Genomic DNA, 115,343 nt, shown 5'->3' on the forward strand with positions numbered 1-115,343 from the left:
GCTCTGGCAAGCTATTAAAGCTACTTCTAAAAGAAGGGCAGTTCCGGAAGATCACCGGTATGGATGTTTCATTTTCAGAGCTACAACTGGCAAAAGAGAACCTGTATCTGGACGAAGCCTCCCCTGCCCTACGCCAACGTCTCTCGCTTTTTCAAGGGTCAGTTACCTACCTGGACGAACGGATGAAAGGCTATGATGCTGTTGCACTGGTTGAAGTGATCGAGCACCTGGATGAAGTAAGACTGCCAGCCATGGAGAAAGTGGTCTTTGGTTATGCAGCACCGGAAACAGTCGTGCTCTCTACACCTAACGCAGAGTACAATGTCGTTTACAAGCGGCTAGATCCGGAAGCCTTCCGGCACGAAGACCACCGTTTTGAGTGGACACGGCAGCAATTTAGAAACTGGTGTGATACCGTTGGCGAACGCTTTGGCTATGAGGTGCGCATTGAGTCGGTAGGTCAAGAAGAACCTAATATAGGTGCACCTTCCCAGCTGGCTGTATTTAAAAATAAATTAACCCTATGAAAGAAATAGAATTACCGGAACTGGCCTTGGTGCTGCTGGTGGGGCCAAGCAGCTCCGGCAAAAGCACATTCGCGCGTAAATACTTTTTAGGAACCGAAGTAATCTCTTCTGACTACTGCCGCGCGCTGGTTTCAGATGATGAGAACAACCTGGATGCCACCAGCGATGCTTTTGATGTGCTGAACTTCTTAGCTGCCAAGCGCCTGAAGCGGGGGAAGCTAACGGTAATCGATGCGCTTAACCTGCACAAAGAAGACCGGGCTAAGCTCGTGCAACTGGCAAAAGAAAATTACGCCCTGGCTGCTGCCATTGTGCTGGACACGCCGATCCGCAAGCTGCATGAACGTCATGAGCTTCGAACAGACCGGAACTTTGGCCGGCAAGTGATCGAGAAGCAGTATGATAACTACAAGCGCACACTAAAGTCAATCAAGCGCGAAGGCTTTGGCTATACCTATGTGGTGAACCCGGAAGAAGAGCTGCAGATCGTGCGTCAGCCGCTTTGGAATAACAAACAGCAGGAAACGGGACCTTTTGATATTATCGGGGATGTGCACGGCTGCTTTGACGAGCTGCTGGAACTCCTGACAACCCTGGGCTATAGTATAAACCTAAAGCAGGAAGAGGCTTTTGAAGTGCAAGCTCCGCACGGCAGAAAAGTGATTTTCCTGGGAGACCTGACAGACCGCGGGCCAAAGTCACCTGAAGTGCTGCGCCTAGTAATGGATATGGTTAACGCCGGGCAGGCGCTTTGCATCCGGGGCAACCACGACGATAAACTCTTGCGCTACCTGCAGGGCAAGAATGTGAACCTGGACCATGGGCTGGACAAGACCGTGCAGCAGTTGGCTGCCACATCTTCTGAATTCAAAAAAGAAGTAGAAGCTTTCCTGGATAGTCTAATTGCGCATTATGTGTTGGATGCCGGAAAGCTGGTGGTAGCCCATGCTGGCTTGCCGGAAGAAATGCACGGTAGAGCCGCATCTGCTGTCAGGGCTTTCTGTCTTTACGGGGAGACTACCGGAGAAGTAGATGAATTCGGATTGCCGGTGCGCCACGACTGGGCTAAAAACTACCGGGGCAAAGCCATGGTGGTCTATGGGCATACGCCAGTACCCGGCATTGATTGGCTCAACAACACACTGAACGTAGACACAGGGTGCGTGTTCGGTGGCCGGTTGACCGCCCTGCGCTACCCGGAGCGGGAGACGGTTTCCGTGGACAGTAAAGCAGTTTACAGTGAGCCAGTAAGGCCAATTTTAGCTGATAATATAGCAGCTATAACAGCTCAGCAGGAACAGGACGATATGCTCGATACAAGCATGATCCGGGACAAGTACATCGTTGATACCAGTGTAGGCAAGCGCGTCATTATTCGGGAGGAAAATGCTGTAGCAGCCCTTGAGGTGATGAGCCGGTTTGCAATAGACCCGAAATGGCTCTTATACTTGCCTCCAACAATGTCGCCACCGGAGACCAGCGCCCTGCCCGATTACCTGGAGCACCCGCTGGAAGTGTTCAGCTATTACCGCAAAAATGGTGTTCGAAACCTGGTCTGCGAAGAAAAGCACATGGGATCTAGGGCAATTGCTGTTATCTGCAAATATCCAGAAGTAGCCGTTACACGCTTTGGCATGCAATCCCCTGCCCCAGGTATTATCTATACCCGCACAGGGCGCAGGTTCTTTAGCGATGCAGCCACCGAGTCGGATTTCCTGGATGTGTTGAACAAAGCACTGACGGCCGCAAACTTCTGGGAACACTTTGACACCGACTGGATATGCCTGGATGGGGAACTACTTCCTTGGTCTTCGAAAGCCAAAGACCTGATCGTAAACCAGTATGCAGCCGTAGGCGCTTCTGCTTCCAATGGCCTGGCCAGAACGGCCGAGGTATTGCAGCAGGCAAAAGCTCGAAAGCTGCCGGTAGATAATATGCTTGAAGAGGTACAGCAACGTGCACAGGCAATCGACAAATACATCGCTTCCTACCATAACTATACACGGGAGACGGAAGGCATTAAAGGCTTGTCTTTTGCTCCTTTTCATATCCTGGCCACAGAAGGCAAGGTGCACGTGAGTCAGGCGCATACCTGGCACATGGAGCAGGTAAAAAAAATCTGCCGGCAGGATGAGCAGTACTTGCTCATGACCTCGCTACGCTTTGTGGATTTGGAAGATGAAGCCAGTGTTACGGAAGCTGTGAACTGGTGGACGGAACTGACTGCTACTGGCGGCGAAGGCATGGTCGTTAAACCGCTTGAGTTTATACCTACACCTAAAGACAAACTGATTCAGCCAGCCATGAAGTGCCGTGGCAGCGAGTACCTGCGCATCATCTATGGCCCGGAGTACGATCTTGGCGAAAACCTGGTGAGGTTAAAGCAACGGAACGTAAAGGCAAAGCGGGAACTGGCCTTGCAGGAGTTTTCGCTGGGTATAGAGGCATTGGAACGGTTCGTGCGAAAAGAGCCCCTGCGGCGCGTCCACGAATGCGTGTTCGGGGTGCTGGCACTGGAGAGTGAGGCCGTGGATCCAAGGTTATAAGAAATGAATTTTTAGTACCGTTTGGACTCTCCTACTGAGTCAATAACATAACACAGCCCATTGGTAAAGCAACAGAAAACAGTACTGTAGCTTGACCAATGGGCTGTATTTTGATGATTGGTTGATTTTATAGTAATTCTCAGGAAAACGAGGGTTTCTTGAGACAACATTAGTTATTAACAAATAACAGCCTTTCGTATATAGACTGGATGTTGTATACCATTTAATTGAGGTGTTGTGAGACATTATTTTAGGACTAGATGATAAGTTACATTAACAAATTACATCTATGTTAAAGCTTGTTAAAATAACTCTCCATTTTTCTACCTAAAAGCCTTTAATTGCTGTTCACTAACTTTGAAACCATAGCCCAATTTTATATTTTGCCTTGTTTTAATTTACCTTTACCACATGCATTTTCACCAGAAGAAAAACAAGAACAACATCTCCCTCGCATTCGGTGAAGATCACCTATTATACACCCTCAAGGACGAGACTACCAACAGAACAGAAAAGGTGTCTTATGAGAACATCCTGAACGAAAAATACGAGTTCTACGAAAACAACAAAGCCTATAAGAATAACGCCATCTACGCTGGCGTGGTCGGAGCTATCTTTCTGGCAATAAACATCTTCTACGGCACCAAGCTTTGGGCTTGGCTGTTCATGCTTGCCTGCCCGATCTTCTTTTACCTATACTACAGATCAAAGGCAGCATTTACCGTGATTAAGACGGATGGCGACATCAACATGTTCATCCTGCAAGACGAGCAACATGACGAGGTAATAGAGAGCATTTATAAGAGTAGAAACAGCTATCTGCAAGACAAGTATCTGAGTATTAACTATGACAATGATCCACAACTGGAAATGAACAAATTTGCTTGGCTACTTGAGCTTGGCGTGATCAATGGACGTGAATTTCGGGTTATTCGGGATGAAATCGAGAACAGCTTAGCATAATCAATACATGAAAAGCATTCTGAACGAAAATGCATTCGAAGACGAAGGAAGCAAAACAGGTTATGGTCTTTGGCTCTATCTCCTGCTGTTTATGGTTGGCATCAACGGCGTAAAAGCAGCAATGACCTTGATTCAAAATGCCTCACTTGATCTGGTAAACTTGGTCTATGCCGTTCTTTTGGCCTTTATAGCCATTGCAACTACTATCGGTTTCTTTGCCAGAAAGCGATGGACACCTATGCTTTTCATTTCCTTTTTTGTGCTGAATCTGCTCTATATTTTCTATATCTCAATTGCGCTTGCAGCTAACTATCCCGATCAGATCGACTACTTTTCTTTGGTTCGGGTGGTTGTCATGTGCCTATTGGTAATCCCGTACATGCTGCGTTCCGAGAGAGTTAGAGAGGTATTTGCAAACTGAATTACTACTCGTAAAAATATTCAATTCTACATTACCATTACACCTGCGATGGCACCTATCACTTTCAGCCAAATCAGGAAAAAGTAGAAGAAAAGCCCAACAAAAACGAGCAGCAAACTTACATATCGCCTTACATGGAGCCTTTTCGCCCATATGACGTTAATCAGGCTTAGCAGCACCATCGCTAAAGTTGTCGTGTGCAGAATAACGAAAAAAACAGCAACAACTGACTCTGATCTTCCCAATACACCAATTGCCAATGCCCATAATGCGAACAGGGCAAATGGAAGAATAACTGTTATTCTGTAATAAAGAGGGTAAAGTCCTTTTTTGGAGAGCCTATAGCCAACTACTATAATTAGAGACAATGTTATAAGGAACGGCAGTATCGTATAGAAAACGGAAATCCCTTGTTCATAATAGCTATGATTGATGATGTGCCAGTGGAAATCACGGCTTCCATTTTCTGAGCCGTACTTCCAAAAACCTACCTTTTCCCAATTGTCGAATTCCCCTTCTGCTTTTAGTTGCCCGTTTCTGTGAAAGTACTGCGCCTTTCCGTGTCGAACGTTATCTTGATACCGCTCGATATGTAATAGATTTGGGCTATCACCATAGTACTGGTAAATGGTATAATAAGGACTTTTTTTCAAGAAGTAGGCAGCGGAAGAATCACCCGTATCTCCAAAGGAGTTATAAGAGTACACAACACTTTTCTGCAAATCCCATTTATGTTTCCTATTCCCGTTCTCAAGGTAAACCATCTCTGAGAGAATATTCCGTTGCTGCACAACTTTTACTGCTTTTACTTTGCCATTAGGGTAATAAGTATAAATGGTATCAACGGGGGTAGCAACAGCAGCTTTGGAGAGAATAAAAAGCCATACAAAGAAGTAATGTCTCATGCAGCAAGCAATTATTTATTTGCAGTTCTTCTCACTGATATAGCAAATGGATGCTCGCCTGCTTTTATTTGTGCTAAAGCTTCAGGCAGAGCGTAGATGGTATTCGAATAGCTTAAATCATTTCTAAACACGATTTCATCTTTTGACATCTTCCAATGAAATACCATCTCACCGTTTCTTCGCACCCATGAGAGAGTTCGGTTAAACCACTTCCTGAATTCATCTCCAAACACATTGATACTCGATTGCGGAGATACGATGTAACTTGGTATTCGATACCCTTCTTTTAGGTTTCCCCTTTTGTAAGTTATCAAAGGGGAACATTCCAGATCCAACATCTTCGATACTTCTCGCTCCTTCTTTACTCGCTTCCAATCAACTATGGCTAATACAGATTGCACCAACTTGCTGTGAGAAGATTCATCCAGCGATGGTATCTTAGAATAGAAGTTTATTTCCCCTATATCGGATTTCCAGATGTTAAGTATCAGTTCTTCTTCATAGGGTGGCAATTCGACTGCATCAAGGGAAACCCAATCAGTTAGCCTGTCTCCTATAACTGTACAAATCATCAGAGATTTGTCTTTGGCTAAGTGCGTGAATAATTCTCGTTCGTCCGCTACGGTCGCAAAGAACTCTATTTGAGCCATATCTAATAAGTAGTAAAAAATTAATAATGTGCAAACAACTACTCTGTGGTGAAATACAAAGTTGGCTCTTTACCTACTTTGTTAGTTCATAAAACGGTTGAAGGACATCCAGTACTTATCCTTGTACAAATCGAAGCTAATTTCAATCTGGTCGGCATACTTCATCTGGATGTTATGCATCACTTTCGAGGGTTTTCTAAAGTCTTTGCAAGCAAAGTAGATCTCACGCATGCTATCAGCAGTTTGCCTGCCGATGTTCAGGTAACCATCCACATCCTTTAATTTCGCTAAAATTTCGTCCTCCACTTCGTTTAGCAGCTTGTAAATTTCATCATCTGGCATCCCATTGTTACTTTCACCATCGTAAGGTATCTCCACAGTCATGATCCACGGGTGCGAGGCTTTGCCATCCCATTCCAGTAGATCAGTGTTTATTACCGCCAGTAATGTATTTCCGCTTTCCAGTTCTGCTTCCAGCATGGAGTGATTGTCGTTTTCGGTGTCATGCCTTACACCCTCGTACTTTTCCACAAATTCCTTTTGCCGCCACCCCAGATACGCCTGTAGCTTTGCGATAGGAATCAGCTCTTCCTGTACTTCCACTTTTGCAGCAATAACTATATTATCAATGATGGTAGCTGATTCTAACTCCCCAAGATAGTTGTCCAGAAAAATGTAAACACCGTTTGTGATGGCTGCTTTGTTCTCTTCATTAAAGTCATCATACACAATGGTGATGTCTATTTCATCAGGATAGTTTGGATTGAGGTTCGGATAAAAGTGCAGGGTTTCTGCACTGAAGGTGTAGCCTTGCATGTTTATGCCGAAATCTTCACTTGGCATAGCTGGTTTATGGGCTGTGATTCGCCAGTTACCTATCTGGGGCGCAGCATCAACAAGTTCCTCCACGAACACAAAATTCCTCACCGTACCATCTGCTGTCAGAACCAGTTCAGCCGTATTGTCGTCATACATGCCTGTCAGAAAGAAAAAGCCATCTTTCAGATCTGCAAGCTTAGGCGATAGCTTGTCGAAGAAATCTCTTTCCAAATTCCCTTCATTCTTTACCACCTGATAAAAAGCACGTTCATTCTTTTGAAACCAAGCCCAGAACTCTTCATAAGAACGAACTGGTTTATCTTCCTTTTGCAGCATGCTTCTTAGTAACTTCATATATTAACTTTTTCAAAACCAGTAGCCTGCAGAAAACTGATTAGCCCTTCTCTGGTTAGACTGTTTGCTGGTCTGTAATGCCAGTGATGGAAACCAAATTCCAGATTATAAAACTCTCGTGTCTGTTCGTATCCCAAACTCGTTACCTGCTCGATGAATGACTGAAACACATCTTCGCTTTTCGTGTGGAGCTGAATCTTCTTATGGTCATCCAGTGTTAAATTCGTTTCCTCTGTTGAAGAATGCACCACCAACTTTACGTACCCATTTTTGATGGTGTTCACTTTTTGATTCATAAGTAAATCCACTATCTGCTCCTTTTCAGTGAGGTGTAATGCATACCAAAGCTCCATTTCACCGTTCTCCCAATGGTCTTGCATATACATCCAGAATCCATCGACTACAGGCAGGAAATCCAATGCTTTTAGGAATGTTTGGGTAAGTTTTTCCTTTCCCACGACCAGCTCCAGCTCAAAGATACCGTTCTCGTCCTGACCATAAGCTACAAACTGCTCTGAAATCAAATCATAATCGTACTCGTCCTCACCTGTTGCCTTTACAATCCCTATAGGTGGTATAAATTCTCGATCTAGATCATTCAGTGGGTAGGTGTAGGTAGTATTCCGCATGTACACGCTATCAGAGAGCTGCAGTAATTCATCCTTGTCTTCGATCACTTCAAAGCTATCCAACAAAGAAGCCTCCACAACATTTGCATTGCTGAAGTCTTCAAGCATAGCTGCAATGAAAGTATTTTGCAAAGCATCTCCCAAATGCTCCCCGTAAGCATAGAAGTTACCGTACATTCCAGATTCTTCATCAGCATCCCCGCTTATGAGAAAGTACCAGAGTTCTTGATTCACCTTAAGAAAGATTTAAAGTGAGTTATATATAAGGAAGGATTATAGCACATTTTTATCTGCTATTCATGTTTCTGGTGTTGATCAGAACCGTGTGCTCTTTGGCTTTGTCACCGTAAATTGCCTTTGCTGCCTGTAAAGAAAGCACCTCAACGGCTATTAGATCCGATGGCTTCAGTTCTTTTAGTTTTGCCACTTCCTGTGGATCTACCAGATAACCATCCATAACGAAGAGATACTCTGATGGAGCATTCGCACAGGCTTCAACCTTCTCTACCAGTTTCTCATGCAAGGCTAATGCGTTCTCAGAATAATGGGATATGGTAGCATTCTGATTTACTCTTGGGCTACAGGAAACTGTAACCAACATCAGGACAGCAGGAATCAAAAGCTTCTTTATCGTGATCATATTCAAATTGAAGGTTAAAGTTACTGGTAAGAACAATGACGTTATCAATTGGAGAAGAACAGGAACGTTCCCACTAACGCTCCCACACTTAGGATAACCAAAGAAATGGCAGCGACTTTAATCGGATAGTCTCTATTGATCGCCACTACACCTAACCTGTAAACAAGCCAGTTCAGAACCCATATACCCACAGAGACAATAAAAGGGAGAATAAAGAAACCGAGAAATCTCTTTAGGAAGCTTGATACCAGTTCCTCCTTTAGCTTTGCGTAGCTGTACTCGCTGCCAAGGTAGAACACAGCAGACCAAAAGCTTATGAAGCAAAGGGCAACCAGTGTAAGAGCTATATTAAGAACTCGCAGGATGAGCATACAGCAGGGATAAGCAACCTACCTTACTCTTTCGCCTGCATACCCTCAGGTAAATCAAAGTCACCTTCGGTAAATTCCATCGGTATAACCTCTGTTGCGGTGGAAGTCCACACAAAACCGTTCTTTTTGCTTGTCATCACAAACTTAAGCGTTAGGGCACCATCTGTAGCGTCCAGATACTTGTTCCACTCCCCGTAGGTATGCTTTGCGAATACTTCCTTGTCCACCCTTACTTCAGGAGAATAATAATACACGGTGGAAGCATCATCTGTCTCTACTTTGACCGCCTTACAAGCATAGCCTGCCACGTTCTCTGTTACATTAAGCGGTGTAATGATACACTTCTTGGATGTTTGCGTGCTGCCGCTGATCTTTTTGACATCCAAACCATTGGTAACAACATAGTAAGTGTTGGTGGCGGAGTGGTAAAGCTGTTGTAGCTTATCCTGACTGTAGGACTTATAGTTTTTGCTGTCAATATAGTAGTGCTGATCGCTGCCCACGTAAGGTGTCAGCCTGTCGCTGATGTCATTGCCCTTCAAGTCGGTGAATGAGTACTTGTACAGGATCTTCCCCGTGAACGGCTTCTCCCCTATTCGGAAAGCCGTTAGGAGGATAACAGCAGAAATGAGTAGTAAAATTTTTCTCATATGGTTGTGTTAGGTTACTATAGTACTGTGAAGACTAATAGCGTAGACTGGATGCTACTTTGTCAAACAGCGGCTTAAATTGAGGAAAATTCTCAGAAGTGGTAACCATAGTCAGGATCAGCACTTTGCCTTGTTTATTGGCAAGCAACACATAGTTGTGCATGCTTTCCCCACTGTGCTTGTTTTTATGCTTCTCGATTAGGTATTTGTAGCGCCTTTCGTTGATGGTGGTATCGCCCTGCTCAATAACTTTAAAATCCTCTGCTTCGCCAACGCTTAGAAGGAATTCTTTGAAAGTCTTGTCCAAGTCCTGCTCTTTGCGGTGCAGAATGTTGATGTTGTAGTTTTCTCTCGGTACATCTGCCTCGGTCCCCTTCTGCCTAAGAGCGATAAAGCTCACAGACTGGTTTGCAGGAACTCCGTAACGCCAACCTACGGGAACGCCCACTTCGAAGCCGTTCACCGTATCCCGTACCATGGTAAGGTCTTGACAAAGGCTAACGGTGCTAAAGCTGAATATAAATAGGATACTTAGTAAGTAGTGTTTCATAGCCTTTGGAATATTTTTTAGTACTTCAGTATCTGTTGCATTGTCAAATTTTATTGTCTCGCAATGTGCCATGCTTCCATTCAAGTAGCAGAAAATATTCTCAGCTTATTCTCCCAAACGAATATTCCCCCTCTTCCCCTTGCTGATCATCAGTAAGCTGATTGTCTCACCTTTTTACGGTACATGAAGTCTGCTATTTTGAATAGCGCATAGTTCTTTTCTGTTGCTGCGCTCAGGAAGAAGTTGCCCTTCGTCAGGTCATCTACCATTCGTCCAAAGTGGATGGAGTTGGACTTAAACTTCAATCCTTCAAAATCCACCGTCCATGGCACATGAAGGTAATTTGGCTTATCGCTTGAGCTTTCGACAATCAGTTTCTTGCCATCTTCTAAGACAAAGATAACCCTTCTCCATTCTGTTGTAGTACTCCAATTGCCGTAGTCCTGCATAAAAGCTTCATCTATCAGTTCGTTGGGTATATAAGACAAGGAATCTGCAATGCCTTTATAGAAGGCAAAGTTGATGTTCTCACCAAGGAAGGCATATAGATCATCTGTTTTGAACCTGTCGATGCCTGTTTTCTTTATCCGCTTTTCCTCTTTATCTATAAAATTTTTGAACTCGGCTATATCTTTATCGGATAGCTGCAAGCTCGTAATGGCTACAGTCTGTAACCTTGATTCATCAACTGCCTCGATGCACTTGTTAAGCAGATTACTATCTACTTCGTTAGGCATGCTGGACAAATATCCAGCCGTTGATCGTTTAGTATCCAGTACCAGCCGATTACCCTTTCTTACATAACTTCTTCTGCTGTTGTCGGAATGAAAGCACCCTTGGCTACCTGTCTCGATGTGAAATTCAGCTATGCTGTTCTGTGAGGTGTCGAAGAAGTTTTGAGGTAGTTTATATGCTTCGAGTTTCTTATCTGTAGCATCCAACAAGAAATACTGTTTTAGGGATGGATCGGCAACAAGCAACCTATTATCAAAAACTGTTGCGTTTCCGATAGGAAAGTCTGCTATCATGTAGCGGTACCAGCGCTTACTCTTCTTATCGTATCGCAGGATATCCTTATTTTGAAATCCATAAACTTCGCCATCATACTTAACTGTAGCATATGGCTCTGGAATCGGGACTTCATCGGTGAACAAGTCAGACGACATGAACACCTTTGGATTGACTTTGTAAACTGTCTCGTAAGTGAGTGCAAAAAGGCTTTCATTGCGTACGGCAATTGCTGTAGGATTAGACTTCAGCTTTCTTTCTGATTTCCATACGTGTTTAAAACTGGAATCATATAACTCAACAGAGTGATCATGCTTGACCACGTACAGTCTGTCAGACTCAGTAACTTCAAAATCAACAACATTACTTAGTTGCTCCCAATTAATGCTGTCGGACTTTGTGATGAACACCCTGCCTTGTTGATTGATGATGTAGTACTCACCAAACATGCGCACCTTTCTGATGTCGGGCTTATCGTGCTTGGATAGCCTTGTATATTTACCTTGCGATAGTGGTGTCGGTAGCTTTTCCCAAGATTTGCAGTTATCGGAAGTCCTGTATAGGACATTCCAGAACGAGCCAAAAAGCCCTGTTCTTTCATCGTCTGCAAAATGGATGGTTGAAAACCGAAGATTACCTGTTTGCTCTACCTTTGGAAAGGTCTTCCAAGTTTTGCCGTAATCACTTGTGTGGTAAATTAACTGCGAGCTTCCGCTCAGCCACGCTTTTCCATTATTATTAACATAGGCGGCATCAAGCCAACTACTATTGCCAAACTTTACTTTATCCCATGTTTTACCGTGGTTAACGGAGCGGTAGATAAAGTCTTGGTTTCCATCCTCCCCATGGATGAAACCTGAAATCATCATAGTATCCTCGGAAAAGAAACTTACTCGATCAAAAGAGCCAGTACTGGAATGAGAATATTCATCTTTAGAGGTGAAGGGACCGAAATGCCACAGCTCCCCTATCTGCTTTGTATAGTAGACACTTCCTGCCCTTGTGCCAACCCAGATTTCCTCCGATGGGGATACACCAAGTTCAGATACTGCCCCTGAAATTGGCAGTCTCGCCAGATATTCACTCTGGCTGAAGCCAGTCAGAGGTAGACATAGTAAAAGTACCGAGTGTAGTATGTTCTTTATCATGATAGGCGTTGGTCTTCCTCGTCAGAAAAGCATGGCTGTCCATCAAGCAGCTATGATTTTTAGCTCTTATTATACACTTTCATTTTATTTTATTTTATTGTCTAAGAAGTCGTACTTCCCATTGATGAGTGCATTCAAAACCTCAATCACATCTTCTTTTGACCAGCCAGTTACTTCTTTAAGATATTCAGGTTATCATTTTCTGTAAGTCCAAATAATTTCTTTGAAAAGACCGCTCCACATTAAATGGAGCGGCCTTTTCGACTTTTATTAAAGTCGTGATCATCTTAAACTACTTTAGATTGAAAGGTTAGCTACCATTTTTATTTAGATTTAAAATGACTCAATACTTCCTTAATGCCTTCCAGACCACCAGAAATATTTTCCATTTGGGTAAGCACCTGCCCTACCTGATTATTACCTCCTAGGCCTTTTATGCGCTGGTTACGAACAAAGGTTGCTTTAATGTCTTCCCAGCGCTTTGTATCTTCGTCTGTGGCTATACCTATCAGTTGCTTAAACTTAAGCATATTGGCTTCCGCTCCTGAGGTGAGAGTCTGCGACTCTGCTTCGTAATGGGAAAGTATGAGTGTCTGCAGTTCTTGCTCATTCATCACCGGCATTACCTTTTCAGTCAGCTTGTTCATGTTTCTATATGAGCCCTGTAGTTTAAAGGCCGGCTCTGTTCTGTATTCATCTGCCTGGGCTGCTGATCGAATATATTCTTTGTTCACCTTCAGAATCACATCCTGTATCTTCAGCAGCTTCTGCAGCACAAGCACATACTCATTCACTTCTTCCGGTGAATGGTTGCCTTCCAGTTCCATGCCTTCACTGTTGCCTGTTTCAGCTAGTTTGATCAGGGAGTATACATCTTTGTGGCTCTTCGCAGCAAGTTTTGCGAGCACAGTGTTGGAAGTAAGTGCATTTTCAATGTAGCTTAACTTAAATACGTCTTCTGTATCACCAATAATGTCACCCAAGTTATAAATGTCGGCACGGTTGGCCAGCATGTCCGGAATACGGAACTTCTCTCCTGTTTCTGTGTAAGGGTTTCCGGCCATCACCACACATACTTTCTTGCCCCTGAAATCATAGGTTTTGCTTCTACCTTTGTACACGCCTTCTATTTTGCGCTGGGCATCACATAGGGAGATGAATTTTTGCAGGAACTCCGGGTTGCAGTGCTGTATATCGTCCAGGTAGATCATCACGTTATCCCCCATCTCAAAAGACAGGTTCAGTTTCTCAAGCTCTTCACGAGCAGCAGCATTAGGCGCCTCAGTAGGGTCAAGGGCCGTTACCTGATGCCCGATGGCCGGACCGTTTATTTTCATGAAGATGATACCCAGGCGATTTGCCAGATACTCCATGATAGTAGTCTTACCGTAACCCGGAGGCGAGATCAGTAACAGCATTCCCATCAGGTCTGTGCGCTTTGTTTCGCCTGCGGTACCCATCTGCTTTGCCAGATTTGCACCTATCAGCGGCAGGTATACCTGGTCAATCAGTTTATTGCGCACAAAAGAAGACAACACCCGTGGCTTGAACTCTTGCAATCGCAGCTCTTCTTCAAACATATGTGTCATGTTCTTTTTCAGTTCTGTGAACTGTAAAAACTGTCTGGCAGTATGGGCGTTATAGTTTCCGAGTTTACTGATAAATTGATGGTACTGCAGCGCATACTGCTGGTCTTTGAAAACTGAATGAGTGCCCAGTAGTTTATCGAGCCGCTCTGTTAAAACTGTGTTCACCACATACTGACTGTTGAAGCTGTTTGTAAACAACAGTACAGAAGCTTCAACTACATATTCCAGTTTATCCTGTAAAGCAGCCTGCACAACAAAAGCTCGCACCCAGTGCTGCACCAGCTCAAACTGTTGCACCGGGTTTTCAGCCAATGCTTTCACAGAAGTCTCGAAAGCTTGAAGCACCCTATTCTCTGCCAGGTAATGCTTAAAACCTTCGTACAGATCGGCAGCCTGCTTATCTATTATAAAATGATTGCCGCACGAGACCTCATGGAATAGGTATTCGCCTGCGTCCTTAGCGGACACTCCTATACATAAACCTGTTGCAGTAATAAAGCTGTCAAGGTCTTCCTGAAGCTCCAGTATGATACTATCAAATTCATGCGTATCCGGGAATACCTGAAGTATAGCCCCCACTCCTTTTAACTGGTGATGCAATACATCCTTCCTTTTTTCTGAAGCAAAGCTCTTCCAGTATAGTTGAGCGCAGGCCCTGCTGGCAGATGAATAGCGCAGTAGATCGGCCGTTTTAATAAAGCGAACTACAGTAGCTAGAATAAGAGCTGCATCATGGTCATGTACCCCTTTCATGTAGCCTTCGTTAAAGCGCTGGGCCATGAAGCGACCCACATAATCTATCAGTTCTGTTTCAGTAAGCTTATGTAACTCTTCAATCGTGAGAACTCTGAAGCCATCCTCAGACTCAGCAGAATGTATAACCTTCTCCTGTGCTGCTTCCAGCATTTTATAAGCCAGGTACTCAGAACGGTATACTTCATTATTCTCCGAAACCAATGACTGCTCCCAGACCGGACGGTAGCTCAGAAAGGCTTCATCTGTAATCTTCTCGAAAAAATTAGTACCTGCCAGGTGAAAGTACATACTGTTATCCTGGTATACTACGCTCAGCTCCAGCGGCTGTGTGTTTACCGTGAACTGGTGTTTGCCCAGTTTCAGGATATTAGCTCCGTCTACAAAAAGCTCCTGCTTGTCTTTCAGCTGTCGGATTGCATCTTCCTTTACAGTTTTAAGCCTGCTCTGTATCGTATCAGCTTTAACGGTATCTCCTATCTTAAGCAATTCATCCACTGTATTCCGTACCTTCTCGATCATCAGATCAGAAGCGAAATAACCGTTTATCTCGTTAACGCTGCTGAATTTGCTGACACGGTTATGGACGGCTTTCAGGATCCTGTCTGCTGCCTGTTGCAGGTTGCCGGCTCTTTTGTTCAGCGATTCCTGTAAGGCTACTTTCCTGGACTCAAAGGCACTATAAATTTCTTCACGTTTAGAAGATATTTGCTCTATAAACTCATCGTAGTCCGGGAATTTGCCTTCCAGTTCTTCGAGCTGCACCATCAGCTTTGCCAGGTATTCCTCACACTTCTGTGGCGAATCACACACATCCAGGTAATTGATCACACTCTGGCTGATGAGCTTGATCTGAGAGTTAAATTCTGCCTTTCCTTCCTGACTCTGCAGTTCCTTCCGCTTGCGCTTTAGGGCAGCTTTTGTCTGGTTGAAATTGCCATAGATAGCCGAAATGGTATCGATGATTCGGGTAGTCTGCGTGGCATCATCTATCTTCAGGTTGCTCACTATATCGATCAGCATTTCAAGCTCAGATGCTATACTTGCTATCTCCTTATCTATGGCATCGGCTTCTACTACCTTTGCAACTACTTCAATAGATGCGTCTATAGTTTGCACCCGTTGCTCATATGGCTGCAATGCATCCGGTTTCAGTAGAAATGCTACCGTGGCATTGGCTGTATCTTGAGTAAAGTCCAGGAGTTGTAGCTCGTAGGCCTCCACCTTTATCAGGTCTGTGTATCGCAGATCCCGTAGCGAGATCACTTCGCCCCTGATGGTGCGCAACTCCGAAAGGTTCTTTACAAAATCATTGATGTGTGCTGCCCTTTGTATCTTTAGAGCATTTATCAGGTTATCGGCCTGGTTTAGCACCCGCTCTATTTCTGCTTTCGTATTCTTCTTGATGCTGAGTACCTTCTCATACTCATCAACTGTGGCAGTCGCTGTCTGACGGATTCCTGTCAGCGGACTGGCTAGTTCATAGGTTTCCTTCCTGCTCAGCCAATGGTAGGAGTCCAGCACATTGGTCGTGAGCTTGATCAGGTCTAAGTATAAGTTAGCATAGGAATCTTCCTTCTGCAGCAGGCTTAGCAGCTCGGTACATTCTGCCATTGCACGCACAATTTCCTTGTTGCCGATCTTGTACAGGTAAGAGTCCTGTGTTACAGGTATACTATAGTTCGGTCCAATGTAAGGTGTTTGCCAGATCTGAATAGCGTGATGCTTCTGCGCTTCTTCATCTGCCTTAAAATAACAAAGCTCCCCGTTTTCATAAATGGCATAACCATGGCAGATAACAGGTACCTCAATTTTCTGGTTGATCAGGTTGTAAGAGAGCAGCAGGTAAGTTCCCTGTTCCTTGTTGTAGAACACATATAGGAAGTCTTCACCGTTCGGCGAAACAATGCGCTTCTCAAACAGCATATCTTGCAGGTTGTTGTCAAACTCTTTGTACTCCCCTGTCTGCAGGTAGTAGCCATACGGGTAAATAATTCCCTGGCCGTCCGGCAGTAACACACAACTTTGCTCCAGCGCATCTATTCGCCTAACTTCATTTAATTTAGAATTGAAAACAAAGTAACGGTACTTGAGCTCTCGGTAAGGACGAATCTTCAGAAGTATAATATTTCCGATTATTGCGTAGTAGATCTCGGAGTCATCTAGAGTCTGATCTTTATCTTCTACAGTTTCAGAGTAGATGCCGCGGCCGGAATCTGTATTATCTTCTACTTTAATGGTAAGGTCGCCATTGATCGTCTCTACAAAAACTTTATCTTCGATAGATACATGCGGGAACCTGCCTTTGCGTTGTGCATCGCGTGTGGTGCGTTTCCAGGCAAAATCATGCTGATCGGGGAATATGAATTCGTGGTCGCTGCGGTTGTCAATATAGGTTAATGTATTACCCTGAACTGCCCACTTAAATGTTTTTATATCGCTAGCGCTTTTGCCCACCCGAAACACCATAAACAGATGACTCCCAATAACAGCAAACTTTACAAATTGCGTGTTCTTATAGTATTTGTATAGTTTCTGAAAGTCGTCTTTAAAGGTAGCATCACCGATCAGATCTAAAGCCTGCTGAAGAAAAGTATGATTCTCATAAGTATAAACGCCAAAAACATCACTCAGCTCCACTTCCGATTTTAACCCCAGATGCACATTATAGCCAAAGAGCAGGTTAGAGCCCACTGACACCATATCCCAGGGCACACAATTATGCTCTGTTGTTATCCTGTCGGTAGCCACCAGTTTAGTTTCTATTGCACCGAAAACCTTCTTGCGTTCCTGGTTCAGCTGATTCAACTGTTCCCGGAGTTCGTTGCCATTTTTATGCAGGCGGTTACGCAGAATCTCATAGGTTCCTCCTTCCAGTTGCACGTTATCAGATTCTGAAGGAATGGCGGCTGTTTTCTGATCTTCCATTAATTGGATGATTTAGTGGTTTGTAAAAGTTTGCTTGGGACTGGTCACATGTAAAAAACACCCCCGCCTCCTTGCAGGAATAACAGGGGTGTCTGGTTACTTACTGAACTAGTTTAAACTTTAGTTCAGGGAAATATAGGGCTTGTCGGCTATACCCATGGCGGTGGCAGTACTTGTTAACTGCTTCAGGGTATTTAAGGTACTTTCGTCAGCACTGCTTTGCATCATTTTAAATAACAGAGATGACACACTCAGGTTTCGAACATCATCCGATGTCATTCCGAACTGGTTGACAAAGCGCTGCAGGTTAGATTTGAAATCTACGTTACCGTCGCCATTTGCATGGAAGAAAGTATCCTTTACAGTTTCCAGCACATTGCTGTTGCCAACTAGCCTGTCTACTGCTTTACCTTTTGTTATGGAGCCTACAATCTGGTCGAAGAACATGGTCTCGCCACCCACAATATCAATCTTAGCAGCCTTCAACGCTTCAGATATAACTTCTGCCTGAGATGCGGCGATGTCTTTCTGAATATTGATCTGAGCAAGCTCAACTGACTTCTCTTTATCCAGACGCAGCTTGAACTCTTCGTGCTCTTTACCTACACCATCAAGTTTGCGCATAGCTTCGGCTTTCTCTTCTATACCTTTGGCATCTACTGTAAACTTCTCTCCGCTTACACGAGCTTCTGCCAGTCCTCTCTTCTCTTCGGCAGCAGCCAGGTTCTCCACTACACTTGCATCGGCCAAACCTTTCTCTTTGGCAATTTTAGCCGCGATCATACCAATCTTTTCATCAGCTTCGGCCTGTGCTTTCGCTTTGGCTAGTATAACTTCTGCTTCGGCTTCTCCTTCTTTTTGCATGGCCTGCGCTTTGGCTTCCATCACGTGCGCTTCAGATAAACCGATTGCAGCAGCCTGTGCAGCCTCAGCCTCAGCCATAGTTTTAATAGCCTGCGCACGGTTGTTAGCAGATACCTGCTCGGCTTCCGCATCTATGAGCATTTGCTTCGCTCTGAACTCAGCTGCCTGACGCGCAGCTTCTGCACTCTTAATCTCTTTTACTAAAGACTCTTCTGCTTCTCTTTCAGCATTTTTGATGGCAACCGCCTTCGTACGATCTGCTTCTGCAAATGCCTTCGTGTCTTTGATCTTTTCTTCTTCTTCTACTACTGCTTTCTCAACCGTTACACGCTCACGGATTATACCTTGAATGTTCTTACGCTCCTCTTCAATAGCCTTCTCTTTTTCTATCTGTGCAAGGGCTACAATACGTTCTTTCTCATTGGCTTCAAGTAGTCTTGCCTGCTCTACACGTTCAGTTTCAATAGCATCAGTACGTTGCTTGCTTCGCTCTGCCACCAGAATCTGACGGTCTTTATTTTGCTCCGCAATCTTTACTTCTTCGTCTGTTGCAATTCTAGCTTTCTCTGCCTTCAGACGTTCTTCATGGCGTACCTTTTCCATTTCCGCAAATTCGCGCGACTTGATGTTTGAAATCTCACGTTTCTGCTTTTCTTCGTTTTCGGCAAGCTGCTTTTCAAGCTCAAGTATTGTTTCCTGAGCTTCTACATTTTGCTTCTTTATGGTTTTCTCTCTCTCCCGCTCGATCAGGTTCGCCTGCACCTTCTGTCTAGCAGTCAGGTCAATAATTTTCTTAATACCTTCTGCATCAAGAATATTGTTCTCATTCAGGTTCGAAAGTGGGGTCTGCTCCAGGTAATCAATTGCACAGTCATCCAATACATAACCATTCAGGTCAGTACCAATTGTTTGCAGAATCTGGCGTTTAAAGTCATCACGGCTCTGATACAGGTCAACGAAATCAAAATGTTTACCTACCGTTTTCAGTGCCTCTGAGAATTTAGCATCAAACAAACTTTCAAGAGCGGAGTGGTCAGATGCTCTTTTACAACCGATAGATTGTGCTACCTGCACTACGTCTTCAGGAGTTTTATTAACACGCAGGAAGAAGTTCACTTTGATGTCAGCTCTCAGGTTGTCTTTACAGATCAATCCTTCAGAACCTGTACGGGAAATCACTATTGTTTTGATAGTGATATCCATCACCTCAAGCTTGTGAATAATAGGAATTACAAAGATACCGGAGAAAGACACTTTAGTATCACCCAGACCTGTTCGTACCAGTGCTTCGCCTTGTATGGCTTTTTGGTACATTTTAATAACGATGGCAATTAAGCCTAGCACGACCACCGCCAGCACAACAACGACGGTCCAGGATAAAGTTGTAATCATGTGATTAAATTGTTTCGTAAGGTTCTATCAGATAATATTTGTTTTCAGTATTGTATTCAATTACCAGGGCAGTCTCGCCCTTCTTTAAGCTTCTACCTTGGGTTGTTTTTACATTAAGTAATAGCGGAGAGCCACTGGTCTTTACAGTTGCCTGCCCTAATTCCATTGTATCAGCAGGAAGTATAACCGTACAAACCTGCCCGATAATAGTAGCCGAAGAATCATGTTCTTTCTCAAGCGCTGCAAAGATCTTTACAAAAGGAGCCGTCAGGACTTTGGCAACAAATAAAGATACTATAAGGGATGGAATCAGGTACATCAGCCCCAGTAGTTCATAATTGTTATTCAGATAGTGATTAGCAAGTATAGAGATGACCCATAAAGGCAGGGCCCAAAAAGTGAGAAACACCATGAGCGGCACTTTACCCAAATTAAAAAAGGCCAGGGCAGAGTTTAACCACGAAACAGAGGAAATGCCATCTACATCTACTTCTACTTCGGCTTCCACATCAGTATTCAAGAAATCAAGGTCCAGAAAACCAAAAATTACAGATAGCCAATAAAGTAGTACAAACACCAAAAAGGCGGTTGGAATAATGTTTACACTGGAAAAAGCGGCCTGTAACAGTTCTGACATAGGCTTTTAGTAACTATTAAACTATAAAACTAATACTATAACAACAGATAAACAGGCCCTTCACAAAATTTTAAAAATTTAGTATCAAAACAAGCTGTTACCTATTATTCCAAACTATTCCTGTCTGCCTTCTACTGGAGTTGTTGTAAGTCCTAACTTTGCTTTAAGAGCTGCAACATCTTCAGAAGCTTTACTTGCAGCACTTGTTTGTAAGGCTTTATCAATTTCCTGGTCAATGGTTTTGCTCTCATTTGCTATTTCTCCATAAGACTCAGCTAAGGCTTCCTCCACTGCTACTTTCTCTTTCATGCGTTCCAACAGAGCCACTGTACTGTGTGAGTCGATCTGGGCAAGTTGCTTGTTTATAGTTTTGGTAGCATTACTTACCGTAACCCGAGACTTCAGTGTCTTGAGCTCGTTTTCCCATTTACTGATCGTAGACTTTAGCTGTTTAATATTCTGGTCGAGTTGCGCAACAGAACCTTCGAACTTATGTTGGTCCTGTAGCGCCTGTGCTGACAACTTGATATTTTCTTCTTTTCTCAGCAAGGCTTCACCGGCTAGTCTGTCTGCTTCTGTGGTACTTAAATCGCCTTTGTGAGCCCGTTGCAGCAACTGCACAGCTTTGTTCTCATACTCCTGTGCTTTTTCACGGTAATTTTCCACATCATTTCTAGCACGTATGGCCATAGCCTTTACCTCAGCTAGCGCACGCAGACTTTTGTCCAGGTCTTCCTTCATATCACGGATACCTTGTTCCGACATTTTAATAGGGTTTTCTAGTTGATCAATGGCAGAATGAGTTTCTGCCTGTCCTATTTTAAAGATGCGTTTAAATATATTCATCGTATTATGCTTTAGTTTTTAGAGAATTGAATAAGCTGATCAGAATACTCGCTAAGTAGCAAAGCCAGTGAGTTAAAAGTCGCTTCTATTTCACACAGGTCCAGTGTTTCCATTTGTAGCGTGTCCCTGAAAATCACACGCTGGCCAGTTTCATCCAGCACAAAGGCGCCATGTATAATATCCCGGTTCTTTTGCAGCAGGCTCCGGTATATCTCTGTTGTCTGAACGGGCAATTCCAGCACATACTGCTCCATGATCAGCAAGGGATCTGTGCAGCCAATAACTAGGTTCTTTATACCTAAGCTTTCTTTCTCAACTACAAACACGCACTCCTGTTCGTCTTCGTGAATGATTTGAAAATCGAGCTCAAGCAAATAACTTTTAACTTTTAAAAAGTAGTTGTTTATCATAAAATGGATTCTTAAACAGTTGTCACAAATTATAGTCGGGCCTTAAAATCTTAAATCTTGTAATTAGGAAGATGTACAAACATTATCTGGAGTGAACCAATTAGCCACTTCAAACAGCTCTTTAAAACTCTCAGTTGCCACAGATCAAAGCATGATAAAAACACCATTCCTATTACTTTTATAAGTATAGCTAATTTTGCTATATAAAAATAGAGCATCTTTAATATTATATTACCACATAAGAACTCAACATATGCTCATATTTATAGCACACCACTAGGTTTATTGCGTTTTATTAGCTTGATTTGTTGATGTAATTATACTATAAAAATAAATACGCTCAAAATATTAGCAAGGTTATTTTTTTATTATGTCGTATATCGGGAAGAATATTAAGAAGATCAGGATGGTCAAAAAGCTAAGTCAGGCAGCCTTTGCCGAGCTATTTAACTTAGCCAGACCAAGTATTGGAGCCTACGAAGAAGGGCGTTCTGAGCCTAAAATCGAGACTTTAGTGCAAATATCTAAGCACTTTGGTTTATCTATTGATATGCTCCTAACCCAAGAATTAACTATAAATGACCTGTATGGATTTGATATATTTAAGCGAGACTATACAAAAGAAGAATCGCTCAAAAAAGTAGCAGACTTAAAGACAGTCACCGAACCGGCAACAGTACTGGTAGAAAGCAATCACGCTTTTACCTACATAGCTAACCTGCATAAACAGGAATACCTTCAACAATTACCCGCTTTACAGTTTACAAGCAACACTTCTAACACAACGCGCGCTTTTGAAGTAAAAGGCAGCGAAATGCAATATGAACAGCATGGGCTACATGCTGGCGACATACTGGTTTGTTCTATAGTAGACAAGTCAGATGCTATTCAGCTTCAGCCAGGAAATATATATGTCATGGTAACTCAGAACCAGATCCTGGTCAGAAGACTTTCTAACATTTCTTCTGGAAATAACCTTCTCTTAAAAACCGACAACCCATACTATCCACCTCTTGAGGTAGCTTTAGCTGAAGTATTAGAAATATGGGAAGTGATAGGGGTTTACAGCACTTCATTAAACCCACCCAGCATCGTAGAAGAACGCCTGACTCAGTTGGAGCAAACTGTTCGACAATTGACAAGCAAAATAACCAAGTTAGAAAAATAACACTTGTCTATGAAAGAAATAGAAAAACAGATCAATCGGGCATATTTTAGTCCGGGCACCGAGTGTCTCAATGCAATTCTGGATAGTATAAATAATGCTGAGTACTCATTAAAGATTTGCGTTTTTACTATCAGTGATGACCGTATTACAGCAGCTATTATAAAAGCTCACCAGGAGGGGGTTCAGGTTAGACTGTTAACTGATAACGAGAAGCTTTTTGATAAGGGATCAGACATACGGGAATTGGCAGCAGCAGGTATAGAAACACGGGTAGACGTAACACAGTACCACATGCACCACAAATTTGCCATCATAGACAATGAAGCTTTACTTACTGGCAGCTACAACTGGACCCGTAGTGCTGCCAACTATAACCATGAAAACCTTCTAGTGACTAATCAACGGGATATTGTTACATCCTATCTTCTAGAGTTCGATAAGTTATGGGATGAGATGCCGCTATTTGATGAGTAGAAATCACTTTCTACTCAGTTTAGGAAACACTGTAAGTGGTATTGAAAAAGTTTTCAATTATAGTTTAAAGTATCCATTTACAGCAGCCAAATCCTTGTGGAAATGGTTCGACGATTCCATCCTTTGGTCTACTTAAAAGCCCCTCAGTTAATTCTGAGGGGCTTTTACTTTCTGCACGTATTCTATTCATCCACATTTTGCTTCATTATTAGCTACTCGGCATGTTTGTCTTTATTTTGTGAGGTGGCAATAGGCGCATTGGAGCAGAACGCTGAAATAAGCGTTAGGCTATATCTTACCGCCGGTTGGAATTATAAATTCTTAGAACCATGCTTAAAGCCTTAGTTATCATTTTTGTTTGTGTAGGCTTCATTTACATTTTGTTTTATCCTTTTTTGAAGCACGCTGTTAACAGAAAGAAACTCTTGAAGGGGTTCCTCATCCTATATGCTGTTGTTGCTGCTATCTCTACTATTGGGCGATCCCAACAATCAGGAAAGTCAGGCATAAAGAAGCGATGCTTAATTTAATATCCACTGCATTCCAAAAGAAGAGCACACTAGGAATGATAAACAGATACATCCAAAAAGCTCTCTGCCAACTGAAGGTCAACTTATCCCCATGCGTAGTTAAAGGGTTCTTCACGTGGTGTTCTTTAAAATTCTTGTACACCACATCAAAAGGCTCTAGCAGTCAGGAGCCTAATGATGTGAGATAATGATTTATAATCTATTTCTTTACTTCTTATTTGGGAAGCTTAAAGAATACCGGCAAGGCATAGTTAACCCTGACTACCCGGCCATTCTGCTTTCCGGGGTTCCAAGCCGGCATGCTTTCAAAGACCCGAATTGCCTCTGCATCCGTGCTTTCACTCAGACTTTTTAATATTTTGAAATCAGTCAGCTCTCCAGCCTTGCCAACAACGAATTTAATCACAACCACGCCCGCCACTTTTTTATCCAGTGCATCTTTGGGATACTTTAAGTTAGCAGCCAAGTACTTTTCCATCGCCGGCTGCCCGCCAGGAAAATCAGGCATCTGTTCGACATATTCGTAAGGTCTCTCTACCGGAGGTAGTACTTCCTTCGAAGCGATTGTAACCGGAACAGATACCTGCACCGCCACCGGTTGCCCCCCTTGCTGTCCTGGCTTCCAGCCCGGCATAGCCAATGCAGCTTTAATGATTTCCTGCTCCAATGCTTTGTTGGTTTCGAGTTGCCGCTGTTCCTGCGGTATAAACGTTTCACCAATCGTGGCTTCAGTCACCTGTCCCGTTTTACCAATAACCAGGTTAAGAGTTATAATGCCACCCTGGCCACGGTTTACATCAGCTAACGCTCTTTCAAAGTATGGATTTACAGCCTGGGTGCCACCAAGCAAAGCTGGCTTCTGATCTACCTTAGAGTAAACTTTATCAGGTGCTTGTTGGGCTGTAGTTTCTGTTAGGACGCCTACTCCTACCTGTAAAAGCAAGGCACAAACTAATCCTTTTGTAAATGTATAATTCATAATCTATATAACTAATAAACACTTTTGTTTGGAATGCTAATCAAATTGATTGCTGTTGATGAGGTAAATAAAGATAAAGTAAATACTGATAGCGTAATAAGTTTATTTGAATACCCTGTGTTAAAATTAGTAAAAAGTGTAGCGGTAGAATTTAGATTCGGAAGGTTGTCCGTTGGCATATAAAATGACAATGCCTTCCAGCAACCCTTGCTCATTGTAGTAATAGTTAGTTGTTGTGCCTCCCTCCTTTTCTTTCAGAGTCGCTCTTCCAGTTGCATCTCGCGTATATGCGCCATCATAGTATCCTGTCTCTTCCATAAGCTTGCCAGCTGCATTGTAGGTGTAGGTACTATTAGGCACGCGTCTGCCTTCAGCTGAACGGGCTATCTTGTCTAATACAGGATAAAAACCATACTTGGTAAATAGAAGCCTTCCAGCTTCCGGGTGCAGACGCAGGTATTGAAAAACTTCCATCTCAAAATCAAGTTCCCCTGATTCTACCAGTTTTCCAGCTATCACCCTGTCATAGTAATAATCCGGTTCGCTTAATCCTTTAGGAGAATACGATAAATGATCTCTGCGCTGGATACTTTTATCTGCACCCGCAACATAGGATCTGGTTAAGCTTACAGACTCATAAGAACTGTACTTTCGGCGGGTCTCTTCGTACGTCGTATCATTTTTAACCCAAGTGCGGGTTGTAGTTTCCCTCACCCATTTTTGAGCATCTGAATCCCAACTAAAAGCGCCAGCAGCCTGTTTTTTTTTTGGCACATAGCGGTGCTGGTTTCTCAGCATCCAGGTAATTGCACTTTTGTCGGTATCTCCTTCTTTACTTAGGCCATCGTATTGGGTAAACATCTCCATTAAACCATTCTTGCCATAAGCATAATCTGTTCTTCCACTCACTTTGTCCGGATAGTATGATTCGCTTCGTATCAAGCGGCCTTGCTTATCAAACAACTGATAGTTTGACAAAAACCGGGGGTCGGTCAGTTTTCCATTATAGTAGTTATCTGATTCAACAAACACTTCTTTGACACCTTTTCGTTTGTAAAGCGATGTTATGTCCTCACCATATGCCTTATCCAACTCCTGCCCTTGTGCCATACAGGCAAAAGGAAGGAAGAAAAGAAAGGCTGCAAAGCCCAAAGGTATCTTATCGTAAGGTGAAGATGGCATCTTTAATCTTTGTTATTCATAGGTTTCCTTACTAAAAAGAGAAACCACAGGCATTTAGACTTTTTAATTGACCACAACTTTTTTGGTTGTTGCGGCCTTACCATCTGATAGGTAAAGGAAATAGATACCAGGCGCCAGGTGGGCTACTGCGACCTTCTCACGTACTTCATTGTCCAAGACACGCACAGACTTGTCAAACACTAATTTTCCCTTACTGTCATAGAGCATCAATGCGACTGCACTCCTTTTTAGCCCTTCCAACAGGATGTGCAAGTCAGAATGGACCGGATTTGGAAAAACTTCGATGCGGGCCTGTTTTTCCAGATCTTCCAAACCCGTAACGGAACTCATACGCCACTGAGATGATTCTTTGTTTAGGTTGCCTGCTTTATCTTTAGTAGCTCCCTTTGGAACCTCTACAGTAATCATACTCCCTAGGGAGGGTTTGATTTCAAGGTTGTAACTTGCTTCTGACCCGGAAAAGGAGTGCTTTTCAGCCCCAGAAACCACTACATCTTCAATAGTAAAGCCTTCTACAGGTTCATCAAAGTTCAGTTGAATTAACACCGGATCCTGTGTTGTGATACTGGAAACCGTACTGCTTATATGCACACGAGGTGCAGTTCTATCCAGCCTGATTTTAACATCATGGGTACTGATGTTTCCAAGATTATCGCGTAGCTCCATGAATACATATTTATCACCGTCTTGACCTGAAAACTCATTACCTTCTCCATTGTAGAGAATATTCCAAGTTTTTGTTACTCCTGCAGCTTCCCACTCACTCCAGATTCGATCATTCACATAGCCATTGGAGAAACGCATTTCTATGGCATCATCCGGTATGATTTCCAATTGCACCAGCGGGTTGTTGGTAAAAGTAACTCCCTTATTGATGGTTATAGCGCCGGCTGGTCCCGTCTTGTTTATGATAAATCGGACGGTGGTTTGGTTCCCACAATCATCTTGAGCTACCATTTCATAATTTCCATCCTCCCATATCCCGGCGCCGCTATAAATTTTGGTCCCATTCAGCGTAGCAGTACCCTCATTAAAATATAGGTGTACGTTATGATTGTAAGCTTCACCATCCGCAACGCCAGTTATAATGGGTGCCACTTTGTCTATCTTAAAATTAAGGATAGTCCTATTGCCAGCCTCATCGGTTACATATAACGTATATTCAGCATCATCAGAAAGAGTAGTACCACTCAATATCTTTTCAACAGAATATTTACGTAAAGCACTTACATAGCCATTTCCTTCAAAGAAGATAGTTCGTGCTGAGTTATATTTTCCATTGTCCTCTACCCCGGTAATCACAGGCGGGGTGAGATCGATCGTAAATCTTCCGGAGATACTATTGCCCGCCTGATCCGTAACTACCACTGTGTATTCTCCTTCCTGGCTAACCACAACACCACTTTCAATGGGCTCTCCATTCAGGGTTGCGCGGGGGGAGGGCCAGTTATCACTAAATGTAACTGTTACCGGTTCGTTATGCAGCTGGTTTCCTATAATATTTGTGGTAGGTTTGCGTTTATCTATTGTACAAGTAACTTCAGTGTAATTCCCTGCTTCATCTGTCAGGCGAATTTTATAATACTTTTCATCGCTGAGCACAATCTTCCCGCCAGTATAAGTATAGTTTTCGTTCAAAAGCGCCGCGCCTTCCGTAAACGTTACCGTCTGTTCAGTATTATAATAGGCCCCGTCTTCAATACCGCTTAACACAGGTGGTGTTCTATCGATTGTAAATTTATCGGGCAGAGTTGCAGGCAGGCCATCAATGACCCGGCTTGCCCCTTTGTCATTTTCCATCCGCAGCTCAATTGTTCCCTCACCCGTTCCTGTTACAACACGGACAGCAACAGTACTGCCTAAGCTATTGCTTACTTGTTTTATATATGCACCCGTAAGACCTTCCGTTGCAATTGAAAAGTTTTCCGCTGTTAATCCATATATAGTGTAACTAAAGGTGATATAAAAAATTACTTCTTCAACCTTGGTTTTGAGCCTAGGAGATCCTCTCATAGAGGAGATTTCAGCATGTGCCGGAGCAGTTGTAAACAAAACTTGATTGCCATAGGATATTCCCACATCATTCATAGCATAGGCCCGCGCAAAATACCTTGTGCTCGGTTGTAAGTCAGTTATTGTACCTGAAAATGCCCCATCACCACTTTCCAACACCAATTTAGGGCCGGCAATAGTTGTTATGTTAGTAGTGCTGCTATATACGATGCCACGCTCCAAGACGGTGCTACCGCCATTGTCTGTTATTTCACCTCCTATCGTAGCTGAACTTGGTGTAATAGAGTGAGCGGCTGAGGTTGTGAGTGCCGGAGGCACATGCCCCTGGTAATTGATAGTGTAAGCAGGGCTTGCTGTATTCAAATTCCCAGCTGCGTCAGTTGCTTTGCCGGCAGCTATAGTTATGGTAATATCCCCTTTAACGGCGGGAATTACGCGCAACGTGTAAGTAGCTTCACTGCCAGAAAATGCTCCTATGGTGCCACCTTCCACGACAATATCGCTGGCAATGAAGCCTGTGACAGGCTCGGTAAATGTGATGTCAACAACTACAGGGTAAGTAGTGTGTGGTGTATCGCCAGCAATATGCATAACAAGAGCCGGTGGCGTCTGATCAAGTATGATGTCGTTTGCATATACTTCCGAAACATTCCCAGCATCATCTTTTAGTTGCAGGTAAACTGTCTTTTTTCCATCTCCATACATCAGTGACCAGCTTGTTGTGTACTTTACAGTAGTCCAGCTCCCCCAATTGACACCATTGTTAGATAGACGCATGGTACTAGCACCTGACTGGGTAATAGTTAAAGTAACAGAGGTTTGGTTGGTATAACTACTACCGCTATTAATGGTGAAGCTCCCGGTAGGTGGGATTTCATCCAGGTCTTTGACACTTAAAGTAAATGGCTTTTCAACAAAGAGGCCTTCTGTATCTGTACTTCGAATACGAATGGTATATGTCTTCTTCACTTCAAAATCCGGAATGTGGCTAACCTTCAAAGCACTTCCAGAAATGGTAAAAAGCGCATTGTCTTCACTGCCTGTCCCTTCTACCAGCGTGTAGGTATATCCATCCGTATTATCATCAGTTGTGGACAAGCTCGCCACCGTGGTTCCGGTAGCTATATTTTCTGTTATAAGGCTTGTAGAAAGTAAAATGCCCGAAGGAGGGTCATTAGCGGGTGTAATCGTGATAGTTTTAGTAACAATTCCACTGGCAGTATGGCCATCATTTACTGTGAAGCTGATGACACGAGGTGTTAAGTCTGGATTTCTGGAAGTATTGGCATAAGTAACGGCTCTAAGGGCAGCCTGCCATTGTTGCAAAGTGGCGGTGGCACCTTGCGAGTGAAGTGAAAGCCTGCCCACGGCGGCATCGTAGTGCGCGGTGATGTTGCCTGTAGTGGCTGCATTACCAGAAAAACCAAGTATATCCTGGTCGCTTTTAAAGTTACTGGAGATGTGGATGTTAGCCGAAAGTAAAGTAGGTTTGTCTCCAGCAGTTAATATAAAACCTGGATCTACAGCCACTGGCACAGGTACAGGTACTGTATAGGGGGCTTCTGTGAATTCGGTAGAGCCTTCAGAAGTAGCTATTGTAGCCGCCTGGTGAAATACACCTTCCGTACTCAGTTTCACTAACCAAAAATCGCGTGCACCTATGGAATTATCACTTTTATCGCCACTAGCCACACCTGCGGTATAACCTCCCAGGATAAACCCTTTATCTGTTGTTTGCTGCATAGCATACAGGTTGTCATTATCTTTTGAACCAAGCCCCAGGTCCCATGACTTACTTCCATTGCCATCGACTTTTATCAACCAGTAGTCGTTTCCTCCATTAGTGGGTTGGCTCTTATCTCCTATAGTAATGTTAGTACCTGAGGTGGTATAACCACCAATTAGAAAGCCACCATCATCTGTCTGGATAACAGCGCTGGCATAATCATCCCCTGTTCCACCAAGCGTGGTATCCCACATTTTATTGCCAGCAGCATCAAGGCGCAGTATCCAGTAATCCCTGACCATTATTACTGCCTGACTTTTATCTCCTGACCTACCAGATTTAGAGTCGCCAACCAGAATATACCCTCCGTCAGGTGTTTGTTGAATAGCACGCAAATCGTCTGTCCAGCTACCCCCCAATGTTTTGTCCCATTCCTTTTTACCTGACCCATCCAGCTTGACAATCCAGTAGTCGCTGTCCCCCTTCGATGGTTGTGATTTAAAAGCATAGGCACTCGAATAAGACCTTCCGCCCAGAATGTAGCCACCATCACTGGTCTGCTGGAGATCTGACAGATAGTCAACACTATTTCCCCCGATGGTTTTGTCCCATTGCTTCTTGCCAGCCGCATCTATTTTAACAACCCAGTAGTCCTCTTGTCCATAGGAGCCTTCTGACTTATCGACAAAACCACTGCTAGAATGGCCTCCCAAGATGAAACCGCCGTCTGTTGTTTGTCGCAAGGCAGAAAGATGGTCGTCTCCGTAAGAACCAAACCGCTTGTCCCACAGTTTATTTCCCTGCCCATCGATACGCACAATCCAGTAATCATCATTTGGGCCCAGGTTGTCGTAAATGGCCATATCCTGGCTCCTGTCGCCTGATTTTGGTGACCTGGAGTAGCCTCCTAAGATATACCCCCCGTCTGAGGTCTGCTGCACAGCGCTAAGTATATCAGCCCCGCTACCGCCAAAGGTTCTATCCCATTGCTTGTTACCGGCAGCATCCGTTTTCACGACCCAGTAATCCACACCTCCTCTGGAAGTCTCAGACTTATCGCCTGAAACACCAGAACCGGAATATCCTCCTAAGAGGTAACCACCATCATTTGTCTGAATTACAATTTGTAAAGCCTCGTCATAGGTTGCTCCTATGGTTTTATCCCATAGTTTATGAGGTGCGTGCTGGGCCTGCAGCGGGTGGAATACCGTAAAACATAGTAGAAATAGGACAAAACGTAAAAGTCGTCCTGTGAAGGGTGCGTAGAAGTTTGAATGCATAGGTTGAGATCTTAGCACAAATATAAAAAAAGAAAGCAAAATATCTTGGATAAATCCATCTGATATAAGATGTTATGGTACTCCCATCTCTGTGTTGGTTTAGTAAAAATACCACTGCTAAGAATGGTAATAGGCAAAGTTTTATAGTTATTCAACCACTATACAAATGATGCCATGCAGTATAAGCTGGATTATTAGGGCTCTTCTACTGATTTCTAAAAGCTTTTATCCTCTTTATTTAAGTAGCATTCTAGCTTTAAGCTTACCCTAGCAAAAAATCATTATGATAAAGTTTCTCTGGCATGCAGTAGGCTTTGCATCTAACCTAATTTGAAAGTATCAGCTCAATAGCTGGCAAGATATACTTACCGCTATGCGCTGTATTTTGTAGTCTATTGCGTTCTACCTTATGCCAAACTCCTTTTATCATCTGCCAGCTGTTTTTATCTTCGTCACTAGAAATAGTTCCTACCATGGGCTGGTAGGAACTTCTTTTATGATCTTGGGCTTCCCCTATTAAAGAGCCTGATTGCTTATCCGTGTTTTTATAGACATGTTTATTTCTATCTATGATCAGCCATTCGATGGCTATAAAAAGCCCTTCTTCTGGAAACCGGAGGTTTAAATCTTCCAGGTTAACTCTTGTTGAACTCTTGCCTTTTCGGGCAATACCTTTGATACTATGTTGATGCAGGTACTCGCCTGGCTTGCCATCAGCACTAACCCGATAGAGTCGGATGTGAAATAGGGCATCCTCACTATCAGAGGCAGTTAGAATGCTAAGTTGCTTTAAGAAAGCAGTTTGTTGGTATGCCTGGTTGTAAGGAAAGTAGTTGGCTATTATCCTAGGAAAGCCACCGCTACCTAAATAATAGTTAATAATAGCTTTGTTGTAGGTTTTGATTTTAAGACTGCGGGTATTTGGGGAAGCTAAAACTCGGACTTCTGAAAGCAAGATGGGTACAGGCTGCAAGTAAACTGTGTCAAACAAAGCTCCTACTTTAATCCGTTTGTTTTCATACCCAATTGCTGTAAAGAGTATAAAATCCGCACTATCACCTTTTATTAATGAAAAACGTCCGGCTTCATCCGAGGTAGTACCTGTATGTTTATGCTCAATCCAAATATTACTGTAAGGTATTGGTGCTTTTGAGCCTTTATCACTAACCACCCCCTTCACCTGACTTCTTGCCTGCAGCGAAAAGAAAGTTAGTAGAACAACAAGTATACTTTTATTCATTGCATATGCCAACAAAAGATCACTGAATCTTAATAACACCAGGCTATAAACCAGATGCCTGAAACTGAAAGCTAAGCTACATCTGGACTTAAATTTCGCTTACAAAAGTAAAGTATAAGCAATGTTAGGTAAAGGCCAGCGTTGGTATAAAGAAGAAGTTATTCTCGTTTATGGTGCGTTTATGCAAGCCAACGGATTAGGACATGCTGCGAACGAGGCAAAGCCAAGAATGAACCCTGTGCCAAGTTGGCGTGAATTAATTCTGGTCGCTTCATTTGTGCTTTCAGCTCTAAAGTAAACGTTATCGCCTACCAGTCGATACCTTTGAGTTCACCTGTGCCTTTGAATTTTGAGAGGGTGATAAACCCAAAATGTCTCTTTGTATATACATCATAGCTACCATCTCCATCAGAGGAAGGCTCTCCTTTATATACTGAATCCTTGACTATAAAACGCTCCAGCACTTCTTCATCATATGGGAATCCATTCTCTTCCACATATTTTAGGAAAACGGTATCCCCTATTTCTTCTGCTTTGTCAATATATGATCGTTCCCATTGGTAAGAAGGAGAGTTTGCTCCACTACCTACAGTTACTGTATCAAGTACCCAGTCCCCAATCTTCTTGCTAAAGGTAAAGTGTAGTTTATCCTCTGACCAAACTCCAGATGCAGAATAGCCTTGTGAGTGATAGGTGACTGTAAAGCCTAAGCCGTTTCCATCTATCAATATTTCTGCTGAGGAGGTAATGCTATTATCAACATTTTCAAGCCCAAAAAACTCGTTAGTCTTATGCTTCAACTGCAGGTGGCCATTGCGCTGTCTTAACAAGAATAAAGTTGGCAACTTTGTATTCTCACTGTACTCTTCAAGCTCTTCATCTAAATACTTCGGATTAACCAAAGAGATTATGTAATCTTCCAATGCATCGCCGTTCAAGTCTCCTTTAACAAAGTTGAAGACTTTGTAGGATTCAGGTATAAAAGGAATTATTTCAAGTGAAATAACATCCTCACTATCGCTGTCAAGCATGAATTCGCGAGGGCTCTGTTCTGCTACATTTGTTGGTACTGAATCAGGATTGTTGGAATGTTTAAGGGAGGTAATTTTCGATTCCTTGTGTATTTCTTTACTACCACAGCCAGAGATGTAAATAAAAGTTGTACTAATCAAAGCAAGGAAAATTAGTTTATTCATTTTATAATTATTTGTGAATTGTGAAAATCAGCGTATGAGTCTTATTCAGTAAATGTATAAACCTTCTAAGGCCTACATTATAACTTTCAGGAAATCTAATATAACCTATTTTCTATAATAGTTAATGATCTAGCCTAACTATTATGTGGCTAATGATTAGGTGTGTTTAGGCGCTTGTTTTGCTTTTCTTAGTTATAAGACAAGTATACAACTAAGTGCACCTGAATGGATAAGTGCACCTGAAAGGAAAGCAAAAAAGGAGAGACGGCTCAATAGAAGGGCGAGCGGTGGCAAACCTGAGATTAGTACAGGAAAGAATAGGTGGTTAAAGTGTAGGGGCATTCTTTCCATAAACGCCAGGTTAAATAAAGCTGGTCCGGTAAGAGCAGTTGTTTCAACAATGCTGGGTTACGAGAGGCCTATTCTACGGCCCTCTCAGGAAGAAGATAGTCCTCAAGAGAAGTCAAATCTCTGTGGAAAAGGTTCGATAATTCCATCCTTTGGTCTACTAAAACAAAAGCCGCTCCAAATCAAATGGAGCGGCTTTGTATTTCGATGATTTTAACCGAAGGGGGAGACTTATCGAACTTTCCTCAGAATCTATGGCATTAAAGAAGCCATATCTATTACAAAACGATACTTAATATCGTCTTTTAGCAAGCGCTCATATGTTTGGCGGATAAGGGTGAATTGTTTATCTCAGTATACACGCCTCGTATGCTCATTTATTTTTTGGATTTAATCAATTTTCTTAAGCCAATCTGTAATTTCGTTTTTCAATTGGATATGAAAGTATGGAAGAAGCAACGCCACAGTCACTGCCACATAATGCCGCACATGCGCTTCTGGACTTAAGTGTCTGTACTTCGGTAATCTTGCATATCTTACCCAACTGTCTGAGATAATGAACACCTGCTCAAACAATAGCGGAAACAAATAGCCTTCCACCTTGGCTACAAAAACCCCATTCCTTTTATACATTTCGAAAATGGCTAAGAACATTTCCCTCCTACTCAGGAATAGGTGCTCATAAGCCGCGTATACCTTAGGGTATGATTCTAGTATAGTTGTAGATTCAATAAAAAAGAACATGTACCGGTACATGACTTTGTAAATGTGTGTCAAGGGCATTATCAGTGCCTGGGCGTTTATAACCTCAGCTACGGAGCCGGTTGCGTAGGAAGTTATCTCCTGCTCCATTTCTGAAAAGATAGTAAGCACCAGTTCTTCCTTTGTTTTAAAGTAATATCGCAGGTGACCATCGCTGATCGCTAATTGCTTGGCAATATCACGGAGCGTAGTTTTAATGATGCCCTTCTGGTTAAAGATTTCAACTGCCTGGCTTACTATTTTTTCCTTCATTCTAGCTCTTTGGAGCTAAATTACAAAAAAAGTAATTATCTTTGCATTAGCTCGCACGAGCTAGACAAATAAAATTTCTTAAGTGAGTCTAAATTAGTCCATAGTACCTTACCTATTTCAGCAGTTTGCTGCTGTAGTGGGTTTTATTTAATAATATGAACGCCAGCAAAAAGTGCCCTCACTGCGGCCAATGGTCCCGTTGGACTCAAAATCCCGCAGACCGCTGTCAGTATTGCCAAGGTATACTTGACCCTACAACTGTTGCCCGACAGCAAGCCCAGCAGAAACGAAAGCAAGAAGAGAATCAACGGTTCTCGGTAGACTTCATCAAGGTTAACCCTAACGATCCGTGGTTTACCAGATTTTACAAGCGAATCGGGCTGGGTTTTCAAATCGCGTTTGTATCGCTCGTTTCTCTTTTCTTATGGCTCATCGCGTTGTTAGCCGGGTAAGCTGGAGTACCCTCAGTCTGCAGTTCTGGGTGCTGGCAGCGGTATATCTGGGGCATTGGGGATGGTGGTATCTGGCATTACCAAGACCTGCATGGATGCAATATTACTTAGATGATTTGCTTTGCCTACCACTGGTTCTCACGCTCACCTTATTTGTGCTACGGTTCTTTTATAAGCCTCACCTGCGCCTTTCCTGGTACCACGTCGCTTTTACAGTGCTATATTTTTCGCTTGCTTTTGAGGTTTTCTTCCCCAAGTTCATGCCCCGCTACACTGCAGATTGGGTTGACGCATTACTTTACACAGTGGGCGGCGTGATTTTTTACAGGTTCCTGAACAGGTAAAATTAATTCCTTGGTTTTTAAGTTCACTTTCCTGAGCTCTACCCTACACCTCCATAGCTTAGATCAAAATAGTTGTGTCAAGGTAGAAATGGTTCGATAATTCTATCCTTAGGTCTACTACTATAAAAAAGCCGCTTCAAGTGATGGGGAGTGGCTTTTTTTGGTTCTCCAACTTCCCCTTCAGTTAGACATATTGAACTATTTATGAAGTAGATAGTCTCACACTTTTCAAATATCTCTGATTTAATTCTATTTCTTTTTCTGAAGAACCAGATTTATCTTTCTTGTTGCTACTGTTGAATTATAGCTTCGTAGCAATAGGGTTTCGCCCTTCAACACATCACCAATCACGAAGCCTTTCCTAGTCCAGTAAACCAGTTGGCAGCTATGCCATATATGAATGAGTCTGGTACCACTCTACCTGTCATTCTGTAGCCACTTGATGAATTCAGGAGAAGTAAGCCCACAGGCTGACATTTTCTTCACTGAAAACAGCGCCAGTGTGGGTTCTCTTTATTCCTGCAATAGCTGCTCCTGACATCTCCTTTTAGAGCTTCCCATAAGGCCTACGTACTACCTATAGTTTAGCAAGCTATTACCTACAGTTGTATGTGCTACAGAAATTATCAATTGAACCTAGAGCAACGTACTGGTAAGGATTGAGCAGTTAGAAGCTCTAATGATATGTACTAAAGTTTTTACTCAACTTGAAATTTCATGAAGATTGCTACCTATAACGTTAATGGTATAAATGCACGGTTACCTGTTTTACTTAAATGGCTTAGTACTTCGGCACCGGATATAGTTTGTCTGCAGGAATTAAAAGCTCCGCAGGAAAAATTTCCAGAAGCAGCAATAGCTGAAGCAGGTTACCAGTCGGTCTGGCATGGGCAAAAAAGCTGGAATGGAGTGGCTATACTTACCCGAAACATGGCAGTTCATGAACTTGCAGTTTCACTTCCAGGTGACCCGGAAGATGCACAGAGCCGCTACATACAAACAGAAATTAATGGTGTACTAATTGGTTGCCTATACCTACCCAACGGCAATCCTGCGCCCGGCACCAAGTTTGACTACAAGCTACGCTGGCTAGAGCGATTTAAAGCTTATACTGATACGCTGCTTAAACTAGATAAGCCTGTTGTACTTACAGGAGACTTTAACATTATACCAGACGAAGTAGATGTATACAAGCCGGAGCGCTGGCTTGAAGATGCGCTCTTCAGACCCGAAGTTCGATCAGCCTTTCGTTCTCTTACAGAGCAGGGTTGGATAGATGCTATCCGTAAACTATACCCTAACGAAACGATTTATACTTTCTGGGACTACTTCCGCGGCTCCTTTAGCCGAAATGCTGGACTGCGCATCGATCATTTTCTACTCAGCCCGCACCTGGAAAGCAGGCTAACTGCAGCCGGAGTAGACAAGTATGTGCGCGCATGGGAAAAGACCAGCGATCATGCCCCGGTTTGGATAGAGTTAAAAGATGAGTAGCAGTCTACCTTGATACTTCTTTGTCTGGATAACTGCTCTTCCCCATGTACAATCAACCTTAACAATTTATTATCATAAAAATCAGAATATTTATACCTGATATCATTTAGTTCGTTTTCAGCTACAAGTAATTATCTCATGACTACTGTATATGTCTGCAAATAAGCTAAACGAATACCTGTATCTGGTATGGTCTGCGATTAAAGGCAAGGAGTATGACTACACGACCCTTGGCATCAGGCGCAGTATCGTTTTACTGGCTATTCCGATGATCCTGGAAATGCTGATGGAGTCCCTGTTTGCTGTAGTTGATATTTTTTTTGTTGGTCGGCTCGGGTCTGATGCGCTGGCGACAGTAGGTCTTACCGAATCAATCATGATGCTGATCTACGCGGTAGGCATGGGTATAAGCATTGCAGCTACAGCTATGGTATCGAGGCGCTTCGGGGAAAAGAATTACCGAAAAGCAGGTAGTATTACGTTCCAGCTGCTAATTACCGGTACCGGACTCGCAGTCCTTCTGGGTGGCACTGCCTTATATTTTACAACTGAGATCCTATCCCTGATGGGAGCATCAGCTGAAGTAATAGCTACAGGGGCTAACTATGCACGAATCATCTTTGCTGGTAACTTTGCCATTATCCTGCTTTTCTTAATTAACGGGGCGTTCAGGGGTGCCGGATTGCCGCACCTGGCTATGCGCGCGCTCTGGATAGCCAACGCTTTCAATATTGTACTTGATCCGCTGCTTATCTTTGGTCTAGGACCAGTCCCCGGACTAGGCCTGGATGGTGCAGCCTGGGCCACTACGATAGGCAGAAGTATCGGCGTGCTTTACCAGCTTTATCATTTGTTCAATGGCAAACATTCGCTAAAGATACTGCGCGAAAACCTGGTAGTTCGGGTACGTGTGATCATCAAAATCCTTAAGTTATCTTCCGGCGGAATCGGGCAATACCTGATTGACTCGGCCAGCTGGATTTTCTTAACCCGCATAATCGCAGAGTTTGGCAGTCAGGCGCTGGCAGGGTACACCATTGCTTTCCGGATCATCATTTTTACACTATTGCCAGCCTGGGGATTATCGTCAGCAGCAGCTACGTTGGTAGGGCAAAACTTGGGGGCCCAAAAAGCAAAGCGAGCCGAAGTGGCAGTGTGGTTAACAGCCAGGTATAATGTAATTTTTATGGCTATAATTATGGTGGCCTTTCTACTCTTTGGCAAGCAACTTTCTGCTTTCTTTTCAGACGATGCAGTTGTCATTTCCATTTCTTCGGAAGCTTTAAAGATCATCACCCTTGGGTACATCTTTTTCGGACTTGGGATGGTGATGGTGCAGGCATTTAACGGTGCCGGCGACACGCGTACTCCTGCCCTGATCAACATTGGTGTGCTGTGGCTAATTGAAATACCGACGGCCTATACATTAGCGATACTGCTTAACATGGAAGCAACTGGTATTTTTATAGCTATTGCTTTCTGCCACTCTTTGCATGCGCTGGTAAGCTGGTGGTTCTTCCGGCAGGGTAACTGGAAGATCACCAAAGTATAAATTCCAGCAAAGGCTACTACGCTAGTATTTTACAATAAAAAGCCTTTGCCAGTAGCTACTCGGTAATGGGTTTAAAACTGACTAAGTGAATAACTTTTTACACTTCCTACAAAGGTAAATATCATGAAAAGCCCTATTAAGAGGAAGAATAGACCATATCCAAGGCTCCTAAAACAGCCATGTCCTGGTGGAAATGGTTCGATAATTCAATCCTTTGGTCTACCATAGTATAAAAGCCGCATCACTTTAAATGGAGCGGCTTTTTTGGTTCGAAATTTTAACCGAAGGGGAGACTTATCGAACTTTTCAGATAACAAGTCCAGCTTTCGAAATCGCCTTTATTATATTCTATATCATTATGACCTTACAACGGGCTAGAAGCGCATTCCCTTAAGTGCAGTTAAACTCTATTAAAAGAAAAAGATGACGGTTGTTTGTAAGCAATTCTAAACTTTCTGCTTGCTCCCCGCAGGCCAATACGTATTATCTGATTTTGCTATTATTACGATTTTAACTTACTTTCTAGCCGATCTACCCTATCTCATCGCTAAATGCAGCAACCTCCAGCACCTCTTTTCCTGATGAATTTATTCCAGGCTTTTCCTATGAAGTAATATCTTGGCGTAGTCTCTCCCGAGCTTATTGCCATACACTTCGTATGATTTTTTAGCCCACTCCAAGGCTTGGTCAGTATTACCCAGTACTTCGTGTGCAACAGCAATGTTGAGGCTAGCCATCCCGGCGTTTTTGCGACTTACCTTACTCAATAAGGCAGTCCAGCTATTTATAGCGCCTTGCCAATTAGCGACTTCAGAGCTCCTGAACGCAGCCTTAAAGGTATGTTTACTGGATCCTTTCCCTTTTTTGTAAAGCTTTCTCTCAACAGTATAATAGCCTGGGAGAAAACGCTCGATGTAGGTACGCCCAGCCTCGTATGCGGTATTGGGCAGGGCCTCAGGTGGCGGTAACGTCAGAGTACTGCCTGTTGCTCCATTAAAGGTCAGAAAGCTCTTTGCCTGGTGCTGATCAAGTATGGTCCTGGAGGCAGGGTCATACAACCGCCAGAAAGCATGTACATTTACCCTGATCTGGCTGGGGGTGCCAGGTATGGGGGCCTTATTACCCAGTGCTGCGGTGACACCGTTGGTAACCGTTGATAACAACACATCAGAGTTGGAATCGAATGTCTCAAGCACGAGTAAAGCGTCCGCGTTGCTGGCATCACAAATGGTTTTTACAAATTCCCAATCGAGCAGCTCAGGCGTCTGGCGAGTACCTGTTCCGTATAGCCTGGTTCGCTGTGGGATCACCACTTGTATGCTCCTGTGTCCATTGATCCTATCAATTACGCCTTTCAAACACTCGTCGGAAGCCAAATGGTCTGAACCTAAAACCTCTCCTGTCACAATGGCCTCTAACACCTTCCCCTGCTTATTCTCTGGCCTTGTGAGCGACCTGTTCACTAGCGCGATCGTTTGGACGTCGTCTGGCAGGTATACTTGGGGCGGTAATGGGTAATCTAACTTAACATAGCCATGTTTGCTGCACCCGCTAAACATCAGGCTTAGCAACAAAAGATAAAGGGGCGATCTCTTAAGTAAACGAGAAAAGTATAGCATACATTAAATATATAAAATATTTGATCAACCTATACCTTTACTTTAAAACGGATTCACCTAAACTTACCTTTCACGCAGCCCGTCTTTTGCTGGAATGCTTTTATTCTGGATTGCTTTTATTAAAATTATTTTACCTCCTGAAAGCTCTTATTAAAGAAGGCTTCTAATCTATCAAATGGGATCAAATCTTTTTTGTCATACAGATCGACGTGGTCTGCATTAGGAACGATCACCAGTTCCTTCGGCTCGGAAGCCATTTTATACACATCCTCTGAGTAATAACGAGAGTGCGCCTTTTCTCCGGCAATCAGCATAACCGGGCGGGGCGAGATCATGTCAATATTTGCCGCCATCGGGAAGCTGAAGAAGGCCATTGGAGTTGTTGCTGTCCAGGCGGTGGTAGAGTTGATGGACCTTGGGTGGAAACCGCGTGGTGTTCGGTAGTAATCGAAGAAAGAAGCCAACACCGGGTCCGGGTTCTTAGGCAATGTTTCAGGAAGTACGCGATTCCCTTTTACTACATTGCCGTTCTTGTCAAACGGCACCTCGTGCAAGCCGACTGCATAGCTTCCGTTCTCCGCATCTGCCCAGCGCTGCTGACTCAGGTAATCCACTACCTTTTTTCGCTGCTCCAGGGTATAACCGTCTTTATGACCGCGGCTCATGCTGCGGGACATGTCGTACATCGAAGCGGTGGCTACCGCCTTAATACGCGAATCGCTTGTGGCGGCAGTGAGTGCCATACCGCTCAAACCACAAATTGCCATGAGGCCAATACGGTTACGGTCAACGGAAGGCAGCAAACCGATATAGTCCACCGCTGCACTGAAGTCTTCTGTAAAAATTTCGGGAGAGGCAACGTTGCGCACCTCTCCACCACTTTCACCAGTGAAGGAAGGATCAAAAGCCAGGGCAACAAATCCTCTGGCAGCCAACTCGTTTGCGTAAAGTCCCGAAGACTGCTCTTTCACTGCTCCAAACGGGCCGCTTACGATCAAGGCTGGCAGCTTCTGATTTCCACTGTTCTTTGGCGTGTACAGATCTGCTGCTACCGTTATGCCATACTTATTTTTGAATGTTACTTGCCTGCGTGTTACCTGGTCGCTCAACTCAAAAGTATAATGCTCCCTTTCCTTCGTCTTATTTTTACTTTGCTGCTTCGAATTCTGACTGAAAGCCTGCCCACTTATGAGTAAGGCTGCTATCATGAATACTAAATGTTTCATACTAAATTGTTTTAATAGGTTTTGCAGGAATACCGCCCACCACCGTATTGGCGGGCACATCCTTTGATACAACGGCCCCGGCCGCTACCACCGAATTTTCTCCCACTGTAATCCCTTGCAGAATGGTAGCATTAGCACCAATCCAGGCATTCTTCTTGATGAAGATGGATTTGGGTACAAGCGACTGCCTCTCTTCCGGGGAGAGCGGATGACCTTCTGAAAGTAGCTTCACGCCTGGCGCCAGCATCACATCATCTTCAATGGTAATGCCGCCCAGGTCCAGGAAAGTGCAGCCAAAGTTGATGAATACATTTTTGCCAATGCTGGTGTTCTTCCCGTAGTTGATATACAAGGGCGGAAACACGGCTGTGGATGCATCGATTTTACGTTCTGTGATCCGGCTCAACAGATTTCGAATTTCTTCGGGGTTACTGGAATTGTTCATTTGCTGGACCAATTGCATCGTGGCATAAGATGCTTCACGCAGTCTGCTGCCCTGCGGATCGTTTGGAGAAATTGTCTCCCCTTCTCTCAGGCGCTCAAAAATATCTTTATCGTCTGTTTTCATGTTGTGTTATCGCTTAGTATTACAAAGTTAGAGCAGAACCATTTCTTAATTGTTACACATTATTCGGCAATAATGTCAAATACCACCTATCTTCATAGAAAGAATCCCTGAATCATGACGCATAAAGCAGCACCTAAGGTTATTTTATTGGAGGTAACGAATAGTAAGGGCCTTCCTGACCACTTTCAGGATCATTATCATACCCATTTAGTATGTCACCGTGGGAGTATCAGGTTTGTATTCAACGACCAGGAGATGGCGTGTAAAAGGGATGAGTTTTTGTTTTGGTTTGCCGAAAGCAGGCTTTCCGGTTTGCAGCTTTCAAAGGATTTTAAAGCTACGGTATTGCTGGTGGAGAAAGATTTTCTGAATAACAATCTTCCTGACCAGGGCTGGAGCATCAATGCCCTGTTGCATTCCAGGGTTTACCCGGTAAAAACGATACATGGCGAGAATGGTAGACAAAAAATTCTTCTGAACTTCAAATGGCTACATGACCGTTTTTTGGAAACCGAGCATCGCTTTTACACCGAAGCCCTGAGCCTGCAGATGCAACTGTTTATTCTGGAGATGTGGCACATCTTTGCCAATGAATATGAAAGACGGAAGCACAGCCTGCAAACCGGAACCCTGTATGAGCGGTTTATGCAACTGGCAGGGGAGCATTGCATGACCGAGCGTGAAGTACAGTTTTACAGCAATCAGTTAAACATTACCCCCAAATACCTTAACCAGATCTGTAAGCATTCATCCGGTATCACAGCTTCCCAGTGGATCCAACGCTTTGCCCGGGAGCGCATTATCATCTTGCTAGAAAACAAAAAGCTCAATATCTCTGAAATCGCCGACAAAATGGAATTTGGTAGTCGTTCATTTTTTACCCGCTATGTGAAAAAGCTATTGGGCGCCACCCCCAGTGAGTATCGAAGCAGAATGGGCTAAAGAGAAATGTATTCAATATTAATGTTGTAAGCTGCTAATAATCACTAAATAGACAAATGGTTTATCAGCTATATTTACATTGGGTAGCATGCTTATTTTATAGCTACTTGGTCCTGCTTTATCTGGATACATTCATTGCTGTATCTATTTGTTTTATATGTTTAACTCATGAGGATTTCCAGAAACTAATATTCATTGCGTATTATCAACTACAAAATATGGTATTGGAATTGCAGGTGTAGATTTGGGTATTTTTTAGTTTAACAGTATGAGCATTGAGCTTAATATTTTCTTAGCACTAAGCAGTCATCAACAGCAGCTATATCCCAATGTATAAACTTCAGAAAATCTATCCTTTGAATTCACATTAAACTTAAAACCGATTATCAAGATAAATAAACGTGTTCATCATTTTCAGAGTAATAAAAAAATTGCATTCTATTATTAAACGATGCTTTAATTTCTCTTACCTGGTGCTTCTCCTATATACTATATGTTCACTGAACTATAGTATTCATTTTTTTTTAAACCCGCGCCTCCAATCTAAGTAATTCCTACAAAATGATTAAAAATTGAAGTTATAGTTTGGAGTGTGCCCTTACAGAGCTTAAGTTTGAAATTCTGTTAGTTTATCGTGAATACAAATGGAAGATATATACTTTCAAAATCATGCTGTAACCATTACCTATAATCCTGATATGCAGTTAGGCACTGCTATATGGAGAGGCTTTTTGAGTAGCGATGAGTTTAGGGAAGCCATCTTAAAGTGCCTGGAACTGATAGAAAACAGGCCTGTTGTGAGATGGTTAGGGGATAACCGCGACATGAAAGTTATTCGGCCTATAGACCAAGTTTGGTTTGTAGATACGGTACTTCCAAGGCTTCATCATTCTGCCCTGCGAAGAAATGCAGTGTTACATTCAAAAGATTTCTTTAACAAGGCTGCTGTAGAGCAAATCTACAGACGTACCGAAGGTAGGGGCGATCTGATTACTAAAGATTTCGATAGCAAGGCCTTGGCATTGGCTTGGTTAAAAGAGGACATTCAATTGGAAGCTTAGCGTCTCCTTCTACTATATCCACCTCATTTTTAGTGTCCCAGCAGCTTCTATTCTAGATTACAGCAAAATCCGCAGTTAAGCTTCTCTTCTGCAATGCAGAAGTACTGGAGTGACTAAAAAGGTAATGCCGCTTTGTTAATTCAAAGACTAAAGGTTTAGCACTTTTAGGGTACGATTGCTACTAAATATGATTACTGATGTGATTCAAATACTCAACAGTATCTCTCATTAAATCACAAAGCAGTTTGAAGTACAGCTATCGGGAATAACCTGACTAACCACATTACCTAACCAGCTTACCCACTAGCTTCTGGTTTAAGGCTAGGTTAGTCTATAGCTGTGTTACTTTGCTTAAGCCAATCGTTAGCATCTTCTACAGCAGTGAATGATTCTAACTGGAAAGGGAGCGCTAGGCTTGCATTGATCGTTTGAATGGTACCTCCAGACCGCTTTTTAAGATCCAGGTATAGCTTCGGATCTGATCCACTATAATATCGATGTTGTACTTAACTTCCGCTATAAGATAACCATGCAGGTCCGGGTAGTTGACGTGTAATAGATCGGTAGCTGGGTCATAGTCAAGCTTTATTACCCCTTGTCTATAAGGATTATAAAATTTATTGGTACAGGGAACATCAAATCTACTGCATGAAAATTCAAACCCGCGTATTATTTGGCCAATCCAGCTAGAAACAAGACAAAACTTTACTTACCTAAAAGTAAGGGGCACATATTACAAATAGCAAAAGCTTCTTAAGGGAAAGAATGGAAAAGGGAATGAGCTGGCTTTACCGAATTTTTCTGTCCCTCCTTTCAGTGTTTAGAATTGTAGCACCTTACAAGTAGCGTTATCTGTCTGGAAGTCCTTCTTTCGGAATCTCAATAAAGACTCTGGTGCCTCTATTTTCTTCGCTTTCGAACCAGATAATTCCTCCGTGCCATTCTACGATGTTTTTAATGATAGACATGCCTAGGCCTACGGATTTCTCTCCCCTGATACCAATTCTGCGAGCCTTGGTAAATTTATCAAACACATAAGGCTGTACTTGGCTTGGTATACCCACCCCATCATCTTCTACTGTGAACAGCACTGTTCGCTCCCTTTCATCTACTTTCAGTTTGATGCAGCCGTTGTCTAAAGTAAACTTAATGGAGTTAGAAATCAAGTTATTTATAGCTTGCATAAACTTCATCTCGTCAAGATAAAGGAAGATAGGCTTGGAAGGAGCTATCAACTCAAACCGCTTTGCAGCTAGGTGCTGTTGCTGTTTGTAATTATCCATCAAGACTTTTATCCGCAATACAATATCAATACGTTCTTTGTTGAGCGTCACTTGAGATGATTCTAAAAACTCATTATCAACAAAGTCCCGGATCATGTCTGAGCCCCGTTTGGCGTTGTCCTTAATATAGGAAAGCGTTTTATGCACATCTTCTATCAGACCTTCCGCTATCTGATATTCCAGCAAATTTCCTAGGCCCTCAATATTGGCAAATGGCGCTGCTAGGTCATGGGAGAGAATTTCTAAAGTCGCATTTTTCTTAGCATTGAACTTGAGAATGTTATACAGATATTCTTTATGATCGGTAATATTTTCCAAGTAGCCTCCAATGTAAGCTTGTCCATCTACATCGATGCGCTCAGCAGCTAAACCTAGCCAAAGCACCCTTTTTTGGTTGGGGTATATTACCCGGAACTCAACTTTATCCAGCTTCTCTTCCTGTGATATGCCAGAGATAAGCTTTTGGTATTGTAATATTATAAATTCCTTGTCTTGCGGATGAATCAGTTCCAGAAATGAGGCTGGAGATTTCTCTAATTGCTCTATTGGAAGTCCTACTAACTGGCTACATCGTGAGCTGAGTAACTCAAACGTCTTACTTTTTAAATGGTAAAGAAAATATGCTTGGCAAAAGCTTTCAACCAGCTGCCTAAGGACATAAAGATTATGGAAGTTATGAAGATCTGCCATCAGTTGCTGGTTAATATCAAAGTAAATACCATTCGGGGAAGGTATACTGCAAACTCCTAAAGTTGTTTTCAGTCCCTCTAGGAAATACCCCATGCGCAAAAGCTTTTACAATAAATAAATCAGGTTTTCATCCCAATCATACCGCTGAACATAGTCTTTTGCTACTCGATAGTATCTAAGTTCGGGCAGCAGTCAGTACCGGGTCTAGTGCTAATTTAATCTTTGAATATTGGCAGTTAACTGCTCAAAAGAATCTCGTAACGATGAATTTATTAGATTAACGATAGTACTTATTTTGTGTAAAAGACAATAAATCATAACCTGCTACAGTTCAACTCTGCCTTTCTGCCTATAAGCATCTGGCCAGCTCAAACCGATTTGTCTCTGCATTACGTACGTACTGGCATACTATCCAGCAACTTAAACTATGAAACAAACATTAATTCCACTTATGCAAAGCGCAGTTATGATGGCTGCACTTTTCACCACAATAACTGCTTGTGATCCCAAGAAAAAAAACTCTTCAGAAACAGAATCAAACAAGACTACAACAACTGAGGATATAACACAACTAGAAGACACAGTCAGCACTTCTCCACAAGCTATACAACCCAAGGGCCCTAAACCTGATTGGGCACCGGCTTCCCTTACGCCTCAGATGCAGGCTGTGCTGGAAACGTTGGACAGCTTGAGCGCTGGCAAAAAACTAACAGACCTGACGCCACAACAAGCCCGTCAGGCACCAACGCCAACTGATGCCGTGAAGACCCTGATGCAGGAAAACAACATTCCTATGCCACCATCGAAAGTAGATACCAGTGGAGTACAGATTCCGGTAAGTGAGGGCAAACAAATCTATGCCCGGATTTATACTCCTAAAAATGGTGCTGGCCCTTTTCCGGTTATTGTTTACTACCATGGTGGTGGCTGGGTAATTGCTAATCTGGATACCTATAGTGCTTCTGCGCAAGGGCTGGCAGAACAAGTAGGAGCAGTCGTGGTATCGGTCGCTTACCGGCAGGCACCGGAAAACAAATTTCCAACGGCACATAATGACTCTTATGCAGCCTATGAGTGGGTACTCAAAAATGCAGCTTCCATCAAAGGAGATCCAAAACGCATAGCGGTTGCCGGGGAAAGTGCGGGCGGTAACCTGGCTGCTGCGGTAAGCATGATGGCACGGGATAAAAAAGCACAACTACCTTTACACCAGTTACTAGTTTATCCCATTGCGGACTTCAGCATGAACACACCTTCCTACCAGGCCAATGCCAATGCCAAACCTCTAAGTAAACCATTGATGGCCTGGTTCTTTGACAAGTACTTGAAAAGTCCAGCTGATGGCAAAAATCCGATGATCTCGCTAGTGCAGGCAAATCTGAAGGGGATGCCTCCTACCACCATTATCACCGCAGAGATAGACCCGCTCATGAGTGAAGGGAAAACGCTAGCAGACAAGTTGAAAGCAGATGGTGTGCCCGTGACTTATCAAAATTACAAGGGTGTAACACACGAGTTCTTTGGTATGGCTACTGTAGTGCCAGAGGCAAAGCAAGCCCAGCAGCTTGCGGCCGCAGAATTAAAAAAAGGATTAGATAAATAATGTAATTTTTTATTAAAGCAGGATATAGTTTACAACTATAAACTGGAATGATCCATTCAGAATAGTTACTAACAAAAGCAGCCGATACACTTAAGATATTGGCTGCTTCTGTTAGTAAATTACTTTACACTTCGCTTAAGCGCTGTAATATGGCTTTGCAGGGGACATCTGAAGTCACTATTAACTGGTGAGGTGCATGTAGTGGTATAGCAAAATAACTGCCCGGTGTCAGAGGATAAGATTCCTTTCCTACTCTCATTTGGCAGGTACCTTCTACAATTAGGAAACGTTCGTGCTCATAGTGGTGTACTTCCTCCTCAGATACATCTTTTACCCAAACTATAGCTGTTGTAGCAGTAGGTGTATAACCAATGATACGAGCATGGATGCCTTCTGCATCAACTGGAAGCGTAGCCTTTGGATGATCCAACCATTTTTGATAATCGCTGATACTAGCGTCAGGGGTTAATAAAGGGGGAGATTCCGGGAGTTCATCCTGTTTCATGCGCTCCAGGTAATCTATAGTTGCCATTAACAGTGCTTTAACAGAAGCGCGTGGTTTAACAGCATGAGATTGGGCATAAGACTCTAAAGACAGGCTGATCTGCTCCAGTTCCTTTTTTACTTCCGGATGCATTGCAGCCATTTTCTCTACTGTAAGTACATCTTCAGAGCTGGCTGCTCCCATAACATACAGCTCCAGAATACCGGACTCTATAAATTCTGTAACAGGATTCATAATGATTTTTCAGCCTTTAAATGAGTAAATGCTCTTTTCAACACAGTTCTTAGTTCGGCTACTGTCAGGCTTAGCTCCTTTGCCGTTTCCTCACACGATCGGCCTTCTAAGTGAAGCAGTTCCAATACTGATTTCTCCAGAGGGGCCAGTGTACAATGGTCTTTCTTCTTTACATGTCCGTTTTGCAAAGATAAAACTTTATGTTGCTGTTTAGGCGTTTCAGCAGGGATATTTGGAGCAATTTCAGTTGAGGTATTATTGTTGGTTATAATAGCTGTTAGGGCTATTTCACGAGCAATAGCCAATCCCCAGGTAAGAAGGCGTTCTTTTGATGCATCATATTTACCGATGCGCGACCAGATAGCAACAAAAGATTCTTGCAATACCTGTTCTGCCAGGTCGCTATCCTTCACAATCCTGGTTATCATGCCCAATAGTATTGGAGCATATGCATCATAAAGTTTACTTAGTTTCTCCTGTCTGCCTTGCCGGAGTGCAGCTACTAAACTTTGTTCTGTCTCGCCCTGAAAATCTATCCCGATCATATTAAATTTTTAGCCCGACAACAATTTAGTATCTAACCGGTCAAATGGTATTTATTTTAAATAATAAAATGCTTCATTCCATGTTTCCACTTGTATTTATTAATACGTAGGAATATATATTGGAACTGAATTATTTAAGCTTTTATTAATGAAACATAATACTTTTTAACAAATTAATGAAAGCCAGACAACTATAGATCTAGTACATTCGGCAACAGCCAGATCTATACCATGATCTTATATAGTTTGCATGTGAACAGATGCATCATTACTTCCAAAAGTTAACTGATATAGTTTCACTATCCCCCCGGGTTGATACTATGACATGAATAAAAAGCTGTTATCATATGTTATAAGGTTCTTTGCAGGTAAACTATTTTAGATTTCTGCATTCCGCTGCTTTTCATTCACTCCACAAATTTTGCATAAAGCAGGATTTCCAGTTAAACACGATACTTCCACATGGACATAAATTATTCAGTATAAGGGAAATCCAGATTGGCTTCCGGTTCGTTTGTATTGTCCACTTAAACTATATGGCTATGCAACTAACTAACATATTATTATTTCTGGGCGGCCTGGGGGGCATGGAAGTAGTGCTGATCATCGCAGCTATACTTTTATTCTTTGGAGCTAAACGCATACCTGAACTGGCAAAGGGACTGGGGCGTGGTATCCGGGAATTCAAAGATGCTTCTCAGGAAATCAAGAATGATTTTGAGAACACTATCTCTCATGACAAGCCTCAATCAGGCGAATCAGAAACAAAACTTAGAGCTTAAAAACAACAGAGCCCACCTAAAGAGATGGGCTCTGTTGTTTTTAAGCTCTAGCATTAACACTAAAGCTATACGCTCAAATTATTTTTCATTTACCTAAATCCAGTTGGTTATCTGGCATCGTAGGTCTTGCAATTCTACGGCACTTACGAATTGCCGAGAGCACGCAATCATCTGCTTACTATATGTTTTAAAATATGGAAAAACTACAAGACACCGCTATTGAGAAAGATGCCAGCTTTGAAAGCACAATGGCAGCCCCCATGCAACGCCGTATGTTTATGCGCTACGTCGGAGCAACTGCAGCTCTTACTACCCTAATTTTTGCCACCACATCCTGCGACGAAGATGGAGATGATATGCCTCGTGATCCGAATACGGTTGATCTTGGCTCCGGTGATACTGGTATACTTAACTATGCCTATGCTTTGGAACAATTAGAAGCTGCCTTCTATGCAGAGGTTGTTGCCAAATCATTAGGTTTATTTAACCAGACAGAACAGCAGATAATGCAGGATATCAAAGGTCATGAAGGTATCCATAGGGATTTCCTGAAAGCTGCGCTTGGCTCAAGCGCAATACCAGACCTGGAAGTAAATTTCAGCACTATCAACTTCAACGATAAAAACAACATTTTAACTACTGCCCGCACTTTTGAAGACCTTGGTGTTGCAGCTTACAATGGTGCCGGAAAGTATTTGGAGAATGCAGGTTTCCTGACACTGGCAGGAAAGATCGTTTCGGTTGAAGCACGCCATGCAGCAGTTATCCGCGATCTGATCTCGAATGGTACTTTCTCAGACTCAGCTAGCACCCAGGGGCTTGATCCTGCCATGATGCCGGCTGATGTGCTTGCAGCAGCATCTGCCTTTATAAAGACAAAAATCTCTGCTAATAACTTACCTAAATAAGCCTGACTATGAACATTTTCAAAATTATAGAAGATATAGAAAAAGTTGATCCGGAAGTATATAACCGCCTCGACTCACGCCGCAGTGCCTTTAAAAATTTAGGATCTATAAGTAAAAAAGCTGCATTTGCAGCTATACCGCTGGCACTTGGTTCAGTTTTCCAAAAAGCCTATGGTCAAAGCATTAACACCATTTTAGAAGTCCTGAATTTTGCGCTGAAGCTGGAATACCTGGAGCGGAATTTCTACACCCAGGCTTTGGCTGCAAACGGACTTATACCTGATGGTGCACCAAAAGGAGCCATCCAAAAGATACAGATGCACGAGGCCGCACACGTTGAACTGCTTAAAACAACAATCCAAAGCCTGAACGGGACGCCAATTGCAGAACCAACATTTAATTTCGGCAAGAACTTTCCGGACTGGAATACAAATTACCAGACCTTCCTGACGCTCGCCCAGGCTTTTGAAGATACCGGTGTGCGTGCTTATAAGGGACAGGCCGGTAATCTCATTAACAATGATGCCGTGCTTACTGCTGCCTTACAGATACACTCGGTAGAAGCACGCCATGCAGCTCATATCAGACGCATGCGTAATAACGAAGGCTGGATAGTAGGTGATGGCAACAATAGCAATGTGCCTGCGGGTGCTCAACCAGTTTATGCTGGCGAAGGCAATCTGGCACAAGGAGGTATTAATGACATTACAAGGCTTGGGGCTGGTTATTCAGCTGAAATTGCTTCCGGTGCCTTTGATGAACCACTAACAAAAGAACAGGTTGCAGCTATAGTTTCGCTGTTTGAATAGGTACTTAAAGTGTAAACTATAATTTTCAATAACTTTACATAAACCTAAAAAAAGAGCTACTTATGGTAGCTCTTTTTTTAGAAACTATAAAGGCATTAGCTTCTTATTTCTATCTTTAATTAATATACAGATTTGATGTTAAAAAGCTAACAGTACTCAGGCGTGTACTATTTACAGTAAACACTAGCCATTGTTAAGGTGATCACGAAAACTTAAACTATAGTTGCTTCTTACCGGTGAAGGCACCCTACTAAACGAAAAAAAATAACCCTAAAAGCTTTCTCAGAAAACCTTTTAAGCTTAGCCTAGTTAAAAATTTATTTCGGGTAAGAAATGTCAAATATCTGGTATCTTTCAAATACCCTTCTATGTTTTAACTTACGTATGGCAAACTAATTGACAAATCAACAACAACCTATAATTAAGCTATGCGAAGAGGAGTTGGTAGCACGTTTACGTGCACGCGACACTTCGGCAATGGCTGTGCTGTATGATATGTACAGTGCCACGCTTTATGGTGTTGTTTTGCAGATAGTGAAGATTGATGAGACTGCGGAAGATGTGTTACAGGACGCATTTGTGAAGATCTGGAATTCCTTCGAAAACTATGATACCACTAAAGGTAGACTCTTCACCTGGATGATTAATATCTGCAGGAATCAGGCTATTGATGCAATCCGATCAAAACAACACCGCGTAAATAATAAAACTGAAGATATTGCTGGTAATGCTCATTCAGGCATTTCTTCTGATGAGTTTAAACCAGATCACATTGGTGTAAGAGATATGGTAAATGACCTGAACCCGGAACAAAAGCAGGTAATTGACCTGATGTATTTTGAGGGCCTAACCCAAAGTGAAATAGCTGAAGCCTATAATATACCGTTGGGTACTGTCAAAACCAGAGCTCGCAGCGCTGTTAAAGTATTATCAAGATTTTTTAAAAGCCGTGCATAACGAGGAGTACATAGCATCTGGCATTCTGGAACTATACGCAGCCGGAGGACTAACACCGCCTGAACGGGAAGAAGTAGAACATCGTGCAGCCACTTCACCTGAAATACGTTTGGCGCTGGATGAGGCATGTGCGGTCATGGAATCTTATGCAAGCTGTTATGCGATTAGCCCGAGGACTGAGCTGAAAGACAAGATCATGCAGCAAATTGCAAATCCACAGAAGACTGAAGGAACGATAATTTCCGGAGAAGATATTCCAGTATATACTTTACCATATCCAAAAGAAGGTAATGAAGGTTCGGCTTATAAGTGGATGATGGCGGCAAGTATAGTTTTTTTTTTATTTTCAGGATGGCTTAGCTTTCATTTTTATACTAAATGGCAGGAGGCAGAGCAAAGATTAGCTGGGGTGATTGCTTCGGAGCAACTGATGGCTCATAACTATAGAAGCACTTCTTTTCAACTACAGCAGCAGGAAACTTTACTCTCTATTCTACAAAATCCTGACTTTAAAGTCATAGCATTGCATGGCGTAGAAGCACATCCGGAAGCTAAAATGAAAGTATATTGGAATGCCATGCAGCAACAGGTTTATGTGGATCAGGGAGAACTTCCAATTCCTCCTGCAGGGAAACAATACCAGTTATGGGCTCTTAAGGATGGTAAGCCTATAGATGCCGGTATGATAGATGTTTCTGACGGAAAAGCGGGCTTACAGCAGATGAAAAATATTAGCTCTACACAGACTTTCGCTGTTACACTTGAGCCTGCTGGCGGAAGCAAAAAACCAACATTGGAGAAACTTACTGTACTGGGAAATGTTTAAAGGGAAGTAATGTAGGGTTGGCATCTTCAAGAGAAATCAAAAGCGCGTTAAGTAAATTTAACCTAACATGGTTCTAATTTAATTTTGTATTTCTTCTCCCAGATGTGTTTCTAATGCAACTAAATTTTCGTGGAAATGAATCGATCATTCACTCCTTTGGTCTACTTTAATAAAAAAGCAGCTTCCCAGCAAATGGAGTGGCTTTTTGGCTTGATAAATTTTACCTTTAAGTAGACTTATCGAACTTCTCAGATAACAGTCAATTTAACCTCCGAAGCACCTTTTTATCGCCTGACAGACAACTTGCATTATTAACGCTCATGTAGTTAAATCTCAGTGCAAGTATCAAGTGAGGGTAGCCTGCACTTTTCCTGGAAATGATTTGTACTTCAATTTACACATTGCCCTTTATATGGCAGCGCAGAATAAATCAGGAGGTGGCTTAACCCCATTAGTAGAGGAGATGTGTTGTTCTGCAACAACAGGTACCCCCACAATACTGCGCCACTGTAAGTCTGCAAACCAGTCTTTGGGTATAATTCCTAATATCAAAACCTCTGATCATTACCGCCAAGTTAGAACTCTAATCCCTCTCGTTTCATAAATTCCCCCATTCAAAACGGACCATCCTAAGGCTGTATAAAATTATAAGCCATACAGTTACCTTAACCACAAATCATTTTGCTAAAACATCCGTACGTTCAGACTAGGGTAAGATATTTGTATAATAATAGGTTGTGCTTGTAACCTTTTGCATTTACTTCTATCTAACCTTCAAAATCATAATCGCACTTCTTATGCGGATACGAGCAGTATCATCAAATTACTTACAGCATATCAATGTCTTTACATTGATAACGGATGACTGTTCGCCTCCTGTACACCTAGCTGCTTTATAAAGAGACCAGGCCTGCATTTATCATTGATTTTATTTTAGGACAAAGCCACACTTGAGAAGTGTACTTATCTAGTTTTCTATCCTGAAAAAATATCATTTATTCGCCTAAGCCTGACTTCCTTAGTCAATTTTATTGCTAGGGAGGTATCCCTGTTCATCCCTACCAGCACCCTCCTTTAACTTTTTTCATCTTAACTGATAACATATGAAATCAACAGGTCCTCTATTGCTTATTTTATTACTAGTATCCTGCTCTGTACCGAAGACTACTGTTCCGGTAGGTATACTTACAAAGGAAATGCCTCAGGTTCCTTTGCCTGATGCCATTGCTGCGCAGGTTCCGCCAGGCTACAAAGCCGAAGTATTTATGCAGGACTTGAACTGGCCTACCAGTGTAGACTTTGATGCAAGCGGCAATGTATACGTGGCAGAAGCAGGCTACGTATACGGAGATCCTTTTGCTCCAGCACGTATATTCCGCATCAGTCAGAGCGGGGAAATAAACTTGTATGCTGACAGCTTTATAGGCCCCATAACCGATATACTCTGGCACCAGAATCAACTATACGTATCACACAGAGGGAAAATATCTACCGTAGGGGCAAACGGAGCAGTTCAGGATGTGGTAACGGGGCTGCCTAGTTATGGCGACCATTTCAATAATCAGATGACCGTGGGGCCGGATGGTAAAATATATTTCGGACAGGGCGTGGCAACCAATTCTGGTGTGGTAGGCCTTGACAATGCCTACCCTTATATCTGGCTCCTACTATGGCCCGATGTCCATGATATTCCAGCCAAAGATATAAAGCTTGCCCGTGAAAGCTTCCTGACACCGCAGGCGAGTAATGTGCTGGCACGCCAGGGAAATTTACTGAGCCTGGCTAGCAATGTAACGTACGCCGTAACGAGTATCTTCAACCGCAATAAGAATACTTCGCTGTTGGTACGCACTCGCGGTTTTCAGCCTTTCGGGGAACATAAACGCATAATAAAAGGACAGACAAAGGCCAGCGGCACCATTCTTCGCATGAGCGTGGATGGCAGTGGGCTGGAAGTATTTGCCTGGGGGCTGCGTAACCCGTTTGGGGTAATGTGGGGCCCCGATGGGCAACTCTATGTAACGGACAATGCTTATGATGAGCGAGGCAGCCGTCCAATCGCAAATGCCAAAGACAACATTTACCAGATTCGCCAGGACGGCTGGTACGGTTACCCGGATTATTCCAGCGGAATACCAGTAACAGACCCGCAGTTCCAGTCTGAACGTGGTTCTAAGCTTAAATTCCTGATGGCTGAGCATCCACCCGTTGAGCAGCCCTGGCTCACGCGTCCTGAAAATGCGGCCTCTACCAAGTTCGATTTCAGTACCAATGATACCTTCGGCTACAAAGGACATATGTTTCTGGCTGAGTTCGGCCCCGCCACGCCCATCACCTCCGATCCTCACCCCGGTACAGGTTACGTTGTAGTTCGCATTGATCCGACTACCAAAGAGGCACAGCCATTTCTGAGCAACAGCGCTCCTGGGCCTGAAGGATTGGAGTCGGTGGTCACGCCAGGCCCAAGGCACCCCGTTGAGGGCCGGTTCTCACCAGATGGACAGACACTCTATGTAGTAGATATTGGGGTGATCCATGGCGATGTAGCTGGTGCAGGTCCGTTCCCGCTGCCGGTACCTGGCACAGGTGTAATCTGGCGCATCACGAAAGCTGGAGCAACAAGCGCCGGCCCACCTGCCAACCTATCTCCTCTGCCTGCCCGCATGAATAGCCCGGTTCCAGGTAAATAAATCATATTACTTATGTGTATCTAATCATGAAACTATGGATCTGAAAATAAGCGGTCGGACAGCAGTTGTAACAGGTGCTGATTCCGGTATTGGTCTGGCAACTGCTAAATTGCTGGCAGCCGAAGGCGTAAATATCATTTTGAATGATAAGACTAAGACTGAACTGGAAAAAGCAGCTGAAGAAGTTCGCTCCAAAGCAGAAAGTAACGCAAAGGTAATTGCTGTAACGGCAGACCTGACTAAGTATGAGGAAGTACAGCAACTGGCAGCACAGGCAAAAGAAAAATTTAGTGGTGCAGATATCGTAGTGAACAGTGCCGGTATACGTGGCGCTGCCGGCGATTTCCTGAAACTCAGCGACGAAGACTGGTTTGCAACTATAGATACAGACCTGATGGGTGCCGTGCGTATTTGCCGGGCTTTTATCCCGCAGATGCAGACAAAAGGCTGGGGCCGGATCGTGCTGATCGCATCTGAAAATGCCCTTCAACCTTACGAGGAAGAAAGCCCCTACAATGCCTGTAAAGCCGGTATCATCAACCTGACCAAGTGCCTGTCCAAAGCATACTCGCCTCAGGGAATGATGATCAATTGTGTATCACCGGCCTATGTGGCCACCCCCATGACTGACGCTATGATGAAAGAACTGGCTAAAAAGCGAAACTCATCTGAAGACGAAGCCATCTCCTGGTTTTTGAAGAACAAGCGCGAGAATATTGTAGTAGACCGGCGGGGTAAAGCCAGTGAAGTTGCAGCAGTAATCGCCTTTCTGTGCTCCGAACACGCCAGCTATATTACCGGCAGCAATTACCGCGTGGATGGTGGCTCGGTGGCAACTGCCTTTGGTTAAGCGGGCCATTTTTTCATTTTAAAACTATAGCACATGGCAAATTCAAAAACAGTTAAGGAATGGGGAAGTAAAGGAAAGGTGCTGGTGTTTCTGCACTATTTTGGTGGGTCTGCTGAAAGCTGGCAATGGGTGGCCGAAAAACTCTCTGATAATTACCGCTGCGTAGCTTTAAACCTGCCGGGGTTCGGTAATACGCCTGCACTCGAGCTTCCTACTATAAAGGGTTTTGCAGATTTCGTTCGGGAAGAGCTGAATAAACTGAAAGTTGAAAGCTATACGTTGATCGGACATTCTATGGGCTGTAAGATTGCCCTGCAGGTGGCAGCTGATGCAACTATAGATGCCATCCGGCAGCTGATCTTAATCGCTCCTTCCCCACCAACCATAGAACCCATGCCTGAAAAAGAAAAGGACCGCATGCTGCATCACCCCGACCGGGATGAAGCAGAAACGAGTGTAGCCAATGCCATCAAACATAGCCTGACAAAGGAGCAGCATGCCCTGGCGATCGAGACGCAGCTTACCACTGACCCGGAAACCTGGCGCTGGTGGCTCCTGGAGGGTATGAACTCTTCTATAGCGGGCAAAATAAAGCATCTGCATGTGCCCATAACTGTAATAGCTTCAAATGACGACCCGATTATACCTCCTGCAGTTATTCAGGAGCAGGTGATGAAGGTGTTGAAACAGGCAACGCTGATTACTACTGAACATGTTGGTCATTTAAGCCCACTGGAGGTACCAATATGGATTGCAGATCAGATTAGAAATATAGTTTCAACACGGAAGCATCATCAACAAGTGAAATAAAAGTGTTTCCTGAGAACCCGGGATCAAACGACCGACTGGAAAACATTAAAAAGATAACGCAATGCCAGAAATTGAAAAAGAACATAAGCCCACCCTCTCCTATTACCATGTCTGGACTGACGAGGAAGGAATAAGCCGACAAACGAAAGCTGAACTCACATCTTTCAGGAAAGAGAGTATTGGAGATGGCGCAGCACCACAATGGAACGACCATCTGCTTTCTTCGGACGCCCATGTAATGTTCACACAACTACCTGTTGGCTGGGTCGGTACCTGGCATGAGAATCCTGAGCCACAATGGATCGTGCCTCTGTCCGGTCGATGGTTTGTAGAAACTATGGATGGCACACGTACCGAAATGGGGCCAGGGGATGTATCATTTGGCGGAGACCAAAACACAAAGGCTGATAAGAACGGCCGTAAAGGGCATCTTTCCGGCACGATTGGTCAGGAACCGGCAGCACTCATGATTGTGCAATTAAAGGACAGAAGCTTGAAAGGCGCAAAGCCAGGTGACTTTACATAGCATGCCAGACAATATAGAACCAGGAAACTATAACCCGATAGTATCAACGTCCATACTTGTTTATGTGGGGACATATGCTACTATCCGGGAGAACAGTATATTTCTGTATAAGTTAAACCCGCTTACCGGTGCATTAACGTTACTGAAAGGTTTTAAAGGCGGAGAAAATCCATCTTACTTTGTTTTCGATGTGCAACACCAGTTTTTGTATGCTGTAAATGAGTGTGAAAAATACCAGGGAAGCCCCGCCGGAGCAATTTGCGCTTTCGCTGTGGACCGGAAAACAGGATTTCTTTCCCTGCTAAACAGAAACTCAAGCCTGGGAAGTCTGCCTGTTTATATAACCCTGAGCCCTAACGGAAAATGCGCATTGGTTGCAAACTATAAGGGCGGCAATATTTCCGTCTTCCCCATTCAGGCAAAAGGGCAACTCGCCTCGGCCTCGAAGCTCATACAATTACAAAACCGCGGAACCGGCCCCGACAAAGAAAGACAGGAATCTCCGCATGCACACTGTATTACCTTAAGCCCTGACGGACGTTTTGCTTTTGTTGTAGACTTGGGCAACGACAGGGTTATTGCCTATCAAAGGTATCCGGACGGATCTGATATCTCACCTGATACAGCAATCACTGCCTTTAAGTCCCATCCTGGCGCAGGCCCCAGACAACTTCGTTTTCATTCGCATGGGCGCTTTGCTTACCTGATTCATGAACTACAATCCATCATTATTGCACTCGCTTATAATCAACATACCGGGACATTCACAGAAATCCAGGCAGTTTCTACACTTCCAGCAGGTTATCAGAAAGAAAATAAATGCGGAGGCATCCGGTTGACATCCGATGGCAGGTTTTTGTATGCTTCAAACCGTGGGCACAACAGCCTGGCAGTTTATACTATAGATGATATCTCCGGGAGACTGACTTATTTGGAGAATTTTTCTTCTGGTGGAGCATGGCCGCGTGAATTCACTGTCGTGAAAGGAAGTAATATTTTACTGGTCGCCAATCAACATTCCGGCACTATTGACTCTTTTAAAATCAACCCCAATTCCGGATGTTTAACACATTCGGGATACCAGGTAAAAGTGGCAAAACCTGTTTTTATAGAAACGCTTATATGCAATACCTCCTGAACCGAACAAAGAAATTTCTGTTTACTTCCTTCTACTCCCCTCCATTTAAGTTAGCGTGAAAAAAAGCTAATTCTGCTCCTGGTTTCTGATGTGTCGAGGCATTAATAGATACAAAAGGGCAAAGTAATTTTGTCAATAATAAATGTAACTCTTCGCCACATTCTCTATCTAACGTTCAGTGATAAATCAGCTTTCAGACTACTATAGTCCAGATACCTTTAAAAGCAGGTTTACAGTTAGTGGTGGCTCATTTCAAAGTTTTTTCGCATAAGATCAATCTATATAAAACACTCCTCCTATGAAAAACATAAAACCACTCGTCTTAGTCTGTACATTATTTACAGCAGTTTTGGTATTTGTACAGTGTTCCAAAGATTTGGAAGAAGTTGATCCATCGTCCGAAAAAACTCAAAGCACGCACAAATCTCTGGTTAATGACGGAAAAGTAATTTTCCGATATGATACATTTGGCGATGAAGATTTCTGGAGCGGCCTCCTGCATATAGATAAAGCAATAGCTGGTGCAAATAACGGCGGGTTCGGGCCAGGCGTAAGTCCCGCTACTGCTTTGGCCGTAGGCTTGAAAGTAGATGCCGAAGCGTTACCGCCGGAAGTAGTTGCCGGTATTAAATCCGGAACTATAGATCTTAATGATCCGGCTACTACACTTGAGCTTATAAAACTGGATGCAGTAGTTGGAGTAAAAGGAGTTCTTGATGATGGTGGCAATCTTCTTTCGGTTGGTATCACCTGTGCTTCCTGTCATTCAACGGTTGATAATTCGTTTGCACCAGGCATTGGTAAACGACTGGATGGCTGGCCCAACAGAGATCTGAATGTAGGGGCCATAATTTCACTTACTGACAATGCACAACCGATAGCGGATATGCTGCATGTAGATGAAACTACATTAAGAACGGTATTAGGATTATGGGGACCAGGCAAGTTTGCCGCAGTCTTGTTTATGGATGGTAAAGCCATGCGCCCGGATGGAAAAGTAGCCGCCAACTTACTTCCTGCCGCCTTCGGCCTGAGGGGCATAGAACTGACAACGTACACTGGCTGGGGCGATATAACCTATTGGAATTCATTTGTAGCCAACCTGGAAATGCATGGAAAAGGCAACTTCACAGACTTCCGTTTAAATGATCCGGTAAAATACCCGATAGCTTTTGAAAACCAGTTCTATAATGTAATGCATACACCGGACCTGGTTTCATCTAAGCTGCCGGCTTTACGCGCCTATCAACATTCCCTTGACGCTCCTAAACCTCCAGCAGGCAGTTTCGATCGCAGAATGGCTGGCCGGGGAAAAGCACTTTTTTTGACCAAAGCAAAATGTGCTACCTGCCACACGCCTCCATTATTGGCAGATAATGTACTCCATACAGCAGAAGAAATAGGAATAGATGATTTTGAAGCCATGCGATCTCCAACAGGTAAGTACCGCACTACCCCACTGGGCGGCTTATTCACAAGAACCAAAGGCGGATTTTACCACGATGGCAGGTTCGCTGTATTGAGTGATGTCGTTAATCATTATGATGATCACTTAGCATTAAAACTAACACCATCAGAGAAAAAGGACTTGGAGGAATACTTAAAATCCCTTTAAGAAAGTAGCATAAGTAGGCCGGACTATTATAAACTATATGTCTGGCCTACTCATATAAATCTTTCTTCTCCGAAGTGTTCAAGCAAAAATCAAATACTGCTGATACACTAAATATTACGGATTACTTAGTAAGTATCACTTCATAAAGAAGCACAGTTTCCTCATTTGACAGCGTATTGCAAAAGCTTTAGCAATGTAATACGTGGCATACACGTCTACCAGTTAAGATTCATCACTAACAGTACCTATACATTTGTTAGCAAATAATACTATAGTATTTTAAACATAATTTTCTGCACTTCATATAATATAAGAAGACTATACCCAATATATATTCCGGTAAAACAGAAAATTATGACGTATGGAAGTTTAGCAGATAAACTCTTAACACCTCTTTTATAAAATCTTTCTTATATACTTAGCTTATATTCATTCCAAAATAATATTTGGGCAAGCATACGGTAAACTATAGTTACGATGTATAGCAAATACATCTACTAAACCGGGTAGTTACTACTCCTACAATTCATAACACTCCAGCGTAAACATCAGGCTTTAGGCTTTAGAATACCCTCTACCAACTAATAACTTATTCTGAGGGCTAATGACATCCAATCGTTTAGAAACCCTTTCCTTAAAGTGGTTCATGCAGAATCAGAAATTTTGAAGGTAATTTTAGTCTTTTTAATTATGCCGAAGCCTACACTTCAACAACATCAAATTCATAATCATTTTAACTACTCTGTCCTACTTTACTCACTCATTTTAACAGTCCTTTTTTGTATATCTGCAAACGCCCAAAGCGTAATAAACCCGAAATTTGTATCTGAGCGTGTAGTTTATGATTCTGATGATCCTGCCATTTGGGTAAACAAACTTAAACCGTCAGAAAGCCTGGTAATTGGTACTGACAAGGGTTCTGATACAAAGGGAGCACTATACGTGTATGATTTGACTGGTAAAACGAAAACTATTGTCAAAAATTTAAAGCATCCTAATAATGTAGATGTAGCCTATGGCATGCTCTTACAGGGCAATAAGAAAGATATAGTTGTAACAACAGAACGTAAAAGCCAAAAGCTTAGAGTGTTCTCAGTTCCTGACATGACTCCAATAGACAAAGGGGGAATTGCTGTGTTTAAAGGAGAATCAGGTTCCAGGCGTGAGCCTATGGGCATTGCCCTGTACGAAAGGGCATCAGATGGTAAAATTTATGCTATCGTCAGCCGTAAATCCGGACCCAAAAACGGCACCTACTTATGGCAATATTTACTGGAAGACGATGGTTCGGGAAATGTGAAGGGCACACTGGTAAGAAAATTCGGCAACTATAGCGGGACTCAGGAAATAGAATCCATTGCTGTTGATGATGAACTCGGATATGTATATTATTCTGATGAAAGAAAGGGTGTCAGAAAGTACTATGCTGACCCGGAGAAAGGAAATCAGGAACTTGCATTATTTGCGAATAAAGGGTTTGCCAGAGACCAGGAAGGAATATCAATATATAAAATTAATGATGGTACAGGCTATATACTTGTTTCAGATCAGGCAGCAGATGAATTTCATATTTATAGCCGGGAAGGCACAGCCTCAAACCCGCACAACCACCAGTTACTAAAAGTTGTAAAGGTAAAAGCAGATGCCAGTGATGGATCTGAAATGATAAATTATCCTTTACTTCCTCATTTCCCTAAAGGCCTTTTCGTAGCGATGTCTGCAAATAAAACCTTCCACTATTATAGTTGGGAAGATATTGCCGGAACAACCTTAAAAATTCAGCCTCCCGATATTAAAACTATAAAAGCACCGGTTTTAGCTACGCCTCTAGATCGGGCTGTAGGTGTTTCTACTTTTCCCACTTTAACATGGAAAGCAACTGATGGTGCATATTCTTACCAGGTACAAATTTCAGCAGCGGCTGATTTCAAAAGTATAGTATATGATAAGACTGGTATTTTGAAAACATCTATTCCTGTTACAGGCCTTGAAGATGGTGTAACCTATTTCTGGCGGGTAAGGGCAACAGATTCCACTAAAGTTAATAGTAAGTGGTCTGCAAGTAGGAGCTTTACAACTATAGATAAAACAGCTCCAGGTGTGGTTAATGTAAAAGCTCTGGTTTCAATAAGCCAAAATCCAGAATTAGATTCTTACCCTAACCCTTTTGCTGAAAAAATTAACATAAGCCTTACTACCGAGGAATCGCAGCCAATGAGCCTGTTAATTTATGACATTAACGGCAGGTTGATTGATACGCTCTTTCAGGGACAGGTTCAGGAAAAAATGAGGTATAATTTTGAATGGGCACCAGACTTAAAACTTGCATCAGGTATATATCTACTAAAACTTCAAACTCCAAACTATAGCCATAGCAGGAAAATTGTTCTTAGCAGATGATGATCGTTATTTTTGTCCGTTAATAATCAATTGTATTTGTTTCATTTTTATAAAACAAATACAATTGATTTGCGGCAATTTGTTGAGGAGTAATTCAGTTGCCGCAACGTATGCGTCTCTGAAAGTCCGCACGAATGCATTATGGTAATTTATGGTGCTGCTTTTATGGCGATGATCCAGCAGACCGCAGTAAATTCACCTGCACATAAGCGTGTCAATCTCTCCCCTAACCGACAACGAGCTCCAACTTCCAGGAAGTACCATCTACTAATCTATTAGCGCTGCACGGCCCAGTCATACTTTTTCTATTACCGAATACCACTAACTCAACTCTCTAAAAATGAGCACGTTTCATATAGTAAACTTGGGAACCCCTAACCGGAATATCTAACTATAGCAAGCGTCTAATTTTGAGTGGAAAGGTAATTACATGTGGTTTCTGCCAACATTGTATAAAACAGTATTATAAATCATGCCACGATCCATCTGACATACTGCTAATAGCTAACCCTTGAATGCTAACAGATTACTGATCAATAAGCTAAAACTGCATGATGCAACCCGTATTTTAAACCGAAAAGCCTATGAAAAACTTATTTACGCTTTGGCTTACTTTCATGCTGATGCTGGGTTCGTGCGGACAGGAACTGCTGGCCCAGGAAACAGATACACTCCGAAAATATGAGAAGTCCCGGCCCGATAGCCTGCGCGTGCCGTTCTATAAATCTAAACTGTTTAAAGCAACTATAATCCCAGCTGTGCTTATCGGGTATGGGGTAAGCACGATAAAAGATAATGGCGTCTACTCAAGCTATGATGTCCGGGACGATATCTTACGCCGTCATCCTAACTTTGACACAAGTTTAGATGATGCGCTGCTGATTGCACCCTATGTAGAGCTGGCACTAGTAAACCTGTTAAAGGTAAAATCAAACAACGATTTTGTGAACACAGCGCTGGTTACTCTTAAAGCCGAAGCAGTAATGGCTGCCATGGTCTTTGGCCTGAAGGAGATAACGAACCTGGAAAGGCCAAACGGGGAAGATGACAAATCCATGCCATCCGGGCATACTGCCCAGGCTTTCCTGGCGGCATCAATCGTGCATACAGAGTTACGGCACCGTAGCCAGTGGTATGGCGTCGGGGCATATGGTATCGCTACCAGCGTGGGCGCTATTCGGATGCTCAAGAACAAGCACTGGCAGTCTGATGTGTTTGTAGGGGCCGGAATCGGTATTTTATCCTCACACCTTTCGTACCTATCGCATCGTAACCGCTGGGGCCGTAAACCCTTTACCTTTATCCCTACCTATAGTCGTAACGCCGCCGGGTTAGCCTTATTCATTAACCTGGATGAACTCCAATACAAAAGAAAAATACCAGGCATTAGATCTGGTAATTTGCGACATACGATCTTCCACACCCCGGCTGGTAACAGCTTAGCCATTGGCAAACTATAGCATACCCGGGATACTGAAAAGCAGCGAATCTATGGCTAAAAAATGAGCAGCGCACTTACCCCTCCTGAATGTATACCGGGCTGAGGCGTGATCAACAGTTTTTGTTTACGTAGCTTCAGTTTTTGGTCCAGCATATCATACACATAAAGTGTTCCTTTTGCTGAAACATACCCCACTAGGGCACCCGCTAAAACGTCGGTTGTCCAGTGGGCGTTATCGTTAATGCGCGATAACCCAACAAGAGTAGCAATACCATAAGCTATGGGCGGAACTATAGGATGCTCGTACCGGTAGACGGAAGCTACAGATGTTGCCACTGCAAACGCAGTTGTGGTATGCGAAGATGGCAAGGAAGTGTGGGCCGGGCTCTGGGACGGGCCATCAAAAAAATGATTATCATCGCCGCTGTTGGGCCTGTGCCGATGGAACTCATGCTTAAGTGCTTCTGTAACACCTGCGCTAACTATAATGCTGCCGGAAGCCAACACGCCGGCTTTTTCCAGTTTTTTATCTTTTAGGAGCATACCTGTCGCAGCAGTTGTAACAGCAAGGGGCAGCATGTAATGTTGTCGCCCCAGCGGCTCTAAAACATCAGCAATCTTATCTCCTGCCGATGTTCTGTGGGAATACATATACCGCTGAACCGGCTCATCCACCCAGGCAAAAGTCGCTGTCCAGAGACCAGCACCGGCAACTATAAAGGCTACATTTTTTATAACTGTTGATCTTTGACTGCTTTCTTTCTGAGCCTCTATTCTAATAACCTGATCTAATGTATCCAAGCTATGGCCATACCTAATTGTATCTATAGTTACAGCCGGTACCTGAGCATGCACAGTGGAAACTATAGTTAGCAAAATAAACAGGAAAAAGCTGTACCTGCTGTTATAAAGAGAAACCAGTTTCATACGCCGCTAAATTTCAGAAAATGATACTACCTACTTATTACCCGGAATGGTAAAGCCCAGGTCTGCACTGATAATAAAGGCCTTAAGCCCGTCGCTTCGCCAGTAGTTGCCGCCACGCACTTCTATACTTTTAAACTGTGTAGAATTGCTGGAAAAAGGCAACCCAAAGTGAGTGATACCTTCTAGTGGAGAATAGCGCACGCCCAGCCCGGCTTTATGACTGTTAATGCCCGCCAGGTCATAGTCAGAAGTATAAAGCTCTTCGGTAGACAGATGTGCTTTGTAAGGTGAGAAATAATCTACTGCCGTTTGAGTGTGGTAGCGGTAGAAGGGGTAAAACGAAAAGAACGGCCCTATTTTGATCGGCGTTTCCAGTTCCACGGTATTGGCCGTCATGCCCCAGCTATCGGAATAGAAGCGGTAAAAGAAACGCATGGTCAAATAATCGGATGTGTAATAATTAACCCGCAACCCGACAGGATATTTATACCGGGTATCCGGCAGGCGTTCTATGTCCGGAAGTTCCTGATCTGCAAAATAGACTCTTTGGAAAGGCGTGGAAAGCAAACCGGTTTGGTACACTACCTCTGATGAGAGCGCAGCCTGCATTTTCCGGTTAATGACTTGCGAAAGCGTGGCAGACAAACTATAGGACTGGCGTTTGTCCTCGTCCAGTAATTGTCCCTGCCCGCGCAGTTCTATGGGATAAATACGCGACCAGGTATCGAAAAAGGCCAGCGCACCCAGACTCAGTTCCCGGTTTCCGTCTTTAGAAACGATAGCCCAGTTCGCTCCTACCGATACCGACTGGTAATCATACTCGGTTGAGCCGCCGATGGTAATGCCCTTTATAGTTCTGTGGGTGTTATTGCGGCGGCTTATACCTACATTCAGGTGGGTACGGGTATCCGATTTGGAAGCGCCGGAAACGTTATAGTCTATTTGATCCGAAGAAGCCGAACTATAGAAATCCATCCCAAAATTCACGCTCAGGTTAGTAACTGTATCCAGCGGCACATTCACGATAATGGTGGGCGTAACATCGGTCAGTTCTTCGGTGCCAATGCCACCTGTCACCGGGGAGTGTTCTCCTGTCTGGCTATAGTAGCTGCCTAGGATATTCACTTCAGCCGGCGACAATTCACGTGTCCTGCGGCCTTTAGCAGTTGTAGTTGTTGTATTTTGCGCCATCGTTACCGTAGCCACCGAGCAGGCCACCAACATCCCGATATACCTTAGTTGCATCCGCAGCCTCCTCCCATTTTACCGCCTGTCGCCCCGGATGCCCCTTCCCGGTAGCTTTCAAAATTCATTTCAAACGTCTGCACCTTGCGGGCACTCAACTGCATTTCTTCTTCGTTCAGATACGACTTCTGATATGGCTTTACCGTTTCGCAACTGCTCAGCAAGCCAACTATAAGCAGGCCTGCAAAAACAGCTAATGGTTTTAAGTGCGTTTTCATAGTTCAGGGGATTACGGTTGTGCTTTGGCTGTTTTGTTATTTTTCTCAGGGGATTTCCTGTTCTGATAAAAGTGTAAGCTCAGGTTATCGGAGGCAAGCATTTCATCTTTATCCGTTATCAGCAGGCACTCCACTCCTTTCAGTTGATTGATCAGGTATAAGCCGTCTTCCGGGCCAAGTACATAGGTAGCGGTCGCCAGGGCATCGGCCAGCTCGGCATCAGGGCAGATAATGGTCACGCTCTTTAAACCGGTGGCCGGGTAGCCGGTTCTTGGATCGATGATGTGGCCATAGCGCTTGCCGTCTATTTGGGCGAACTTTTCGTAATCGCCGGAGGTAACAATCGCTGTTTCGCTGGCCATAAGCCAGCTAAATACTTTCTCTTTTTCTGCAGGGTCAGCAATGCCTACGTACCAGGGCTGGCCATCGGGTTGTTTGCCCCAGGTGGTCATGTCGCCTGCCGCATTCACCACACCGGCTTTAATGCCCATTTTACGCATCACATCACGGGCCCGGTTAGCCGCATAGCCTTTTCCAATAGCACCAAACCCGATCTTCATTTCCGGATCTTCCAGGTATACGCTATAGTTGGCAGGGTTGAGTTTAATGCGCTGGTACCCGATATGCTTTACAGAGGCAGCCACATCTTCAGGAGCAGGAAGTCGGGTCATGCTGCCATCAAACTTCCATAATTTATAAGCGGCTGCAAACGAAATATCGAAAGCACCATCAGTAAGCCTGGAAATTTTTATGCTGCGGGAAATGAGGTTGTATAGTTCCGGGTCAACGGAAACGGGCATGGAGCCTGCCGCGCGGTTTATGGCGCTGGTCTGGCTGGTGGGCTGCCATTCCGAGATCAGGGCTTCGATGCGTTTTATTTCGTTTACCCCGGCGTCTATGGCGTTGTTAGCCAGTTGCTCGTTTTCCGAAACAGCTACCAGCTCGAAACGTGTACCCATTAAAAGGAGCACCTTCTTGTGCGCTTTGGCAGAAGAAGGTGCTCCTTTTGCTATCGCCTGTGTCTGTATCAGCAGCAGGCAAACTATAAAAAACAAGCTCAGGCGATGCAGCATAGGAAATGGTTTATATTAGTGGTGCAACAGTTTGTTCAGGTGTTGTACGTAAGCTTCAGGCCCCCCGGTTTGGTAGCCGGTCTTCGAAATTACATTTCCATCTTCATCCACCAGAACTACGAGCGGGAATACGCCTTCAGTGTTGTACTTTTCGGCCAGCTGTTCGTTGTGTTTTACCTGCTCGGCGGGCAACTGGTTTTTCTTAAATCTCGGAAAATCGAGTTCTAACAGCACCAGGTTATCTTTGGCATATTTTGCAAACGTGTCGGTATTCCATACTTCCTTATTGAGCAGGATACAGGGCTTACACCAGTCCGAGCCGGCAAATACCATTAATACAGGTTTGTGTTCTGCTTTTGCCTGCTTCATGGCCGCATTGTACTGGTGCAGCCAGGCCTCGTGTGCGGCTATAGTCTGGGCTTGAGCATGGCTAGCCGTAGCGAACATCGCAACAAAAAGGAAAACCAGCTGAGAAATACGCTTTTTTAACATAGTAGCGAAAATTAATGTGAGGTGTTCAAAGCACAAAAAAGTATTTGTGCCATGGTATAACAACTTTGGAAACAGTGGTATAAGTTCAAATACGACGTAAGTATGTTTCGCTAAAATGTGCTGATTAAAATTCTAAGAATACAACGTAATACCAGCTATCTCATTGCGTCTTGGACATTAAAAACTGAACAGCGCAATAGGTGAAGCTAACAGAGGCATTGCCGGTTTCGGTGGAAAATATAACGCTTGAATTGGAAGAATGGCAGAACACTATTGGGCATCAAAATAGGTTATTGGATTTTTATAGATGGTCCTTTCAAAATATATTTCTAACCCAATGTTATACACTTCTGCCTGGCCAACTGTCTACATAGTATCTACTCTTTTTTGAATTCTTGCTTGCTTCTCACCGTGTCAATGGGTCGGATTAATTTCTCTATTTGTGCTCGTTTTGGTTCTAAAAAGGGAGGCAAAGACAATTTCTCACCCAGCGTTTCATAAGGTTCATCGCCCATAAAACCCGGACCATCCGTCGCAAGCTCAAATAAAATCTGAGGTGCCACTCTAGTGTATAAGGACTCAAAAAAGTAACGGTTAACATATCCTGATGTAGGTAATCCGAGGCTGCTCATACGCTCTGTCCATTCGTCTAACACGGCCCGGTCGGCTACCCGAAAAGCTGCATGATGTACCGTACCAAAACCTTGTTGTGCCTGCCGCAGCTCAGGGTTATCTTCAACTATAACCGAGGCACCGTTTCCTCCTTCACCCATTTCAAATAAATGAAAATTGCCTTCCTTGGCAGTTTCTTTAAATAGCAGCACTTTTTCAAGTATTTCCTTAAAAGCATCAAAGTTGGCAATGCGCACAAATACTGGCCCTAAACCTGTAATAGCATGTTCCAGCGGAACGGGGCCTTTTTGCCAGGGTGTTCCGGCTTTCACTCCTTTATCTGACTCATCGGATATCAGTTGGTACTGCTGGTCATCAAAATCGACGAACGAAAGTGTCTTTTTACCGAACTGTTCTTCAATGCCGGAGTGCTTCACTTCCAGCCGCTCAAATCGCCTTTCCCAATAATCCAGCGCTGCATTGGTTGGCACCCGGAACGACGTCTTCGAGATCTCATTTGTGCCGTGTATCCCTTTGGGAATGCCCGGAAAATCAAAGAAGGTCATGTCGGTACCTGCACTTCCCACGTCATCGGCAAAAAACAAATGATAGGTTTGAATATCATCCTGGTTAACTGTTTTCTTGACCAGGCGCATACCCAGTATATTGGTGAAAAACGCATAGTTCTTTTCCGCGCTACTGGTTATCGCTGTGACGTGGTGTATTCCTTTTAATTGGTTCATTTTCTATTTCCTCTAAAATTGAGTTCTAAGCTTATTTTTACGAGAACACTTTTGTATTTGCAATTTCACCACCTTTAAGCCAATCCTGTGCCTCCTGAACCGCTTGTATGGTGCTTTTTCCTATGATCTCTTCTTTCTTCAGCAGTTCTATGCCCTCTAAAACTTCAGGGGTAGCCTGCGCCTGAAAGGCGGCAAAACTGTTCTCTCCTAATTCTGTGATGTAAAACCGGCCCCCTGCCTTTTTGATCTTTTCATAAAAATTCTCGATCACCTCGGTCAGGGTTGCACCAATGTTATTCCGGCCCCTCATCTCCAGGATAATGACAGGTCGCCGGGTTTGTGGAGCAATGAGCGGCCATTGGTTTTCCAGGATTCGGGCACCGGCAAAATGCAGATCACCATCGACCGCAAATATGTGTATGGCCTCACTCTCTATTTCAGCAGGCATGCCTATTTCCTTAAACCAGCTCTCGTTTACAAGCTCCCGTCGGTGCAGCTTTACCAACCGTGACGATGTCAGGAAATAAAGGGTAAAAGATAGCAGTACACCGATCAGTACCGCGTACTGCACGGGCATAAACAGCGTGACCAGAAAGGTGCAGATAAGGCCGATTCTGGAAGCCCATCCGGCGTGCCATACCTGCATATTCTCTTCCAGTTTCAGGGAACTTGCCATAGCATAGATCATGATAGCCGCCAGAACCGGCATGGCAACATTCCCGATCAAAGCAGGCAGCAACAGTACGAGTGCCAGCACCAACAAACCCGAAAAGATGCCTGCCCATCGGCTTCGAGCCCCGGATACAATGTTTAACGAAGTAGAACCCAATGAACCGCCAACGCCTATGCCACCGAACAGCCCGGAGGTAACATTGGCGATGCCCTGACTGATAAAATCTTTGGATGTGTTGGACCGCGACCCATCCGGATTAGGTACGCTCTGGCTTACACCGGCCGCCTGAATCAGGGAGATGAGAGCCATGGATAGTGCACCACTGAATAAGGCTGGCTGCAGCAAAGAGAAATCGGGCAGCCGGAAGGGAGGTAATCCATTTGGTATCTCCCCAACATCATGAACAACTTCTACATCAGCCCATTTCATGAAAAAAATAAAAAGCGAGGGCAGAGCAATGGAAACTATAGCCGTTTTATTGCCTAAGGGCGTTCGGGGCAGCACTAACATAAAAAAGATGGTAGCCAGTCCGGGAATGAGCGCGTGCCAGTTGGTTAATTGTATGTTCTGAAACAGATTTATAGTTTGAAGTACCTTATTCCCACCTTCCGCCGGGATAGCGAAAAGCGTTGGCAACTGGCTTAAGATGGTAAGGATGGAAATGCCCGCCAGAAAGCCCGTCATAACAGAGTGCGAAACAAACCGCACCAGGTTCCCAAGCTTCAACAGTCCCATCAGAATCATAAGTGCACCTGAGAGAATGACCAGTAAAAGCAGGGCATCTACGCGTTGCGCTTCCGGGTAAGCCTGAGTAAGCTGATACAACAGAAAAGCAGCCGCACTGGTGGTGGAAATGATCATCAGTTTTGAGCTGTTGAAGATACCACCAACCAGGCAACCGTAAACCGCTGCAAACAACCCCATAATGGGGCTTACCCCAGCCAGCAGGCCACAGGCCATTCCATCCGGTATTTCGTTCATGGCCACCGTAAGTCCGGCATTGGCATCATCCTTCAGCGTTGATACTTTTGTCTGCTTCTGGCGACTTTCCTCAACGGTGCGTTTGAGCGTTGCCTCCCCCGGAAGCAGGTCTTCCGGAGGCTCTACTGGCTTCTCTCTGTTTTCCGGTTTTATGTTCATGTATTACAAAACGATGGTGGATAAAGCTGTTATGCGGAAGAAACTCTCAGACATACGCGCTATCGTTAATCGCCTAACTCGGTTGGCTCAATGTTCTTTTTAGATGCTTTCTGCTTCGAAGCATTCTTTTTAGGCGTACCTGCTTTAGGCGCTTTGCCGGTCTTTTTAGCATCTCCACCGATTCCCGCTTCTGGATTTATCCGGTGCTTCGGATCAAAACGGTAAAATTCTTCAAATCCTAATTTGGCCACTGCTCTCTCCCCGTTTGCTCTGATATACCCCACAGAAAGCGCATAGGCATTCCAATCGGCTTTCAGCTCATTGAACTTGTCAGGGAATTGTGCGGCAACATTGTTTTCTTCTTTTAGATCCTCCTTAAGGTTGAACAAATGCCATTCCTCTCCCTCACCATAGGGCGGCGGCATAAAGATCAGCTTCCAGACACCTTTCATAATGGCCTTGCATTCAGTTATTTCAAAGCCAAGCACATCAAAAGTATTTCGTACCGGCTGTTTGGTTTCTTCCTGCAGAAAGGGCTTCAGAGAAATTCCGTAAAGTGGCTTTAATCCTTTCTCCTTCGGATATCTGATATTGGCAAAGTCTAGGATAGTAGGCAGGATGTCGGTAACGTGAAGCACTTCATCGGTAACAATGCCTCGTTTGTGCATTCGCCTGCCCGACACAATAAGGGGCGTTTGCGTGCCTCCCTCATAGGTTGTGATCTTGAAGTAAGACAACGGGGTATTGGCCACTTCGGCCCAGGCCCCACCTATGGAAATAAACGAGTTGATCCTCCCATAATTTTCCAGGCGGTTATCATACTCCCTGGCAATAGACTCCTTCGTGTTCGGCGCATAAAAGTGAGGTTCCTTTGGGTTTGCTCCGTTATCGGACAAAAAGAAAATGATGGTATCGTCGAATTTGTTAAGCTCTTTCAGTTTATCGAACAAGCGCCCTAAATTCCAGTCCAGGTTCTGGATCATAGCGGCATAGATCTCCATTTTTCTTGATGCCTCTGTCCGTTCCTCCTCCGTCAGCTCGTTCCATTTTTTAAACTCTCCGCTGCCTTCATTTGGGGTCAAATCATTCGGTACCAAGCCAAGCTCATTCATCCGCTGCAGGCGCTGATCCCGAATCGCATCATAGCCGCCATCATACACACCTTTGTATTTGTCCAGCCAGTTATCCGGTACATGCAAAGGATCATGGGGTGATGTGAAGGCCAGGTAAGCAAAAAAAGGATCACCGTCGCTCTGTTCGGTGATGTACTGTATCATTTTATCGGTGTAGTAATCCGAAGAATAAAAATCATCGGGCAGGGTTTCTACTGTTTCTCCGTTTTCCGAGTACTCTGTGTGAGGCTGCTCAAATTCGCTCAGGGCACGCTGGTCCTTAAAGTGACTGACGCCGCCTCCTAAAAAAGAAAAGGTTCGTTCAAATCCCCTGGAATGGGGCCTGAAACCCTCCAGTTCACCCAGGTGCCATTTACCAGCCATGTAGGTATGGTAGCCAGCCTCTTTCAGAATTTCAGGAATCGTCAGCACATCTTTGTTCAGGTAGCCTTCGTAGCCAGGCTGCATGTATTGGTTGGTAGCATGCGCTGTCGGCATATTACCCAGCCCGGCTTGGTGGTTATCGCAGCCGGAAAGCAACATGGACCGCGTAGGCGCACACAGTGCAGAAGTGTGAAAATTCCGGAAGCGCGCCCCGTTGTCTGCCAGTTGCTGCAGGTTAGGTGTGCTGATCTCCCCACCAAAAGGCTGGCAGTCAGAATAGCCCATATCATCCACTACAATGAGCAGGAAGTTTGGTTGACCTTGTGAACTCATACGATCTTAGATTATAACCCTGATAATACATTCTCCCCTACTTGAAAGCATACCTAACAAGCAAAAGGCAATACTATAGCCGCTATCCACTTCGGAATTCTCCAGATAATATCAAAAAAGTGAATGTACAGCTGCGGATGGAGTGGGTGATAATTATCCGCAATGAGTGGGTTTAGAGTATTTATTAACTAGTGAGCCAGCAATACCAAATTGTTCTTACATCTGCTTCCTTTTATAACTATAGTTTTACTTAGGCAGCTTAGTATTCGGTTGCGCACTGTTAATGTCTATACGAATGAAAGCGATCAACGCTACAGCTCATTACATAAAAAGAGAATAGGATAAAGAATTGCCAAGTAAGTAGCTGTATGGGATAAGTAGCTGCAGGTAGATATTGTATTTCATTTCTTTGTAAAACATTCTCCTTTGCGTTACTAAATTGGCTACTATTAACCGTCTACCTTTAGGCAGTTCAGTTTCCTCACTTACACGATATTACTATAATGCACATTCGCGCTATTTCCACTAACCCATGATGCGCCTGTACGTTTACTCTAAACAACTCTTCTTCTATAAAATATGCAGGAACTGCCGGGAATATACACTTAGCCTTTTAACGATATGGAAGACTTTCTACCCAGGTTTCTGAATATCATTGTACCGGCATTCTCGGTACTGAGTATGCTTTCTGCGGGACTGACCTATACGCTGAAGGAGATTACAGAGCCACTCAAAAACAGAAAAGGGGTTATACTAGCCTTAGTAGCCAACTTCATACTGGTTCCGGTTCTCACTATATTTATCATAAAAGTTTTCTCCCTACACTCTACACTGGAGGCAGGCCTTGTATTAGCAGCTTGCGGTGCCGGGGCCCCTTTCCTGATCCAACTGGCCGGAATGGCAAAAGTAGATGTAGCCCTCGCAGCTACCTGCTTAATTATACTACTGCCGGCAACGGCAGTATTTATGCCCCTTGTGGTGCCTATGGCCATACCTGAAGCAAATGTGAGCGCCTGGAGTATTCTGGAACCGCTGCTGCTGACAATGCTAATGCCCCTGGCTGCAGGTTTACTGTTAAAGGGAAACTTGCCAGGGTGGGCACAACTGCTACAACCCTGGGCCGCAAAACTATCCGGAATTACCCTTGTCCTACTGTTCTTAACTTCACTGGTTCTCTACTTTGGAACTGTAATAGACTTATTCGGGTCCGGGGCAATTTTGGCGGCTGTAATATTTGTTCTAGGCTGCTATGGCATCGGGTACCTGATCGCCTGGTCGCCGGATATCCGTGACCTGATCGGTCTTGCCACAGCGCAGCGTAACATTGCGGCAGCCACTGTGGTTGCCACACTAAGTTTCGAAAGCAGGGGGCCGCTGGTAATGGTTATCATTATTTCCCTTATCAGCATGGCCATCCTGTTCCCACTGGCCTGGTGGCTCGGAAAACGGAAACAAGACGAAACGATCAATCCCAAAATCAACTATGGAAAATAACAAATCATCCGTCAGTGAGTATGGCCCGATCCTGTACCCAGGTAAAAGTCACGCGTTCATAGTACTACGTACTCAGGGAACACTCACTCCACCTATCTTTTGAAACTAAATAAGCAACTAGCGGGTCCTGTAAAACTATAAATTATGGAAGAATCTACCGCTGAGGATAAGTCCACAACACCTGACAATGAGTTTCATTTACCCGGGCTGTCCGTGCTACGCGATGCTGTACAAAACGCATCCAAAAAAGTACCGCCACGCAATAAACTTCAACAGGATGGCATTGCCGGAATGACGACTGCCGTCAGTAGTCTGCCCGATGGCATGGCAAACGGTTTGCTGGCAGGCGTCAATCCAATTTATGGTTTGTATGCCTGTATAGCAGGACCTATAGTAGGGGGTATTTTTTCCAGTTCCCAGTTAATGATGATTACCGCCACCAGTGCATCGGCGATCATGGCGGGCCAGACGATCGGTAATCTGCCGGCGGATGAGCGCTCAAAGGTATTTTTCCTGCTGGTGGTGCTTATCGGTGTTTTCCAGACTATAATGGGGTTGCTGGGCCTGGGCCGACTCACACGGTTTGTTTCCTTTTCTGTTATGACGGGTTTCCTGACAGGTATCTCGGTTCTGTTGGTTATGAGCCAGCTCCCGACCGCTACCGGCTATGCTCCGAACGGGGACAACAGTATTAGCCAGACATTTAATCTGCTGATACATTTCAACCAGTTTCATTTAACTACCGTTAGTATGGCAGTATTAACTATACTGCTTGCCATCTTTTTACAGAAAACCCCTCTTAAGAAATTCTTTGCATTAATTGCCATCGCTATACCATCGCTTATAGTTTACTTTTTTGAGTTGGAGGGTGTAAAAGTTGTGCAGGATATTGGTGATATCAGCGGCAGTACTCCAAGCCTTGTCGTGCCTCCCTTTTCAGCCATCAGTATTGATATTATAACCGGGGCTATGGCGGTGGCCATCGTCATCCTCATCCAGGGGGCGGGCGTCAGCCAGAATGTGCCTAATAAAAATGGGGAAGCCACCAGCACCTCACGGGATTTTATAGCACAGGGGGCAGCAAATATTGCCAGTGGTTTTATGCAGGGCCTACCAGTGGGCGGATCGTTGGGCACTACAGCCGTGAATGTACTGGCCAGGGCACAGACCCGCTGGGCAGTCATTTTTTCTGGACTGGCAATGACCCTGATCGTGGTTGTGTTGTCCGGTATAGTTGCCCGAACTGTTATGCCCTCCCTGGGTGCCATGCTGATACTGGCCGGTATCCGGAGCATTAAACTTTCAGATATTGTTTCAACCTGGAACTCCGGGTGGAATTCGTGGCCATCGTTGCTGGCAGGGGGAGTTACCTTTGGAGCCACGCTGATATTGCCCATCCCTACGGCAGTGGGAATAGGCGTGCTTCTCTCCGCCTTCCTGTTCGTCACGCAATCATCTACCGAAATAACACTGGTAGAGCTTAAAAAACGGTCGGATGGAACAATAGAGGAACACAAAGCACCCAAAACCCTGAAAGGAAACCAGGTAACAGTACTGAATGTGTATGGCAACTTATTTTATGCCGGCGCCAGAACGCTGGAGCATTTGTTACCTAAACCGGAAAATGCGCAGAACCCCGTAGTTATACTGCGCCTGAGAGGCCGTAAAACTTTGGATGCTACGCTCATTTCTGTGTTGTCCGATTATGCTTCGATATTGAATGATGTAAACGGTAAACTCTACCTGACAGGAGTGAGCGAACAGGTATACAAGGAAGTATTGCACTCGCACAAACTGCGCATCAACGGGCCGGTAAAAGCGTTCAGGCAGGAACCGGCACTGGGGCTCTCGACCCATAATGCCGTAGTAGATGCCGAAGCCTGGCTGCTGGAATGCGAAGAAAAAGAATCAGAGAAATAGGTCGTCCAGGTTCTCTTAACTCTTTATTCATCTCGAACTTAGCCGTAGCAGCAGGGCCGTTAAGTTTTGATGGTGACAGTTTAAATCAGCAGTCATTCTGTAAAGCAATTTCCTTGAAGGTTTGTTGAGCCACTTCTACAATCCAACAGGATTCCATCAGGCTGATAAAAACTTAACATCCCATCACACTACAGGGTAGAATAAATTACGCAAATCCGAAAATCCCAAACTATAGATTATAGCCTACTACAATGCACCTATCAAACCGGGCGCACTTCTATTTGTCCGGCTATAGTTCTTACTTCATACTTAGGCTGCGGCGCTGTGGCCGGTCCTTCTGCTACACTTCCATCTTCCAGCGAGAAAACAGAACCATGCCACGGGCACTTAACACGTAATCCTTCCAGCAACTCTCCTTCCGAAAGTGGGCCACCCAGGTGCGAGCAGGTATGTGCCAGCGCATAGATTTGGCCCTCCTTACGGGCCAGCAATATAGGTACTTCTCCAGCCTGCACGCAGCGCATCGTGTTTTCTTCTAATTCGGACTCAGCTAACACGGCAACAAAATCTGCTGGTGGCTCCGCTGAAGTGGCCGTATGGTCTACGCCGGTCTGCATGCCAAAAACCAGATGCCCGCCCAGATAGGCTCCCGCACTTACAACGCCATACCCGAGCATAGACAAGCCAATAGCAGTTTTTCGGGTTTCTTTACGCCGCCGCAGTACCAGCGACGTCAGGTAAAGGGCAGTGGCGCCAGCGTTTAGCATACCGTGCATCAATCCTACATTCCGCATTCCTTTATTCGTGGCGGTCCAGTCAGTAAGGCCGGTAATGGCTGCCCCTACTGCACCCACAAGCCCGACAGCTATGGCCGCATCGGCTCCGCGAGCATACTTTTTCTCCCCCATCAGTTCCATCGTATCCAGCACCGCAGCAGTCGTCCATGATCCGATCGGCACATCGGTTATGGCAGGATGCAACGGATGCCCGAGCCATGTACCGTGCAAAGCATCTTTTACACACCGGCCCGACTCACCGGCAGCTTCAAAAGCATTTAAAACGGCAGGCTGAATGGCATCTCCTGTGGTTTCCAGCCATTCCTGCTTTTCTATAGTTTCGATCAGTGACTTCTGCTCCATTAGCTTTATCTTATTTCAAATTGGACACTGCTTCTATGAACGAGTAAAATGCCAGCAGGTTCAGTTCCTGCGTATTAGTAAATTTCAGGATGTAAAAAAGCCTTTAGAATTGCTATATCTCATCGCACGATTAGGTTTTAAGAGAGCGTTATAATCAGATATTAGCGTAATTGGTATATGTTTAAAGTGTTCTCTGAGAACTATAGATTTACAGGGCCATGCTTAAACAAAATGTAAAAAAAGCAGCACAGCCGGGAAGTCTTTGTTAACTTACATCCCTGTTTAGTTTTTGCCCTTTTATTACCCTCGTTTCTGATATAAATGAAAGCCCTTAATTCCTCTCTCAAGTATTTTATAGTTCAGAAATTAAACTTATCCAATAAAGTAGCCATCAACTATATTCTCTCGGGCAGGGTATTGGTAAATGGCAGAAAAGGAACTTTAAGCCAGGAGCTTCTGCCTGAAGATGAAGTTCAGCTGGATGATGTGGTGATCAAGGAATCGAGAAAGAATGTATACATCGCCTATCACAAACCACGCGGCATAGAGTCCACTCTAAATACGCAAATAGAGAATAACCTCAGACAGGCGTTAAACTATAGCGAAACTGTATATCCCGTCGGGAGACTTGACAAGGCATCAGAAGGACTGATGTTACTCACCAATGATGGGAGAACCTTATTTAATATACTTCATGCTGAGAAGCACCAGGAAAAGGAGTACCAGGTAACTGTTGATAAACCTTTAACGCCACACGCACTTGAAAGGCTTGCCGAAGGTATCGTTATCATGGGTCAAAAGACACGCCCCGCAGTTGTCAGGCAGGTGGATGAGATCACCTTTAAAATCATCCTTATGCAGGGCCTTAACCGGCAGATCAGGAGAATGTGTTATAAGTTAGGATACCAGGTAGAGAAACTCGTGCGAACCCGCATCATAACACTTGAACTGGGCAACTTAGCACCCGGACAATGGCGCTTTCTGGATCAGGATGAGATCAATAGTTTAATAGAGAACGTTTCTAATTGAGCTGGATTGTGAGCAAACCCATGAACCCTATTTTCAGGAAGTATTTCCAACACCTACTTTAATATCTGCCTATAAACTTCTTTTAAGTTTGTCTGGCTCTATTCAAACATCCATCAAAAGGAGATTTTACTTCCTCCCAACGTTTCTCTCAGAAAATACTATATTTATTGTTTCACTGCATTAAGCTTAATATAACGGTTAACTCTAAACTTGCCTGATGAAGAAACTTCTACGCCCCTTACACTTTATACTTCCTGTTCTTTTACTTACCCTTGTACCACCAGCTCAGGCACAGAAAAACAAGCCACCTTTTGAACCCGAGGAGCTGGCAAATCCATTAATGGGAACTGACTCTAAAGTTAGTTTATCAAATGGCAATACCTACCCCGCCGTAGCTGTGCCCTGGGGCATGAACCTGTGGACGGCACAGACCGGGAAAATGGGAAACGGTTGGGCGTATACCTACGACGATGATAAGATTAGAGGGTTTAAGCAGACTCACCAGCCTTCGCCCTGGATGAATGATTACGGGCAATTTGCCATAATGCCGGTTACCGGTAAAGTTAAGTTCAGGGAAGATGACCGGGCCAGCTGGTTCTCGCATAAATCAGAAATTGCCAAGCCTTACTACTATAGCGTTTACCTGGCAGACCACGATGTAACGACCGAATTTACGCCAACAGAACGTGCTGCCCAGTTCCGTTTTACTTATCCAGAATCCGATAGCTCTTTTATAGTGATCGATGCACTGGACAAAGGTTCTTATATAAAGGTTATACCTTCTGAAAACAAGATCATTGGTTATACAACACGTGCTGCCCGAAGCAACCCAAAAGACTTCAAGAACTACTTTGTCATCTATACTGATAAACCTTTTACAGTTGCTTACACCTGGCAGGATACCACATTAGTAAAAAATAAACTGGAAATGAATGCCAACCATGCAGGAGCTATAGTTGGGTTCAGAACCACAAAAGGTGAAAAAGTAAATCTGCGGGTTGCATCTTCTTTCATAAGTATGGAGCAGGCTGAATTAAACCTGAAACGAGAACTGGCTAATGATGATTTTGAAACTACGAAGCAAAAAGCCAAGGGCCTTTGGAATAAAGCGATGAGCCGCATTACCGTGGAAGGTGGCACGGACGCGCAACTGCGTACATTTTATAGTTGCCTGTACCGCACGTTATTCTTTCCGCATAAAATGTATGAGCTCGATGCTGCCGGCAAGCCAATACATTACAGCCCTTACGATGGTAAAACTTATCTTGGATACCGTTTTGCAGGCACTGGGTTCTGGGACACCTTTCGGGCGCTTTACCCCTTCCTGAACCTGGCTTACCCAACTATAAATAAGGAAATGCAGGCCGGTTTAGTGAATGATTACAAGGAAGGTGGCTGGCTTCCGGAATGGTCTAGTCCGGGCTATGCAAATATCATGATCGGGAACAATTCTGCTTCCGTGGTAGCCGATGCACATATAAAAGGATTACGTGATTACGACATTAATACCCTGTATGAAGCTTTGTTGCACGGAGCCAATAACGAGGGACCGATTACAGCTATTGGCCGTGCCGGCGTTGCATACTATAATAAGCTGGGCTATGTGCCTTATGATGTAAAAATAAACGAAAATGCAGCCCGCACATTGGAATATGCATACGACGATTTTGCGATCTACCAATTAGCCAAAGCACTAAAAAGACCACAGTCAGAAATTGAGCTTTACGCTAAACGAAGCCAGAACTACCGTAACCTCTTCGACCCTACTACCGGCCTGATGCGCGGCAAGAATCAGGATGGCACTTTCCAATCTCCTTTCAACCCTTTCAAGTGGGGCGATGCATTTACAGAAGGCAACAGCTGGCACTATAGCTGGTCCGTTTTTCATGATGTGCAGGGCCTGATAGATCTGATGGGCGGAAAGCAAAACTTCACTGCCAAACTGGATTCGGTATTCACCCTCCCTCCAACTTATGATGAGAGTTATTATGGTGGTGTGATACATGAGATCCGTGAAATGCAGATTGCCAATATGGGTCAGTATGCACACGGAAACCAACCGATACAGCATATGATCTACCTATATAACTATGCCGGCGAACCATGGAAAGCACAATATTGGGCGCGTGAAACGATGAACCGTATGTACCAGCCAACACCAGACGGATATTGCGGCGACGAAGACAACGGGCAAACGAGTGCGTGGTACATTTTCTCAGCCTTAGGTTTCTACCCTGTTACGCCGGCTGTAAACCAGTATGTAATGGGTGCTCCACTGTTTAAGAAAACAACTATAGCATTAGAAAACGGAAAGAATTTTGTGATCGAAGCTCCGGATAACAGTACAGAAAACATCTATATACAATCCACTACGCTAAACGGGAAGAAATTTAATAAGAACTGGATTGCACATGAGGATATTCTAAAAGGCGGCAAGCTGAAGATCAAAATGGGCGGCACACCAAATACAACCCGCGGAACAGAGGATGATGCAGTACCATATTCTTTCTCAAAACATGAGCAGGCTATAAATAATAAATAAGAAACTATAAACTAAGTAAACTATAAAAAGGAAAGGCCTGCTATACTGCAGGCCTTTCCTTTTTATAGTTTACTCTCATCTCCTGTTACGGTGCAACAGCCATCAGTTTTTTATTAGGCGTGTTCCCCATGTAAAACGTTAGCTTCCCTCCATGCATAATTTCATTGTGCGTCAGGTAAGTGCGGTTAACAGGCTTACCGTTCAGTTCCATTTTCTGGATGTACACATTTTTGTCTTTCTGATTCTTCACATCGATGGTAAAGCTCTTGCCGTTCTCCAGGTTTATAGTGGCTGCTTTTACATTAGGGCTGGTAATGGCGTATTGTTCAGAGCCGGGAGCTACCGGGTAAAAACCTAAAGCACTGAAGATATACCATGCGCTCATCTGCCCGAAATCGTCATTGCCACCAAGGCCGTCTATAGTTGGATTATACATTGCTTTTAAGACCATGCGTGTGCGCTCCTGCGTTTTCCAGGGCTGGTCTGTCCAGTTATACAGGTAAGCAACATGATGCGATGGCTCGTTGCCGTGCACGTAATTTCCAATGATACCATCACGTGAAATATCCTCTGTGTTCTCGAAGTATTTGTCAGGCAGTTCCATGGTAAACAAGGAGTCCAGGTGTTGCACAAAACGCGCTTTTCCTCCCATCATCGAAATCATCTGCGCAGGGTCATGCGGCACGTACAAACTATAGTTCCAGGAATTCCCTTCAATAAATCCCTGCCCATGTGTATCCAATGGGTCAAATTCCTGCTTCCAGGTTCCGTCACTCAGTTTAGGTCGCATGTAGCCGGACTTAGCGTCATATACATTTTTATAGTTGAGCGCACGCTTGCTGAACTCCTCGTAAATATCCTGTCGGTTAAGTTTTTTTGCCATTTGCGCGATGCACCAGTCGTCATAAGCATATTCCAGCGTTTTAGATACTGATGATCCGTTTTTGTCTTCCGGCACATAACCCATATCCATGTAATATTCCAGTCCATCATAGTAGCGGGTACGAGCAGTTTGCACACAGGCATCCAGCGCCCGGTTCGCATCAAAGTTTGCATTTCCTTTCATCACAGCATCTGCAATAACAGGTACCGAATGATACCCGATCATGCACCAGTTCTCGTTGGCGTGATGCGACCATACTGGAAGCATTTTATGCACACTCTGGTCATAATGCGCCAGCATAGACTTGATCATGTCGTTGTTGCGGGCTGGCTGCAGAATATTGAATAGTGGGTGCAGCGCACGATACGTATCCCAAAGCGAGAAGCTGGTGTAGTTGGTAAAGCCATCCGCCTGGTGCACGTTCATGTCCAGTCCTCTGTACTTGCCATCCACATCCATATAAGTAGTTGGGCCCAGGAAAGCATGGTACATAGCAGTGTAGAAATTCACCAGATCATCTTTGCCGGCATCTACCACTACCTTATTCAATTCTTTGTTCCAGGCGGCCTGCCCCTCGCGTTTTACCTTTTCAAAATCCCAGTGCGGTATCTCGGCTTTCATGTTAGCCAGGGCGCCTTCGGTACTTACCGGCGACAGGGCAAACTTTATCTTGATCTTCTCTCCTGCTTCTGTCTTGAAATCGAAATATGCCCGTATTTTTTTGCCGGCAAACTCGGGGAAGTTTTTAGTCTGATCGAACTTACGCCAGAAGCCTTTGTAAACCTGCGCCTCTGCAAAATCCTTGTTGCCATACTGGTAAAACGGCTTGCTGAAGGACATGGCAAAGTAAACTGTGCGGGTGCGGGCCCAGCCGTTCGTCTGGCGATACCCGGTTATCAGGGTATCGTTCTCCACGCGCACAAAGGTCCAGGTGGTTTTGCCGTCATAGTTATAAATACCCGACATCAGGTCTAAGATGATGTGCGCCTCGTCAGATTTCGGGAATGTGTACTGGTGCATGCCCACACGGTTGCTGGCCGTAAGTTCTGCCAGAATATTGTGGTCGTCGAGTTTTACTTTATAGTATGCCGGTTCTGCTACTTCGTTATCATGCGAGAAAGACGAGCGGTAGCCACTTTGTGGTTTGTCTTCGGTGCCCGGGTTTAGTTGCAGTTTTCCGGTTGTTGGAGCAATCAGGAAGTCTCCCAGGTCAGAGTGGCCGGTACCGCTGAAATGGGTATGGCTGAAACCAACTATAGTTTTGTCGTCGTGCTGATAGCCGGCGCAGTACTTATACACGTCTTTGTTATACTTGCCATTTACTTCATAGGGAATGGTATCGGTATCAGGGCTAAGCTGCACCATACCGAAAGGAACGGTAGCGCCCGGGTACGTATGGCCCATTTTAGCAGTACCGATCATCGGGTTTACATACTTTACCAGGTTTGGTGCCGGTTTGGTCTGTGCAAATGTCAGTAAGGGTGTAAACAGTAAAACAGACAGTAAGAGTTTTTTCATTCGTTTGGCAGTTAGGCGGGTATCAACGATTTAAGTGATGTTTAAAGTTAAAGCAAATTTCCAAAAAGCCTAGGGTTAAACTGAGTTCATTCTCTGCTAAAGCCCCGCTGTTCACGACAAATCGACTTCTTTACTCGGCCAGATCAGCCTTGTATTGCAGTCGTTGGTATGCTAAAGTAAAAGCCGCTCTGTTTATAACAGAGCGGCTTTTACTTTAGCATACCAACGCATTACTATAGTTTATTCCTCAACAATTAGGGCTTTGCAGACATTCGCTGTAAAAACCTGGTTGAGCCTCTTGCCTGGCTTACATTTCTATCAGCGCATTTTTTCCTTATTTCTTGGATCATCTGCTTTGTTGATATAGGTAATCTGGAAAGGTCCGGTACCATGGATCTGGACAACGGTTGGAGCTTTTGTGAAAGCGTAATGCACACTTTTAGCCGGCATCAGGGCAAATCCTCCGGGCTGCAGGTTGGTAGCACTGCTCTCCATTAACTTCTCGCCCATACCCATATAAAGATCGCCTTCAATAACGGTTACATGCTCGGCTGTTGGGTGCCAGTGCGGACTTATTCTATAGTTTGCCGGGAACATTAATCTTATTGTAAAGGGCCCTTCTTTTGTTGGATCACCGGCCAATACAGTCAGTTTTGCACCGGCGGGCAAACCGGCTGGTCCCTCCGACCATTGCATTTTATCTTTGGTAATCATTTTATGCCCTTCATGCTCCTGAACTTGCTTTGATTGAGCCTGGGCATTAACCTGTATTATTAAACCTAACATAAATAGCAGGCAAACAATTAGTTTAAAACAAACTTTCATCGTTGTGTGAGTTTAAAAAATGGAAAGTAAGCAGAGGGAATCAAATAACATGTGCTTCACCAACCTGTAAAAGTGTGTTGGCAAAACGTGTAGCGCAGATGTAAAGCAGAGGACTTGGAAACTAACTATAGTATACGTAAAGTAAACCTGAAAGCAGAAAAGCTTAAACTTCTGCTAACTACAGCCTTTTCACTCTTGAATTCTAGCTAAAGTTCATATCTCCACTATAGGATATTTTTATAGTTGGCCGCACTTTTCATTTATAGTTTGTAAGCTCCAGAATACAAGACCCCCGGCTTGTCAGCGTTTATAACACAGACAATCCGGGGCTCTTAAAAAAAACTATAATACAACCTGTTTGGATTGAGCTATAGTTGGGCACTCACATCAAACGCCGTTTAACAGATGCACCCGAATTTCACAGGAGATTATATTACCTCTCAGTGATAGCAGTCTCTATATAAAAATCAGGGCTAACTTTTACGACAGCATTTTTCTTCCGGGTCTTCAGTTCCTTCCATTCAGCAGTCGGTTCCAGCCATTGTTCCTTTCCGTTTACCAGTACTTTTACAGGCATATCAAAACCGGGCACCACATTGCTCCATCTATAGTTCAGCTTTTTGCCTGACACCTGGTACTCCAGTTTCGGAATGCGCACATCGCGCAAGTACTGGTCAAAGAATGGTTTCAGGTCGCGCCCTACGTGCTGGCTCAGGTAATCTTCTATCTGCTGGGTGGTAACAGTCTGGTGGTAAAAGTCCTGGTTTAATCCGCGCAGGATGCCGCGCCACTTCTCATCATTGTTCACGATCTGGCGCAAGGTGTGCAGCATGTTGCCGCCTTTGTAGTACATATCGCCCGAGCCACTTCTGTTTACACCGTACACTCCAATAATTGGGCGGTCGTTTTTAATGTTCTGTCTTGTGCCAATCACGTACTCGCTGCTGGCCTGCTTGCCATAATGATAATCCAGGAACAGGTTTTCGGAGTAGTTGGTAAAGCTCTCGTGTATCCACATATCGGCCACATCCTTGTTGGTGATGTTGTTGGCAAACCACTCGTGCCCGGATTCATGTATGATGATAAAGTCAAACTTCAGGCCCCATCCCGAGCCGCTCAGGTCGCGGCCACGGTAACCGTTTTCGTAGCCGTTGCCATAGGTTACAGCGCTTTGGTGTTCCATGCCCAGGTAAGGTACTTCTACCAGTTTGTAGCCATCTTCATAAAATGGATAAGGTCCGAACCAGTGCTCAAACGCCTGCAACATGCGCCCAGCATCTTTAAACTGCACTTTAGCCTTCTCCAGGTTTCCTTTCAGCACATAATAATTGCAGTCCAGCACACCCTTTTCGCCCTGGTATTTCTCTGAAAAATGCGCATAGTCTGCAATGCTGAGGTTCACGCCATAGTTATTGATCGGATTATCTACAAACCAATGGTACGTCTTGGTGCGGTCCTTATGCTGTTCTACCTTACGAAGTCTTCCATTCGATACATCCATCAGGTTCTCCGGCACGCGCACACTGATAAGCATACTGTCTGGCTCGTCGTACATATGGTCTTTGCAGGGCCACCACATGCTTGCTCCACTTCCCTGGTTCGAGTTAGCAATAAAGGGGTTGCCCTTGCTGTCCTTCTTCCAGGTGATACCACCACTCCACGGTGGGTTTGTGCTCACGGTAGGTTTGCCGCCAAAGTATACATCTACCTGCTTCACGCTGCCCGGCTTCTGATTTGCTGCCAGCTGCACAAAGTAGGTATTGCCATCGCGCTTAAACTGTAGGGACTTGCCATCCTGCACTACTTTTTCGATGGCCATTGGCTGCTGCATATCTATCTGCATAACCTGCTTCGGTTCCAGCACTTTATACTGGATGGTGTTCATCCCTTGGATGGTGCTGTCGGCGGGATTTACCTGTACGCTCAGGTGATAATAGGTCAGGTCCCACCAGGCACGTCCCGGGGTGATGGAGCCGCGCAGGGTGTCCTGCCGGGTAAAGGTTCTGTTCTGGGCAAAGCCACTAAAACTACAAAGCAAAGTCAGGCAAACTATAGCAAGGCGGGTGATTGTATTTTTCATTCGTTAAGGGTTATAAACCTGTTAGTCCGTGATGTCTTTCGGTCATGTTAAAAAAACAGGCACAGCTTGTTTAAAACCTTACAAGCTGTGCCTCTTTAGTGCTTTTTACCTGCCTCCCGGAGGGCAGAACTGCTTCAGGTAATTGGTAAACAATGTCGACAAATGTTCGCTGGTACCTTCACCTTCCGAAATACTGTGCGAGCGGTTCGGGTACGGCATAAACTGGAAGTGCTTGTTATACTTGATGAGCTCGTTTACCAGTTGCTCTGCATTGTTGTAGTGCACGTTATCGTCGCCTGTTCCGTGGATGTAGAGTAGGTTACCTTCCAGGTTTTTAGCGTACGTGATCGGGGAACCTTTCACAAAATCTTCACGGTTTTCCTGTGGCAGTCCCATGTAACGCTCCTGGTAAATATTGTCATAAGTCAGTTGGTTAGCTACAGCTGCTACCGAAATACCGGTTTTATAGATATCAGGGTGCTGGAACATCAGGTTAAGTGTGGCAGAACCACCACCACTCCAACCCCACACCGCTACCCGCGATGCATCCACATAAGGCAGTTTCAGCAGTTCGCGTGCTGCGGCAGCCTGATCAGAAATATTAAGCTGACCTACTTTGCGGTAAATACTCTTGCGCCAGTCTCTTCCTTTAGGGGCCGGCGTACCACGGTTATCCACTGACACATAAATATAACCATCTTCAGCCATGTCGCCGTTGTACAGGAAATTCATACCTGCGCCATACGTATCGGTAACGGTCTGGCTGGCTGGCTCGGAGTACACATAGAACAGGATCGGGTATTTCTTCTTCGGATCGAAGTTGGCTGGCTTGGCCATCCAGGCATCCATCTCCACACCATCAGCCGCTTTAACTTTGATGAACTCTACACGATTGGCTGCTTTATCGGCACTGGCCAACGCTTTCTGCACGGCGCTTTCGCCACCAAAAGCCTTATGATCGGGCAATGCTACCCACTCACTTACCGGTTTGGTATAGTGGTTTGAGAAACGGTGCTGCGCAAACTTGGTGTTAGGTGACAAGCTATAGTTATGCGTTCCCGGCTGCGAGCCCGGTGACAGGCGCTCGGCTTTGCCTTTTCCGTTCAGGCGGGTGCGGTACAGGTATTGCTGCGTAGCGTTGTCCGGCGAAGCCAGGAAGTATACATAACCACCTTTTTCGTCAATTCCAGCAATTTCCATCACATCATAGTTGCCTTTGGTGATCAGGTGCTCTTTTTTACCATCCCGACTAACGCGGTACAAGTGGCGCCAGCCGTCTTTTTCACTGGCCCACAAAAACTCTTTGCCACCATTCAGCCAGTCCCAGCCACCATAGTTATACGTGCCGTCCCAGCTCGGCAAAATGTCAATCCAGGCTTTATCTTTTTCAGTATAGATCTGTTTGGTCTTCCCGTTTTCAGCATTGCTCAGGTATAGTGTACTCTCGTTTTGCTTGCGGTTCAGCTGCTGCATGATCAGCTCATTGGCATTAGATGCCCACTCCATGCGCGGCAGGTAGGTGTTTTTAGGGTCACCCGGAATTTCCATCCAGCGGGTAACAGCATTATCAATACCAACCACTCCAATTTTATAAGGCGATGGCGCTTCGCCGGCAACCGGATATTCCACTGGAATTACCTTAGCATAAACACCATCTAACATGTCAAACATGATGTAGTCTTTTACCTGTCTGGCATCCAGTTGCCAGTAAGCAATCTTCTTGCTGTCCGGGCTCCAGCGGAAACCGTCGCGGGCAGAGAACTCTTCTTCGTAAGCCCAGTCAAACGTACCGTTTATCAGCTTGCGGGAGCCGTCTTTGGTCAGTTGTTTTTGATCTCCGCTTTGCAGGTCATCCACATAAATATTGTGCTCACTCACATAAGCTACTTTGCTACCATCCAGCGAGAACTTTGCAAACATAAGCGACGATTCCGGTCTGCCGGCTCCTACCTGTTGCAGGGTTTTCTTCTGCAGATCATACACCCAGTAATCGCCCCGGGTATCGTAGCGCCATACTTTTTTAGTATTGGTATAGAGCAGCACTTTCTGCTCATCAGCCGACATGTCAAAACTCCTGATCTTCAGCGGTTCTGTTTTCCCAGCTGGTACAAGTGCTGTTTTGTTCAGGAAGATCTCGGTAGCATCGTCGGGTAATTTATGCTTTACCAGTTGTCCCTGTTCAGCCTGCACATAGGTATCACCGGACTTGAGCCACTGCCGGTTCTGATAGCCCTGTGCAAGAGCGGTGGATGAGATGAAGAGCAGCAGTAGTAACTGCAGCAGGAAGGTCCGTAGTTTTAAATTGTACATGCGTGGTTTAGTTTGTGGTAGTACTGAGTTCTCAGGTTTATAAAAGTATAGCTGGTTTAGAAGTTCAGTTTACACTTCCTGGCCTGAGACAAGAAATTTACAAATTAATTTGTTCCCAACTATACTTCAGGCTTGCGAAATGCCATTTCGCTCTTTCGGACTTCCCAGTCCGAAAGCCATCTGCCGGGGATTTCCTAATCCCCGTTTATAGTTAGCGCGGATTAGGAAATCCGCTTCAGCTATAGTTCCGGATTAAGAAATCCGAAACAGCGTTACTGGCAGCGTTCGTAGAGTTCCGAAGAGGATGTCCGGAACAGCAATAGCAGAAATCCGAAACAGCATTAGTATTGTTCCTGCTTAGATGTTCGAAACAGCTACGAACTATAGTATAACAACAACAGCTATAGTTGTCAGTTTAGTTATACCTGTCCGGTGAGAAGGCATCGGTTAGCAGCTGTGCTTTTCTGTTCAGCAATTGCTCAGCCAGCACTTTGCCGGTGGCCGGGGCCAGGCTCACACCCATCATACTATGGCCGGTGCCGAAAAGTACATTGCTCCAGCGCTGGGTGGCACCAATATAAGGCAGCCCATCCGGCGAACATGGGCGCAACCCGCTCCAGATCTTATCCGGCTTCGGGAAAGTAGGCTTAAAGTTGGTGTAGTAATCCGGAATAGCATCAAAAATACCGCGCACACGCTTCTGGTTTATAGTTTGGTTGGTGCCTGTTATCTCCATCGTTCCGCCAAAACGTACCTGCTCGCCGAAAGGGGTTACAGCAACTTTCCGTTCGCACAGGATGGCGGGCACCTGTAAGGCCGGCTGATTCTGCTGCATAAAACTATAGCCCTTGCCCGAGAGCATGGGCAGGTAAATACCCAGCTTATCGGCTAGCTCACCAGACCACGCTCCCGCACAAACGATAAGCTGATCGCAGGTAATGTCGCCTTTGTTGGTAACTATAGTTTGGATGCGATCTCCTTTATACTCAAACTTCAGTACCCGCGCCAGTGGCACCATGTTCACGCCTTTTGCCTTCAGGTAATCTTTCAAAAAGCCATGCAATTTAGACGGATCCAGGTGAGCATCGCCAGTAAAATGCACGGCTCCGCGCACATCCAGTTCTACATCCGGCTCCAGTTGCTGCGCTTCCTGCCGCGACAAAACGTTTGCTTCCAAACCATGCAGATTTGCCAGGTGCGCCATTTCCACTTCTTCCCGCTCCATTTCCGGAGTTCTGTACAACATCAGCAGGCCTTTTTCTTCCAGCCCGATTTGCGACTCAGGGTGTTGGGCTGCAAAATCGAGGTATAGCTGCCTGCTGAGCAAACTCAGGTTTTTGAGGTACGGAATGCTATGCTCCACGTGATGTTTGGTAGATGCCCTGTAAAAATGCAGGCACCATTGCAGCAAACGCCTGTCCAGCCGGGGATGAATGTAAAAAGGACTGGTAGCGGAGAACATCCACTTCAGTCCTTTACTGATCATACCCGGTGAAGCCAGCGGCACAATATGACTTGGCACGATCATCCCGGCATTGCCTGTTGAACAACCCTGTTCCATATCGCCCTGATCAAGCAGAGTGACGTTAAAGCCTTCTTCTGAAAGGTAATAAGCCGTAAACAGCCCCACGATGCCACCGCCAATTATAGTTACGTTGCTCATATCAGATTACCTGGAAACCGTGAATGTATGGATCTTCTTCATCAAAAAAGATGGTGTTGTGACCTGTGATAATGGCCCAGCCTTCTATGCCGGGGTAAATAGCAGGTTTGCCTGCCACGGTGGTCTCCCCTTCTATTGTTCCGGTAAATACCGAACCGATGATGCTTTCGTGGATGAACTTCTGACCTGGCTTGAGCTTACCTTTGGTATACCACTGGGCCATGCGTGCCGAAGTTCCTGTGCCGCAGGGCGAACGGTCGATGGCTTTATCACCATAAAAAACTGCATTGCGGGCTGTAGAAGAAGAAGCCAGTGGATCACCGGTCCAGAGAATGTGCGAAAGGCCATTGATAGCCGGATTTTCAGGATGCACGAAGGTGTACTGCTCGTTCAGGCGCTGGCGAAGCACGCGGCTCCAGGAAATAAGCTTATCCGCCGTGTAGTTCTGCATGCCGTTGAAGTTTTCCTGCGGATCAACTATAGCATAAAAATTACCGCCATAAGCCACATCCACTTTAAGCTCACCCAGCTCAGGACATTCAACCGTTAGTCCTTCCGAATCCAGATAAGAAGCCACGTTGGTAAGTTTTACCGATTTTACTTTATCACCTTCCTGGGTATACTGCACTCGTACTAAGCCGGCGGGCGTTTCGAGGCGCAACTGGCCAGGAATTTTCGGGGTGATCAGGCCTTCTTCCAGCGCTATAGTTACCGTACCAATGGTACCGTGACCGCACATGGGCAGACAGCCGCTGGTTTCGATATAAAGTACCGCCACATCATTTTCCGGGTCGTGGGGCGGGTACAGAATGCTACCCGACATCATATCATGGCCACGCGGTTCGAACATCAGCCCTTTCCGGATCCAGTCGTACTCTTTCAGGAAGTGCAGGCGCTTTTCGCTCATGTTCTGACCCTGCAGCACAGGACCGCCGCTTGCCACCAGGCGCACCGGGTTGCCGCAAGTGTGGGCATCGATGCAAAAGAAAGTTTTTCTGGCCATACTTATTCGTTGATGCTGCTTTGGGTTAATTTTCCGTTGATTGTGCGCCAGATGCCGGTGCTGTTCCCGTTCTGTAGTTCCTGTGGCAAAAGTGCCTGCGGGGCCGACTGAAACGTAACCGGGCGCGCAAAACGTTTGATAGCATACACGCCTACGGAAGTACTTCTACTATCGGTAGTGGCCGGGAACGGACCGCCGTGGGTCATGGCGTGGCTCACTTCTACCCCGGTTGGTACGCCCGCAAAAAGCAGTCGTCCGCACTTATCGCGTAGCACATCGGTCAGGTTCTGTTGTAGTTGCTCTTCCTGGTTTGTGCCCCAGAGTGTACAGGTAAGCTGCCCCTGCAGCGCGTTGGCAGCAGCCAGTAATTCGTCTGTGTTTTTATAGGTTACCACCAGCGTAAACGGCCCGAAAATTTCTTCCTGCAAGGCAGGATTCTGCAACCACTGCTGCACATCGGTACGTGCCAGTGCAGCACGACCTTCCAGTACATCGGTTTCCTGCTGCACGATGGCCTGCACCCCCTGCTCTTTCAGCAATTTACCCAGTCCGGTATAGTAGTTACCGGCAATACCTTCATGCAGCATTTTGGCGGGAGTAGCCTTACTTAACTCTTCTTCCAGGGCTTCCATAAAAGGCGTGGTTACATCCGAATCAGGTACAAATAACAAGCCCGGACAGGTACAGAATTGCCCCGAACCTAATAGCACCGAAGCGGCAGCCTGTCTGGCGAGCTGTGCGGTATCTTCTTTCAGCTTTTCAGGAAGAATGAACAGTGGGTTGGTACTGCCCATCTCGGCATACACCGGCACCGGAACTTCACGCTGCATAGCCAGGTCGAAGATGGCTTTGCCACCTTTGTAGGAACCTGTAAAAGCCACGGCCTTGGTGGCGGGATGTTTTACCAGTTCCTGCCCTACTTCTACTCCACCACTCACATGCTGAAACACACCTTCCGGCAGGCCGCATTTCTGTAGGGCGTTGGAGATGGCTTTGTAAACAAGCTGTGATGTTTTTGGGTGGCCCGGATGCTCTTTGTAAACTACCGTACAACCCGAAGCCAGCGCAGAAGCTGAATCGCCGCCAGCGGTAGAAAAAGCCAACGGAAAATTACTTGCCCCAAACACAACCACAGGCCCGAGCGGCACCAGCATGCGGCGCATGTCGGGACGCGGCAAAGGTTGGCGACCCGGCAAGGCGGTATCTATAGTTGCCTCTACCCAGGAACCTTCTTCCACCACATCGGCAAATAACCGTAGCTGGTTGCAGGTGCGGCCCCGCTCGCCAGTCAGGCGTGCCAGGGGCAGGTTGCTTTCCCGGCTGGCCGTTTCCAGCAGTTCATCGCCTAAGGCTTCTATTTCTTCGGCTATAGTTCGGAGCAGCAGCGCCCGCTGTGATGATGTGGTTTTCTTATATACTTCAAAGGCCTGCGTTGCCTTTTTTAATGCTTCGTTATATGGCATAGGGTTCTTCTTTAAAAGCTGGCAAGGCAGGTCTGTTGTCTATTCCTTTCTGAATGGTAGCGATCACAACTTCTCGTTCTTCCCCGATCAATGGCAGGCGCGGCGCACGCACATGTTCGGTGCCAATGCCTTCCATTTGCTCGGCCAGTTTAATGTACTGCACCAGTTTTGGGTGGATATCCAATTCCAGTAACGGCATAAACCATCGGTAGATATCCAGAGCTTCCTGCGTTCTTCCGGCCTTGGCTAATTTAAATACCGCCATCGTCTCTTTCGGGAAAGCGCAAACCAGTCCGGCTACCCAGCCATGAGCTCCCATCAGCAGGCTTTCCAGCGCCAGAGTATCTACGCCACAAAGTATTTTAATTCGGTCGCCGAAACGGTTCAGCATACGGGTCACATTGGTCAGGTCGCGGGTTGATTCCTTTACAGCCTGTATGTTGTCGTGTACCAGCAGTTCCTCAAACATCTCCAGGGTGATGCTACGCTTATAGTCTACCGGGTTATTGTAGAGCATGATGGGCAGCGATGTGCTTTCGGCCACTGCTTTAAAGAAAGCCACGGTCTCGCGATGATCCGAATAGTAACGCATCGGAGGGAGTAACATCAGACCGCTGGCACCCATTTCTTCTGCTTCGCGGGCACGGAGTATGGCCTCCTGTGTAGCACCTTCGGCAATGTTCATAATCACCGGCACTTTACCTGCCACATAGGCAATCGTTCTGCGGGTAAGTTCCTGTTTTTCGTCGGTGCGCAGTACGCTGGCTTCGCCCAGTGTGCCGCCCAGTATAATGCCGTCCACACCGGCTTCCAGCTGGGCATCTATGTTCTTAAAGCATGTTTCAAAGTCAAGGCTGCCGTCGGCGTTAAATTTTGTGGTAAGTGCAGGAAATACTCCGTTCCAGTTGATCATGATGAGAAAGGTTTTGGTTCTATATCAAAGGTATGCGGACGCACAGCCAAAATCCTGTACTGGATTAATAAATACTGGTAGTATATTGACCTGATTTTTGCAACTCCCACAGAAATTAGCTAACATGGTACCACCATGAAGGTGATCCCGTTTAAAATACCGAAGTCGAGCAAAGAGCTGATCCGCTACCAGGTGGACTGCCAGCCCTACTTCTATGATAAGCTGCACCAGCACCCTGAAATACAGCTGAGCTGCATCCTTTCGGGAGAAGGAAAACTGATCGTGGGTGACTACATTGGCCGCTTTGAGCCGGGTGACATTTTCCTGCTTGGCCGGAACGTACCCCACGTTTTCCGGAGCGATGATGTGTTTTACCAGCCTGCCAGTAAGAAGCAAAGCCATAGTATCATTGTGTTCTTTGACCTGCATGCGTTCGGCAATGAATTCTGGACGTCAGAAGAACTGCAAGAATCAAAGGACTTTTTTGAACACCTGAACGGCTGTTACCGCGTGCAGGTGGCGGATCAGGACAGTTTTATCTGGCAAATACAGCAACTTCAATATAAAGAGAAACTGGATAAAGTACTGGGTGCCCTGCAATTGGTGGATGTGCTGATGCGACAGGCAACGCTCCAGCGCCTGAACCTGGGCGACCAGATGCACAACCTGAGCGAGCGCGAAGGCAAACGCATGGAGCAGGTGGTGCAGTTTCTGGTAGAAGAAAGCCACCGGCAACTCAGCCTGGAAGAAGTGGCATCGGTAGCCAACATGAGCCGCGAAGCCTTCTGCCGTTTTTTTAAAGACCGCACCCGCAAAACGCTTGTCACTTTTTTAAATGAGCTGCGCGTAAACAACGCCTGCCATGCGCTGCTGCACACTGACCAGACAATAGCCGGCATTGCCTTTTCCTGCGGCTTTGCCAACCTGTCGCACTTTAACCGGGTATTTGCAAAAACCATTGGCACCACGCCACGCGAGTTCCGGCGCCAGGCAACCATAACGAAAGTATAACCCCAACTATAGTATTATGAACCATACCAACCCATTTGATGCAGCTACCTACACACAGCGCCGCCAGCAGCTAAAACAACAGCTTGGCGAAGGCCTGATCGTGTTACTGGGCAACGAAGAATCCAGCATGAACTATAAAGACAACTGGTACACGTTTTACCAGGACAGCACATTCCGCTATTACTTTGGCATCGATCTTTCCGGCCTGACCGGTATCATCAACATCGATACAAACGAAGAGCTCATTTTCGGGCCGGAGCAAAGTATAGATGATGTGATCTGGACTGGACCACTGCCAAGCCTGGCTTCGCTGGCGGAACAGGTGGGTATTAAAAAGGTAATGCCAACCGGGAAAATAGCGGACTATCTGAAGAGTGCTAAAAAACTGCATTACCTTCCACCCTATCGCTCTGAGCATGAACTTAAATTGCAGGCCTGGACCGGGGAAACGGTGCTGGAGCCGAGCCTGGCCCTGATACAAACTATAGTTGCGCAGCGCTCTATTAAATCTGATGCTGAAGTAGCCGAGATTGAAAAGGCTGTAACCTATACCTCGCGCATGCACCGCCACGTGATGCAGTTTGCGCGACAGGGTATGAAAGAGCATGAAGTAGCTGCCGAAGCCGTGCGGTATGCGAAATCGACCCATAACCTGCTTTCGTTTCCGCTTATCTGTACCACACAGGGCCAGGTGCTGCACAACCATTACCGCGGCAACACCCTGCAGGCCGACGATATGCTGTTATTTGATGGCGGCATACAAACCTCGGCTGGCTACGCCGGCGACATGACGCGCACCATTCCGGTTGGCACTACTTTTACAGAGCGACAGCGCGAACTATACCAAGTGGTGCTGGATACACACGAAGCCGCCATGGCAGCCCTGAAACCGGGCATATTGTACAAAGACGTGCACCTGCTGGCCTGCCGCAAACTTACCGATGGTCTTAAGCAGGTAGGATTGATGCGCGGCGATACCGACGAGGCAGTTCAGGCCGGCGCACACACCATTTTCTTCCAGTGCGGCCTGGGCCACATGATGGGCATGGATGTGCATGACATGGAAAACCTGGGTGAACAATACGTGGGCTATACTCCTGAACTGCGCAAGAGTACGGAATTCGGATTGAAGTCGCTGCGGTTGGGCCGTGCGCTGGAGCCGGGTTTTGTGCTGACCGTGGAGCCGGGCATTTACATAATTCCGGAACTGATCGACATGCGACGAAACGATAAAGTGGCACAGCAATACATCAATTTTGAAAAGCTGGACAGCTACCGCGATTTTGGTGGCATCCGGATTGAAGACGACCTGCTTATAACTGAAAATGGAAGTCGCATTCTCGGGGAACCACTGTCTAAAACCATTGCAGAAGTGGAAGCCATGCGGCAGCAGGCTTTACAACTATAAACTATAGCTCTAGCCTCTCAAAAACCGGAAGCTAAGTTACCTTTAATGAACTATAGCAAAAGAGCCTTTCTGTACTATTACAGAAAGGCTCTTTTTTGTATGTGTAACTATAGATTCAGGAAATACAGTTGGTTCAGGCTTCATTTCTAATCCACCCAAAGCTTACGCTCAGACCAGAACTACATTTTTCTCTACTTTGATAACTGTCTTATGATTTCGCGTTTCACTTCACGTTCTACATTTATCGTATCTGCCGAACCGATTTTTGAAGCCAGTGAATCAATTCCTGTATGTCTTTCCAGTTCTTTGTTAGCAGCATTGTGAAGCGAGTCCATAGCCATATTGGCGCCAGATTCTACTACATTGTAAAGGGTATCCTGTATATCATTTTCTACCGAACAGGAAGCGGTAAGTAGCGCAATGGCCACATATAATAACTTCTTCATCATTAAGAATTTTCGCTTTCAGACTAATATACCACATTCAACTGGTACGCGCATCTTAACCTTCGATTAATGCCAGAGACTCCTCAAAAGATTCATTTAAAAGGCTGACCTGTATCTACTTTCAGTTCCGGGATAAATTTGTTGAGGTGGCAGTTTATCAAGAGTTTACAGGGTAGTACACCACTCTTATCAGAATAGAACTAATGCAAAACGTATATAGCCTTACCGAATGCCTGAATTAGTATGACATGAGTAAAATAAAACAAATCCATCGCTCCAACTTTAATTAACAACTATAAGTTTATATGCTTACGTGTCTCAGATCCCACTTTTGCGTGTACAGATTCGATAATATGTTTTATCTTGTGCATGCTCGATCTGAAATTCATTTGATCAATGCTATACCTTAACGAACTATGAAATCTCTGTTACAATGGACTGTTATTATTCCGATTCTTGCCTGGTTACTCTTTTTCTCCGGGCTAATTAACGATAGCAGTATCTTCCAGATTGTGGCAAGCATACTGCTCATTCTCAGTGTGATGTCAGCAGTTCATCATTCCGAAATAATTGCTGAAAAAGTAGGAGAACCTTATGGTACTATAATCCTGGCAATATCTATCACAGTCATAGAGGTTTCTATCATTATTTCGCTGATGATGACGGAAGGACAGGCGGCTGCTTCGCTGGCAAGAGACACCGTATATGCTGCTACCATGCTCATCTTAAATGGTATTGTTGGCCTTTGCCTGCTGATCGGGAGTGTAAAGCATTACGAACAGGAATTTTCCAAACCTTCGGTTACCATTGCGTTGGTTTCGCTGATCTCGATTATAGTTTTCACGTTGGTGTTCCCTACTTTCACCGAAAGTGTCGCAGGGTCCTATTATTCTAACCCTCAGCTTATTTTTGCTTCCATCGCCTGCCTGGTTATTTACTCCTGCTTTCTTTTTGCACAGACCAGGAAATACCGGCAATACTTTCTTACAATCGGGAAAGATGAAAATGAAGAAGATGTGGAACCTTTGCCAATCAGCAACAGCATATTTTTTACGAGTCTGCTGTTTCTTATAGTTTGTTTAGGAATCGTAGTGCTGTTGGCAAAAACACTTTCCCCAACTATAGAGAGCATTATTACCAGTTACAACCTTCCTAAAACACTGGTTGGAATTGTAATTGCAGCTATTATTCTATTACCGGAAGGTATTGCTGCCATCAACGCTGCAAGAAAGAACAGACTGCAGACAAGTTTAAATTTATCGCTTGGCTCTGCACTTGCAAGTATTGGCCTCACCATCCCGAGCGTAGCTATAGTTTGTATCGTTTATGATTTCAAGATCATCCTCGGGTTAGATATAAAATCTATTATCCTGTTAGGCCTGTCCGTGTTTACAGTAATGCTGTCGCTGAATAGCGGTAAGACCAATGTTGTTTATGGCGTGGTATTGCTGGTCAATCTATTTGCATTTATTTTCCTGATGATCTATCCCTGATTCACTACTTCCCTTCGAACATAAAGAAGCCGCTCCACATTAATCTGAAGCGGCTTCTTTTTTATAGTTGATAAATCTTCGTTCTATATGTCGTTTGCTACTTGTTATAGTAACTATAGCTCAGCATTTATAAGCTGATCCAGTATGTTTTCTCCAAGCACAATGTCGGCAACTTTAATGCTGCCCCTGCCAATCTGCTTTAAAACACCACTTACCTGCAACACAGCTATTCTGTCAATTGGAGATACTTCCGCTACATAAGAGATCTTCGATTTAACCAATAGATTGACAACAGCTTCGTGAATCTCTTTCACAGAGGTTGGGTGTGTAAGCATGTTACGGAAGTCAGCCAGCAATGTAAAGCCGGGGCTTGTTAACGCAATAACTTTCTCCCAGTCACTCAGGTAACTTGGCACTGTTTCAGGCGATTTCCAGTAGTTGTTGATTCTTAAATAAACACGATTTTTATTACGATCGTAATTTAGCTCGTAGAATTGGTTGTTTTTTGTGGTAATCATGCTGCTTAGTAGGAATTTACAACGTGTAAAGATACGAATAACATAAAATGTTTTCCGCATCAGTTAGCCAGTACTTTATCAGGTAGTGAAGTCCGTTAAAATGTTTTGTTTGATAAGACCCGTATACGTGGTTCAGAATATTTGGCCATAGTTTCACTAAGAAGTTAGAAGATTACAAGTCAACCATCATTTCATCTAGTATATCCGGAAAAGCAGCATCATTCAGCTCGTGTTTTAACCTCACCTGCAATAAAATTTCGGCAGTTACATCTGCTAATCAATCAACTATAAACTTACCCTCCTACTTCTTTACAACATTCAGTATCTTTACCTGTCTAACCGCAACTATAGAATTAGGACAGGAAACAGACCTATTGCAATGCTATTAACGATTCTATACTGTCAGACAAGACTATCTTTTAAGTTAACTATAAGCTTCACACATTGATCAATCAAACTAAAAACCAACTGAAAGCTATTGCCATTTACCAGATAGTTGGCGGTATACTCGGTATTGCCCTTACCGTTTGGGTACTGTTTAGAGGCGAAATGGTGCTGGACCAGGTCGCTTTACGGATGGCTTTATTTGCCGGCGGCCTCTACGTGTTTTCTATCCTTTGCGGTCGTATGCTGTTTCGCAAACCAAGACGCGGTCTGGTGCTGTCCATCGTAAATCAGTTGTTACAGGTCGTCTACTTTTCTTTCGGGGCTTACAGTTTCCAGTATGTGGCCGGCTTACGGGTGGGTGTTGGCGTTGATATGATAGCAGGTTGGATTTTTAAATTCAGGCTGGCGCTTTCTTCTTTTCATTTCAGCCTGGGCACTGACCTTGGCCAGAAGTTTATTGGCATCAACCTGGTGGCGTTATTCTTGATTTTCTGGATGGAGCGCTTACTGGAGAAGACAAAAGATCAGTAACTATAAACTATATCAGTAACTATAAACTATAGTTGAGTCTGCAAAAACTATAGTTGCAGTTAGTAAACTATAGTTCTGATCAACAAAAAAGCCCGGGCAAATTAGCCCGGGCTTTTTAATTTCTATTTAAGTAGACAGATTACGAATGCGGATTAACATAAGCCGGATCACCGCCGTCATCTTCATTTGGTCGGTTATCAGCCTGCGCCCTTAATTCGGCAAGGCCTTTTTTACCGTAGGCTAACCGGGTGATGATAACGTAGAGTACCGGCACCACAAAGATGGCCAGGAACGTTGCCGCTAGCATACCACCAATTACAACCCAACCTATTGTCTGGCGCGATACCGCACCTGCACCTGTTGCGGTAGCCAGCGGAAGTACACCCAGAATAAAGGCAAGCGAGGTCATGATGATCGGGCGAAGACGCAGTTTTACAGCTTCTATAGTTGCTTCGATCAGTTCCATGCCCCGGTCCACCCGTTCTTTCGCAAACTCAACTATAAGGATAGCGTTCTTGGCTGCCAGACCGATCAGGGTGATCATACCGACCTGGGCATACACGTTGTTATCCAGTTTAGGAAGCAACGTTAAGGCAAGTATAGCACCAAACATACCCAACGGAATCGCAAACAAGATAGAGAATGGCACCGACCAGCTTTCGTAAAGGGCTGCCAGTAAGAGCAGTACCAATAAGATAGAAAGCGAGAAGATATAGATGGTGCTGCTACCCGCTGCCAGTTCTTCCCGGCTCAGACCTGTAAATTCGTACCCATAACCGGCAGGTAATACTTGGTCTGCTACTTCTTCCAGGGCCTGCAGGGCCTGGCCTGAACTATAGCCCGGAGCGGCGCTACCGTTTATATCCACAGAGCGGAACAGGTTGTAGTGCGAAATAACCGGAGCATTCTCTACAATTTTAGTTGTTATCAGCGCACTGAGCGGTACAGATTCGCCCTGGCGGTTCATGACATAAAACTGTTTCAGGCTTTCGATGTCCATTCTGTAAGCTGTATCAGCCTGGGCCACAACCCTGAAGTTTCTTCCGTAACGCGTGAAGTCATTCACATAGCGGCTACCCATATACGTCGACATCGTGGCATATACATCGGCAATATTTACGCCAAGGCGCTTTGCTTTTTCACGGTCAACATCTACATGATAGCCCGGCGTTTTAGCTGTAAAGAAACTATAGGCCATGGCAATTTCAGGGCGTTGGTTGGCAGCTCCCAGGAACTGTCCCATTACCTGTTCCAGTTCTTTTACATCGCCAGCCTTCTGCTGCTGCAACACAAAACTGAAACCTCCTGAAGCACCCAGTCCAGGAATTGCAGGCGGCGCAACAACCAAGATATTCGCTTCTTTGATTCCGGCAAACTTCTGTTGTAGTTCGGCCATTACGCCCTGTAATTTCTCAGCTTCTTCCTTCCTGTCTTCCCAGGGCTGCAGCTGCACGAAGAACGTACCACTGTTCGATTTAAAGGAGAAGTTGATCGCGTTCAGTCCGGCGATGGAAGTATAATTCCGGATGGCCGGAACGGTTGCCATCTGCTCTCCTATCTCGGAAAGTATCGCTGATGTTCTGCTGGTAGAAGCACCTTCCGGCAACTCTATTGATACGAACAAGCGGCCTTCATCCTCGGTAGGTATAAAACCTGTCGGTTTATTGGCAAACAACCCAAACGTACCCACATAAATACACGCCAGGAGAATAAGAACAAGTGGCGTAGCTTTAATGCTTTTGCGAACACCTGTCGAATAGGACTCCGTTGTGCGGGCAAACCAGTTATTAAATTTATAGAAGAACTTATTGATGCCCCTGGAGTTCTTGTTCACGTTCATCGGCTTAAGCATAATAGAGCAAAGTGCCGGTGTTAGTGTAAGTGCCACAAAGGCCGAAATAAGAACGGAGATAGCAATAGTGATAGCGAACTGCTGATACAGACGACCAACTATACCCGGTATAAAACCAACCGGAATAAATACGGCAGCCAGGATAAGCGCAATAGCAATTACCGGAGCCGTAATGTCCTTCATGGCCTTGCGGGTCGCCTCTCTGGCCGAGAGTTTTTCGTGGTCTATGTAATGCTGTACTGCCTCCACTACCACAATGGCATCATCCACCACAATACCTATCGAGAGTACGAAACCGAAAAGTGTCAGCGTATTGATCGTAAACCCGAGCGGGATAAAGAACACGAAGGTACCGATGATCGAAACCGGAATGGCAAGGATCGGGATAAGCGTAGCACGCCAGCTCTGCAGAAACAGGAATACAACTATAATTACAAGTATAAGCGCCTCTACCAGTGTTTTTACCACTTCGTTGATAGACACCTGAACCACCGAAACGGTCTCAAAGGAAACGATGTAATCCACATCCGCCGGGAAAGATTTTCTCATCTCATCAAGCGCGGCATAAATGCCTTCGGCTGTATCCAGGGCGTTACTGCCCGGCGCCTGGTAGATCAGCATCATGGTAGCCGGGTTACCGTTTATCTTGGCTTCGCGGCCATAGTCAAACTTACCGAATTCAATGCGAGCCACATCGCGCAGGTACACCACCGAACCGTCAGCAGGGTTGGTTCTGACTATAATGTCGCCGAACTGCTCCTGCGTCTGTAATCGTCCTGTTACCGTAATCGGGTACTGAAATGCCTGCGAGCTGTGCTGCGGTGAGTTACCTACTGTACCGGCCGCCACCTGCATGTTCTGTTCCTGAATGGCTGCCGTTATCTCGCCTGCACCAATGTTATATTGCGCCAGTTTATCCGGTTGCAGCCACACGCGCATACTAAAGTCCTGACCAATCGAGAAAATATCACCCACACCCTTTACACGCATTAAAGCGTCTTTCACATAGATGTTGGTATAGTTATCAAGAAACTGAACATCGTGGGTACGCTTAGGCGAGTAGATACCGATCACCATCATGATACTCGGGTTTCGCTTACGAACCGTAACGCCCAGGCGCCTTACTTCTTCCGGTAACGATGGCTGTGCGATACTGGCACGGTTCTGCACATCGAGCGTTGCAATATCAATGTCAGTACCAATTTCAAAGGTTACGGACATGTTCATCTGACCGGTACCTGTACTGGTTGAGGTGATGTAGGCCATGCCCGGCGAGCCGTTTATCTGTGTTTCTACGGGCGTAGCTACGGCCTGCTCTACCGTTAAAGCATCGGAACCCGTATAGTTAGCAGATACTGATACCGAAGGCGGCGAAATATCCGGGTATTGCGTTACAGGCAAATTCATCATGGCCAGCACACCTACCAACACGATCACAAGGGAGATCACGATAGAGGTAACGGGCCTTCTTATAAAAACATCTGAAATCATATTTCTTCTTAAAATCTCTGCTGGAAATTGATCAGGAATTACTTTTTACCCGCTGCCTGCGGCTGTCCCTGTTGCGGAGCGCCTACCTGTACTTTAGCTCCCTGGCGCAATCGCTGAATACCTTCAACTACAATGTTCTGGCCTTCTTTCAGTCCTTCGCGGACTACCACATTTCCGCTAAGGCGGGTACCCAGGTCAACATTTTGCTGTACTACAGAATCGCCCTGCACTACATAAACAAAGTATTCGCCCAACTGCTCTGTAACGGCTTTATAAGGGATAACCACCTGTTCGCCAATATCCTGGTTCAGCACGGCTAAACTCACTGTCATACCTGGTATCAGCATTTCTTCCGGGTTCGGGAATTCAACCCTAACCGTAGTGGTACCTGACTGGCGACCAATTGCCCTGTCAATGACAAGGAGTTTACCGGGATGCGGATAAATTTCACCGTTGTTCAGGCGGATCGTGAAAAGTGAATCGGGCTGGTTGCCTTGCTTTAAACTGCTGAAACGGGCTATTTCCTGCTCATTAATAGAAAAATCAACGGCGATCGGGTCTGAAGAAGAGATGGTGTTTAAAAGCGGCTGCCCCGGTGACACCTGTGCTCCTACCCTAACCTGTGAAATACCAATTCTACCGGTAAACGGCGCATTGATGACAGAATAATTCAGGTCAGTGGAAGCGCTGCGAACCTGTGCCTGTGCAGCAGAAAGCTGTGCCCGGGCGGTTTGTACTTCGGTGCGCGCATAATCTACCTGCTGGCGGGCGATGGCATCACGTTCAGCCAGTCTCTCGTAGCGTTCCAGGTCCTTTTCGGCTCTTGCCAGGTTAGCTCTGGCACTTTGCACACTTGCCTGCGCCGACTGTATGCCAGACTGGTATTTGCTCTGATCTATTTCGTATAGTTTCTGGCCTTTGGTAACACGTTGCCCGTCTTTCACAAATATGTTTGTGATGTAGCCAGCTACCTGGGGGCGTAATTCTACTTCCTGCAGGGGTACTACGGTTGCCGGGTAGGTATCTATGCCTGTTACCCGTTCTTCTTTTACCTGGTAGGTATTTACCGGAACGGCCATGGCGGCAGGGTTCATCTGCTGCTGCGCACCTTCGTCGCCACCGCAGGATGCAAGTATAACCGAACTAAGTATGGCTGCAGTTAACCAGGAGTATCTATTTTTCATTGTGCTGTTCAGTGATTTTATCGGTTGGTATCTATAGTTCCTAATGCCCGCTGCAGATCAAGTTTGCTCGACATGACATTATAAAGCGCATTGTAATAATTGAGTTGAGTGGTGCGGAGCTCCGTTTCAGCCACGATCAGGTCCACGTAAGCTTTCACGCCTTCGTCGTACTGTAGCTTGATGATCTCGTACACTTCTTCGGCCATCTGCAGGTTATTTTGTAGCGTACGCCATTCGGTATAGTCGCTTTTATAGTTGGCGAGCGCCGTCTGGTATTCTGTGTTCAGTACACGTCTGGTATCTTCTATTTCCACATCCAGCCTGTCTTCTTCCAGCTGTGCTATTTTCAGGTTTTGCAATCTCCTGGTGCCCTGGAAAATAGGTAAGGAAATCTGCAGCCCGACCGCCGAAGTTGGGAAGGATTGGGTATACAGGTCAGCCAGCTGGTTATTGAAATAGACAAGGTTATAGTTACCGAAAGCAGAAACCGTCGGCAGGAAGCTCCATTTGTTATAAGCAGTGTTCAGGCGCAGAATTTCGCGACGGGATTGCAGTTGCTGTAGTTCTATCCTGTTTTCGTAGGCCAGTAGCTGGGTAGTATCCATCATTACGGCCTGCTCCATGCGGTTATAGTTGTACGCCAGGCTCAGGTCCTGGTCAACCGGGTAGCCCATCAGCTGTTTTAAATAAGCGATCCCGGATTTTATAGTTTCCTGTGCCCGTTTTCTGTCGCTGCGGATGTTAGCCAATGTGATAGCGGCGCGCTGGTAGTCTGTTTTATCAACAATTCCTACTTCGTACCTGCTTTTGGCATCATTGTACTGTTTTTGCTGGCGGGCTATATTCAGGTCCAGAATGCGAAGCTGCTCTTGTGTAAACAGCACATTGTAGTACGCTTTGCTAACTTCAACTACTGTATTAATGCGGGTTGAGGTAATCTGCTGGCCGAGTAATCTCCGGGTAGAACCTGCTGCGCGGGAAGCCAGTAGTAAGCTGCTGCTAAAGATGTTCTGTGTTGCCTGCAGCGCAATACTGGAGTTATAGTTATTACCCAGCGTAACAATCTCATCACCGAATTGCTGCTGCTGTCTTTTTATATTGTAGCTACCTCCGTATGTTGCCGAGATCTGCGGAAACCAGCCCGAAAGGTTCGCTCTGATTTCACGTTCTCCAATGGCTTCATCGATCAGCGCCTGCTCTACTGTCGCCCTGTTTTCCAACGCATAATTTACACACTGCTCCAGAGTCAGGCTGTCTGTTGTTGCTACTGAATCGGTTTGTGCCAGCAGCACTCCGGGAAACAACAGGCAGGCAATAAGCAGTATTTTTGCTCGTATCAATAATTTCATTTACTATAAAGTCTTCTGTATTTGAGTTGTGTTAACAGGTAAAAGCACTGGTTAAGGGTGGGTCTATAGTTGGATTCTTTTTTCCCATAGTTTGCGGATCAAGGTTTAAACATCTTTATAGTTGTAAGTAAGTACATGCTATAGTTTATAGTTAATTAGTGCGTTGCATGCCGTCCCAGAATATCTGCGGGATCAGTTCTAACTCTTTCCGCTCAAGTACTAACCAGCCAGATGAAACAAGCCTGACCGTAGAAATAATGTTGCTGTGCATCAGCGTTCCCAATACATTAGTTCCTATCGGCTTTAACTGCTCCTCCCTTATTCCGCGCTCAAAGAAAGTGGATAGTAGCTCGTGGAGCTCATCCTGTTCCGGTGACGGCCTTGCAGTGTTGTAGGGTGAGTTTACAAACTGCTCAAAGAATTTGAGTACTTCCGGATTCTCGCGGTAAAAACTATATAACCCGAACCACAGGTTAAAGAAACATGCTTTAAAAGAGATTGTTTCGCAGTTTTCTTTTTTTATTACAGCGATTACCTGCTGCTGCACATACGTAAAAAGCTCCCCTATCAGCTGATCCTTACTTCCAAAGTAGTGGTAAATAGTGCCGGCTGCCACCCCGGCATGTTTGGCAACCATGCTCATCGGGGTGCCATGGAAGCCATTTTCGCGCACAAGTTTCAGGGTACTCTCAAATATTGCCCGCTTCTTTTCTGCTATCGGCTCCATGCTCCTTTACTTCCAATTGAATGTTCATTCGGTCTGCAAAGGTAAGATGATTTTCCACTTTCTGAAAGCCTGGCGGCATTAACAGCCCGTAAAATTGGATAAACGGCACTTATTTCGTTGTATATAACCGGGTTAATGCAGCTTAACGTAAATATAGAAATAAAGCTTTTTTGAACTTAAACCCTACGGCAATGACCCAATTATCTGAGATCCGGTACCCCCGGGGCGTAAACAGCGCAAACAATCCCATCTGGATGGATGGGTTGCGTGTGCTTCTGGGACTTTTCTTACTCATAAAAGGGATCCTGTTTTTAGAGCATACTACCGATGTCTTTCGCATTTTTGGAGCAGAGCAGGATATTGTTTCTGCCGGCAAAGCCCATTTCCTGACCAGCATGGTTCATATTGTTGGTGGGCTGATGATCATGTTCGGGATGCTGACAAGGCTGGCCCTGCTGTGCCAGATTCCTATTCTGCTGGGAGCTTTGCTGATCGTAAACCCGCAACGGGGTGTGAACTTTGGAAATACAGAACTTATTCTTTCGCTTATAGTTACCGGCCTGATCGTGTTTTTTATGATCGTGGGTCCGGGCAGGTACTCTGTCGATAATAAGATACTTCGGCCAAAACCAAATACTGAGGAAGAGTAAGTTACCTGCACGCATCAAAAAAGAGGAGCCTATAGTTTGCAGTTGGAATCAAGTGCAAACTATAGGCTCTAATTTTATGCCGCGCTTACAGTTACTGCTCTGATGCAGCAAACTATAGCCTACCAAACTTAGGTTGGTTTTACAGCAGGTTCAGCTTAATACCGCCGTTTATTACCCGGCCATCGACAGGCGCAAATATCTCGCTGAATTCGGGGTTGGTAATGCTGCCGGAGTATATGTCTCCGAATTTGCTTTGCCGGGTATCAAAAATGTTTTCGAAGTTCAGGAATAAGGAAAACCGGTTAAACATTTTCTCCACCATCACGCCATTTATCCAGTAGTCCTGCCCACGGCTGCCGTTGGTTAATTGCTGTTCGCTGAAATAGTAAGCCTCCAGCCCTATCCTGAAATTATCTTCCTTTTCCAGCATCAGCACGGTATTTACCCGGTGCTTTGGTGTCAGGGGCATGTCGGTAACGGTGCCGTTGTAATGCTGCCTGGCATCGGTGTAAGTGTAGCCCAGGAACAGTTTCACCCATTCGTAGCCAAACTTCATATTCGTTTCCACGCCCTTGGTATCTATGTTGCCGTTGGCATTCCGGAACTCATAAAGGTTATCCGGGCGCAGTGTCAGGATCAGCGGGTTATTAAGATAAGTGTAAAAGAACATGTGGTTGATGCTGAATGTAACATCCTCCCCTATCAGGGTATTATAGTTGATGTCAAGGTTTCCACCAATGGAAGTTTCGGCTTCTGTCTGACTGATGTTGAGCGGCAGGATATTTCTGAAAGTAAGATTCTCGGCTTCCTGGGTAAAGATTGTAGGTGTTTTATAGCCCATGCCACCCCCGATACGCGATGTCAGGCGATCACTCACCCGGAATAAAGCAGAAACCCGTGGCAGCACAAACACTCCTTTGGATTTATTGGCCGGCTCAGGAGTTACATAGTCAGTTCGAAGCCCGGATTCCAGTACAAACCAGTCTACAGGGGTAAACGTGTTCTGCACAAAGGCGCCTATAATAGTATTATCGTAATTCCTCTTGCCCACAGCGTCTGCCTGCCTTTCCGAGAACTTATCTGTCCAGAGGTTTGCGCCTAGTACCCAATCCGTTTTTTCGCTGTTCAAACTATAAGCCACTTCGCTGAAACTGGCTGTCTGCTTGCCCCGGAAATCATAATCAGGTACCGCAATTTCCCGGTTATAAAGGCTTACACTGTTTTTAACAGAGATCAACGAGTGATCTGAAAGTTTGTGCTCCAGGTTAAACTGCGTGGAAAGTCTTTCGGTGTTGTTCTCTTCAAAATAATAGTCGCCTGCTTCTCCATCAATATGGCGCATATCGCCACCCAGTCGGTCTTCCTTAGAGGCATTTACCCCAAACGAAAGTTGCGTTTTCTCGCCCGGATAGTAATAAAGTGTAGGGTTGGCTGAATACCGCTCGAAATCCGGAATGGCCGAAAGGCCGATATCTGCCGGATCGTAGGCCTGGTTGGCATTGCGTGAAGCAAAAACTGTTACTCCAAATTTACCAAACCGTTTCCCGTAAAAAGCGCTCAGGTCAAGCCCCTTGGCACTGGTTGCATTTGCCATAAAGCTCAGCTCACCTTCTTCTGTCGGTTTTTTTGTGATCAGGTTTACCAGTCCGGCAATGGCCCCGCCTCCGTACAGCGTAGACGAACTACCCTTGATCACCTCTACCTGGTACAGGTTAAGCGGGGGAATCTGCATAATACTCAGGCCACTTGAAAATCCGGAGTAGAGTGGGAAACCGTCCTGCAGAATCTGTGTATAGCGCCCGTCGAGGCCCTGAATCCGGATATTGGCATTGGCGCTGGTGGCGGATGTTTGCTGTGTCTGGATGCCGGTACTCTCGCTCAGCAACATGCGAATATCGCCGGGTTTCATATTGGCTTTTTCGCCCAGTTCTTCCAGTGTAATGGCTTCTACCCGCGTCGGAATATCCTCTATGGTGCGGCTGCTACGCGTGGTGGTAACGACCACTTCTTCCAGCTCTTCGCCTGCCGGCGCTAAAAGCACCACCAACGGACCTGCCTGGTTAACCGGGAAAGTAATGGTATCTACCCGTTCTTCATACCCGACATAACTATAGCGGATAAGCTGTTTGCCTGTAGGTATGTTTGTTAACCCGAGTTCGCCGCGGGTGTTGGTACTCGCTCCGATGCTGGTCCCTTGTACGGCTGCTGTTGCCCCTACCAAAGGTTGCTGCGTTTCGCTGTCTTTGATGATTACCTGAAGCGAATTCTGGCCGAATGCTACCGTGTTACAGAACACAACAAGTAGTGCGGCAATATATTTTTTCATTACAGATGAGGTGTTGAGGTACAAACTATAGTTCCTGTGGTAAAGCACTGAAGGAGCAGTATAGTTTTCAATATTTTGAACTTCTCAGATCTCGCATTTACCCGAACTAGGTTACTCTTTTCGCAAGCCCTGGCACGCAAAGGTAGGGAGTTTCGGCGTAAACTATACGTTCAAAGCCGTTTCCCTGCCTCTGGCAATAGAACCGTCTACCTGTTTTACTGCTTTAAACTATAGTTGTAATCATAAACTGAAAACAGAAAGTGGCACAAACTTCTAAACTATTATAGTTCGTAGTAGCTTTACGTTTCTATGAAGTTTTTCAAAGTTATGATGTACCTGGTCATCGCCATTCTTATAGTTATAGTTGCAGGCGGTTTACTTTTTATGCAACATGCGGTGTTTGGCAAAAACCCGGATGGCCCGCGTCTGGAGCGTATTTCAAACTCACCCAACTATAAAAACGGGAGCTTTCAGAATCAGTCGCCAACCCCGGTGCAGGCCGAGAATGCATCGATGACAGGCATGTTGTACGACTTCTTTAACAAACCTGACACAAACAGTCCTTCCAGTCCCATTCCTTTTGTAAAATCTGACCTGACAGCGGTATCCGCAGAAGAAACGAGCATTTTCTGGTTCGGGCATTCTTCTTACATGATCAAGGCCAAAGAGTACACAATACTTGTTGATCCTGTTTTTAGCGGGGCCGCCTCGCCGGTATCATTTATGGTGAAGGCATTTGCCGGTGCCAATACGTACCAGGCACCCGACTTTCCGGAGATCGATATGCTGGTTATAACCCACGACCACTACGATCACCTTGACTATGAAACGATAAAGGCACTGAAAGAAAAAGTAAAGCATTTTTATGTTCCGCTGGGCGTGGGCAGCCACCTGGAGAAATGGGGTATCCCGGAAAATAAGATTACCGAACTGGACTGGTGGGAAGCAGCAACGCTGGGCAAGTTAAAGCTGACCGCGACGCCGGCACGCCATTTTTCAGGCCGCAGTTTTGCACGCGGAAAGACGCTTTGGGCTTCCTATGTCTTAGAAACCCCGACACATAAACTATACCTGGGCGGAGACTCCGGCTATGATACGCACTTTAAAACGATAGGCGAACGTTTCGGACCTTTTGACCTGGCAATACTGGAAACCGGCCAGTACAATAAGAACTGGCCTTACATCCATATGATGCCTGAGCAAACGGTGGATGCAACTATAGATCTGCAGGCAAAAGTTTTGTTACCAGTGCATTTAGGCAAGTTCGCGCTGGCACTTCACCCCTGGGACGAGCCTATGCGCCGGGTAGTGCAAAGCGCTGCAGAGAAGCAGGTCATCATTACAACGCCCATCATTGGTGACCCTATCGTGTTAGGCAAGCATTACCCAAACCAGCATTGGTGGAAGGAGTAGGTAGCGCGTATCGTAACAGACTTACAAATAGTCCCATACGCCCTGTCAACTATAGCTATAGTTGCTTCTTAAATTATTGGCTATAGTGTTTAAAGCTTCGGAAATTCAGGAACTATGAGTTTCCAGGTAGGCGGACGTGTAAGGATGTTCTTTGGCCACACCCTCGTTCAAAATGTGCATCACTGTCCAGCCTTCTGCTTTCAGGAAATCTGAAATGATAGCTCGATGGCAACGCCACCAAACCGCTTCGGAACACATATAGGCTACCCGTTGTATAGTTGCGATCTCTTCTAATTTGTTCACAGCTTCTTTAAACTCTTCGGTCTCAGAATAATCGGCATAGCCCCGGAAAGATTCGCTTCGCCAGACGGTATTTTTGGAGTCGGGTTTTGGTTTGCGGCGGCCACCCAGTTCGGTAAAAGGCATGTATGCAATTCCGGCTTCGGGTAAATATTCCTGTAGGGCAGCTACATTAAACTGAGGGTATTTTTTGGAACCGGGATACCTCCGCACATCCACCAGCACTTCAATTTTAAAGGACTTCAGGGCTGCAATAAATTCCTCGGGAGGGCGGGTTGAATGTCCGAACGTCCAGATCGTTTTCTTCTCAGGTGCCATGTATACGTTTAATCTTTTCTGCTTTGCTATTTAGCTATCTTTTTGAGTGCCTTCCCTTTGTGGGCTGCAATATGGTCTGTTTTGTCGCTTTTTATCTCGTACTGCGGTTCTTCTTTGCTGGCATGGTGCGTGTAGCCTTTGTAGTTAAAATTAGAAGTATGCACTTTTATGATCGTTCCGGTTACGTGCCCTGCCTCTGAATTCCAGCGTACATGGTCTCCGGTTTTAAAATTTACATCTGCCATAGTTCTTAAACTTTACTCTTTTCAAATTCATCTAAAGCCAGGTTAGAATGGGCGATAGCTCCCCCAGAACGCATTTCTGCGGCAACCCAAACAGCTTCCATAATTTCCTGCTCGGTGGCTCCTTTTCTGGCTGCCAGTTTGGTATGGCTCCGGATGCAATACGGGCATTGCGTAACATGTGCTACAGCTACGGCAATAAGTTGTTTTGTTTTCTCATCCAGTGCTCCCTGCTTAAATACTGCCCTGCTGAAAGCCCTGAAAGCATCTGAAACCTCAGGCACAAGCGAATTCCGCTTTTCGGACAGCTCGCGGCTTGGCTCCGGGAATAGTTGTTGATTTTCCATAGTATAGTTTATAAAAGTTAATCCGGATCAGGTGCATATCAGGTACGGGCAACTATAGCTGCTGCAGGTAACTCATGTCCTGAAACCCACCTACTACAGTTTTACCCCAACCGCCTATTAATGTTATAATCTTTCCTACCGCTCAACTATAAACTATGCCGGTTTCTAGTGTAGGTAAATTGCCGGGTTACTAGAGTTGCGAAGGAGATAAGATCAATGTAAAATTAAATCGTTAAAAGATATTGTAACGGTTTGGCTCACAACACATCTAACTATAAAACTTAAACCATGAGAACAATCAATTTAGCAAACGTATCCGGGGAAGCAGAGCTTTCTGATGAAGCAGTTGTCAGCAGGGTGCTTGCCGGTGAAGTTTCGTTGTATGAGTTGCTGATGCGGCGCCACAACCAGAAGCTTTACCGGGCCATTAGAAGCTACCTGAAAAACGAACAGGAAGTAGAAGATGCCATGCAGGATACTTACCTGAAAGGATATGAAAAACTATACCAGTTCCGGCACGATGCCCAGTTCTCTACCTGGCTGATCAGGATCGGGATAAATACGGCACTGGCTAAACTGCGTGAGAACAGGCGCGTCTTTCCCTTCTCGCTCCTGGTTGACCAGCCAGCGGACATTTCTAATATATTAACGCAAACAAACTTTATGAGCCCCGAGCACATTGCTATCCAGCAGGAAGTAAAACAACTCCTGGAAAAAGCCATAGATAGCATACCCGAAAAATACAGGATCATATACACGCTGCGCGAAGTTGAAGGCATGCCCGTAAGCGAGATAACCCAATGCCTGGACCTGTCGGAAAGTAACGTTAAAGTAAGGCTGCACCGGGCAAAAGCAATGCTGAAAGATAGTCTCTTTAAGTTATCAGCAACCCGTGATGTGTTTGAATTTGGTAACAAGCGCTGCGATGCTATTGTGGAGCATGTCATGAAAAATTTGCCAGCCGATAAGAAACTATAAACCAACGATCATCAACTATAAACCATGGCTACCAGGCTTTCAGACTACGCCCTGATCGGGAATGCACGTGCTGCCGCCCTGGTTAGCAACAACGGTGTTATAGACTGGTGCTGCCTACCTGAATTTGATTCACCCAGTATTTTTGCCGCTATTTTAGACAGAGAGAAAGGCGGCTATTTTTCCATCAGTCCTGTTGGCAACTATAGCTCAGAACAACGCTACCTGCCGGACACAAACGTAGTAGAGACTATATTTGAGACCCAGGAAGGTAAAGCGCGGCTGCTGGATGCCTTTACTGCCCAGACCGAAGAAGCCAAGAAACAAAACCTCTTTCCTGACCATGAGTTGCTGCGCATAGTGGAGGGCATTTCGGGTACCGTTGAGTTCAGGCTGGAGTACGCACCCAAAACTTACTATGGTAAAAACACGCCAAAGCTGGATGACCGCCAAAAACTGGGGATCCATTTTATCTGGAAAGAAAACAGCTATACCCTGCTCAGCACTTTACTGCCCGGGCAACTCACAGTAAACAAAAGTAACACCGGCTGCGCTACTGCAAATTTTAAGGTAAACCAGGGCGAGCAAGTCATTTTCTCCTTTAGTTATTCGGCTCAAAGCCCGGCTATAGTTCCTGAGCTTAAAACCACTGCCCCGGAACGCATGAAGCAAACTATAGATTTCTGGAAAAACTGGATCGGGCAATGTACTTACGCTGGTTTGTACAAAGAGCAGGTCAGGCGGAGCGCGCTTGTTCTGAAACTACTGACTTATGCCCCATCTGGGGCAATTGTTGCGGCTCCTACCACCTCCTTACCCGAAAAGCCGGGCGGTGAACGAAACTGGGATTACCGCTATTGCTGGCTCCGGGATGCCTCGTTTACAATCAGGGCGCTGCTAAAACTTGGTTTTGAAGAAGAAGCAAATGCTTACATGAACTGGATACTGCACGCCACACAACTTACAAGGCCAAAACTGCAGGTAGTTTATAATGTATTCGGGCACGCTTCTTTACCAGAGCAAAAACTAGACTGGCTGAAGGGATATGCAGATTCTGCGCCTGTGCGTATCGGGAACGGTGCCGATAAACAATTTCAGCTGGATGTTTACGGGGAAGTGCTGGATGCGGTGTTTGCTTACTCTCCGTTGCTCAAGGAAATCGACCATAATACAAAGAAGTTTGTAGTAGGCATGGGGAACATCATTTGCGATAACTGGGAAAAACCGGATAACGGGATCTGGGAAATCCGCTCTTCCATCATCCATCATACGCACTCAAAAGTTTTGGCCTGGGTTGGACTTGACAGACTTATTAAGCTTACTGAAAACTATGGCTGGCATGATGCGCCGCTCGATAAATTCATAAAAACAGCTGCACGAATAAGGGAAGAAATTGAGCAGCATGGTTACAACGAAGAATTGAACTCCTACACGCATGAACTGAAAGGCAGCACAGTTGACGCGAGCCTGCTCACATTATCACTAACAGGTTACTGCGATCCGGCATCTCCCAGGATGGTTGCTACTACAAAACTGATTCAGGAACGCTTATCTGAAAACAATTTACTTTACCGCTACCTGAACCGGGACGACGGGCTTAGTGGAAAAGAAGGCTCGTTTGGGATCTGCAATTACTGGCTGATCGAAAACTTGGCCAGGTCCGGCCAGATAGAAAAAGCCATGACCCTTTTCGAAACGATAGCAGACTGCGCCAGCCCTACCGGCCTTTTATCGGAAGAGATAGACACGGAGACATATGAGCTCTTAGGAAACTACCCGCAGGGCTTTACCCATATCGGGCTGATAAATGCTGCTTTTGCTATACACGAAGTTTACCAGAAAACACCTGCGCAACATGAATATCTCTGATCTTTTTCTCTGGGGATTTGCAGCCACGCTGGTCCTGACGGTTTTATTGTCAGCTTCCCGGCCGCTTGGCTTAACACGTATGGACCTGCCCTTTATGCTGGGTACGCTTTTTACCTCTAACCGCAACAATG

General features: G+C 44.9%; 91 protein-coding genes (2 of these 91 only partly in view). 39 read left to right on the forward strand and 52 right to left on the reverse strand.

Annotated features, from left to right (window positions below; translation table 11 throughout):
• The 4 genes from KYK27_RS07855 to KYK27_RS07870 all read left to right on the forward strand — a co-directional run.
• Positions 1–527 carry the 3' portion of a 3' terminal RNA ribose 2'-O-methyltransferase Hen1 gene (locus KYK27_RS07855; RefSeq protein ID WP_199109487.1) on the forward strand. Its footprint begins 850 nt before the window's first position, so the window shows 527 of its 1,377 coding nt (coding positions 851–1,377); the start codon falls outside the window, past its left edge; it ends in the stop codon at positions 525–527.
• Entirely contained in the window at positions 524–3,073 is a 2,550-nt protein-coding gene (locus KYK27_RS07860) for a polynucleotide kinase-phosphatase (protein ID WP_199109488.1), read from the forward strand. Before KYK27_RS07855 ends, KYK27_RS07860 begins: the two co-directional genes overlap by 4 nt.
• Positions 3,074–3,484: 411 nt before the next feature.
• Complete coding sequence (locus KYK27_RS07865; RefSeq protein WP_199109489.1) at positions 3,485–4,036, forward strand: hypothetical protein; 552 nt, start codon at positions 3,485–3,487, stop codon at positions 4,034–4,036.
• A 7-nt stretch (positions 4,037–4,043) separates the two neighbouring features.
• Positions 4,044–4,457: a DUF2569 family protein gene (locus KYK27_RS07870; RefSeq protein ID WP_199109490.1), complete on the forward strand. Its 414-nt coding sequence runs from the start codon at positions 4,044–4,046 to the stop codon at positions 4,455–4,457.
• Between the two features lie 26 nt (positions 4,458–4,483).
• Here the strand turns inward: KYK27_RS07870 and KYK27_RS07875 are convergent, their stop codons facing one another.
• From KYK27_RS07875 to KYK27_RS07935, 13 genes are all read right to left on the reverse strand, one after another.
• Positions 4,484–5,362, reverse strand: coding sequence for a toxin-antitoxin system YwqK family antitoxin (locus tag KYK27_RS07875; RefSeq protein ID WP_199109491.1), 879 nt, complete (start codon positions 5,360–5,362; stop codon positions 4,484–4,486).
• A gap of 11 nt (positions 5,363–5,373) precedes the next feature.
• Positions 5,374–6,012, reverse strand: coding sequence for a hypothetical protein (locus KYK27_RS07880; protein WP_199109492.1), 639 nt, complete (start codon positions 6,010–6,012; stop codon positions 5,374–5,376).
• 81 nt (positions 6,013–6,093) lie between these two features.
• The gene (locus KYK27_RS07885) at positions 6,094–7,185 is read right to left on the reverse strand and encodes a DUF695 domain-containing protein (RefSeq protein ID WP_199109493.1); all 1,092 of its coding nucleotides are present in this window, start codon (positions 7,183–7,185) and stop codon (positions 6,094–6,096) included.
• Positions 7,182–8,048 (reverse strand): hypothetical protein, encoded by an 867-nt coding sequence (locus KYK27_RS07890; RefSeq protein WP_199109494.1) that lies wholly within the window; start codon positions 8,046–8,048, stop codon positions 7,182–7,184. The genes KYK27_RS07885 and KYK27_RS07890 overlap by 4 nt, the downstream gene beginning before the upstream one ends.
• A gap of 52 nt (positions 8,049–8,100) precedes the next feature.
• Positions 8,101–8,454, reverse strand: a complete 354-nt coding sequence (locus KYK27_RS07895; protein WP_199109495.1) for a hypothetical protein — start codon at positions 8,452–8,454, stop codon at positions 8,101–8,103.
• Between the two features lie 394 nt (positions 8,455–8,848).
• Positions 8,849–9,475: a hypothetical protein gene (locus tag KYK27_RS07900; protein ID WP_199109496.1), complete on the reverse strand. Its 627-nt coding sequence runs from the start codon at positions 9,473–9,475 to the stop codon at positions 8,849–8,851.
• A 34-nt stretch (positions 9,476–9,509) separates the two neighbouring features.
• Complete coding sequence (locus KYK27_RS07905; RefSeq protein WP_199109497.1) at positions 9,510–9,953, reverse strand: PsbP-related protein; 444 nt, start codon at positions 9,951–9,953, stop codon at positions 9,510–9,512.
• Between the two features lie 221 nt (positions 9,954–10,174).
• Positions 10,175–12,181 (reverse strand): WD40/YVTN/BNR-like repeat-containing protein, encoded by a 2,007-nt coding sequence (locus tag KYK27_RS07910; protein WP_199109498.1) that lies wholly within the window; start codon positions 12,179–12,181, stop codon positions 10,175–10,177.
• Between the two features lie 323 nt (positions 12,182–12,504).
• Complete coding sequence (locus KYK27_RS07915; RefSeq protein ID WP_199109499.1) at positions 12,505–17,451, reverse strand: DNA repair ATPase; 4,947 nt, start codon at positions 17,449–17,451, stop codon at positions 12,505–12,507.
• 120 nt (positions 17,452–17,571) lie between these two features.
• Complete coding sequence (locus KYK27_RS07920) at positions 17,572–19,707, reverse strand: flotillin family protein (protein WP_199109500.1); 2,136 nt, start codon at positions 19,705–19,707, stop codon at positions 17,572–17,574.
• Positions 19,708–19,711: 4 nt separating this feature from the next.
• Positions 19,712–20,344: an OB-fold-containig protein gene (locus KYK27_RS07925; protein ID WP_199109501.1), complete on the reverse strand. Its 633-nt coding sequence runs from the start codon at positions 20,342–20,344 to the stop codon at positions 19,712–19,714.
• A 114-nt stretch (positions 20,345–20,458) separates the two neighbouring features.
• Complete coding sequence (locus KYK27_RS07930) at positions 20,459–21,190, reverse strand: PspA/IM30 family protein (protein ID WP_199109502.1); 732 nt, start codon at positions 21,188–21,190, stop codon at positions 20,459–20,461.
• A gap of 11 nt (positions 21,191–21,201) precedes the next feature.
• Complete coding sequence (locus KYK27_RS07935; protein ID WP_233150335.1) at positions 21,202–21,600, reverse strand: YbjN domain-containing protein; 399 nt, start codon at positions 21,598–21,600, stop codon at positions 21,202–21,204.
• A gap of 370 nt (positions 21,601–21,970) precedes the next feature.
• Between KYK27_RS07935 and KYK27_RS07940 the strand changes: the two genes are divergently transcribed.
• The gene (locus KYK27_RS07940; RefSeq protein WP_255532019.1) at positions 21,971–22,768 is read left to right on the forward strand and encodes an XRE family transcriptional regulator; all 798 of its coding nucleotides are present in this window, start codon (positions 21,971–21,973) and stop codon (positions 22,766–22,768) included.
• A gap of 9 nt (positions 22,769–22,777) precedes the next feature.
• Entirely contained in the window at positions 22,778–23,242 is a 465-nt protein-coding gene (locus KYK27_RS07945) for a phospholipase D-like domain-containing protein (protein WP_199109504.1), read from the forward strand.
• 744 nt (positions 23,243–23,986) lie between these two features.
• Here the strand turns inward: KYK27_RS07945 and KYK27_RS07950 are convergent.
• From KYK27_RS07950 to KYK27_RS07965, 4 genes are all read right to left on the reverse strand, one after another.
• Positions 23,987–24,751, reverse strand: a complete 765-nt coding sequence (locus KYK27_RS07950) for an energy transducer TonB (RefSeq protein WP_199109505.1) — start codon at positions 24,749–24,751, stop codon at positions 23,987–23,989.
• Positions 24,752–24,877: 126 nt separating this feature from the next.
• Positions 24,878–25,933 carry a hypothetical protein gene (locus tag KYK27_RS07955; RefSeq protein ID WP_199109506.1) on the reverse strand — a complete coding sequence of 352 codons (1,056 nt, stop codon included), beginning with the start codon at positions 25,931–25,933 and terminating at the stop codon, positions 24,878–24,880.
• A 63-nt stretch (positions 25,934–25,996) separates the two neighbouring features.
• Positions 25,997–30,973, reverse strand: coding sequence for an Ig-like domain-containing protein (locus tag KYK27_RS07960; RefSeq protein WP_199109507.1), 4,977 nt, complete (start codon positions 30,971–30,973; stop codon positions 25,997–25,999).
• A gap of 325 nt (positions 30,974–31,298) precedes the next feature.
• Entirely contained in the window at positions 31,299–32,213 is a 915-nt protein-coding gene (locus KYK27_RS07965) for a carboxypeptidase-like regulatory domain-containing protein (RefSeq protein WP_199109508.1), read from the reverse strand.
• A gap of 121 nt (positions 32,214–32,334) precedes the next feature.
• Here KYK27_RS07965 and KYK27_RS07970 point away from each other — a divergent pair, with 121 nt between their 5' ends.
• A complete protein-coding gene (locus tag KYK27_RS07970) occupies positions 32,335–32,511 on the forward strand; it encodes a hypothetical protein (RefSeq protein ID WP_199109509.1) in 177 nt (58 codons plus the stop codon).
• Between the two features lie 10 nt (positions 32,512–32,521).
• Here KYK27_RS07970 and KYK27_RS07975 read toward each other — a convergent pair whose 3' ends face one another.
• Together KYK27_RS07975 and KYK27_RS07980 are read right to left on the reverse strand one after the other, a co-directional pair.
• Positions 32,522–33,409, reverse strand: coding sequence for a hypothetical protein (locus KYK27_RS07975; RefSeq protein WP_199109510.1), 888 nt, complete (start codon positions 33,407–33,409; stop codon positions 32,522–32,524).
• A gap of 738 nt (positions 33,410–34,147) precedes the next feature.
• A complete protein-coding gene (locus KYK27_RS07980; protein ID WP_199109511.1) occupies positions 34,148–34,771 on the reverse strand; it encodes a TetR/AcrR family transcriptional regulator in 624 nt (207 codons plus the stop codon).
• A gap of 424 nt (positions 34,772–35,195) precedes the next feature.
• On the opposite strand from KYK27_RS07980, the gene KYK27_RS07985 reads away from it, so the two are divergent.
• The 3 genes from KYK27_RS07985 (at position 35,196) to KYK27_RS07995 (ending at position 38,613) form a co-directional block, all read left to right on the forward strand.
• Positions 35,196–35,567, forward strand: coding sequence for a hypothetical protein (locus KYK27_RS07985; RefSeq protein ID WP_199109512.1), 372 nt, complete (start codon positions 35,196–35,198; stop codon positions 35,565–35,567).
• 717 nt (positions 35,568–36,284) lie between these two features.
• Positions 36,285–37,061 (forward strand): exodeoxyribonuclease III, encoded by a 777-nt coding sequence (xth, locus tag KYK27_RS07990; RefSeq protein WP_199109513.1) that lies wholly within the window; start codon positions 36,285–36,287, stop codon positions 37,059–37,061.
• A gap of 151 nt (positions 37,062–37,212) precedes the next feature.
• Positions 37,213–38,613, forward strand: a complete 1,401-nt coding sequence (locus KYK27_RS07995; protein WP_199109514.1) for an MATE family efflux transporter — start codon at positions 37,213–37,215, stop codon at positions 38,611–38,613.
• A 587-nt stretch (positions 38,614–39,200) separates the two neighbouring features.
• On the opposite strand, the gene KYK27_RS08000 is transcribed toward KYK27_RS07995, so the two are convergent.
• The 3 genes from KYK27_RS08000 to KYK27_RS08010 all read right to left on the reverse strand — a co-directional run bounded on the left by KYK27_RS08000 (position 39,201) and on the right by KYK27_RS08010 (position 42,026).
• Entirely contained in the window at positions 39,201–40,172 is a 972-nt protein-coding gene (locus KYK27_RS08000; RefSeq protein ID WP_199109515.1) for a DUF6340 family protein, read from the reverse strand.
• 185 nt (positions 40,173–40,357) lie between these two features.
• Positions 40,358–41,458 (reverse strand): alpha/beta hydrolase, encoded by a 1,101-nt coding sequence (locus KYK27_RS08005; RefSeq protein ID WP_199109516.1) that lies wholly within the window; start codon positions 41,456–41,458, stop codon positions 40,358–40,360.
• 1 nt (position 41,459) lies between these two features.
• A complete protein-coding gene (locus KYK27_RS08010) occupies positions 41,460–42,026 on the reverse strand; it encodes a sugar O-acetyltransferase (RefSeq protein WP_199109517.1) in 567 nt (188 codons plus the stop codon).
• Positions 42,027–42,140: 114 nt separating this feature from the next.
• Here KYK27_RS08010 and KYK27_RS08015 point away from each other — a divergent pair, with 114 nt between their 5' ends.
• Positions 42,141–42,968, forward strand: a complete 828-nt coding sequence (locus KYK27_RS08015) for a helix-turn-helix domain-containing protein (RefSeq protein WP_199109518.1) — start codon at positions 42,141–42,143, stop codon at positions 42,966–42,968.
• 644 nt (positions 42,969–43,612) lie between these two features.
• Positions 43,613–44,029: a hypothetical protein gene (locus KYK27_RS08020; RefSeq protein ID WP_199109519.1), complete on the forward strand. Its 417-nt coding sequence runs from the start codon at positions 43,613–43,615 to the stop codon at positions 44,027–44,029.
• Positions 44,030–44,877: 848 nt separating this feature from the next.
• Here the strand turns inward: KYK27_RS08020 and KYK27_RS08025 are convergent.
• Complete coding sequence (locus KYK27_RS08025) at positions 44,878–46,095, reverse strand: sensor histidine kinase (protein WP_199109520.1); 1,218 nt, start codon at positions 46,093–46,095, stop codon at positions 44,878–44,880.
• Positions 46,096–46,429: 334 nt separating this feature from the next.
• Between KYK27_RS08025 and KYK27_RS08030 the strand changes: the two genes are divergently transcribed.
• Positions 46,430–47,605: an alpha/beta hydrolase gene (locus tag KYK27_RS08030; protein ID WP_233150336.1), complete on the forward strand. Its 1,176-nt coding sequence runs from the start codon at positions 46,430–46,432 to the stop codon at positions 47,603–47,605.
• Between the two features lie 124 nt (positions 47,606–47,729).
• On the opposite strand, the gene KYK27_RS08035 is transcribed toward KYK27_RS08030, so the two are convergent.
• Positions 47,730–48,344, reverse strand: coding sequence for a cupin domain-containing protein (locus tag KYK27_RS08035; RefSeq protein WP_199109521.1), 615 nt, complete (start codon positions 48,342–48,344; stop codon positions 47,730–47,732).
• Positions 48,341–48,889, reverse strand: coding sequence for an RNA polymerase sigma factor (locus KYK27_RS08040; RefSeq protein WP_199109522.1), 549 nt, complete (start codon positions 48,887–48,889; stop codon positions 48,341–48,343). The genes KYK27_RS08035 and KYK27_RS08040 overlap by 4 nt, the downstream gene beginning before the upstream one ends.
• Positions 48,890–49,431: 542 nt before the next feature.
• Here KYK27_RS08040 and KYK27_RS08045 point away from each other — a divergent pair.
• The 13 genes from KYK27_RS08045 (at position 49,432) to KYK27_RS08105 (ending at position 64,660) form a co-directional block, all read left to right on the forward strand.
• On the forward strand, positions 49,432–49,671 hold the full coding sequence (locus KYK27_RS08045) for a twin-arginine translocase TatA/TatE family subunit (protein WP_199109523.1): 240 nt from the start codon (positions 49,432–49,434) through the stop codon (positions 49,669–49,671).
• Between the two features lie 194 nt (positions 49,672–49,865).
• Entirely contained in the window at positions 49,866–50,579 is a 714-nt protein-coding gene (locus tag KYK27_RS08050) for a ferritin-like domain-containing protein (RefSeq protein ID WP_317195904.1), read from the forward strand.
• Between the two features lie 8 nt (positions 50,580–50,587).
• The gene (locus KYK27_RS08055; protein ID WP_199109524.1) at positions 50,588–51,388 is read left to right on the forward strand and encodes a ferritin-like domain-containing protein; all 801 of its coding nucleotides are present in this window, start codon (positions 50,588–50,590) and stop codon (positions 51,386–51,388) included.
• Positions 51,389–51,784: 396 nt separating this feature from the next.
• Positions 51,785–52,345, forward strand: coding sequence for an RNA polymerase sigma factor (locus KYK27_RS08060; protein ID WP_233150337.1), 561 nt, complete (start codon positions 51,785–51,787; stop codon positions 52,343–52,345).
• Positions 52,338–53,171, forward strand: coding sequence for an anti-sigma factor domain-containing protein (locus tag KYK27_RS08065; RefSeq protein WP_199109525.1), 834 nt, complete (start codon positions 52,338–52,340; stop codon positions 53,169–53,171). The genes KYK27_RS08060 and KYK27_RS08065 overlap by 8 nt, the downstream gene beginning before the upstream one ends.
• 1,103 nt (positions 53,172–54,274) lie before the next feature.
• Positions 54,275–55,861, forward strand: coding sequence for a PQQ-dependent sugar dehydrogenase (locus KYK27_RS08070; protein ID WP_199109526.1), 1,587 nt, complete (start codon positions 54,275–54,277; stop codon positions 55,859–55,861).
• Positions 55,862–55,895: 34 nt separating this feature from the next.
• Positions 55,896–56,711, forward strand: coding sequence for an SDR family NAD(P)-dependent oxidoreductase (locus tag KYK27_RS08075; RefSeq protein ID WP_199109527.1), 816 nt, complete (start codon positions 55,896–55,898; stop codon positions 56,709–56,711).
• 33 nt (positions 56,712–56,744) lie between these two features.
• Positions 56,745–57,521 (forward strand): alpha/beta fold hydrolase, encoded by a 777-nt coding sequence (locus tag KYK27_RS08080; protein ID WP_199109528.1) that lies wholly within the window; start codon positions 56,745–56,747, stop codon positions 57,519–57,521.
• 61 nt (positions 57,522–57,582) lie between these two features.
• Positions 57,583–58,047 carry a hypothetical protein gene (locus KYK27_RS08085; protein WP_199109529.1) on the forward strand — a complete coding sequence of 155 codons (465 nt, stop codon included), beginning with the start codon at positions 57,583–57,585 and terminating at the stop codon, positions 58,045–58,047.
• Between the two features lies 1 nt (position 58,048).
• Positions 58,049–59,185: a lactonase family protein gene (locus KYK27_RS08090; protein WP_199109530.1), complete on the forward strand. Its 1,137-nt coding sequence runs from the start codon at positions 58,049–58,051 to the stop codon at positions 59,183–59,185.
• Positions 59,186–59,483: 298 nt separating this feature from the next.
• Positions 59,484–60,800 (forward strand): hypothetical protein, encoded by a 1,317-nt coding sequence (locus tag KYK27_RS08095; protein WP_219337357.1) that lies wholly within the window; start codon positions 59,484–59,486, stop codon positions 60,798–60,800.
• A 690-nt stretch (positions 60,801–61,490) separates the two neighbouring features.
• A complete protein-coding gene (locus KYK27_RS08100) occupies positions 61,491–63,200 on the forward strand; it encodes a phytase (RefSeq protein WP_199109532.1) in 1,710 nt (569 codons plus the stop codon).
• A 584-nt stretch (positions 63,201–63,784) separates the two neighbouring features.
• Positions 63,785–64,660, forward strand: a complete 876-nt coding sequence (locus KYK27_RS08105) for a phosphatase PAP2 family protein (RefSeq protein ID WP_199109533.1) — start codon at positions 63,785–63,787, stop codon at positions 64,658–64,660.
• 35 nt (positions 64,661–64,695) lie between these two features.
• On the opposite strand, the gene KYK27_RS08110 is transcribed toward KYK27_RS08105, so the two are convergent.
• From KYK27_RS08110 to KYK27_RS08145, 8 genes are all read right to left on the reverse strand, one after another.
• Positions 64,696–65,568: a phosphatase PAP2 family protein gene (locus tag KYK27_RS08110; protein ID WP_199109534.1), complete on the reverse strand. Its 873-nt coding sequence runs from the start codon at positions 65,566–65,568 to the stop codon at positions 64,696–64,698.
• A 30-nt stretch (positions 65,569–65,598) separates the two neighbouring features.
• The gene (locus KYK27_RS08115) at positions 65,599–66,813 is read right to left on the reverse strand and encodes a DUF3570 domain-containing protein (protein WP_199109535.1); all 1,215 of its coding nucleotides are present in this window, start codon (positions 66,811–66,813) and stop codon (positions 65,599–65,601) included.
• Entirely contained in the window at positions 66,804–67,031 is a 228-nt protein-coding gene (locus KYK27_RS08120; protein WP_199109536.1) for a DUF4266 domain-containing protein, read from the reverse strand. The genes KYK27_RS08115 and KYK27_RS08120 overlap by 10 nt, the downstream gene beginning before the upstream one ends.
• Before the next feature lie 11 nt (positions 67,032–67,042).
• Positions 67,043–68,104, reverse strand: coding sequence for an FAD:protein FMN transferase (locus KYK27_RS08125; protein WP_199109537.1), 1,062 nt, complete (start codon positions 68,102–68,104; stop codon positions 67,043–67,045).
• Between the two features lie 15 nt (positions 68,105–68,119).
• Positions 68,120–68,596 carry a thioredoxin family protein gene (locus KYK27_RS08130; protein WP_233150338.1) on the reverse strand — a complete coding sequence of 159 codons (477 nt, stop codon included), beginning with the start codon at positions 68,594–68,596 and terminating at the stop codon, positions 68,120–68,122.
• A gap of 377 nt (positions 68,597–68,973) precedes the next feature.
• Entirely contained in the window at positions 68,974–69,951 is a 978-nt protein-coding gene (locus KYK27_RS08135; protein ID WP_199109538.1) for a ring-cleaving dioxygenase, read from the reverse strand.
• A gap of 37 nt (positions 69,952–69,988) precedes the next feature.
• Positions 69,989–71,764, reverse strand: coding sequence for a SulP family inorganic anion transporter (locus KYK27_RS08140; protein ID WP_199109539.1), 1,776 nt, complete (start codon positions 71,762–71,764; stop codon positions 69,989–69,991).
• Positions 71,765–71,829: 65 nt separating this feature from the next.
• A complete protein-coding gene (locus KYK27_RS08145) occupies positions 71,830–73,593 on the reverse strand; it encodes an arylsulfatase (protein ID WP_199109540.1) in 1,764 nt (587 codons plus the stop codon).
• Between the two features lie 621 nt (positions 73,594–74,214).
• Here KYK27_RS08145 and KYK27_RS08150 point away from each other — a divergent pair.
• Both KYK27_RS08150 and KYK27_RS08155 read left to right on the forward strand, forming a co-directional pair.
• Complete coding sequence (locus KYK27_RS08150; protein WP_199109541.1) at positions 74,215–75,087, forward strand: bile acid:sodium symporter family protein; 873 nt, start codon at positions 74,215–74,217, stop codon at positions 75,085–75,087.
• Positions 75,088–75,231: 144 nt separating this feature from the next.
• The gene (locus KYK27_RS08155) at positions 75,232–77,007 is read left to right on the forward strand and encodes a SulP family inorganic anion transporter (protein ID WP_199109542.1); all 1,776 of its coding nucleotides are present in this window, start codon (positions 75,232–75,234) and stop codon (positions 77,005–77,007) included.
• A gap of 260 nt (positions 77,008–77,267) precedes the next feature.
• Here the strand turns inward: KYK27_RS08155 and KYK27_RS08160 are convergent, their stop codons facing one another.
• Positions 77,268–78,146: a Rieske 2Fe-2S domain-containing protein gene (locus KYK27_RS08160; RefSeq protein WP_199109543.1), complete on the reverse strand. Its 879-nt coding sequence runs from the start codon at positions 78,144–78,146 to the stop codon at positions 77,268–77,270.
• Positions 78,147–78,467: 321 nt separating this feature from the next.
• On the opposite strand from KYK27_RS08160, the gene KYK27_RS08165 reads away from it, so the two are divergent.
• Together KYK27_RS08165 and KYK27_RS08170 are read left to right on the forward strand one after the other, a co-directional pair.
• A complete protein-coding gene (locus KYK27_RS08165; RefSeq protein WP_199109544.1) occupies positions 78,468–79,175 on the forward strand; it encodes a pseudouridine synthase in 708 nt (235 codons plus the stop codon).
• A 217-nt stretch (positions 79,176–79,392) separates the two neighbouring features.
• Entirely contained in the window at positions 79,393–81,717 is a 2,325-nt protein-coding gene (locus tag KYK27_RS08170) for a GH92 family glycosyl hydrolase (RefSeq protein ID WP_199109545.1), read from the forward strand.
• An 85-nt stretch (positions 81,718–81,802) separates the two neighbouring features.
• Here the strand turns inward: KYK27_RS08170 and KYK27_RS08175 are convergent, their stop codons facing one another.
• From KYK27_RS08175 to KYK27_RS08210, 8 genes are all read right to left on the reverse strand, one after another.
• On the reverse strand, positions 81,803–84,118 hold the full coding sequence (locus KYK27_RS08175) for a GH92 family glycosyl hydrolase (RefSeq protein WP_199109546.1): 2,316 nt from the start codon (positions 84,116–84,118) through the stop codon (positions 81,803–81,805).
• A 318-nt stretch (positions 84,119–84,436) separates the two neighbouring features.
• The gene (locus KYK27_RS08180; RefSeq protein ID WP_199109547.1) at positions 84,437–84,904 is read right to left on the reverse strand and encodes a cupin domain-containing protein; all 468 of its coding nucleotides are present in this window, start codon (positions 84,902–84,904) and stop codon (positions 84,437–84,439) included.
• Positions 84,905–85,376: 472 nt separating this feature from the next.
• Positions 85,377–87,023 carry a M1 family metallopeptidase gene (locus KYK27_RS08185; RefSeq protein WP_199109548.1) on the reverse strand — a complete coding sequence of 549 codons (1,647 nt, stop codon included), beginning with the start codon at positions 87,021–87,023 and terminating at the stop codon, positions 85,377–85,379.
• Between the two features lie 105 nt (positions 87,024–87,128).
• Positions 87,129–89,333 (reverse strand): S9 family peptidase, encoded by a 2,205-nt coding sequence (locus tag KYK27_RS08190; RefSeq protein WP_199109549.1) that lies wholly within the window; start codon positions 89,331–89,333, stop codon positions 87,129–87,131.
• Between the two features lie 415 nt (positions 89,334–89,748).
• Entirely contained in the window at positions 89,749–90,996 is a 1,248-nt protein-coding gene (locus KYK27_RS08195) for an NAD(P)/FAD-dependent oxidoreductase (protein ID WP_199109550.1), read from the reverse strand.
• Position 90,997: 1 nt separating this feature from the next.
• Positions 90,998–91,999, reverse strand: coding sequence for a 4-hydroxyproline epimerase (locus KYK27_RS08200; RefSeq protein WP_199109551.1), 1,002 nt, complete (start codon positions 91,997–91,999; stop codon positions 90,998–91,000).
• A 2-nt stretch (positions 92,000–92,001) separates the two neighbouring features.
• Positions 92,002–93,462, reverse strand: a complete 1,461-nt coding sequence (locus KYK27_RS08205) for an aldehyde dehydrogenase (NADP(+)) (RefSeq protein ID WP_199109552.1) — start codon at positions 93,460–93,462, stop codon at positions 92,002–92,004.
• Positions 93,452–94,372 (reverse strand): dihydrodipicolinate synthase family protein, encoded by a 921-nt coding sequence (locus KYK27_RS08210; RefSeq protein ID WP_199110206.1) that lies wholly within the window; start codon positions 94,370–94,372, stop codon positions 93,452–93,454. Before KYK27_RS08210 ends, KYK27_RS08205 begins: the two co-directional genes overlap by 11 nt.
• A gap of 138 nt (positions 94,373–94,510) precedes the next feature.
• Between KYK27_RS08210 and KYK27_RS08215 the strand changes: the two genes are divergently transcribed.
• Together KYK27_RS08215 and KYK27_RS08220 are read left to right on the forward strand one after the other, a co-directional pair.
• A complete protein-coding gene (locus KYK27_RS08215; RefSeq protein ID WP_199109553.1) occupies positions 94,511–95,386 on the forward strand; it encodes a helix-turn-helix domain-containing protein in 876 nt (291 codons plus the stop codon).
• A gap of 16 nt (positions 95,387–95,402) precedes the next feature.
• Complete coding sequence (locus KYK27_RS08220) at positions 95,403–96,794, forward strand: aminopeptidase P family protein (RefSeq protein ID WP_199109554.1); 1,392 nt, start codon at positions 95,403–95,405, stop codon at positions 96,792–96,794.
• 191 nt (positions 96,795–96,985) lie between these two features.
• On the opposite strand, the gene KYK27_RS08225 is transcribed toward KYK27_RS08220, so the two are convergent.
• A complete protein-coding gene (locus KYK27_RS08225) occupies positions 96,986–97,243 on the reverse strand; it encodes a hypothetical protein (protein ID WP_246594259.1) in 258 nt (85 codons plus the stop codon).
• Positions 97,244–97,656: 413 nt separating this feature from the next.
• Between KYK27_RS08225 and KYK27_RS08230 the strand changes: the two genes are divergently transcribed.
• Positions 97,657–98,733, forward strand: a complete 1,077-nt coding sequence (locus KYK27_RS08230) for a calcium:proton antiporter (RefSeq protein ID WP_199109556.1) — start codon at positions 97,657–97,659, stop codon at positions 98,731–98,733.
• 113 nt (positions 98,734–98,846) lie between these two features.
• Here the strand turns inward: KYK27_RS08230 and KYK27_RS08235 are convergent, their stop codons facing one another.
• Entirely contained in the window at positions 98,847–99,251 is a 405-nt protein-coding gene (locus tag KYK27_RS08235) for a hypothetical protein (protein WP_199109557.1), read from the reverse strand.
• Positions 99,252–99,695: 444 nt separating this feature from the next.
• Between KYK27_RS08235 and KYK27_RS08240 the strand changes: the two genes are divergently transcribed.
• On the forward strand, positions 99,696–100,169 hold the full coding sequence (locus KYK27_RS08240; RefSeq protein WP_199109558.1) for a hypothetical protein: 474 nt from the start codon (positions 99,696–99,698) through the stop codon (positions 100,167–100,169).
• A gap of 139 nt (positions 100,170–100,308) precedes the next feature.
• Here KYK27_RS08240 and KYK27_RS08245 read toward each other — a convergent pair whose 3' ends face one another.
• The 4 genes from KYK27_RS08245 to KYK27_RS08260 all read right to left on the reverse strand — a co-directional run bounded on the left by KYK27_RS08245 (position 100,309) and on the right by KYK27_RS08260 (position 106,772).
• On the reverse strand, positions 100,309–103,512 hold the full coding sequence (locus KYK27_RS08245) for an efflux RND transporter permease subunit (RefSeq protein ID WP_199109559.1): 3,204 nt from the start codon (positions 103,510–103,512) through the stop codon (positions 100,309–100,311).
• A gap of 38 nt (positions 103,513–103,550) precedes the next feature.
• Entirely contained in the window at positions 103,551–104,696 is a 1,146-nt protein-coding gene (locus KYK27_RS08250; protein WP_199109560.1) for an efflux RND transporter periplasmic adaptor subunit, read from the reverse strand.
• 17 nt (positions 104,697–104,713) lie between these two features.
• Complete coding sequence (locus tag KYK27_RS08255; RefSeq protein ID WP_199109561.1) at positions 104,714–106,045, reverse strand: TolC family protein; 1,332 nt, start codon at positions 106,043–106,045, stop codon at positions 104,714–104,716.
• Positions 106,046–106,196: 151 nt separating this feature from the next.
• On the reverse strand, positions 106,197–106,772 hold the full coding sequence (locus tag KYK27_RS08260) for a TetR/AcrR family transcriptional regulator (protein ID WP_199109562.1): 576 nt from the start codon (positions 106,770–106,772) through the stop codon (positions 106,197–106,199).
• 191 nt (positions 106,773–106,963) lie between these two features.
• Between KYK27_RS08260 and KYK27_RS08265 the strand changes: the two genes are divergently transcribed.
• Complete coding sequence (locus tag KYK27_RS08265) at positions 106,964–107,422, forward strand: DoxX family protein (protein ID WP_199109563.1); 459 nt, start codon at positions 106,964–106,966, stop codon at positions 107,420–107,422.
• Between the two features lie 139 nt (positions 107,423–107,561).
• On the opposite strand, the gene KYK27_RS08270 is transcribed toward KYK27_RS08265, so the two are convergent.
• Positions 107,562–109,748: a TonB-dependent receptor gene (locus KYK27_RS08270; protein WP_199109564.1), complete on the reverse strand. Its 2,187-nt coding sequence runs from the start codon at positions 109,746–109,748 to the stop codon at positions 107,562–107,564.
• A 309-nt stretch (positions 109,749–110,057) separates the two neighbouring features.
• Between KYK27_RS08270 and KYK27_RS08275 the strand changes: the two genes are divergently transcribed.
• Positions 110,058–111,161 carry an MBL fold metallo-hydrolase gene (locus KYK27_RS08275; RefSeq protein WP_199109565.1) on the forward strand — a complete coding sequence of 368 codons (1,104 nt, stop codon included), beginning with the start codon at positions 110,058–110,060 and terminating at the stop codon, positions 111,159–111,161.
• 105 nt (positions 111,162–111,266) lie between these two features.
• On the opposite strand, the gene KYK27_RS08280 is transcribed toward KYK27_RS08275, so the two are convergent.
• Genes KYK27_RS08280 through KYK27_RS08290 form a run of 3 tightly spaced genes read right to left on the reverse strand, consistent with a single transcriptional unit; the run spans position 111,267 to position 112,368 of the window.
• Complete coding sequence (locus KYK27_RS08280; RefSeq protein ID WP_199109566.1) at positions 111,267–111,779, reverse strand: DUF488 family protein; 513 nt, start codon at positions 111,777–111,779, stop codon at positions 111,267–111,269.
• A 26-nt stretch (positions 111,780–111,805) separates the two neighbouring features.
• Positions 111,806–112,024, reverse strand: coding sequence for a DUF2945 domain-containing protein (locus KYK27_RS08285; protein ID WP_199109567.1), 219 nt, complete (start codon positions 112,022–112,024; stop codon positions 111,806–111,808).
• 5 nt (positions 112,025–112,029) lie between these two features.
• Positions 112,030–112,368: a carboxymuconolactone decarboxylase family protein gene (locus KYK27_RS08290; protein ID WP_199109568.1), complete on the reverse strand. Its 339-nt coding sequence runs from the start codon at positions 112,366–112,368 to the stop codon at positions 112,030–112,032.
• Positions 112,369–112,656: 288 nt separating this feature from the next.
• On the opposite strand from KYK27_RS08290, the gene KYK27_RS08295 reads away from it, so the two are divergent.
• The 3 genes in view from KYK27_RS08295 to KYK27_RS08305 are tightly spaced (at most 24 nt apart) and all read left to right on the forward strand, a layout consistent with a single transcriptional unit that may run on beyond the window.
• A complete protein-coding gene (locus tag KYK27_RS08295; protein ID WP_199109569.1) occupies positions 112,657–113,346 on the forward strand; it encodes an RNA polymerase sigma factor in 690 nt (229 codons plus the stop codon).
• Between the two features lie 24 nt (positions 113,347–113,370).
• Positions 113,371–115,212 carry a glycoside hydrolase family 15 protein gene (locus tag KYK27_RS08300; RefSeq protein ID WP_199109570.1) on the forward strand — a complete coding sequence of 614 codons (1,842 nt, stop codon included), beginning with the start codon at positions 113,371–113,373 and terminating at the stop codon, positions 115,210–115,212.
• Positions 115,199–115,343 carry the start of a hypothetical protein gene (locus tag KYK27_RS08305; protein WP_199109571.1) on the forward strand. 326 nt of this gene lie beyond the right edge of the window, so the window shows 145 of its 471 coding nt (coding positions 1–145); it begins with the start codon at positions 115,199–115,201; the stop codon falls past the right edge of the window. The genes KYK27_RS08300 and KYK27_RS08305 overlap by 14 nt, the downstream gene beginning before the upstream one ends.

This window comes from Pontibacter populi (assembly GCF_019336435.1).
GTDB lineage: Bacteria > Bacteroidota > Bacteroidia > Cytophagales > Hymenobacteraceae > Pontibacter > Pontibacter humidus.

Excerpts from the sequence above, each read along its gene's own strand:
- KYK27_RS07860 (WP_199109488.1), top strand. The coding sequence starts at position 524 with ATGAAAGAAATAGAATTACCGGAACTGGCCTTGGTGCTGCTGGTGGGG.
- KYK27_RS07865 (WP_199109489.1), top strand. The coding sequence starts at position 3,485 with ATGCATTTTCACCAGAAGAAAAACAAGAACAACATCTCCCTCGCATTC.
- KYK27_RS07870 (WP_199109490.1), top strand. The coding sequence starts at position 4,044 with ATGAAAAGCATTCTGAACGAAAATGCATTCGAAGACGAAGGAAGCAAA.
- KYK27_RS07875 (WP_199109491.1), bottom strand. The coding sequence starts at position 5,362 with ATGAGACATTACTTCTTTGTATGGCTTTTTATTCTCTCCAAAGCTGCT.
- KYK27_RS07880 (WP_199109492.1), bottom strand. The coding sequence starts at position 6,012 with ATGGCTCAAATAGAGTTCTTTGCGACCGTAGCGGACGAACGAGAATTA.
- KYK27_RS07885 (WP_199109493.1), bottom strand. The coding sequence starts at position 7,185 with ATGAAGTTACTAAGAAGCATGCTGCAAAAGGAAGATAAACCAGTTCGT.
- KYK27_RS07895 (WP_199109495.1), bottom strand. The coding sequence starts at position 8,454 with ATGATCACGATAAAGAAGCTTTTGATTCCTGCTGTCCTGATGTTGGTT.
- KYK27_RS07900 (WP_199109496.1), bottom strand. The coding sequence starts at position 9,475 with ATGAGAAAAATTTTACTACTCATTTCTGCTGTTATCCTCCTAACGGCT.
- KYK27_RS07905 (WP_199109497.1), bottom strand. The coding sequence starts at position 9,953 with ATGGTACGGGATACGGTGAACGGCTTCGAAGTGGGCGTTCCCGTAGGT.
- KYK27_RS07910 (WP_199109498.1), bottom strand. The coding sequence starts at position 12,181 with ATGATAAAGAACATACTACACTCGGTACTTTTACTATGTCTACCTCTG.
- KYK27_RS07915 (WP_199109499.1), bottom strand. The coding sequence starts at position 17,451 with ATGGAAGATCAGAAAACAGCCGCCATTCCTTCAGAATCTGATAACGTG.
- KYK27_RS07920 (WP_199109500.1), bottom strand. The coding sequence starts at position 19,707 with ATGATTACAACTTTATCCTGGACCGTCGTTGTTGTGCTGGCGGTGGTC.
- KYK27_RS07925 (WP_199109501.1), bottom strand. The coding sequence starts at position 20,344 with ATGTCAGAACTGTTACAGGCCGCTTTTTCCAGTGTAAACATTATTCCA.
- KYK27_RS07930 (WP_199109502.1), bottom strand. The coding sequence starts at position 21,190 with ATGAATATATTTAAACGCATCTTTAAAATAGGACAGGCAGAAACTCAT.
- KYK27_RS07935 (WP_233150335.1), bottom strand. The coding sequence starts at position 21,600 with ATGATAAACAACTACTTTTTAAAAGTTAAAAGTTATTTGCTTGAGCTC.
- KYK27_RS07940 (WP_255532019.1), top strand. The coding sequence starts at position 21,971 with ATGTCGTATATCGGGAAGAATATTAAGAAGATCAGGATGGTCAAAAAG.
- KYK27_RS07945 (WP_199109504.1), top strand. The coding sequence starts at position 22,778 with ATGAAAGAAATAGAAAAACAGATCAATCGGGCATATTTTAGTCCGGGC.
- KYK27_RS07950 (WP_199109505.1), bottom strand. The coding sequence starts at position 24,751 with ATGAATTATACATTTACAAAAGGATTAGTTTGTGCCTTGCTTTTACAG.
- KYK27_RS07955 (WP_199109506.1), bottom strand. The coding sequence starts at position 25,933 with ATGCCATCTTCACCTTACGATAAGATACCTTTGGGCTTTGCAGCCTTT.
- KYK27_RS07960 (WP_199109507.1), bottom strand. The coding sequence starts at position 30,973 with ATGCATTCAAACTTCTACGCACCCTTCACAGGACGACTTTTACGTTTT.
- KYK27_RS07965 (WP_199109508.1), bottom strand. The coding sequence starts at position 32,213 with ATGAATAAAAGTATACTTGTTGTTCTACTAACTTTCTTTTCGCTGCAG.
- KYK27_RS07970 (WP_199109509.1), top strand. The coding sequence starts at position 32,335 with ATGTTAGGTAAAGGCCAGCGTTGGTATAAAGAAGAAGTTATTCTCGTT.
- KYK27_RS07975 (WP_199109510.1), bottom strand. The coding sequence starts at position 33,409 with ATGAATAAACTAATTTTCCTTGCTTTGATTAGTACAACTTTTATTTAC.
- KYK27_RS07980 (WP_199109511.1), bottom strand. The coding sequence starts at position 34,771 with ATGAAGGAAAAAATAGTAAGCCAGGCAGTTGAAATCTTTAACCAGAAG.
- KYK27_RS07985 (WP_199109512.1), top strand. The coding sequence starts at position 35,196 with ATGGCTCATCGCGTTGTTAGCCGGGTAAGCTGGAGTACCCTCAGTCTG.
- xth (WP_199109513.1), top strand. The coding sequence starts at position 36,285 with ATGAAGATTGCTACCTATAACGTTAATGGTATAAATGCACGGTTACCT.
- KYK27_RS07995 (WP_199109514.1), top strand. The coding sequence starts at position 37,213 with ATGTCTGCAAATAAGCTAAACGAATACCTGTATCTGGTATGGTCTGCG.
- KYK27_RS08000 (WP_199109515.1), bottom strand. The coding sequence starts at position 40,172 with ATGTTTAGCGGGTGCAGCAAACATGGCTATGTTAAGTTAGATTACCCA.
- KYK27_RS08005 (WP_199109516.1), bottom strand. The coding sequence starts at position 41,458 with ATGAAACATTTAGTATTCATGATAGCAGCCTTACTCATAAGTGGGCAG.
- KYK27_RS08010 (WP_199109517.1), bottom strand. The coding sequence starts at position 42,026 with ATGAAAACAGACGATAAAGATATTTTTGAGCGCCTGAGAGAAGGGGAG.
- KYK27_RS08015 (WP_199109518.1), top strand. The coding sequence starts at position 42,141 with ATGACGCATAAAGCAGCACCTAAGGTTATTTTATTGGAGGTAACGAAT.
- KYK27_RS08020 (WP_199109519.1), top strand. The coding sequence starts at position 43,613 with ATGGAAGATATATACTTTCAAAATCATGCTGTAACCATTACCTATAAT.
- KYK27_RS08025 (WP_199109520.1), bottom strand. The coding sequence starts at position 46,095 with ATGGGGTATTTCCTAGAGGGACTGAAAACAACTTTAGGAGTTTGCAGT.
- KYK27_RS08030 (WP_233150336.1), top strand. The coding sequence starts at position 46,430 with ATGAAACAAACATTAATTCCACTTATGCAAAGCGCAGTTATGATGGCT.
- KYK27_RS08035 (WP_199109521.1), bottom strand. The coding sequence starts at position 48,344 with ATGAATCCTGTTACAGAATTTATAGAGTCCGGTATTCTGGAGCTGTAT.
- KYK27_RS08040 (WP_199109522.1), bottom strand. The coding sequence starts at position 48,889 with ATGATCGGGATAGATTTTCAGGGCGAGACAGAACAAAGTTTAGTAGCT.
- KYK27_RS08045 (WP_199109523.1), top strand. The coding sequence starts at position 49,432 with ATGCAACTAACTAACATATTATTATTTCTGGGCGGCCTGGGGGGCATG.
- KYK27_RS08050 (WP_317195904.1), top strand. The coding sequence starts at position 49,866 with ATGGAAAAACTACAAGACACCGCTATTGAGAAAGATGCCAGCTTTGAA.
- KYK27_RS08055 (WP_199109524.1), top strand. The coding sequence starts at position 50,588 with ATGAACATTTTCAAAATTATAGAAGATATAGAAAAAGTTGATCCGGAA.
- KYK27_RS08070 (WP_199109526.1), top strand. The coding sequence starts at position 54,275 with ATGAAATCAACAGGTCCTCTATTGCTTATTTTATTACTAGTATCCTGC.
- KYK27_RS08075 (WP_199109527.1), top strand. The coding sequence starts at position 55,896 with ATGGATCTGAAAATAAGCGGTCGGACAGCAGTTGTAACAGGTGCTGAT.
- KYK27_RS08080 (WP_199109528.1), top strand. The coding sequence starts at position 56,745 with ATGGCAAATTCAAAAACAGTTAAGGAATGGGGAAGTAAAGGAAAGGTG.
- KYK27_RS08085 (WP_199109529.1), top strand. The coding sequence starts at position 57,583 with ATGCCAGAAATTGAAAAAGAACATAAGCCCACCCTCTCCTATTACCAT.
- KYK27_RS08090 (WP_199109530.1), top strand. The coding sequence starts at position 58,049 with ATGCCAGACAATATAGAACCAGGAAACTATAACCCGATAGTATCAACG.
- KYK27_RS08095 (WP_219337357.1), top strand. The coding sequence starts at position 59,484 with ATGAAAAACATAAAACCACTCGTCTTAGTCTGTACATTATTTACAGCA.
- KYK27_RS08100 (WP_199109532.1), top strand. The coding sequence starts at position 61,491 with ATGCCGAAGCCTACACTTCAACAACATCAAATTCATAATCATTTTAAC.
- KYK27_RS08105 (WP_199109533.1), top strand. The coding sequence starts at position 63,785 with ATGAAAAACTTATTTACGCTTTGGCTTACTTTCATGCTGATGCTGGGT.
- KYK27_RS08110 (WP_199109534.1), bottom strand. The coding sequence starts at position 65,568 with ATGAAACTGGTTTCTCTTTATAACAGCAGGTACAGCTTTTTCCTGTTT.
- KYK27_RS08115 (WP_199109535.1), bottom strand. The coding sequence starts at position 66,813 with ATGCAACTAAGGTATATCGGGATGTTGGTGGCCTGCTCGGTGGCTACG.
- KYK27_RS08120 (WP_199109536.1), bottom strand. The coding sequence starts at position 67,031 with ATGAAAACGCACTTAAAACCATTAGCTGTTTTTGCAGGCCTGCTTATA.
- KYK27_RS08125 (WP_199109537.1), bottom strand. The coding sequence starts at position 68,104 with ATGCTGCATCGCCTGAGCTTGTTTTTTATAGTTTGCCTGCTGCTGATA.
- KYK27_RS08130 (WP_233150338.1), bottom strand. The coding sequence starts at position 68,596 with ATGTTAAAAAAGCGTATTTCTCAGCTGGTTTTCCTTTTTGTTGCGATG.
- KYK27_RS08135 (WP_199109538.1), bottom strand. The coding sequence starts at position 69,951 with ATGAACCAATTAAAAGGAATACACCACGTCACAGCGATAACCAGTAGC.
- KYK27_RS08140 (WP_199109539.1), bottom strand. The coding sequence starts at position 71,764 with ATGAACATAAAACCGGAAAACAGAGAGAAGCCAGTAGAGCCTCCGGAA.
- KYK27_RS08145 (WP_199109540.1), bottom strand. The coding sequence starts at position 73,593 with ATGAGTTCACAAGGTCAACCAAACTTCCTGCTCATTGTAGTGGATGAT.
- KYK27_RS08150 (WP_199109541.1), top strand. The coding sequence starts at position 74,215 with ATGGAAGACTTTCTACCCAGGTTTCTGAATATCATTGTACCGGCATTC.
- KYK27_RS08155 (WP_199109542.1), top strand. The coding sequence starts at position 75,232 with ATGGAAGAATCTACCGCTGAGGATAAGTCCACAACACCTGACAATGAG.
- KYK27_RS08160 (WP_199109543.1), bottom strand. The coding sequence starts at position 78,146 with ATGGAGCAGAAGTCACTGATCGAAACTATAGAAAAGCAGGAATGGCTG.
- KYK27_RS08165 (WP_199109544.1), top strand. The coding sequence starts at position 78,468 with ATGAAAGCCCTTAATTCCTCTCTCAAGTATTTTATAGTTCAGAAATTA.
- KYK27_RS08170 (WP_199109545.1), top strand. The coding sequence starts at position 79,393 with ATGAAGAAACTTCTACGCCCCTTACACTTTATACTTCCTGTTCTTTTA.
- KYK27_RS08175 (WP_199109546.1), bottom strand. The coding sequence starts at position 84,118 with ATGAAAAAACTCTTACTGTCTGTTTTACTGTTTACACCCTTACTGACA.
- KYK27_RS08180 (WP_199109547.1), bottom strand. The coding sequence starts at position 84,904 with ATGTTAGGTTTAATAATACAGGTTAATGCCCAGGCTCAATCAAAGCAA.
- KYK27_RS08185 (WP_199109548.1), bottom strand. The coding sequence starts at position 87,023 with ATGAAAAATACAATCACCCGCCTTGCTATAGTTTGCCTGACTTTGCTT.
- KYK27_RS08190 (WP_199109549.1), bottom strand. The coding sequence starts at position 89,333 with ATGTACAATTTAAAACTACGGACCTTCCTGCTGCAGTTACTACTGCTG.
- KYK27_RS08195 (WP_199109550.1), bottom strand. The coding sequence starts at position 90,996 with ATGAGCAACGTAACTATAATTGGCGGTGGCATCGTGGGGCTGTTTACG.
- KYK27_RS08200 (WP_199109551.1), bottom strand. The coding sequence starts at position 91,999 with ATGGCCAGAAAAACTTTCTTTTGCATCGATGCCCACACTTGCGGCAAC.
- KYK27_RS08205 (WP_199109552.1), bottom strand. The coding sequence starts at position 93,462 with ATGCCATATAACGAAGCATTAAAAAAGGCAACGCAGGCCTTTGAAGTA.
- KYK27_RS08215 (WP_199109553.1), top strand. The coding sequence starts at position 94,511 with ATGAAGGTGATCCCGTTTAAAATACCGAAGTCGAGCAAAGAGCTGATC.
- KYK27_RS08220 (WP_199109554.1), top strand. The coding sequence starts at position 95,403 with ATGAACCATACCAACCCATTTGATGCAGCTACCTACACACAGCGCCGC.
- KYK27_RS08225 (WP_246594259.1), bottom strand. The coding sequence starts at position 97,243 with ATGATGAAGAAGTTATTATATGTGGCCATTGCGCTACTTACCGCTTCC.
- KYK27_RS08230 (WP_199109556.1), top strand. The coding sequence starts at position 97,657 with ATGAAATCTCTGTTACAATGGACTGTTATTATTCCGATTCTTGCCTGG.
- KYK27_RS08235 (WP_199109557.1), bottom strand. The coding sequence starts at position 99,251 with ATGATTACCACAAAAAACAACCAATTCTACGAGCTAAATTACGATCGT.
- KYK27_RS08245 (WP_199109559.1), bottom strand. The coding sequence starts at position 103,512 with ATGATTTCAGATGTTTTTATAAGAAGGCCCGTTACCTCTATCGTGATC.
- KYK27_RS08250 (WP_199109560.1), bottom strand. The coding sequence starts at position 104,696 with ATGAAAAATAGATACTCCTGGTTAACTGCAGCCATACTTAGTTCGGTT.
- KYK27_RS08255 (WP_199109561.1), bottom strand. The coding sequence starts at position 106,045 with ATGAAATTATTGATACGAGCAAAAATACTGCTTATTGCCTGCCTGTTG.
- KYK27_RS08260 (WP_199109562.1), bottom strand. The coding sequence starts at position 106,772 with ATGGAGCCGATAGCAGAAAAGAAGCGGGCAATATTTGAGAGTACCCTG.
- KYK27_RS08265 (WP_199109563.1), top strand. The coding sequence starts at position 106,964 with ATGACCCAATTATCTGAGATCCGGTACCCCCGGGGCGTAAACAGCGCA.
- KYK27_RS08270 (WP_199109564.1), bottom strand. The coding sequence starts at position 109,748 with ATGAAAAAATATATTGCCGCACTACTTGTTGTGTTCTGTAACACGGTA.
- KYK27_RS08275 (WP_199109565.1), top strand. The coding sequence starts at position 110,058 with ATGAAGTTTTTCAAAGTTATGATGTACCTGGTCATCGCCATTCTTATA.
- KYK27_RS08280 (WP_199109566.1), bottom strand. The coding sequence starts at position 111,779 with ATGGCACCTGAGAAGAAAACGATCTGGACGTTCGGACATTCAACCCGC.
- KYK27_RS08285 (WP_199109567.1), bottom strand. The coding sequence starts at position 112,024 with ATGGCAGATGTAAATTTTAAAACCGGAGACCATGTACGCTGGAATTCA.
- KYK27_RS08290 (WP_199109568.1), bottom strand. The coding sequence starts at position 112,368 with ATGGAAAATCAACAACTATTCCCGGAGCCAAGCCGCGAGCTGTCCGAA.
- KYK27_RS08295 (WP_199109569.1), top strand. The coding sequence starts at position 112,657 with ATGAGAACAATCAATTTAGCAAACGTATCCGGGGAAGCAGAGCTTTCT.
- KYK27_RS08300 (WP_199109570.1), top strand. The coding sequence starts at position 113,371 with ATGGCTACCAGGCTTTCAGACTACGCCCTGATCGGGAATGCACGTGCT.